The sequence below is a fragment of the Burkholderiaceae bacterium DAT-1 genome (genome assembly GCA_019084025.1).
Classification (GTDB): Bacteria; Pseudomonadota; Gammaproteobacteria; order Burkholderiales; family Chitinimonadaceae; genus DAT-1.
Map to the genome: position 1 here is coordinate 1 of JAHRBI010000005.1, position 115,343 is coordinate 115,343.

Sequence of the window (115,343 nt, forward strand, 5' to 3'; positions counted from 1 at the left end):
GTACACCTCCCGATCCTCTTCATTGCGAGGACCATAGCTCTCCGGTACTTCAGGCAAGGGCATCAGCTCTGCCGGGTCCAGTGAGTTAAGCGAGGCCATCCGGGTATCCTTGTGTGCATGCTGCATGTTTCGATTATACCTCGCACTTCCCTTCATCCGCAAAGAGGGTGATATGCGGACACGCAACGGATGAAGCCTATCAGCTAATCTGTCCTTCGCGCTTAAGTGAACCGGATGCAAAAGCCTCAAAAAAGGGGACTACTCCCCTGCGCCATGTCGGAATCCGAACAGCCCCCAAAGCCTTCAAGATCACCGCCAAACCCGGCACTAATCTCGCCTGAATCACCTACCCCTTGCGCGCCTCGCGTTCAATCAGGCGATATTCCCGCACGATTCCACGGATGGCACCGGTCAGCGGGGCGAAGTAGAGGCGCAGGCTGTGTTTGGCGGTGCGCTTCAGGTCTTGGAGGGTGATGTATCCGTTCATGTGGTCTCCATGGGGAATTTAATGCCGGCCAGCCCCAAATCATTCACCCGGCCATGTAATGGGCGGGCTTTACACACTACCAGTCTATTACACACCGATAATCGTAATACATGTGCAGCATGAAACTTTGTCGTTAACCCAATCAATTAGCTCATCGATCATCGATACGATTTCCATCCTCATTCGCTCGAATTCTCGGTCAAACTCGGCCTTTATTTCATCAAAAATAAATCCAAGTCCCTCGACGTCGCCGGGATTTTTTGCCGAAAGAAGATTTCTCCTTAACAATGAAAGCGTACTCACAATATCCTTCCATACCGAAACTGGTATTTCACTTTCGCCCCAATGCCCATATTTTGAATATGCAGGCCAGCACTTACTAATGCAGAGCCCCACAAATCCAAACGCCTCTTCATCGATATAGATGGCGGAGCTCCGGGCCAAAGAATCGATCTTCGTCCCCGGAATCAGCTCCATTATTAGCCCACGGCTTACTTGATCTTTCGTCTTTAGGCGAAAATCAATCTTCATATCACGCCTCAAAAATTTTAATGTCGAATCGACTTCTTATCTGGCTCCAAATGAGATTATCCGTCCATCCGGGGCAATATCAATGTATTTCCCGTTTTTGATGTAACGGGTCACATTCTCGGTGGCGCCATTGACATTACGCTTCTCCGCACCGCGAAGATTTTTCGAGAACTCCTCAGCTTTGCGTAAATATTGCTCCTCTGAACTTGCACCAACCTCTTTGCCGTGCTTGTCAAAATGCTGCTTTAACGAGTCCTCAGATGTTTCATGGCTACCTTCATGCCATTTCTCGTTTACACGAGTGTTATTGCGCCCTGAGTTATTTTTGTCATCAGGATCAGGCGAACCAGATGAAGCTCCACTGCTTGGGGCGCTAGTTTACAGGAACCGCCGTCTTTAGATTCAGGACAATACCCGCAAAGTCCCTTCTCGGTTTGGCTGAAAACCATGCTGTATTCTTGACACGAATTTGTGCAGTTATTTCTTCAACTGATCCACCATTAAATACTTGTTCCACCTGTTCCACTTTCCAGCTAGACGACCAAAACTTGTTAACTGGGACATTCATCCTGAATAGAGATTTTGGCTGAGATTGATCAAAAAAGAACAATTCACTTGGTTTCTCATGGTCATAGAAGAATATCTTATTATCGACCATTCCGACGAAGTCTTGGGACTCACTCAAGCCGTAGCGCACCCTTGCGACCTTCAATCCATCTGGAATGAGCACAAGCTTACCATCGTCGAAACTTAGAATGGCGGCATTGTAAATAATGCTACCATCCGCAGCCGCACTAACCCCCCAATCAAATGAAAAAGCCGAGTGATCATCATACTTTGACAGATGATAGTAGAACTGCCTGCCCAATTGTGACCAAGGCGCCTCCCTCCACCTCCAGCCACTCGGTCGTTCAGAATACAGCACTTTTCCATTGCTACGTGCGTCAAGTTGTCCAACCCATTTCCAGTTTTCCAAAGGAAGACTGACAGCTTCTAATTGAACCTTGACACTCCTATCTGAGCGGTTTTCATCGACTCCAAAAACCCACAAGTCGTTTCGCCCAGAACCCAACAGTGCGCCAATATCCGCATGTACACTCTGTACCATCATCAGGAACCCCATCACTAGGTAAGCAAATATCCTCATTGCGAGCGCTCCAAATAGATTGACCTGACCAAATCAGGGTTCGCATATGTAACTCCGGATCCGGGTGTCTTTGCCTGTGACTCAAGTTGTCGTGTCATCGAGTCTGGCCATCGATATGGATACCAATTCACCGAGGAGCTGCCGCCGGCATACAAACTCTTCGATACCGACACGGTACACTGAGTACCGAATATACCCATGGGCGTCCAGTTCTCTTTGCCGCGCTCTTCAAGTGCTTTTCTTGCAAATGCCCCCCGGTCGGGGACATTTACCAAGTAGCTATGATCAGGCAATCGCCCCTCTTCTCTGAATGAATCAAAAGCAGACAGCGTCATATTATCTGCAACAGGTAAATGATTCTTAGGGAATTGGTTCAGTAATACGATGGCTGATTCTGGCTCAATCGCATTATAGTGACCAACTCCAGCATCCTTTCCTATCAATCCAAAGAATGCGCCTCGCTTGTCCCAGCTACTAATCAACAAGGTTGTCTCGATTGGCTCGGTTTCACCACTCCAGCTTGTAAGTAATGGTATTCCACTTAGGTCAGAACGTCGGGATTGAGGTCCGTCTCCACTGCCTGGGGCAACAAATCACCCCACCATCATACAAAAACAACCCGCCCCATCCGGAGCAGGTTGTTCATTTACATCAACCACTTATACCTTCGGCGACAGCTTATTCAACCAGCCATACACCGCGACCACAACGGCAGTAAAGGCAATACCGCCAATCCAGACAGCTGCGGATGCAAAACCGTCACCCACCAGAGCCAGAGGCGCAGTTTTCCCGGAGAACACCACCAGTGCCGCCAGCATCACCCCGATCAGGCTTTCACCCACAATCATGCCGGAAGCCAGCAGCACACCAAGTTGTTTGGTGCCTTCCACATTGGCGGTGCGCTCGGCGCGGCTGTCATACATCCAGCCGATAATCGCACCGATCGCGATCATCAGCGTTGTAGATGTTGGCAAATAAATGCCCAAACCAACAGCCAAGGGCGGCAGACTCGCCTTGGTAAATCGACGCAGCAACGCATCCACCACAATAATTGTGGCGCCAATACCCGCACCAATGCCGATCAGATTCCAGTCCAAATTATTCTGAATCACACCGCGAGCCAACGCGGAAATCAGCGCGGCTTGCGGAGCGGATAATGCCCGGGCCGGATCAGCACCGGGTGCGCCGGTAAATCCATACGCATGATTCAGCAGATCGAGAATCGGCGGAATAATAGCTGCACCTGCCACCACGCCAATCACGAGCGCCAATTGCTGACGCCACGGGGTCGCTTCAACCAGTTCGCCAGTTTTCAGATCCTGCAGATTATTGTTGGCGATGGTCGCAACCGCAAACACCACAGACGTGGCAAACAGGGCAAAGGCTACCAGCGCCTGTCCGGCAGACTCGGGCAGATGCGGCTTCACGCCTGCCACCAGCAGCAACGCAGCGCCAATCACCACCAGAATTCCTACGCCGGACAGCGGGCTATTGGACGAGCCAATCAGTCCAGCCATATAGCCGCATACTGCCGAGACAAAAAAGCTCATCAAGACGATATAGGTAATGCCGCCCACCACCAGAATCGACACTTCGTTACCCAGGCCAGCCTGCACGCTGAAATCGTACAGCAACCAGCCAATCGGCAGCAGACACAGCAGGGTAATCAAGCCCACGATACCAATCGGCATATCGCGCTCAACTCGGGGCAGACTGGCGCCCTGCCCCGCCTTGCGCACCTTGTTGGCAGCCATGGCGGATTTCAGACCGCTGGCGACAGGCTCAACTAGCTTGAGCAACGTCCAGATAGCGGCGACACCAATGGCGCCTGCACCGATAAAACGGACATTATGACTCCAGGCATCATGCGTCACGGCTTCTGCAGCACCAGCCACGCCTGCAGTCAGGTAAGGCACTGCGCCGCCCCATGCAATCAGTGCGCCAACAATGGTCGCCACACCCACCCACAGACCCACCAGATGACCCACCGCCAGCAAGGCAAATGACAGACTGAAATCGAAGCCCGTTGCACCGGACTTTTCGTCACCCAGTCGAAAATAGCGTGCGATATTGGCAGCAAACAACTGAGTAGATACCAGCACCGCGTAACCGGCCGCGACGGCCGAGCCGATCATCACCGCCATCAGGCCATGCTTACCTTCACGGGCAGTGGCTTCATCCACATGCTCGCCACCACCGATCTTCAGCACTTCGGCACAGGCCACGCCTTCGGGATAGGGCAGATCGGAGTTGGTAACCAGTGCGCGGCGCAACGGGATGGAGTACATCACCCCCAGCACCCCGCCCATGGCGCACACTACGAACGATACCCAGTACGGGAAGCCCTGCCACCAGCCCACCATCACGAGGCCTGGGAGCACGAAAATAATGGAAGACAAGGTACCGGCAGCCGATGCAACCGTCTGCACGATATTGTTTTCCTGAATGGTGGCGCCCTTCATCCAGTGCAGAATGGCCATGGAAATGACGGCAGCCGGGATGGAGGTAGCAAAGGTCAGACCTGCTTTCAGCCCGAAATAGACGTTGGCCGCCGTAAAAATGAGGGTGATCAGGATACCGAGGATCAGCCCGCGAACGGTCAGTTCGCGGCTGTGGTCGGCGTCCACGGGTAAATTGGACATGGATACTCCCTTGTAGATTCTGGTTCTTTTTTGGCCAGGTTGCAGGCCTTCAACGTCCGCCATCTTACCGGTGCAGACCCATCTGCCCCATATACACCACACAGCCGTATCATTCTGACCACACCGCAATGCAGCATTGCCACATTGCCGCAATGTCGCTTGCCACGTAAAATCAGGCCTAATCTACAGCCCCTCCCCGGCGAGGGGCTTTTAATTTGTGACATCGCATTCAGGAAATCATCCATGTCCCTTCTCGCCCTGCTGAACGACCGCTTCAAAGCCGCACTCGCCACCGTCGGTGCGCCCGATGCCCAGGCCCTCGTGCAGCTGGCAGGCCGACCGGAATTCGGTGATTACCAGATGAATGGGGTGATGGGTGCAGCCAAGGCGCTGAAGCTGAATCCGCGTGAACTGGCGCAGAAAGTGATTGATGCCGTCGATCTCAAGGGCATCGCCAGCTCCATGGAGATCGCCGGTCCCGGCTTTATCAATATCCGTCTGGATGATGCATTCCTGGCCGCCCATCTGGATGCCGCCCTGAAGGACGACAAGCTGGCGGTGCCGCAACTGCCTGCCGCCAAAGTCATGGTGGAATATTCCTCTGTGAACCTCGCCAAGGAAATGCATATCGGCCATCTGCGCGGCGGCATCATTGGTGATGCGCTGGCGCGCGTGCATGGATTCCTCGGTGAGGAAGTGATCCGCCAGAACCACGTCGGCGACTGGGGTACCCAGTTCGGCATGCTGGTGGCCTATATGGTGGAATCGCGCAAGTCGGGCGAGGCCGATTTCGAGCTGTCCGATCTGGATAGCTTCTACAAGAAATCCAAGGTGCGCTTCGATGAAGATCCTGCTTTTGCCGATACCGCCCGCCAGTACGTAGTGCGCCTGCAGAGTGGCGACGAAGAAGTGCTGGCTCTGTGGCGCCAGTTCGTGGCCATTTCGCTCACCCACTGTAATGCGATCTACCAGAAACTGGGCCTGCAGCTGAATGATGGCGACGTGCGCGGCGAAAGCTTTTACAACGATGATCTGCCGGTGCTGGTAAACGAGCTGCGCGAAAAGGGCCTCTTGACCGAAGATCAGGGCGCGCAGGTCGTCTTCCTCGATGAATTCAAGAACAAGGAAGGCGAACCGGCGGCCTATATCGTGCAAAAGCAAGGCGGCGGCTACCTCTATGCTACCACCGACCTCGGCGCTGTGCGTTTCCGTACCCGCGAGCTGAAGCTGGATCGCTGCCTCTACGTGGTGGATGCCCGTCAGGGTCTGCACTTCCAGCAGCTTTTCTGTACTGCCCGCAAAGCTGGCTGGCTGCCGGAATCCGCGCAATTCGAGCACATCGCCCACGGCACCATCATGGGGCCGGATGGCAAGCCACTTAAAACTAAGTCTGGTGATGCAGTTAAACTTGGTCTTTTACTGGACGAGGCCATCGAACGCGCCTTCCAGCTGGTGAGCAGCAAGAATCCGGATCAGGATGAAGCTACGCGCCGCAGCATCGCCCGCTCGGTGGGCATCGGCGCACTGAAGTACGCCGATCTCTCCAAGAACCGCAATACCGATTACATCTTCGACTGGGATGCGATGCTCAGCTTCGAAGGCAATACCGCACCTTACCTGCAATACGCCTACACCCGCGTGCGCTCGATCTTCCGCCGCGTGGGCGAATTGCCAGTGGATCAGTCCGCGACACTGGCCGAGCCAACCGAACACGCACTGGCACTGGAACTGGCCCGCTTCGCCGATGTCGTACATGGCGTAGCCCGCGAATCCATGCCGCATCTGCTGTGCGGCTATCTGTACAACGTGGCAACGGCCTTCTCGCGTTTCTACGAAGCCTGCCCGGTCATTCACGATGGCAAGGTCAATGGTGCACGTCTGAAGCTGGCCGAACTGAGCGCACGTACCCTTTCAACTGGCCTGGGCTTGCTGGGCATTGATGTGATGGAGTCCATGTAATGAGCGAGCGTCCCGTTCCGCGCAACTTCCAGTCGATCCACTTTGCCAGCCAGCATCCCGGCAAAAAACTGATCGTACTGGGCGCCGTGCATGGCAATGAAATCGCCGGCACGATTGCGATTCGCCGCATCATTGCCGAATTCGAGGCCGGTACCCGTCAGCTGACTTGCGGCTCGGTGACCTTTGTGCCGATCACCAATCCGCAGGCTTACCAACTGAAGCAGCGCGCCGGTGATCGCAACCTCAACCGCAATCTGGCACCGACCGATACGCCGCACGATTACGAAGATCATGTCGCCAACTGGCTGTGCCCGATTCTGGCGCAGCATGACGTACTGCTCGATCTGCACACCTTCCAGTCACCCGGCCAGCCTTTTGCCATGGCCGGCCCGCATGACAACGAAGGTGTGCTCGAAGCCTTCAAGTTGAGTCATGAAGAAGAATCGCTGGTCGTGCGTCTGGGTGTGCATCGCGTCGTCGATGGCTGGCTGGCGACCTACGCAGATGGTGTGGCAGAGCGGATCAAGCGCTTTGGCGACAACCCGAGCCGCATGGAGCAGCTGAATGCCGATCCGCGCTACGGCATGGGCACCACCGAATATGTGCGCGCACACGGCGGCTTCTCACTGACACTTGAATGCGGCCAGCACGACGATCCGAATGCGCCGGAAGTGGCTTATCAGGCCATCTGCAATACGCTGGCACATCTGGGCCTGATCAATGCACCGGCACCGGAGCGCGTGCGTCCGATCGAAGCACTGAATCTGTACAAGGTGGTTGATCGCCTGCATCCGGATGACCATTTCTCGCGCACCTGGGCAAGCTTTGATCCGGTCAAGGCGGGTGACATCATTGGTACGCGCCACGACGGCACTCAGGTGATCACCGAACACGATGGCTATATCGTTTTCCCGAACACTAAATCGGGCGTGGGTCAGGAATGGTTCTATCTGGCGCAGCCAAGTAGCCGCTTTGATCAGGTTGCCTGATCGTTAGGTTTGGCGTCCTGCAAACGAAACAAGGTCGGCATTCGCCGGCCTTGTTGCTTGAGTATTTGCCTACCATGCGGTGCGTCAGGCCGCTTCCATCTGCACGGCACTGATACAGTGTTCCAGCACATCCCACACCCGCTCCTTATCCAGATAGGCAAGATTCAGGCGCAGCCATGGCGTGGTTGTACTATCCGGCGTAAACAGCACACCCGGCGCCAGCATCACGCCCGATTCCATCGCCAGCTTGGCCAGCGGTGCGGTATCAAAGATATCGGGGCGGCGCACATACACAAACATGCCGCCCTGATATGGTGCCCAGAACTGGAATCCCAGCGCTTCCAATCGCGGCACATAGCGACGGGCACATAGCTGCAGGCGATCCTGCACGCGTTCGACATGCTTGCGGTAGCTGCCATCCACCAGCATCGAATGCACCACGCGCTCGGATACTTCGGGGCTGCTCATGCCGGTTACGAGTTTCAGGTCGCACAGATCCTGTGCACGCTGCGCACTCGTAGCGATAAAACCCACGCGCAAATTGGCCGACAGGCTCTTGGAGAAGCCGCCGATATAAATCACGCGATCATGCTCGTCCAGTGCAGCCAGCCGCTCACCTGGCCCGCACTGAAAGTCGCCATACAAATCGTCTTCAACAATCAGGAAGTCATATTTTTCAGCCAAGGCCAGAATGCCCTCTGCAACTTGCTTGCTAAGGCTGGTGCCTGTGGGGTTGTGCAGGACACTTTGCGTAATAAACAGTCTCGGGCGGTGCTGAATCAGCAATGCTTCCAGTTCATCCAGATCGGGGCCTTCCTTGGTGCGAGGCACGCCAACGAGCTTGGAGCCGTGCAGCTTCTGGTTAGCGAATACATTGAAAAATCCGGGCGTATCGACAAAAACGACATCGCCATCCCGAACTAGATAACGCGAGATCAGATCAATCGCGTGCATCGCCCCTACAGTCAGAACGATATGATCGGGACGATGATTCAATCCGATTTCTGCCAATCGCAAAGACAGCAATTGACGCAGGGGCAAATATCCAGCCGGATCACCATAACGTGTCAGACGATGATTGGGGCGGCGGGTCAGCTCACGCAGGGCTCGACCGATTTCGTCTTCCGGGAGCCACTCTGGCGGGAGCCAGCCACATCCGGCACGGATCAGCTCGGACTCATCCGAGCCAGCATCCTGGCGCAATAGCCACAAGCTGCTCAGTACGCGCTTGAGCGGCTGTTCTGCGCGCGCCTCGCTGAGTGCCTTGCGCACTTCGGTTGGCTGTGCCACAAAAAATCCCGCACCGGGGCGGCTTTGCACCTGTCCACGTGCCACCAGCCGATCATAGGCTTCAACAACGGTAAATTTCGAGACGCCGTGATCTACGGCGAACTTGCGAATAGACGGCAAACGCGAACCTGCACGCAAGCTTTTGTCCGCGATCCGGGCGCTCACTTCTGCAACAATCTGCTCTACGAGCGGAGTCGAGCTACCCGCTTCGATTTTGAATGCCACCATGCCAGAATTCCCTGTTGAAGCGTACCTACGTTATTCCAAAACCAGCGCTGCCATTCTTCGTCAAAGTCTGTCTACTGACGAGATCTGTGCGACGAACTGACGGCTCACGAGATTAAGCCCGGTCAAAATGCGATAATCGGTAAACATTCTGCAAAAACTACTTCGATAGCTGCACCAGATCATGGACAATGCATCCGTCAGGATCGTACAACTCGCATGCTTCCGGATCAACGCATGTTTCACGAAAACACATCGCTTTCAACGAATTTAGCACTGCTCGGCATCCCGGCAGACTACGGTTCATTGCGCCGCCTAACGCCATTTTTGCAAGCCGAAAGTCTTGTTCCGCTGGGCTTGGACTGCTTCGGTCGCGATCAGTTCGCTACACCGGAAGCGGCCAGCGCATGGTTTGGCATGCGCGCGCAGGCGCAGCTTGACGGAATCGAACTGCAGTTGGTGAGTGCATTTCGCAGTATCGCCTACCAAACTGCCCTCATCCGCCGCAAGCTGGACGCAGGCCAGTCTATTGATGACATCCTGCGAGTATCGGCCGCGCCCGGGTACAGCGAACATCACACCGGGCGCGCACTGGATATCAGTACGCCCGGCTTCACCGCACTCGAAGCCGAATTCGAACAGTCAGATGCGTATCGCTGGTTACTGACCGAAGCCGGCCGGTTTGGATTCACGCAATCCTATCCGCGAAACAACCCGCATCAGATCGACTTTGAACCCTGGCACTGGTGCTACCACCCTCAAGCCTGAAGCAGAACATGGCCAAACAAAAGACACAGTACACCTGTAATGAGTGCGGAGCAGTCGTCCCTAAATGGCAGGGCCAATGCCCCGGCTGCGCCGCGTGGAACACACTCAATGAAACAGTTGTTGATACCCGCCCCGCCGGTAATCGATTCCAGTCGCTTGCTGCTGGCGGCGGCATACAAAAGCTCGATACGGTTGAGACGACAGAGGCGCCGCGCATGCCCACTGGTTCCGACGAGCTTGACCGCGTGCTTGGCGGCGGACTGGTCAGGGGTGCTGTTGTCCTGATCGGTGGCGATCCGGGTATTGGCAAATCCACCCTGTTGCTGCAGGCGCTGGCGCATATTGGCTCGCAGCGGAAAGTGCTCTATGTCAGCGGCGAAGAATCTGCCCAGCAGGTAGCATTGCGAGCCAGACGCCTGTCTGTCGATACGAGCGGCATAAGCATGCTGGCGGAAATCGAACTGCAATCGATTCTGGCGGCTCTCAATAGCGAAAAGCCAGAAGTCGCCGTGATCGACTCCATCCAGACTGTATACACTGCCGACATGCAATCCGCGCCCGGCTCGGTCGCACAGGTGCGTGAGTGTGCGGCGCAGTTGACCCGATTTGCCAAGTCCACCGGCACCACCCTGCTACTTGTCGGCCATGTCACCAAGGAAGGTGCGCTGGCAGGTCCACGGGTACTGGAACATATTGTCGATGCCGTGCTCTATTTCGAAGGCGATACCCATTCGAGCTTCCGCCTGATTCGCGCACAGAAAAACCGCTTTGGTGCCGTAAATGAACTCGGCGTATTCGCCATGACCGATCGCGGGCTGCGCGGTGTGACAAATCCCTCCGCACTGTTCCTTTCGCAACATGAAGAACCCGTTCCCGGTGCCTGCGTGTTAGTCACACAAGAAGGCACCCGACCGCTTTTGGTGGAAATTCAGGCACTGGTGGATGAAGCGCACGCCCCCAATGTTAAACGCCTGACCGTTGGCCTTGAGCAGAATCGTCTGGCCATGCTGCTTGCCGTCATGCACCGGCATGCTGGCGTTGCCTGTTTTGATCAGGACGTTTTCATTAATGCAGTGGGTGGCGTGCGCATCAACGAGCCCGCGGCCGACTTGGCTATTTTGCTGGCGATTCACTCATCTTTGCGCAATCGTCCGCTACCTGAAAAACTGGTTGTCTTCGGCGAAGTGGGTCTGGCGGGTGAGGTGCGTCCTGTGCAACGCGGTCAAGAACGCCTGAAAGAAGCAGCAAAACTCGGCTTTACACGGGCAATTATTCCCAAGGCCAATGCGCCTAAACAGGCGATTCCCGGCATGGAAGTCATTGCGGTCGAACGGCTGGAGGCAGCGATACAGGCTCCGCGCGACCTTGAATAATGCCACCATGCCCCCAACTGGAAAAGGTACTATCGCCCCGATTAAAACGATTCATGGGCTTTTACTTTTCGTGAATCCCAGTTTCGTTTAGGATGGCGACGATTGGGGCGCGAGTTCGCCCGGAACCCCTTACGGAGATAATTTTCATGAGCAGCGATCTGATTCATCACGTTACCGACGCATCCTTTGAGCAGGAAATCCTGCAAGCTGCGGGCCCCGTGCTGGTCGACTACTGGGCTGAATGGTGTGGTCCGTGCAAGATGATCGCCCCGATCCTCGACGAAGTCGCAGCTGAATACAACGGTAAGCTGAAGGTTTCCAAGCTGAATATCGACGAAAACCAAGCTACGCCTGCTAAATTCGGCATTCGCGGCATTCCAACCCTGATGATTTTCAAGGATGGCAGCGTCGTCGCCACCAAGGTTGGCGCTTTGTCCAAGTCGCAATTGACCGCCTTTATCGACAGCAATCTGTAATCATTTCTGTCGCATTCGTGTCGCGCAACACACCAAGATCGTTGCGCGACTCACTTGATTCCATTGACATTACGCATTCAAGCGTCTAACCTTGCTTCAGGTGCGCCGTTCAGGCAATCCTTCCAGGCCCTAAGCGGTTTGTGATCACGTGGCTTTTCGCCAAGACTTCTACCTGAATCCACTCACTCTGATTCCAGACTGCAGCCCTCTACTATTCTTTCATTCGGAAAGAACCTGCACACATGCATTTGTCCGATCTTAAACACCTGCACGTATCCCAACTCGTCGAGATGGCGATTGCCAATGAGCTCGACGGCGCCAACCGGATGCGTAAACAGGACTTGATCTTCGCACTTCTCAAAAACCAGGCCAAAAAAGGCGAAAGCATTTTTGGTGATGGCACCCTTGAAGTGCTGCCCGATGGTTTTGGCTTTCTGCGCAGCCCGGATACCAGTTATCTGGCCGGCCCGGATGACATTTATGTCTCCCCGTCGCAGATTCGCCGCTTTAACCTTCACACCGGCGATACCATTGAAGGCGAAATTCGCACACCGAAGGACGGTGAGCGCTACTTCGCCCTGGTCAAGGTTGACAAGGTTAACCATGAACCGCCAGAAAACACCAAAAACAAGATCCTGTTCGAAAATCTGACGCCCCTCTTCCCTGATGAGCGCCTGCATCTCGAACGCGATATCCGCGGTGATGAAAACATCACTGGCCGTATCATCGATCTGATTGCCCCGATCGGCAAGGGTCAGCGCGGCTTGATCGTGGCTCCGCCGAAATCCGGTAAAACCGTGATGCTGCAGAATATCGCGCATGCCATCAAAGCCAATCACCCCGACGTGATGCTCATTGTGCTGCTGATCGACGAGCGTCCGGAAGAAGTGACCGAAATGACGCGCAGCGTGAAGGGCGAAGTGGTTGCATCCACGTTCGACGAACCTGCCGCACGTCATGTACAGGTCGCAGAAATGGTGATCGAAAAGGCCAAGCGTCTGGTTGAACACAAGAAAGACGTGGTCATCCTGCTGGACTCGATCACCCGTCTGGCACGTGCATACAATACTGTCGTACCGGCTTCAGGCAAGGTGCTGACTGGTGGTGTGGATGCCAATGCCCTGCAAAAGCCCAAGCGCTTCTTCGGTGCCGCCCGTAATATTGAAGAAGGCGGCAGTCTTACCATCATCGCGACGGCACTGGTTGATACCGGCAGCCGTATGGATGATGTGATTTACGAAGAGTTCAAGGGTACCGGCAATTCGGAAATCCATCTGGATCGCCGTCTGGCTGAAAAGCGTGTCTACCCTGCCATGAGCGTCAATCGTTCGGGTACCCGCCGTGAAGAACTGCTGATTCCACAAGACCAGTTGCAGAAGATCTGGGTGTTGCGCAAGTTGCTCTACCCAATGGACGAGCTGGAAGCGATGGAATTCCTGCACGGCAAGATCAAGGCCACCAAGAGCAACGGCGACTTTTTCGACTCGATGCGCAGATAATCTGACGCATCTGGCTGACTTAAAGGCTGATTCTCTTGAGATGCCGCTCACTCACCAGTGGGCGGCATTTTCATATGGGTCAGCAGCAGTCATCTATCGCCGCTACAGCCATTGGACGTCAGCCCGAATTCGCGCCATCATGAAGCCATGAATGAAATCATTGTCGATATTCAGGGCATGACCTGCGCCAGCTGCGCAGCACGACTCGAACGCGTGCTCAACAAGGCACCGGGCATCGCACAGGCATCTGTTAACTTTGCGTCCGGCAAAGCCAGCATTCGTTGCGAGTCTGATCAGGTTGTCGACATTCCAGCGTCTGTTCGCAAAGCCGGATTCGAGGTTAGGCTACACTCGGTCACACTCACTCTCGCCAATAGCCTGTTACCTCAGGAAGCTGAACGCATTCATCAGCAGCTTATCAAGCAGACAGATGTTGCGGCAGTGCGGTTTCAGCAAGGCTTTTCGTCACTCACCATCGATTCATTGATGCCGCACCCTGCCAGTGATTGGGTGCGCGTACTTAAACGCATCGGCGTGATCGCACACGTTCACGACTCAAATGCAAGACAGGCTGCTCCGGCAGGCGCTCCCTTTATGCTGATGCTTGCTGCGGCACTCTCTCTGCCGCTGGTGGGCGCCATGGCCTTTGACGTATTCGGCATTCACTGGATGCTACCGGGCTGGGTGCAAATGCTGCTGGCCAGTCTGGTGCAGTTTGTACCCGGCAGACGCTTCTACCAAAGTGGCTGGGCGAGTCTGCGGGCGGGTGGCGCCAATATGGATGTACTCGTCGCGCTCGGCACGACGTCAGCTTGGGGATTGAGCACGTATTTGTACATTCAGGGCGAGGAAATGGGGCTGTACTTCGAATCCTCCTCCGTAGTCATTACGCTCGTCCTGCTTGGCAAATGGCTTGAGGGACGCGCGCGTCGTCAAACAACACAGGCGCTTTCCGAACTGGCCTCTCTCCAGCCGGATAAACTGACCATCCTGCGCGACGATGCGGAGCTGACGATTAGCATGCATGAAGTTGTACCGGGTGAATTGCTGGTGGTCAGGCCGGGAGAACGGATTGCTGCCGATGCCCGCATCGTAGATGGATGCAGTTCGATTGATGAGTCCATGCTCACAGGCGAAAGTATGCCCGTGCGACGAACGCCGGGTGACCGCATTGCAGCAGGCACGCTCAATGGCGAAGGCAGGCTGCTTGCCACGATTTTGCATGCGCCTGCAGAATCGATGCTGGCAGGCATTATCCGACTGGTAGAGCATGCGCAATCCAGCAAAGCACCGATTCAGCGTCTTGCGGATAAGATCAGTGCATTCTTTGTGCCGGTAGTGCTTGCTGTTGCCCTGATGACGCTGATGGCGAATGCGTGGATTCTGCATGACTGGCCGACTGCGCTGATTCGAGCCGTCTCGGTTCTGGTCATTGCCTGCCCATGCGCACTGGGCCTCGCTACGCCTGCTGCCATTATGGTGGCGACCGGTACAGCCGCCAAACACGGCATTTTGATCCGGGACGCAGCGGCACTGGAAACAGCCCATCGAATCAATGCCGTTGCTTTCGATAAAACTGGTACGCTCACACTCGGTCAGCCCAGTGTATCGAGTGTGCAAGCCATTCAGGGCGAGCGTACCGATATCGTCAGCATTGCCGCCGCATTGCAGGCCGGAAGCGAACACCCGCTTGCACATGCGGTCATCAGATATGCTGCATCGCTCGGATGCGCCATTCCCCCGGCTACTCACTTTGTAAGCCATGCAGGAATGGGGATTGCTGCCGACGTATCGAGCGAGGTTTATCTACTCGGGAATGAGTCGCTCATGCATTCCGCGGTTCTCACCGTACCAGCGCTTCCCGACGACTCGACCATTGGCACGCATGCATGGCTCGCCAATCAAACACAGCGGCGTGTCCTGGGCTTGATTACCTTCGAGGACAGTATTCGCGATACCGCAAAGGACGCAATCAGGCACCTCCAACGCTCGAATATTCAAGTCTATCTCCTATCGGGCGATCATCCTGTTGCAGTCGCTACCGTCGCGCGCGCACTGGATATCCGGCACACACAGGCAGGGGCCCGCCCAGGCGACAAAGCCGCGTTTATTCAGCAGCTGATGCAGTCAGGTCTGCATGTTGCCATGGTGGGCGATGGCGTAAACGATGCGCCTGCGCTGGCAGCTGCCGATATTGGCATCGCGATGGGGGGTGGAACCGATGTTGCCAATCATGCAGCTGGCATCTCATTGATGGGCAACGATCCGGCCCTTGTTTCAACCGCGTTGCGACTGTCGCGGCAATGCTACAACATCATTCGGCAGAACCTATTCTGGGCATTCGCCTTCAATGTAATTGGCATTCCCTTGGCCGCATTCGGCTTACTTAACCCGATGATTGCAGGTGGCGCCATGGCATTCTCTAGTGTTGCGGTCATGACAAATGCACTTCGCTTGAAGCTGGCGGGCGGTCAATCATGAGCGCGATCCCTTCCGCCAGCCTCATGGCCCGACCCGCTTCAGCAATCGACAGTGAAGATATTTGGCGCTGGCGTAACGATCCGGATACGCGCGCCATGTCGGTCACGACGGAGATGGTGCCATGGGAAAGACATCAGCACTGGTTTGCAGACTCACTCAGTCGGAACGATCGTTTCATGTTCGTGGTCGAACTGGCAGATGGTCAGAAAGTGGGTATGTGTCGCTTTGATCTCAGCCCAGATCAATTATCCGCCGAAGTATCGATCAATATTAATCCGGCGTGCCGAGGTCAGGGATTTGCGATTCCCCTTTTGGCTGAATGCATACGTCAATTTAGCCTGTTACGGCCATCACGCCTGACAGCCATCATCAAGCAATCGAATCCTGCGAGTGAGCGCTGTTTTGTTGCCAATGGCTTCAAACTGCTTCGTGTATCTGGCGAGTTTGGATTTTACGAACGGACGCGAATTGAATGCTGACGTCCAGCGAGTTGCAAGGTAGACGCATAGCTTTGACAGCGTTGCGGCTAATCAAGCTGTCAGTTGCGATGATACGACATGAGAATGCTCGGACAACCAGGGCGCGTAGCCCTGAAAGCCGCATAAAGACTGGAAACTTGGTGCCGGAGATAGGAGTCGAACCTACGACCTTCGCATTACGAATGCGCTGCTCTACCAACTGAGCTACACCGGCATCAAGGAGGCGAATTATACGAAGCAGGCGCCGGCCTTGCAACTGTATGCAATATGGAAACCACGCATTGGATACTGGTCGGTTTATGCACTTTGCCGCACAATAAGCGGATGACTGCCGCTGCATTCCAATCCCTCTCGTCCCCCTCGACACTGCTTGATGCATTTGGTCGCCGCATTGACTATCTGCGCGTGTCGGTGACCGATCGCTGCGATCTGCGCTGCAGTTATTGCCTTCCAAAAGGATTCAATGACTTTGTCGAACCATTAGAATGGCTTACCTTCGACGAAATCACGCGCGTCGTCGCCGCCTTTGTTCGACTCGGGACACGCCGGGTGCGATTGACGGGTGGAGAACCGTTGCTGCGACGGAATCTGCATCAGCTTGCCAGTCAGCTGTCGGCACTTGAGGGGCTGAGTGATCTTTCCCTCACCACCAATGGCACCCAGCTCGATCGTCATGCGGTACAACTCTACGCATCAGGCATCAAACGGCTGAATGTCAGCCTGGATTCGCTTGATCCTGACTGCGTAAAGCGGATTACCGGCCGAGATTGCCTTGAAGATGTCCTGCAAGGGCTTCAGGCCGCCCAGGAGGCGGGGTTCCATCCGATCAAACTGAATATGGTGGTAATGCCGGGTATCAATGAAGCAGATATTGAACGCATGGCTGCATTTGCAATTGAACGCGGGTTTCATCTACGCCTGATTGAGACCATGCCAATGGGTGATACAGGCCGCCAGACCTCAACCGTGGCACTCGACGCAATCCGCCGACATCTGGCCGAGCAATTCAAGCTTACCCCATCCGCGAATGAGCTCGGTGGCGGCCCCGCACGCTACTGGCAGAGTGAGGATGGTCTGGCCTCCATTGGATTTATCACGCCGATTTCACAGCACTTCTGCGCGACCTGCAATCGAGTACGGTTGTCTGCTGATGGCACGCTGTACTTATGCCTCGGCCAGGAGGACAAGCTGGAATTACGCCCCCTGCTTCGAGCGGGCGCATCTGATACTGATCTTGAAAACGCCATTCGCGGCGCCATTCTACTGAAGCCCGAGCGCCACGAATTTACCGAACAACCCGCCAAATTGGTGCGATTCATGTCCATGACCGGAGGCTAACGCCTCCCGCACCCAACGGAGTACGCTGTGTTAGACCTGTACGATGCAATAAACCAACTTCTGGCTGCAGCCCAACCCGTTCAGGATACTGAACAGGTTGATCTGAAATCTGCAGCAGGTCGCATATGCGCCGTCGATATTCACTCACCTGTAAATGTTCCGGCCTTTGATCAAAGCGCGATGGATGGCTATGCGCTTTCAACTCTCGCACCCGGCGACACACTCCTGCCGCTGCATGGACGCATTGCAGCGGGGCAATCGGGCAGCCAGCTCCCACCCGATTCGGCGGCTCGCATTTTTACGGGTGCGCCCGTGCCTGAAGGGACGCTTGCTGTTGTGATGCAGGAGGATACGGAGTCACATTCGGATGGCGTTCGCGTACTTAAGTCACCTCGCCCGGGGCAGCATATACGCCGCAAAGGGGAAGATATTGCGTCAGGCTCCACTATTCTTTCCCGAGGAACACGTCTCACCGCCGCACATATAGGCTTGCTCGCCTCGGTCGGTATCCCGCAGATCAGCGTGTTCCGCAAATTGAAGGTGGCCTTGCTTTCAACGGGTGACGAACTGGTCGAACCGGGCGAAGCCACCCACGAAGCCAGCGTATTCAACACCAATCGTTATAGCTTGCATGCATTACTGACCCAGATGGGTGTAGAAGTCAGTGATCTGGACAACATCCCCGACAATGCTGATGCCACCCGCGCCGCGCTGTCTGCCGCAGCATCTGCCTACGACCTGATTATCAGCAGTGGCGGTGTATCGGTGGGAGAGGAAGATCACGTCAAGGCTGCAATTGACGCGCTAGGTGAACTGCATCTCTGGAAAATCGCCATGAAACCCGGCAAACCGCTCGCCTTCGGGCGGGTCGCAGCTACACCCTTTATTGGTCTGCCCGGCAATCCCGTTTCCGCATTTGTAACCTGTCTACTGTGCGCAGCTCCCTATATTCGTCTCTATCAGGGTCAAAGCCATGCACAACCTCAGCCCTTAAAGGTAATCGCAGACTTTGACTGGTTAAAAGCAGACAAGCGTCGTGAATTTCTGCGGGCGCAACTCGCACTGGATGACTCCGGGCACGTCCAAGCACGCATTCATGGCAATCAAGGCTCTGCAGCCATGGTTGCCCTTGCATGGGGTGATGGTCTGATCGAGGTTCCCCCTTCTACGCCGATTCGTCGGGGCGAAAATGTGACATTCTGGTCCACTCAATCGCTCCTGAATGGGGGGACGCGTATATGACGCCGTCCATCATCACCGTCCAGCTGCGCTATTTCGCTCGGCTTCGGGAAACCTTTGCAAGGTCACAGGAAGCCGTATCGCTGCAGGAACCAACACTTGCCGCATTGTTTGATCTATTGCACGCGCGTGGCGGGGTGTGGGCAGACGAGCTGTCCGGACATCGCATTGTCCGAATTGCCATCAATCAGGAAATGCACACGAGTGGCGACTGCACATTGAAGGAGGGTGACGAAATTGCCCTCTTCCCGCCGGTCACGGGAGGATGAAATGCGCTGCAAGATTCATGTCCGCGTGCAAGCAGAAGACTTCAGTGTAGACTCGGCATTGGATGAACTATCTCATCAAGCATCCGGCGCGCAGGCAACGTTTATCGGCCGGGTGCGTGATAGCGAGGGTGATCTGATATCCCTTGAACTGGAGCATTATCCGGGCATGACGGAGAAAGCGCTTGAGCGGATGGCCTGGCAGGCCGCAACGAGCTGGCCGCTTCAAGGCATCACCATCATTCATCGCATAGGCAAGCTCATGCCGGGTCAGCGGATTGTTCTGGTGGCTACTGCAAGCGCACATCGTCACGATGCTTTAGCTGCGTGCAGCTTTCTGATGGACTATCTTAAGAAGGATGCTCCATTCTGGAAGAAGGAAACGACGCAGGCTGGCTCACATTGGGTAGAGGCGCGCCAAAGTGATCAGGACGCACTGCAACGATGGGAACACGCGCTGAAAACACACTGGCAGATTCATGACCACGATTGATGCTTTGATCCTATGCGGCGGGCTCGGAAGCCGTATGGGCGGGATCGACAAAGGCTGGCTAGAGGTAGAAGGCATACCGCTGGTAGAGCGCTGTATCGCGAGCTTGAAGCGGCAATCGCTGCAGCCTGCGCGCATCCTGATTTCTGCCAATCGCACCTTACCGCGTTACGAATCACTTGGCCTGCCCATCCTGACCGACTTGCGTGCCGGCAACCCCGGTCCACTGGCGGGAATCGAAGCCGGTTTGCATGCCGCATCCTCGGACTGGCTGTTTGCGCTACCCTGTGACTGTCCGGATATTCCGGACGACATGATCGAACAACTTGCCAAAGTCGACACAACAGCCAGGGTCAGGCATGCAGCCTACCATCCCCTTCCCTGCTTGCTTCATCAATCTACCTTGAATACGCTGACTGCTGCCCTCGATTGCGGGCGCTATCGCGTACGGGCATGGCAACACGAGTGCGAAGCCGCTACTGTGCCAATGACCGTTGACTGGTGCAACCTCAATGCACCCGAGGATATCGCGCGAACACTAGACTACGCGGTGGCTCAAGCCGCTAACGCGTCATCTCTGAGCGACAATACATAAACGTGCTTGCTTACCCGTGTCAGCGCATCAGCCTGCTGACGCGCAACGCCCATCCCGGCCTGTTCCAGCCCGCTACGGGTAACGGCATCGGCTGCATGGATATGCGCCTCTACTGTGGTCAGTGGCAATGACTGTGCGATTGCCCTTGAGGCCTTGGCAATCGTAGTGACGATATCGGTAACAGACTCATCATGCGCCAAACGAATCGTCAATCGCGCCGCCTGACCGCTTGCATCCAGTGTTAATCCACCAAATCCGATCACCTTGCCCGGCTCCAGAAGTGATTCGACGACCCATACACCAAAGCCATGCACGGCCCATTGTACCTGCCAGCGCGCCATCAGAAGTTCTGCCGCAGAAAATTCACGCAAGGCACCTGCTGCATTAAATCGCTGATTACGCTCGTCAGCGAGCAGATCAAACAGTGCCCTAGTATCGCGCGCTTCCGGCTTGCGCAGACTCACGCCACTTGCTGCAAACTGCATGGAGGAAACGCTATGTCGGGTGGGCAACTGGATGATCATGACGGCAATCCGCGTTGTTTGGGAGTAAGCGGATTGTGCTATGCTCCAAGCTATAATGAAAGCAGCTATATTTGTATAGTTATTATAAGGATCCATAATGTCTATCTCACTAGCCGACCTAGCGTTGCTGCGTGAAGTTGCCAATCGTGGCAGTTTCAGTCAGGCTGCAGCCGCATTGCGTCTGTCACAACCTCAGGTTAGTCAGCGCATTGGCGTACTAGAGGATGAACTCGGCATTCAGCTCTTTTTTCGGCACCGGCGCGGAGCCGTCGCAACGCCTGCCTGCCAGCAATATCTGCAAGCAGTCAATATCGCATTGAATGCGCTGGAGCATGCCAGGCAATCGCTCACCGGCGCGCCCCCCATCCCCGAGGCACGGGTGGGCTGCCCTCCCTCGCTGGCAACGCTGGTCTTTAGCCCGCTGGTAGCCGAACTGGCCAATGCACCGGTCGAACTCTTCTGCCACACTGATCACTCCGCCGAGTTGATGGAACGTGTACTCAGTGGTCGTTTAAAGCTGGCCTTTGTACTGAACCGGCCATCCATTACCGGATTGCAGCTCAACGTAGTTGCGCGCTCGCCGGTACGGGCAGTGGTCAGGCACGATCATCCCTTACTGGCACATCAGGGGTGCCGTATTGCGGACATTGCTAACGAAACCTTATCGCCTCAGTGGTGGGGACCCGAAGCAGAACAACTCATTTCACTCATTCGCCAGCATCGCACTGTTGCGCACCCCATTCATGCCAATCAGCCTGCTACAACCGCAAAAGAACTGGCGCTTAAGCATGGGTTTATTGTCTTCATGCCTGTAATCGCGGCGCTTGATGAACTTGAGTCCGGCACGTTATGTGTATTGCCAATTGTTGATCTACCAGACTGGCCGTGGGAAGTCATGGTGGCTTCACGTAGTGGCAAGCGTCAGGATGCCGCTCGCGATCTGCTACTGGAAACGGTCAGCCGAATCGGCCAGCAGTGGTCGGATCGCATTCAGGCATTAGGGGCGGCAAGATTGCTGGCTTGATTCGTCAAGCATCTTCCTTACGAATCAGCAACATCACCACATAGCAAGCGCTTGGTATTTTGACTGAACAAGGCTTCATCGTGCATCATTGTGCGAAATGCTCGAACCAGACCATGCAGATTGCATGCGACTATCAGACAAGGAACTCCCCGTGGAACGCGAATTCATGGAATACGATGTGGTGATTGTAGGCGCCGGCCCTTCCGGTTTGTCTGCCGCCATCCGTCTCAAGCAACTGGCCGCCGAACAGGGTGGCGACATCAGTGTGTGTATTCTGGAAAAAGGTTCCGAAGTCGGCGCCCACATCCTCTCTGGAGCGGTGATTGATCCGACTGCGCTGAATGAGCTGATTCCTGACTGGAAGGAAAAAGGTGCGCCGCTCAATACCCCGGTCACAGACGACCGCTTCCTGATTCTGGAAGAGGACGAGTCCTACCGCATTCCGAATTTCATGATTCCGCCGCTGATGAACAATCACGGCAACTATATCGTTAGTCTCGGCAATGTGTGCCGCTGGCTGGCGCAGCAGGCAGAAGAACTGGGCGTAGAAATCTACCCGGGATTTGCTGCAGCCGAAGTGCTGTATCACGCTGATGGTTCGGTGAAGGGTGTCGCCACCGGCGACATGGGTGTAGCCAAGGACGGTAGCCAGAAACCGGAATACGCACGCGGCATGGAGCTGCACGCCAAGTACACGCTGATCGCCGAAGGCGTGCGCGGCTCACTCGCGAAAGAACTGCAGGAGGTCTTCAAGCTGCGTGATGGCGTGGATCCGCAGAAGTTCGGCATCGGGATCAAGGAACTCTGGCAGATCGATCCAGCCAAGCATCAGCCGGGTCTGGTCATGCATAGCCAGGGCTGGCCGCTGGATAGCAAAACCGGTGGCGGTTCTTTCCTCTACCATCTGGAAGACAATCAGGTGGCAGTCGGCTTCGTGATTCACCTGAACTACGAAAACCCGCACCTGAGCCCATTTGACGAATTCCAGCGCTTCAAAACGCATCCAGATATCGCACCGATCTTTGAAGGCGGCAAGCGCATTGCTTACGGCGCGCGTGCGATTAACGAAGGCGGACTGCAATCCATTCCGAAGCTGACTTTCCCGGGTGGTGCGCTGATTGGTTGCTCTGCCGGCTTCCTGAACGTGCCGCGCATCAAGGGTAGCCACAATGCCATGAAGAGCGGCATGCTGGCCGCTGAAGCCGCATTCGAAGCTGTTGCCGGCAAGGGTAGTAATGGTCATGACGAGCTGACAGCCTACCCGAAGGCTGTGCGCGCCTCGTGGATCTGGGACGACCTCTACAAGGTTCGCAATATCAAGCCTGCACTGAGCAAGTTCGGCATGATCGGCGGCACGATTTACGGCGGCTTTGACATGTGGATGCATTCCATCGGCCTCGCCCTGCCGTGGACCTTCCGCCATGGCAAGGCCGACCACGAGTACCTGAAACCCGCTTCCGAATGTACGCCGATCCACTATCCGAAGCCGGATGGCAAGATCAGTTTCGACAAGCTGTCCTCGGTATTCATCTCCAATACCAACCACGAAGAAGACCAGCCCTCGCACCTGCGCCTGAAGGATCTGAGCAAGCCGGTGGCGATTAACTGGACCGTCTTCAACGGACCGGAAGCACGTTTCTGCCCGGCTGGTGTGTATGAGTATGTTGGTCAGGACGAAGGCAATACCCGCCTGCAGATCAATGCGCAGAACTGTGTGCACTGCAAGACCTGTGACATCAAGGATCCAACACAGAATATCAACTGGACCGTCCCCGAAGGCGGCGGCGGCCCGAACTACCCCAATATGTAATCCGGCGGACATCATCGCCGTGCTATGCTGAGACGGCGCACCCCACCCCGGTGCGCCGTTCTTTTCTTTTGCCCCGGCATTGAGGGGCTATTAGAGCGATACCGCGATCAAACAGAGGTCGAGCTAACAATTCTTGACGCACTGCGGCAAGACGGAAAGCTCGTACAGGAATATAATTCCAGCCCTATTCCAAAAAAGTCATTCTCAGAAAGACGCAATCCGGAGCCCGAGATGGATGAAGAACTGCGCAGAAGCGCACTCGAGTACCACGAATTTCCTAAGCCCGGCAAAATCCAGGTCGCCCCGACCAAGCCGTTGTCCAGCCAGCGTGATCTTGCGCTAGCTTACTCCCCCGGCGTTGCCGCTGCTTGCGACGCCATCGTTGAAGATCCGCTCAACGCCTATCGCTACACAGCACGTGGCAATCTGGTGGCCGTGATCTCCAATGGTACAGCCGTTCTAGGCCTTGGCAACATTGGGGCGCTTGCGGGCAAGCCAGTGATGGAAGGCAAAGGCGTGCTGTTCAAGAAGTTTGCCGGTGTCGATGTGTTCGACATCGAAGTGAACGAAAATGATCCCGACAAGCTGATCGACATCATCGCAGCGCTTGAGCCGACGTTTGGCGGCATCAACCTCGAAGACATCAAGGCACCCGAATGCTTCTACATCGAGCAGAAACTGCGCGAACGCATGAAGATTCCGGTGTTCCACGACGATCAGCACGGCACAGCCATTATTACAGCCTCTGCAGTGCTCAATGGTCTGCGCATCGTTGACAAGGACATCGCCAAGGTCAAGGTGGTGACGTCCGGCGCGGGTGCTGCGGCGATTGCGTGTATCGACTTGCTGGTGAAGCTGGGCGTTCAGGTCAGCAACATCACCATGTGCGATTCCAAGGGTGTGGTGCATACCGCCCGTGAAGACTGGGCCAAGCTGGACGAATCCAAGCAGCGATATGCCCAGACCACCGACGCTCGCACCCTGAAGGATGCGATTGCCGGTGCCGACATCTTCCTGGGTCTGTCCGGACCCAAGCTGGTGACACAGGACATGGTTCGCTCGATGGCTGCACATCCGCTGATTCTGGCGCTGGCGAATCCGGAGCCGGAAATCCTGCCGCCACTGGCCAAGGAAGCCCGTCCTGATGCCATCGTGTGTACCGGCCGTTCGGATTTCCCGAACCAGGTCAATAACGTACTGTGCTTCCCCTTCATCTTCCGTGGTGCGCTTGATGTAGGTGCCACCACCATTAATGACGAGATGAAGCTAGCCTGCGTGCGCGCCATTGCCGATCTGGCCATGGCCGAGCAAAACGAAGTGGTGGCGGATGCTTATAGTGGTCAATCGCTGACCTTCGGTCCGGATTACATCATTCCGAAGCCGTTTGATCCGCGCCTGATCGTGAAGATCGCGCCAGCAGTCGCTCAAGCCGCGATGGATTCCGGTGTGGCGACTCGTCCGATTACCGATATGGCGGCGTACAACGAATCACTGATGCAGTTCGTGTACAAGTCCAATCTCTTCATGAAGCCGGTGTTCAGTGCTGCCAAGAAGTCGCGCCAGCGCGTGGTGTATGCCGAAGGCGAAGACGAACGCGTACTGCATGCCGTGCAGGAAGTGGTCGATCAGGGTCTGGCCTACCCGATCCTGATTGGTCGCCCGAGCGTCATCGATATGCGTATCGAAAAGCTGGGTCTGCGCATCCGTCCGGGTCAGGACTTCGAACTGGTCAACAACGAGTTCGATCCGCGCTATCGTGAGTACTGGTCCGAGTACTACAACATCATGAAGCGTCGTGGCGTGAGCCAGGAATTTGCCAAGCGCGAAGTGCGCCGCAAGTCGACGCTGATTGGTGCGCTGATGATTCGCAAGGGCGAAGCCGATGCCATGATCTGCGGCACCTACGGCCACTATCACTCACATCTGGAATTCGTGTGTCAGGTCATCGGCCGCCAGCCAGGCGTACATACTTACGCTGCGATGAATGCGCTGATCCTGCCTCACGGCAATATCTTCATCACTGATACCTATGTGAATCAGGATCCGACCGCAGAACAGCTGGCCGAAATCACCCTGATGGCGGCTCAGACCGTACGCAATTTTGGTATCGTGCCGAAGGTTGCCCTGCTGAGCCATTCCAGTTTTGGCACGGTGGATTCGCCAACCGCGATCAAGATGCGTGAAGCACTCGCACTGATTCGCGAACGCGCACCCGAGCTGGAAGTAGATGGCGAAATGCACGGTGATGCAGCCCTGTCGGGTGAATTGCGTCAGCAAGTCTTCCCGGACAGCACGCTGAAGGGTGATGCCAATCTGCTGATCATGCCGACACTGGATGCCGCCAATATTGCCTTTAATCTGCTGAAGGTGAGCGCATCCGATGGTGTGACCATCGGCCCGATGCTGCTGGGGGTGGAGAAGGCTGTTCACATCCTGACCCCAACCGCATCTGTTCGCCGTATCGTCAATATGACGGCACTGGCTGCAGTGGAAGCAGCTCAAAAGGCAAGCAGCTAAGGGAGCCTTTCAGACGCACAAAAGGCCCGGAAACGGGCCTTTTTCTTTTCGCGATCCGAACTCATATCTAATTGATTGGTGCATTCGCTATAAAGCGCGCGCCCGGCAACTTCGAATTCAGAATCGCCTTGCGCACTGCCTCAATGGCCTCTCGACGGGGAAAGTTGCGACGCCACGCGAGCGTCACACGACGGGTTGGTGCCGGATCAGCAAATGGAATGAATGAGAGTAGCTGCTCATCGCCCACATTCACCGAGGTAATCGGCAGAACTGTAATGCCAATTCCGCCAGCGACCATATGCCGGATAGTGGTCAGTGAGCTGCCATGCAGTGTGCGTTGCAGGCTACCGGCAGCGAGTGATTCGCGATTAAGATCAGGGCACGATTGCAGCACCTGATCACGGAAGCAATTGCCACTGGAAAGCAACAGCACATTCTCTTCAGATAACCGGGATGCGGGTACGCTTTTAAGCTTTTCCCAATCATGCCCCTTGGGGACGGCAATGATGAAGTCTTCGTCATACACCGCCTGAGTCGCAATCCCGCTCTCGTGAAACGGCTCGGAGAGTACCGCCACATCAATCTCACCCTGCTTCAGCATTTCGGCCAGACGCGAGGTATAGTTCTCTTCCAGCAGTAATTGCATTTGCGGCACAGCTACACGCAAGCCCGGAATTAGCCAGGGTAGCAAATATGGGCTGATGGTATAGATCGAGCCCAAACGTAGCGGACCCGAAATCGGGTCCTTGCCGTGTTCTGCCAATTGCTTGATGGTTTGCACCTGTTCGAGCACGCGCTGCGCTTCGGAGACAATCCGCTCGCCCACTGGCGTGACGGAAACATCTCCCGCGCTTCGCTCGAACAGGGTTACCCCCAACTCGTCCTCAAGCTTTTTCACCGCCACGCTTAATGTGGGCTGACTGACAAAGCAGGCTGATGCAGCCCGCCCGAAATGGCGCTCACGCGCCACGGCGACGATGTACTTGAGTTCGGTCAAAGTCATGGCAAATCTGCCCTCAGATGCGTTGCCCCCAGAGGTCGTATTCGTCGGCTTCCACCACGTCAACCTCCACGAACTGGCCTACCTTCAGACCAGTAGCATCTTCAATATAGACAAGCCCATCGATTTCGGGAGCATCTGCATAACTTCTCGCTACCGCACCCTGATCATCAATTTCATCAACCAGTACTTTCAGGCGCTTTCCAATTTTCGCCTGAAGTTTGCGGGCGCTGATTTCGGCCTGCTTTTCCATGAAACGTGCTTTACGATCTTCGGCCACTTCGGGATCGACATGATCCGGTAGATCGTTGGCTGTCGCGCCTTCCACGGGGGAATAGGTGAAACAGCCCACGCGATCCAGCTGCGCTTCATCAATGAAATCCAGCAGTTCCTGAAACTCGCTTTCGGTCTCGCCGGGGAAGCCGACGATGAAGGTGGAGCGCAATGCAATATCCGGACAAACGGCACGCCAGGCTTCCAGCCGCTTGAGCACATTTTCCGAATTGGCCGGGCGTTTCATCAATTTCAGGATACGCTGGCTGGCATGCTGGAAAGGAATATCCAGATACGGCAGCACCTTGCCTTCGGCCATCAGCGGGATGATTTCGTCGACGTGCGGATAGGGATAGACATAATGCAGACGCACCCACATATCCATATCACCCAGTTCATTGCAGAGCTCGGTCATGCGTGTCCGCACCGGTCGGCCATTGTGGAAGCCGGTTCGATATTTCACATCTACGCCATAGGCACTGGTGTCCTGTGAGATCACCAGCAGTTCGTTCACGCCGGCCTTCTTGAGATTTTCAGCCTCGCGCAACACCTCGTGCACCGGACGGGAAACCAGATCGCCACGCATTGACGGGATAATGCAGAAACTGCAGCGATGGTTGCAGCCCTCGGAAATCTTTAGATACGCATAGTGTTTGGGGGTCAGGCGAACGCCCTGTGGCGGCACCAGATCCATAAAGGGATCATGCGGCTTGGGCAGGTGCTTGTGAACAGCATCCATTACTTCGTTGGTCGCATGCGGGCCAGTCACCGCCAGTACATTCGGGTGCGCCTGACGAATTTGTCCGCCGCCGTCCTTGGCACCAAGACACCCCGTTACGATCACCTTGCCGTTTTCGCGTAAAGCCTCGCCAATTGCGTCCAGAGATTCCTCTACCGCGCTATCGATAAAGCCGCAGGTATTCACCACCACAAGGTCGGCGCCATCGTAGTTCGGCGAAATGGTATAGCCCTCAGCGCGCAGCTGGGTCAGGATTTGCTCGGAATCGCTTGCAGCCTTCGGGCAGCCTAGGGAAACGAAGCCAATGCTAGGAATCTTGGACATGAACGAGTCTCAACACACAGTCAACCCGTCATTTTACCTTGGTTCGAAAAATTCTGCATGAAGGGCTGCCGGGCGTGGATTGACGCGATAAACGACAAAGGCGCCCACACTCGGACGCCTTTTCGATATGCCTGCTATTCGTCGAACTAATCCCGCAACACAAATCCCAGCGGTACATTCACTGACATGGCCTGCCCCGTCCCCTTGCAACTCAGTTTTTTGAGCGCACGCTCAACGGCAGTGCGCATCGCCCGAGCGGCAACCGGACTGCTTGAATCCAGCAATCGCATTGACAGCACTTCACCTTGTGCGCCCAACTGCAGCTCCATATTCATATCAAACTGGCTGATGCCTTGCGCCGCAAAATTCTCTGCATCAGCAATCACGGGCAAGCGCTCTGCCAGCATCGACTGGATGGCGGCAAAGTTACTGCACGCAATCGATACACTTTGCCGTTGGGGGGTGACCTCTTTTCCTGTTGCGGCCCCCTGCTCCGCCAGTGGGCCCGCAGTGGCGGTGGAGACGGGGGCACCTTCTCTTACCGTTTCTCGCGGGCCTGCCAGCTCTTCATGGATGCGTGGTACTTCCGGTGGCGTGATCCAGTTATCCAGCCTGTCCAAATGAGGCTGATTGATATCAACGGATTTGGGCTCCTCAATTTGGGGCACAGGTTTGTCCTGAACAACCACCACAAAAGGATCGGCAGGTGCTTTGCTGACTCGATGGACATTGCCCGTAATCAGGGCAAACAAGGCGGCGTGGATGGCAATCACCAGTCCAGAACCGGACATGGTTTTCAAGGCACTACGAGGTTGGGGCGAGTAGTTCATATTTTCTCCATAAGGCAAGACACACGGCAGCCATTGCAGCTACCGACAGACTAAGTGGGAGGAAAAAATCATCTACGGCACCGATCGCGTACAGTTTGCGTCCGGACGATTTAACTGTACTGCTTCACTACGCTATTTCACAAACAGATTGCATCAGATCATCCACTCTAATATTGCACATTCGAGCAATTGCTTGAATAACCCCCTGTTTGCCATGCTTTTTTGCTGCATACGTTCACATTTACACCTTGAAATTCGCTGTGTCTTTCATGCAGCACTCGCCCTTTGTCCTGCATCTTCGACGAGAAGGAGTAACTGATAATTGACGCTTATAGCCATCTTCCCTACTTCGGATCATAGATAAATCCATCTACCCGACCGCTTGTCACGCACGTGCACATGCCGGTCATCCCGCCGCACTCAAGTCGATGCCGCATCCATCCGATGACACAAACACATGAAATAGCGTTTGTAATAGATCGGAGTGCATCATGATTATTCAATCAAGCTCAGTCAGTATGGCTTCCTACAGTCGATCTCTCACCGAGACCTCTCAGCAACTGAAAGTGGAAACCGCTGCGGCACGCCGCCCAGCGCCATCAACGCCGCAGGTTGAAAACAGTACGGACGACAGCAATGAGGCTACAAACGGTGATTTACGCCATGACAGAATCTGGCAGCTACTGAAAGCCTTTTTTGGTCACAATGAGGAAAGTAAAGCATCGTTTGATAAGGCAGAGGCCGCGCAGGGCAAGCCAGAAACGCATCGTTCGACCAATGGGCAGAGCGGTGCAATCGGTGGCCCCGGTATGAGTGTGCAATACAGTCAGGCCATGCGCATTAGCGAGGAAACAGCGATGCAGGCACAGGGCAGCGTCACATTGGCGGATGGGCGAAGTGTGACGGTAAACATGCAACTCAGTCTCTCTCGTATCCAGACATTTTCAAGTAGCGTAACCGTGCAAAGCGGCCCCAAAACACAAGACCCGCTTGTCATCAATTACGCAGCGAGCAGTGTGAGCCTGTCCGCAAGTACATTTGATTTCGATCTGGACAGCAATGGCCAGACAAAAAGCATTCACGTCCCTAGCAATGGATCGGGCTTTCTGGCACTTGATAGCAATACCAATGGCAAAATCGACAATGGCAACGAACTATTCGGCACACAAAGCGGCAATGGATTTGCCGATCTAGCTGCGCTGGATAGCGACGGGAATCAATGGATTGATGAAGCCGATACGGCCTGGGACGCATTACGCATCTGGTCTCCCGCAGACAATGGCGGCAAGATGCAGACACTGGCCAGTGCAGGCATTGGTGCGATCTACCTTGGGCACGCATCTACCGATATCAGTCTGGGTAACGGCCCGGGCAATACCAGCGGCCAGCTCCGCCAGTCCGGGCTATTCCTCTACGAAAATGGCGGCGCAGGCACAGTGCAGCATGTGGATCTGGTGGTGTAAGCATCGCCACAACAAAAAAGGGTGCGCAAGGCACCCTTTTTGTTCATCGACTGAAGATGAAACCTTACACCCGTCGCCAGGTCGTCCCTTGCGGGCCATCTTCCAGCACCACACCCGCATCCGCCAGTTCCTTGCGAATCCGGTCGGACTCAGCGAAGTTCTTGTTTTTGCGGGCCTCAAGGCGGTCGGCGATCAATTGTTCGATGGCTTCGGCAGTAAAACCACCCTCGCCTGCACCACCTTGCAAATAGGCTTGCGGATCACGCGACAGCAGGCCAAGGATATTACCCAGCGCCTTTAGCAGTGCCGCATCCTGCGCCGACTGGCTCTTGTTGACTTCGTTTGCCAGCTCGAATAGCACCGCCACGGCATCCGGGGTCGAAAAGTCGTCATTCATCGCGGCCTGGAAGCGTGCTGCCAGCGGATGGGTCCAGTCAATCGCGAATCCATCTGCCGGTGGCACCAGCTTCAGTGCGGTATACAGGCGATCCAGACCCGCCTTGGCGTCACGCAGCAGCGCTTCCGAATAGTTAATCGGGCTGCGGTAGTGCGCACGCACCATCAGGAAGCGCACGGCCTCGCCATCTACCTGCTTCAGCACATCGCGGATGGTGAAGAAGTTGCCCAGCGATTTGGACATCTTCTCGCCATCAAACTGCACGAAACCATTGTGCATCCAGTAGTTCACGTAAGTGTGATCGTGACAGCCCTCGCTCTGGGCGATTTCGTTTTCATGATGCGGGAACTGCAAATCTTCGCCACCACCGTGGATGTCGAAATGCGAGCCAAGATGATGCTCGCTCATCACCGAACATTCGATATGCCAGCCCGGACGGCCCACGCCCCATGGAGACGCCCACTGCGGTTCACCCGGCTTGGCAGCCTTCCACAGCACAAAGTCATGTGGATCACGCTTGTGCGGATCAACGTCGACGCGTTCGCCTGCGCGCAGACTATCCAGCGTGCGGCCGGAAAGCTTGCCGTAACCTTCGAAGTTGTTCACGGCGTAGTAGACGTCGCCATTGGCAGCCGGATAAGCGCGTCCCTTGGCAATCAGTCCTTCAATGAGATGGATCATGCCATCCACGTGCTGCGTAGCGCGTGGCTCATGCGTGGGCGGCAACAGGAACAGCTGTTCCAGATCCTTGTGCATGTCGGCGATGGTTTCCTGCACCAGGGCATCGGCGCTGATCCCGCGCTCGGCGGCACGCTTGATGATCTTGTCGTCAATATCAGTGATATTGCGCACATATGTGACATCGTAGCCGGAGGCCTGCAGCCAGCGGTAAACGATATCAAATGCAGCCAGCATGCGCGCATGGCCGATGTGACACAGGTCATATACCGTCATCCCGCACACATACATGCGGACCTTGCCAGGTTCGATGGGGGTAAAGATCTGTTTTTCTCGTCCAAGCGAGTTCAAAATGTTCAGCATGCTGTCCTCGTAATTGCAAAATATCGCCATGCGCACATGGCGGGGGGTCATTCTAGCAAATCATTGAGCCTAAAAAACAAAAAAGGCCGGAAATCCGGCCTGTTGTCTGTGTATTCGGGTGATTTACCCGAGCAATACATCCCGGCCTACGCCCTGCCGCCGCAGCAGGCGACGCAGGCTTTCCAGCGCCTCGATCTGGATCTGCCGTACCCGCTCGCGTGTCAGTTGCAGGTTGGCAGCCAGATCCTCCAGCGTACAGATGTCATAGCCATTGAGCCCGTAGCGGCGCTCGATCACCATGCGCTGCTTGTCGTTGAGCTGCTTCAGCCATTCACGGACATAGCGCTGAATCTCGGCATTCTGAAGTGTCAACTCAGGACCGTCGTGCTGCTCATCCGGAATGGATTCGCCAATAGACAGCATCGGGTCGATATCCAGCGGCGCATCTAGCGAGGCCATGCGCTCGTTCAGATTCATCACGCGGCGGACTTCCTCTACCGGCTTGCCAACCTGATAGGCGATTTCTTCCAGCGATGGCTCGCGACCCATCTGTGCTTCCAGATGGCGCTGGGCACGCAGATAGACGTTCAGTTCCTTGATCACGTGCACCGGCAGGCGAATGGTGCGTGACTGGTTCATGATGGCGCGTTCGATACTCTGGCGAATCCACCATGTCGCATAGGTGGAGAAGCGGAAGCCGCGTTCCGGATCAAACTTTTCCAGCGCATGCATCAGGCCGATATTGCCTTCTTCGATCAGATCAAGGAGCGCCATGCCGCGATTGATATAGTGCTTGGCGATATTCACCACCAGGCGCAAATTGTGCTCGATCATTTTCTGACGGGCAGGAAAATCGCCCTGAACCACCAGTCGCGCTAATGTGCGCTCTTCATCTGGGGTTAACAGGGCGTTGTGGCCGATGTCGTTCAAATATATCTGGGTGACGTCTCCGGTGGCTTCCGGCGCAGCGTGCTCGGTTTCATCGTGAGCCCCGCCTTCTGCTTCCAGTTCGACAACCTCCTCATCCTCTGCTTCCATGAGATCGTCGTCTAGCATTTCATCGTCAATGTTTTCGAGCGCGCTGTTCATGATTTGTCTACCGTCAGGTATTTGGTTGGATCAACCGGCTTACCGAATTGCCGGATCTCAAAATGCAACTTCACCTGTTCAGAGTCGGTACTTCCCATTTCGGCAATCTTGTCGCCTTTCTTTACCCAGTCGTGCTCTTTTACGAGAATTCGACTGTTGTGCATATATGCCGACAGGTACATCTTATTATGGTTAATGATCACGATTTTTCCATACTCCCGCATGGAATCCGCAAACGAAACCTTGCCATCGGCAGCCGCGTAAACCGGCTGTCCGATTTTTCCGGAAATATCGATCCCTTTTGTTGACGGAGAAAAAGAAGAAATAACTTTGCCAGATGCTGGCCATGCCCAGACAATTGCTGCAGTGTCACTCATGCTAGGAGGGTTAACTGGCTTGGGTTCAGCCACTTTCTTTGCTGCACCCGCAGCATCACTTGCCTTGACTGGAACCGGCTTGCTTGCAACCTGCACAGAGGGTCCGTCTGCTTGTTTTGCAATCGTTTCCGCATCGGTGTTGTAAGGAAGCTTCAGTGCCTTGGGGTAGCTCACAAGCCCTTGCGTACTGACGGACGGCTTTGTGACATTTACAACATTTTTTGCATTTTCGTCCGAAGACTTACCCACGGAAGCAGGGCCGTTCAATGGGCGAATTTCAACCCCTGCGCCGGCGTCCGCATCGGCAGTCTGGGTATAAACCGGCAACTTGAGTACCTGCCCCACCTTAATCAGATTGGGATCAGCCAGCTGATTGGCCGATGCAATATCGTGATAGTCGAGGCCATTATCCAGCGCAATGCTGTAGAGCGTGTCGCCCTTCTTGACCACCCATGTATCCGGCCGGGTATCGCCATCCGCACGATTTGCCGCAGGCATGCGAGCAGGTACCGTTGTCGCAGCATTCTGTACCGGCACGGCAGCGCTACGCTCGATGATGGGCGCAGGGGGACCACTGCGGTGAGTCGCACACGAGGCAATCATCAAAACAGACAAACATGCCGAAGCACGACGATACATGGCTCAACTCCAATACGGGCGATGCACGTGCATCTGCCCAACATCCTGTTTACTTATTTCTGACCGCAACTTCAGAACACCTGCGTGATTTCAGGCAATTCCGGGAATCATGGGCACGAACTTTACTTTCTCGAGTCGGGATTCGACCATGCCTTGCGGCGTGCGCTCAATCATGCGCAACTCTTGCTCGGCATTGCCCAGCGGGAACACGATTCGGCCGCCCATGGACAGTTGTTCAAGCAAGGCATCGGGAATATACGGTGTCGCTGCCGCCATTACAATGGCATCAAAGGGCGCAGCATCGCTCGCCCCCAGGAATCCATCTCCATGCCGTAAGCGCACGTTATTGATATTAAGCTCTCGCAGTTTCAGACGAGACTTATCACACAGGTGCGACAGGCGCTCCACGGCGTAGACCGTTTTGTACAGCTGGCTGAGAATCGTGGTTTGATAGCCGCAACCCGAGCCAATTTCCAGCACCCTTTCCCGCTTGCCACTCCCCAGCGCCAGCTCGATCATGCGGGCAACAATATAGGGTTGCGAAATCGTTTGACCCAAGCCAATTGGCAGCGAGACATCATCATAGGCTCGATGCTCGAGTGCCGAGTCGACGAAAATATGGCGCGGAACTGCCCCCATCGTGGCCAGTACGCCCTCGTCGCGAATCCCCTGACTGCGCAGCCGTTCTACCATCCGCCCCCGGGTACGGGCCGAGGTCATGCCAATGCCGGAAAATTGGTGTTTCACAGACCAAGCCACCCGCTGACAAATTGACGTTGTGCATACGCTGTGAGATCAATCTGCAGCGGTGTCACTGACACCCAGCCATTGGCCACAGCCCAGAAATCTGTATCTTCACCAGCATCCTGTGCCTTGCCAGGTGGCCCGACCCAGTAAATAGGCTGACCACGCGGATCGGTTGCCCGGATCACAGGTTCGGCCTTATGACGACGGCCAAGGCGTGTGACTTTGATCCCTTTCAGCTCTTCGTACGGAAGATCGGGCACATTTACGTTGAGCAAAATAGCGCCGCGAACCGGATCACGCATCTGCCGCTCAACCAGTTCCCTCGCAACGCGTGCAGCTGTATCAAAATGGCGCGCCGGCTTGCAGGCCATGGAAATCGCAATAGCAGGCACGCCCAGCAGGAATCCTTCCGTAGCAGCAGCAACGGTGCCGGAATAGATGGTGTCATCGCCCATATTTGCACCGTCGTTAATGCCCGACACAACCAGATCAGGTTGCTGGTCAAGCATGCCAGTGACCGCAAGATGGACACAATCGGTGGGCGTACCGTTGACGTAATAGAACCCGTTATGGGCCTTTTTCAGACTCAGCGGACGATCCAGGGTGAGTGAATTGGACGCACCACTTCTATCCTGTTCTGGAGCAACAACCGTGACCTCCCCTAATGAAGAAAGGGCACCGAACAACGCCGACAATCCAGGCGCAAAATATCCATCATCATTGCTCAACAGAAACCGCATGAAATCTCTCTTGAAAAATTGGCCCACCCAGCCAAGGCATCATTCTAACGGCTGGCGACCATCGGGGAAAGCGAAGCTCGACGGCGAATGCCGGACTGAAGCATATCTGCATTGCAAGTCACTGATCTTCCGTTGACCTATCATCGCCGCGAAGCAAGCCACTCCTCCGGAATCCAGCAAAACTATGTAGGGTGATACTAGAATGATTCTGGAAACCCCTGACATGGAGCGGGGTGCAAATGGCGCTCGCGCCTGCGTACCCTCGGGATAACTGAATGAAAATCGCAGTGATCGACGACAACCAAACCAATGTGATGGTGCTGGAGCGTCTGCTCAGGCAACACTTTGCATTGGACTCCGTCTCGTTCAATGACCCCTGGTTAGGCCTGGAATGGTGTCTGACCCACCGGCCTGATCTTATTTTGCTTGATTACATGATGCCCGGTTTGGATGGGCTGGGATTTGTGACCGCCTTCCGCGAGGATAATGCGAGTCCTGACACGCAAATTATCATGATCACGGGCAATACAGATCTGCAGGTGCGCTATGAAGCGCTGGATGCAGGCGCCAATGACTTTCTGACCAAACCACTTGATGCGGCGGAATTCAGGGCGCGCGTCAAAAATATGCTGGCACTGAGCAAAAGCCATCATGCGCTGCGAGATCGTGCGGCCTGGCTTGCCGTAGAAGTTGAGCGTGCAACGGCTAATATCCGCTCGCGAGAGCTGGAAACTATTTTCTTATTGTCTAAAGCCGCCGAGTACCGTGACCCGGAAACGGGGGCGCATATCCTGCGCATGGCGACTTTCTCGGCCATGATCGCACGGGAGCTTGGTCTGGGTGAGCCCTTTGCCAATCTGATTTATGAAGCCTCGCCCATGCATGATATCGGCAAGGTTGGTACGCCGGATCGCATTCTCCTCAAGCCGGGCAAACTGGACCCCGACGAAATGACCATCATGCAGCAGCATGCCATGAATGGATACGAAATTCTCAAGGACAGCCATTCACCCGTGTTACAGATGGCCGCCAACATTGCGCTATGTCATCACGAAAAATTCGATGGATCGGGCTATCCACGCGGACTCAAAGGCAGTGAGATTCCGATTGAGGGTCGCATCGTGGCGGTGGCCGATGTGTTTGATGCGCTCACCTCGACTCGCCCGTATAAACGCGCCTGGCCTGTGGATGACGCACGGCAGTTTCTGACTGACCAGAGCGGGAAGCATTTTGACCCGGACATCGTAGAGGCCTTTTTACGGCAGTTTGATGCCGTACTGGCCTTCCGGCACCAGCATATGGACGACGACACCCCTTCGTGAGGCCCCACCATGCACATCCGACAATTTAATTGCACTGCCGACACAGTTGACTCCCTTCAAGACTTTCAGGGAGGCGGTGCCACGCTTGTGCTGGTATTCGGCTCCGTGCAGCAACTTGCAACGCCGGGCGTGTTTGCATCACTGCGATCTCATTTCCCGCGCGCCCATATTGCGGGTTGTTCAACGGCGGGGGAAATTTCCTCAGAAGGCGTCAGTGACGATGGTCTGGTTGTAACGGCCGTGCAATTCGAGAATGTCACGATCACACCGGCAGTTACCCATGTTTCGGCTATTCCTGACTCGCAATCAGCAGGCGAGCGCTTAGCTGCTCTCCTCGCGCCCTCCCAGCCTGATGCGGTATTGCTCTTTGGCCCGGGCGTGGACGTAAACGGTAGCGCATTGATTGCGGGTTTGACCGAAAACCTGCCCGGCCGCCCGACAGTCAGCGGCGGCCTCGCCGGAGATGGCGGCGCCTTTAAGCAGACCCTGACCTTGGCCAATGGTGAACCGGATGCACGTCAGGTTGTAGCCATCGGACTGAAGGGGGCAAATCTCAAGGTTCAGCACGGATCACGCCATGGCTGGATTCCGTTTGGTCCGGCAAGACGCGTGACGCGTTGCGAGGGAAATTTGCTGTATGAGCTCGACAATGAGCCTGCATTGTCCGTCTACAAGCTGTACCTTGGCGAATACGCGCGCGATCTGCCTGCGTCCGGCCTGCTCTTTCCATTTGAAATGCTGGGTCCGGATCAGAGTGGCGTGGGTCTCATCCGTACCATTCTGGGCATCGACGAAGAAAAGGGCATGTTGATCCTGGCGGGCGACATCATTGAAAATGGCTATCTGAAACTGATGCATGCCAGCACCGACTCACTGGTCGATGGCGCAGAGGAAGCGGCAGTGAACAGTAGCGACACGCATGATCATGCGCAGGACGCACTGGCTCTGCTCGTAAGCTGTGTCGGGCGCAAGCTGGTGATGGGTTCGCGAGTCGATGAAGAAATCGAGGCCGTATCAGACCAGTTCGGCAAGCAGACAGTTTTAACCGGTTTCTATTCCTATGGCGAAATCAGTCCAGACCAAACTTTCGCCAGTTGCGCACTTCACAACCAAACCATGACCATTACACTGATCAGCGAGCACAGCTAACGCGCCATGAGCACGGGACATAAAACCCTCTTACGCCAGCTCAAGCGTTCTCTTGGCATTCAGGGGCAGGAGGCGCTGGATGCGCTTCTTGCAAGCGTTGCCGATCCAAGTCATCCCGACTTTGCACACAATTCAACCTTGATTGCGCAGGGCTTCCCGCAATTGCTGACAATGGTTGCGCAATCATACGAGCAATTTGATCGGGATCTGAATCTACGTACTCGCAGTCTGGAACTATCATCAGCAGAACTGACGGCCGCCAATGACAAATTGCGCTCGGAAGCATTGGCGCAACAGGAAGCACTGGAATATCTGCTGCATACAACCAACGAGCTGCTTAAAAGTGTTGGGCTTGATCCGGTTGATCGCGCCAATGGCGATATCGTCAGCTTGAGTCTGTTGATTCGTAATCTGATCAGTGAGCAGGAACGCAATCAGCGGCGCATCGAAGAAAGCGAGCAGAAGCTGCGTAGCTTGGTGGCCAACTTCCCCGGTTGCGTCTACCGGCTTCGTCCCGCCAATGTACTATCAATTGATTTTGTATCTGATGGTATTACTGCACTGACAGGCTATAGCGTAGATGAAATCGAGCAGCACGCAGACGCTTACTACAGCGGGACGGTTGACCCGGATGTACTGACGTGGAAAGAGACGCAGATTCGTGCGGCGATTCGGGAGCGGCAATCATACGAACTCGAATATGAAATGATCCATCGCGATGGGAGCCGCCGCTGGGTGCTGGAACGCGGACGCGGCTTATACAACCCCGAGGGCAAACTGCTTTCCATTGATGGGCTGATTCTGGATAACAATGCCATTCACTTGGCGCAACAGGCCATTATCGAAACCAGGTCGCAACTACTTAGCGCCATCGAGTCGCTGGATGTCGGCTTTATTATGTTCGACCGCGACGAGCGGCTGATTATCTGCAATGAAGCATTCCGGCGCACGCATGAACCGATTCGTGCGCATTTGCTGCCGGGCACGCACCGTGAGACCCTGTTCAGGGAATGTTTCCGTAATACCCCCCTGCAATTGCGCAATTTTGACCCGGGAAAAAGCCATACACAGGACGAAAATGAGTATGTCGAGCTTTGCCTGAGTACGGCGCGCGGGCCGGATTATGTGCGAGAACGACGTTATCCCGGTGGCTGGGTTCGACAGCAGCAAACCCGCACGCCCGAGGGACTCGTCGTCGAACTGCACACCGATATTACCGAGCTGAAGCAACTCAATATTGAACTTGGCAGCGCAAAGGAAGCGGCCGAAGCCGGTAGTCGTGCCAAGAGTGAGTTCCTCGCGAATATGAGTCATGAAATTCGTACGCCGATGAATGGCATCATCGGTATGACGGAACTGACCCTGTGTACCGAGCTTCAGGATGAGCAGCGGGAAAATTTGAAGCTAGTCTTATCATCCGCCCATGCACTGCTCACCGTAGTGAATGATATTCTTGATTTCTCCAAGATCGAAGCCGGTAAGCTGGCCATTGAGCATATTCCTTTTTCGCTACAGGAATTATTGAACGAATCCATCCGGCCGCACAGTCTGCGTGCAGAGGAAAAAGGCCTGCATCTCGACTGCGCCATTGATCCAAGTATCAACGACCAATTGATCAGCGATCCCGGGCGCATTCGCCAGGTCATCAATAATCTGCTGAGCAATGCGATTAAATTTACCGCCAAGGGCGAAGTGGTTCTGACGGCGTCCCTGGCATATGCCAAAGATGGCCTGCCCAAGGTTCAGATCAGCGTAAAGGACAGCGGCATCGGTATTCCGCCTGAAAAGCAGGCCATGATTTTCGATGCGTTCTCTCAGGCAGATTCGTCAACCACTCGCCGATTTGGCGGGACGGGCCTGGGGCTGAGTATTTGTCGGCAACTGGTCAATCTGCTGGGTGGCGAAATCTGGGTGGAAAGTGAGTCAGGTGTAGGCAGCATTTTTCATTTCACCTTCACACTTGTCGCGGGTGATAGCAATTTTGCGCCAGACCCGGACAGTGTGGCGGTGCTGCGCAATATGCGTGTTCTGGCGGTTGACGATAACGCGGTTAACCGTCACTGGTTAACGACAATGCTGGCAAACTGGGGCACGCAGTATCGTGTGATTGAAAGCCCGAAGCAGGGCTTGCAGCTGATACAGAATGAACCCTATCAGTTGATTTTACTGGATGTGGAGATGCCCGACATTTCGGGCTTCGAATTACTTGAAGAAGCGCGGGCGATTCAGCCTGCCGCTACGGTCGTCATGCTTTCATCTGCAGGCGCGCGCGGCGACGAGGCTCATGCCAAAACGAGTGGCGCTGACGCCTTTCTGGCCAAGCCGGTCAGTCAGACAGCCTTGCTGCAAGTATTGCTGGCTGCGATTGGCAATCGGGCAGAAAGCATGGGGCTCAAGCAGCATGGCATCTCCCCGGTCGAAGCCGAGCATGCCGCACCTGCTCTGAATATCCTCATTGCAGAAGACAATCCAGTCAATCAAAAGATTATCACGCGCATGCTGGATCGCTGCGGTCACGCGTTTACATTGGTGGAAGATGGTACTCAGGTGCTTGGCGCCTTGGCTGCGAATCACTTCGATTTGGTGCTGCTCGACCTTCACATGCCAGGTATGGGTGGATTAGACGCGGCAGCTGCAATCCGGCAGTTTGAGCAAGAAACTCATCGCCAGCGCTTACCGCTGATTGCGCTCACCGCAGATGCAATGACAGGCACCCGCGAAGCGTGCCTTGCTGCGGGAATGGACGGTTATTTAAGCAAGCCTTTCACACTTGATGCATTGATCAGCATACTTTCAGACCATATAGGCGAAGGCGCATCGCGGACTCATTTGCAGGCCGCACAGACGTCTCCCCTCTCGTATGATGATGTCGAGACGCTACTGAAACGTCTGGATGGCGATCGGCCGTTCATGGAGAGTATCACTCAGATTTTTCTGCGTGATACCGCCACACATCTCGACACGATTCAGCGCGCAAGCGAATCCAATGATATGAAGTCGCTGCACCTGAGCGCACACTCCATCAAGGGCGCAGCAACGTCGATTGGGCTGGATGCCATTGCAGAGGCTGCTGCACGCATCGAGGAGAGAGCGTCCAAGGGCATACAGGGTGACTATGCCGACGACATTGCCACCCTTGAGCAGAGCGTCGCATCATTTGCCCATCAGCTCTCGCATTATCTTGCCGAATAATGGCTGCTTGATCTAGGTACGATGCGTGACTGAGGCGGGAAGCTCGTTACAGTGAACGCTCAAAGTGCATGAGCAGACGATGTAACTCACTAGCCACATCCGCGAGGGTTTCCGTACTGTAAGCTACTTTACCGATTGCATTGCTGTTCTGCGCAGTCAGCGCCGACATACTTTCCATATTGTGCGTCACGTCATTGGATAGCTGAGCTTGCTTATTCAGCACCTGGGCAATATCCCGGCTAGCATGCGCGATACCTATGGTCGCAGAGTCTATTTCGCCAAGACTATTTCGCGTAATCTCGATACACCGCTGCCCCTCTGTCACTGCGGACGTTGCTTCCACCATGGATGTCATAGCAGTCATGGTGACATTGTGAATATCTGCAATCGTTGCGGTAATGGTGCTGGTACTGGTCGATGTACGCTCAGCCAGCTTGCGAACCTCATCGGCAACCACTGCGAATCCGCGCCCTTGCTCGCCTGCCCGTGCGGCCTCGATGGCGGCATTGAGTGCCAATAGATTTGTCTGATCCGCAATTTCCTTGATGGTTTGCGTGATCGCACCAATCTTGGATACAGCATCATGCAGAGAGTGAAGTGTTTCCGATGCGCCGCCTACCTTGGCTACTACCAAGGATGAGGCTTTCTCGACATCATCCATCTGTGCCACACAGCGCTTGGTGGTGTCGCGCATGGACTCGGCATGCACGGCGCCAGTCTGTGTCGAGGCGGATATCTCGCCCACCGCCTGGTTCAGTCGCTCCAGTGCCTCGGTCACCTCATTCGCTCCGCTCGCCTGATCGAATGAATGCTGCATCAGCTCCATCGTTTGCTCGCTCAGCGTGGCGGACTGCTCCCCAACCGAATTTGCGGCCGTAACCGCGTCTGCAATCACAGCACGTAAATTGACGCGCATGGACTCCAGACCGCTCAGCAGCATCTCAAATTCCCTGAATCCCTTGACCTGAATATCACTTTTCAAGTCCCCTTCCGCCATTCTTCTGATGGCAGCGTTGGCCTGTTCAAGTGGATGATTAATAGATTGATTCAGCCAGGCAATCGCGCCCGTACACATCGCCAGCAGGCAAATCACCACCAGCCAGTTAGGTACGCCAGCCACTTCCAGACACCAGATGATCAATGCAGGCAAGAAAATCGCCACAGGCAGCGTCCACACCAGACGGAGCCGAGAAAAATTTGGGCTGCTCGGAAAGGCTTGGCGTCCCTGATTCACGTCCCGGTAGAGTTGATCAGCCTGTTGAATCTGCTCATTGCTTGGCGCACTGCGCACTGACATATAGCCAACGGTTTCATTGTTTCGTGTAATTGGCGTGACATAGGCATCCACCCAATAGTACCCGCCATCTTTGCAGCGATTTTTGACCCTGCCAGACCATGGCCGCCCATCCTGTACTGTCGACCACAGATCAGCAAAGGCTGCCGCAGGCATGTCTGGATGACGCACTGCATGATGAGGCTGGCCGATTAGTTCACCCCGATCAAAACCACTTATCTGCAGAAATGCTTGATTTGCATAGGTAATTACACCCTTCAGGTCGGTTTTAGTGACCACAGGACGTTTTGGATCCAAAAACTTCTGCACATTGCTGACAGGCTGATTGTTTTTCACAAACGTCTTTCAAAGTCAGGCTTAAGGGATGATAGATGAACCTCATCAAATGTTAGGAAAAGCAAAGACAGAATTCAAAGAGGGGAAATTTGATTTACATTTGCACAAAAATAAACCCGTCATATGACGGGTTTAGGGATCAAGCGAATAACCAATTGACATCAGCGCTCTAGGATGGCGGTTACGCCCTGGCCTCCAGCGGCACAAATGGAAATAAGACCACGTCCGCTTCCCGCCTCACTCAGCAATTTGGCCAGCGTCGCCACCACTCGCCCCCCTGTTGCTGCAAACGGATGTCCCGTCGCGATCGAACTGCCATGCACATTCAGACGTGACCGGTCGATCTTGCCCAGCGGCTGATCCAGACCCAGCTTATCCTTGCAGAAAGTGGGCGACTCCCATGCGGCCAGCGTACACAGCACCACGGCAGCAAAGGCTTCGTGAATTTCATAGAAGTCGAAATCCTGAAGGGTCAGACCGCGACGCTGCAGCATGCGCGGAATCGCGTAAGCAGGCGCCATCAACAGACCTTCGCGCTCGTCGATAAAGTCCACCGCGGCCACTTCGCCTGCGGTCAGCCACGCCATCACTTTCAGGCCACGTGCCGCCGCCCACTCTTCCGAGCAGATCAGCACAGCCGAGGCGCCATCGGTCAGCGGCGACGAATTGGCAGCAGATACGCTGCCACCCTGCGCAAATGCACCCGGCAGCTTCGCCATTTTATCCAGTGTCGAATCCGGACGCAGCGGGTTGTCACGCGTCAGGCCATGGTATGGCATCACCAGATCATCGAAGAATCCGGACTCATACGCCTTCAGCAGATTCTGGTGGCTGGCCAGTGCCAGTTCATCCTGCTCTTTGCGGCCGATACCAAATCGATCTGCCGTAATCTGCGCATGCTGGCCCATAGATTGACCTGTACGCGGCTCGGCATTGGCCGGGAAATCAGGCACCAGATAGCCGGGCTTCAGCAGGCCAAAGGCTTTACCTAAGCGGTCGCCAAGCGTTTTCGCGCGATTCAGGCGCAGTAACTGCTTCTGCAGGCCACGATTCACCGCAATTGGTGCATCCGAGGTCGTATCTACGCCGCAGGCAATGCCGGCTTCGATCTGGCCCAGCGCAACCTTGTTGGCAATCAAAATCGCGGCTTCCAGACCGGTGCCACAGGCCTGCTGGATATCGAATGCCGGCGTTGCAGGGTCGAGTCCGCTGGACAGCACGGCCTCGCGTACCATATTCCAGTCGCGCGAGTGTTTCATGACAGCGCCTCCCACCACCTCACCGAGACGCACGCCCTGCAGGCCAGTCTTCTCAACCAAGCCCTTCAGGGTGTCGGTCAGCATGGTCATATTGCTGAGCTCGGCGTAGGCCGTGTTGGAGCGTGCAAAGGGAATGCGGTTGGCGGCCACGATGGCTACGCGCTTGATGGAACCTGTCAGCATGTCTGGCGTCCTGATAATTTAGCTGGCATCATTCTAATGAACACGGATGTTTATATGCAACGGTAACTGAACGGATGTTCATATATGCCACACAAGCACGATCCACTGATTCGACTCGCCGCGGGCACTGTCACAGGCAAACTCGTCAAAGCACTCGGCCTCCCTGCTCCGGTTGAGCTTAAGCGTGAATCCGGCGACTGGCGTGCGAACGAGTTTTCGGACAGACATGCTGTCATCGGCCCCTTTGAGCATAGTCCGCTCACCCGGCATATTCATCACGTTCTAAGCGCCAATGGTGCAGACGTTCACACTGGGCCGCGCTGGCACATGACCGCCCGCATAGACATGGTGATATTCGACGCCAGCCAGTTCACCCAGCCCAGCGATCTCGATCAGTTGCGTGCGTTTTTTGTGCCCTTGATGAAGCACTTGAGCAGATGCGCACGCATTGTGATTATTGGTGCGTCCGTAAATGCTTGGACAGATCCAATACGGGCCGCGCTCATTCATGCGCTGGATGGTTTTGTCCGTTCGCTCGCCAAGGAAATTGGCCGAACCGGTTGTACTGCCAATCTGATATTGGTGGCAAGCGGCTCTCAAGCGCGACTGGCTGCACCCCTGCGCTTTCTATGCAGCCATCGCAGCACCTATGTTTCGGGCCGCACCTTTCATGTTGATCTTCGAGCCACGGCACCCATGCCATCCACCAGCCAGCCGCTCGCCGTAGTCACCGGTGCGGCACGTGGTTTGGGTGCTGCGACAGCAAAGCGGCTCGCTGAAGCGGGTTACCATGTTGTCTGTATCGATATTCCGGCGGCGCAACGTGAACTGGACATCCTTGCCAGGGATCTCAACGGCTCAGCAGTGCCACTGGATATCACCCAGCAGGATGCGACCGATAAGCTCTCACGCCATATCGCACCCAAGGGCGGTATCGATCTGATGGTCCACAACGCCGGCATCACCCGCGACCGCACCCTTTTCCGCATGAGCTCGCAGGAATGGCAATCTGTCATGGCGGTGAATCTGGAAGCTATCCTGCGCATTGATGCCGCACTCGATCAGCACCAGCTGTGGAAGCCCAGCGCACGCGAGGTTTGCCTGTCGTCCATCAGCGGTCTGGCTGGCAATGTGGGTCAGGCCAACTATGCGGCCTCCAAGGCTGCATTGGTAGGATATGTGGCAGCGCGTGCAAGCCGGATCGCTGAGATGGGAATGCGCATCAATGCCGTGGCACCCGGCTTTATCGAAACCGAGATGACCCGCCGCATTCCATTCATGATTCGCGAAGTCGGTCGGCGCATGAATGCGCTTAAGCAGGGCGGCCTGCCGCGTGATGTGGCCGAACTGGTGACATTTCTGGGTTCACCGGATGCATATGGCATTACCGGCCAGACCATCCGCATCTGCGGTCAGGCGCTAATGGGGGCATGAGCGTGAAAGAACTTCCAGCCGACGCACTCCTGACCCCTGCCATGCCGGGCAAACTACCCCGAGGCGCCACCGGCCTTCCGCCTGAAGCAGTCGAACTGGAGCAGCGCAAGCGGCTGGTTCGAGCGACGGCAGCGGTCGTCGCTGCCAAAGGATATGCCCAGACCACGGTGAGCGACATCATCAAGCAGGCTGGCGTATCACGTGCGACGTTCTATGCGCTATTTGCGGACAAGGAAGATTGTTTCCTGTTTGGCTTCAGAAAGCTGGCAGAAGCCCATTTCCGGACGATGCAGGAAGCGCTGACGGCAAGCCACGATGCTTCGCTGCAATTTCCAGCGGCCATGCGCGCCTACATTGACAGAATCAATGCAGATACGACGCTGGCCAGCGCCTTTATTGCCGAAGCGATGAATGCCTCGCCCACCATTCAATCCCAATGCATACAAGCACAGCAAAGACTGGCGCAGACGATTGGCAACTGGATTGAACAGCATACAGGTCAGGCGCCACAGCCTGCGAGGCTATCGCTGGCCATGCATGGCCTCACCGGCTACATCATTGAACAGCTCACCACAACAGGCGTGATTAGCTGCGACAGCATCACTGCCATGATCGGTTTTTTCGAGATCAGTCTCGGCTTACGCAAGACATCGTGAAAGATGTGAACGCTGACTAGAAAAACAAACAGCCCGTCATTGCTGACGGGCTGCGTGCCAAAATTCTGGCGTCCCCACGGGGATTCGAACCCCGGTTATCGCCGTGAAAGGGCGGTGTCCTAGGCCTCTAGACGATGGGGACGTAAAGAGGAAGAGCGCGCACTATACGCACTCCCACTCTAGCAGTCAACACTTTTATTTGCCAGCAGACATCACACGTTGTCTGCGACTTTCCGACAAACAGATACCGGATGCCACGGAGACGTTCAGACTCTCAACCGAACCAAACATCGGGATGCTCACCAGCACATCGCAATGCTCGCGGGTCAGGCGGCGCATGCCATGCCCTTCAGCACCCATTACCCATGCCAGCGGACCGGTCTGATTGAAGTGGAACAGGTCGCTCTGACCTTCCATATCCGTCCCGGCAATCCACACGCCTGCATCTTTCAGATCACGCAGTGTACGGGCCAGATTGGTGACGACGATATACGGCACCACTTCGGCTGCGCCGCAGGCCACTTTGGACACAGTTGCATTCAGGCCGACCGACTTATCCTTCGGTGCAATCACTGCATGTACGCCCATGGCATCTGCTACGCGCAGACAGGCGCCAAGATTGTGCGGATCGGTGATGCCATCCAGAATCAGCAGCAAAGGCGGCTCGTTCAGGTCTTCCAGCACCTCATCCAGATCGACGTGATTCTTCGAGAGATCCACTACGGCCGCCACGCCCTGATGCTTGCCCTGCCCGGTCAGGCCATCCAGCCGGTTCGGATCGGCAGGAATCACTTTCTTGCCGTTTAATTCCGCCAGCTTCAGCACCTCCTGCATGCGCGGATCGGTGCGTTCACGCTGGACATACAGTTCCAGCACGCTGTCCGGCTGACGCGACAGGCGGGCGATAATGGCATGAAAGCCAAACAAGACTCGGGTTTGCGACATGGTGCTTCTTTCCTGACAGACGTGATGCACATCACATCCGATTAAATAAACGCGCCGGACGATTCATCCAGCCTAAACGAGGGTTGTACGTCAGTTACACTGTTCAAGCAAGAGCTGAACCGTGCGATTGCCCTGATATTCATTGACCGTCAGTTGATAAACGGCCTCAATCTGATCTGGCAGTGGCTCGGCATGCTGAAAACGCATGGCCTCAAGCATCACCCCTCCTTCGCCCAGTAATTTCAGCTTCAAATGCTTGGAGCCCACCAGACGCTGCTGCGCCACACGGAAGCGGCCTGCGAATTTTGGGGCAGGAAAGCCCTGCCCCCATACGCAACGCTCCAGCTGCTCGGCGAGTTCCAGCGTCATATCCTGCACATCCAGTGCGCCATCGGTTTCAATCTGGCGTGTGAGTGCGGACGGGTCCATCAATTCGCGGCAGACTTGCTCGAATGCAGCACGGAAAGCCTCTACCTGACGGCCAGATAGTGTCAGTCCTGCCGCAGCAGCATGTCCGCCGAATTTGCTGATCATATCCGGATGACGCTTGGCCACCAGATCAATTGCATCGCGCAGATGCAGGCCGGGAATAGATCGACCAGAGCCTTTGATTTCGCCATGCATCCCTTCGGCAAATACCATCACCGGGCGATGATGCTTGTCCTTCAATCGGCTCGCCACCAAACCGACAACCCCCTGATGGAAGTCTTCATCAAACACAGTCAGGCTAAAGGCATCGCCCACGGCGATGGCATCGATACGCGCCTGTGCCACCTCCTGCATGTCCTGCTCAATGGCGCGACGCTCGCGATTGAGGCGATCCAGTTCACGCGCCATCTCCAGCGCAGCTTCGTGATTGTCGCTCGTCAGGCAGGCAATCCCGAGCGACATATCGTCCAGCCGTCCCGCTGCGTTCAAGCGCGGCCCAATCATAAAGCCCAGATCACCGGCGCTTGCACGACGAATATCGCGGCCTGCGGCTGTAAAGATGGCCGCGATGCCCGGCTGGGCGCGGCCTGCACGCATACGGCGCAGCCCCTGCTCTACCAGAATGCGGTTATTGGCATCGAGCCTCACTACGTCAGCCACCGTCCCCAGCGCCACCAGATCCAGCAATTCGGCCAGATTGAATTCGGTCTTGCCCTCGAATACGCCGCGCTTGCGCATTTCGGCGCGTGTAGCCAGCAGGGTGTAGAACATCACGCCGACACCTGCCAGCGATTTACTGGCAAACGTACAGCCGGGCTGGTTCGGATTGACGATAAGCGCCTCCGGCAGTTCATCGCCGGGAAGGTGGTGATCGGTGATCAGTACGTCAATGCCCTTGGCGCGGGCATGGCGCACAGCCGGCGCGCTGGCAATGCCGTTATCCACTGTCACGATCAGATCCGGCGATTGCTGTGCCGCCAGATCGACAATTTCCGGCGTCAGTCCATAACCGTATTCAAAGCGATTGGGAACAATGAAGTCCACCACCGCCCCCAGGCCACGCAGGCCACGAATCGCCGTTGCACAGGCAGTGGCACCATCGGCATCGTAATCAGCCACGACCAGCATGCGCTCGCCATCGCGAATAGCATCGGCGAGCCGGCTTGCTGCATCACCAATCCCTTTCAGGCCTTCAGGCGGCAGCAAATGACGCAAATCAGTCGCCAGTTCTTCGGGCGTTTCGATGCCACGGGAGGCATAAATTCGCGCAGTGACCGGATGCAGGCCGGACGCCTCCAGCCGCGCCTGTGAATCTGCGCTAACGTGTCGGGTAATGATCTTCATTTTTGATTAGCTTCCTGCAGCCAGCAATGACGTCGCAGCTGGGCCGCGCCAGAATTTCCAGCGGGCAGATGCAGTCAGTTCGAAAGTCAGCACGCCAGCCATATCAGGCAGGATCAGGGTTAACGCGGGAACCTGCCCCTGCTTCCACGCTGAATACAATGGCACTAACACATCCCGATCCAGCAAAACCAAGGCATCGCGCCATGCATAGATATCGCCGCTTCGCGCTGCTGTCGCCAAGGTATCGCAATATAGCAGCATGTCGTCGGACAGTCGCTGCAAGGCTTCAGGCACGGTCTGACAGGTAGACGCTGCGGCCGCACTCAGTGCCTGAATCAATATGCTGTTTCCAGCGATCATCTCAGCAGGAGACTGTGCAGCCTCCCCGCGTCCTTCGCCCCATATCCAGAGCGAATTCAACAATGGCCGCCCCATGGCTGCACGCTGATCATTGACAGGATGCGTATACAGCAGCATCTGGATTTCATTGAGAATACCGTGCCATTTCAGACCATCCGGGCCTGAAGGCAGATGAGCCTGCATGTCCTGCCCTAATGCACGATACAGCGGTACGGTGGACATGGCTGGCGGAGCATTCAGCGCCACAAACCAGCTAGCCGGCGATGGCGCATAAAACTCCATGCCATCTTGCGAAAAATGCTGGTTCAGCGAGGCCACCAGCGCGTCTGCTTCTTGCTGATCAATCCCGGCGGACGACACATCCAGCACCAAGGCACGATCACGATCCACGCGCGCATGAATCGGGTCGGCCTTTAACCATACGCGACCATCCTCTGTAGGCAGATTGGCCTGACGGGCAGTCAGTTCTGCCACGCCACTGGCCGAAAATTCGTTCAGTAGCCACTCTTCAGGATGCATCCCGGTTGACTCCCGGCGGCTTCCTCGCCCCATCCAGAGCGTCAATCCCGGCAGCGATAAGCCTTCGGTTGGATCAAAATGCGGTGCAAATCGCAACGCCGGTACAACTACTCTAACAGCCATCCACGTGTTCCACTCAATGTCAGACCCTGAAGCACCTCTTCACCGGGTACACGGTCAACGCGGTACAGCACTGTCCCCGCGAAAATTTCAACGATTTCCATGACGACAAACATCATGTCGCCCTGCGAAGTGCCGGGTACGCCATAGCGCATGCCGGTTTTCAGGCAATCCGAATTCATCAGCAGCAAGTGCCGCTGATGATTTAAACGATCTGGCGGTAAATACAAGCCATTCACGCCAGTCCAGACATCGCCGAGCGGTCCATTCGCCCACTGGGAACTCGTCCCCGGACTCATAACGCGCACTTCCTCTGGCGCACGCGAGAGCATTTCCAAACCAACAAGCAACTGGTCTACGCCGTCCGCAGCGACTCGGCGTACCACGCCCAGCCGCCACTGCTTTTCGTCATCCGTCTTGATGCCCAGTAGTTCGCCGGACTTCAGCCAGTCGCTTTCTGCCGGGAAACGCAAACCCAGGCCGGTCAGACTTAAATTGGCTACATCGCAGCGCTTGCATCCCGCCGCCGATGTGTCCGCAAAATGGCGAGACAAGGCGATTCGTTCACCCACCTGCTCAAATCCGATTACCCATGCGACCGATGCTTCCACATCATGTCGATCGGATAAGCGCGCAGGCGGCGTGCCCTTCAGGTGCCTGCTCATCAACTGCACAATGGTGCACATTTCATGAAACGGCATTTCGTGCATGTCATCAAGAAGTGCAGGCAGGGTATGCTTTACCTGCATTTCGTGTTCCCACTCATCCAGTAGCATGAGCACACGCCGATAACTCAGTCTGATTGGCCATGCGCCGCCCGGCTCCGCGCCATCGCCCAGAATAAACGGAGACGGAGGAACTGCAGATGGAATCACATCCACACACTCTGCCAGCACCCGTGTCAACTGAAACGCTTCGAGTGGCTGACGCGAATGCAAGTCCGGTGTGAGTACTTTTTCGGTTAGCACACGCATGGCCAGCGGATAGGCAAGCGCCAGACGATCCACCTCGTGATTGAGATATGGCGCCACATTGTCAAATAACGCAGGCCAATCCGGCGCATCCAGATGCCCATCGCGCACGCGCAAGATCATCCGTTCGGCAGCCTGCCATTCAAGATAAGCCGCCATCAGCGTCGTAGAATGCGCCTGCGCCAGCAACTCTTCCAGTATTTCCCGAACCAATGCGGCATAGCTTGCCACACCGCGCACTTGCAAGCTTAATCGGACGGGATTGGGAGGGCCATCCAACACTGAAAACAATACACGTTCCAGCTGATTGGACAATGGATCGAGCAATTCAGCAAATAATGGCGCGGGATGCTTACGCATGCGCAAATCGAGCCTCACCTGTACTAACCAGTCTGACAGGCGGGGAATGAGCTGCAAAGGTGGCTGATGCTCAACAGTCGAGAGCCACTCATGTGCCATGGGGAGCCAGTCATCGCGCTGGAATAGCTGCTTGAGTCTCGACAACATGTTACGCTCGCGGCCTCCGGATCATTCCGTCATGTTGAATACGGTGAAACAGGCCAATTGCCTGTATCAGGTAGCATCTGGATTTTACCAAAGCACATCTGGTCACCACAGATATAATTTTCAGGGACGACAAAAAACGTGACATCGTTTGAATGGCTGATCGGGTTACGCTACACCCGCGCCAAACGCCGCAACGGCTTCATCTCCTTTATTTCCGGCGCATCCATGATCGGCATTACGCTGGGCGTGGCTGCACTGATTACCGTGCTGTCCGTGATGAACGGGTTTCAGCGCGAAGTGCGCTCGCGTATTCTCGATTCGGCCTCACATATCAAGATTAGCGGACCAAACGGACAATTGGCAGACTGGATGACGGTCAGCCGTGAAGTCAGTCAGCATAAAAGCGTGACTGGCGCCGCGCCATTCGTAGAATCACAGGGTCTTGTTTCCTTTGACAGCTTTCAGGGTGCCCTCATTCGCGGCGTCGATCCTGCACTGGAACCTGCCGTATCCGCATTTCATACCCACATGCGCCAGGGCAAACTGACTGATCTGCGACCCGGTGAATACGGAATCATTCTGGGCAGCGGCCTCGCATCCATGCTGGGCGTGCAGGTTGGAGACCGGATTCGTGTGTTTGCCCCGGATGGCAATGTCACGCCGGCCGGCGTGATGCCGCGCTTCCGGCAGTTTACCGTAACCGGCATTTTTTTCATGGATGCCTATCAGTATGATTCCGTACTGGCACTGGTTCATATCACCGATGCGCAGCACCTGTATCGCATAGGCGACAATGTATCCGGCGTCCGCCTCAAACTGACCGATGCACTGAAAGCACCTCAGGTCGCCCACGAAATCACCATGGCCAGCAAGCGCCCGCTGTATGTAAGCGACTGGACTCAGGAAAACGCGCAGTATTTCCGTGCAGTGGAAATCGAAAAGCGCATGATGTTCCTGATTCTGGGTCTGATTATCGCGGTTGCGTCGTTCAATCTGGTGTCCGGACTGGTGATGTCGGTCACCGACAAACAGGCCGATATCGCCATCCTGCGCACGCTGGGCGCATCACCTGCCAGCATTCGCAAAATCTTCATGATTCAGGGCGCATTCACTGGAATTGGCGGCACCATACTGGGCGTCATCTGCGGTCTTCTGCTTGCATACAACGTCAGCGACGTGGTGAGCTTTATCGAACGAGTATTCAGTATCCGCTTCCTGTCAGCACAAAGCTACTACATCACCGAACTGCCTAGCGAAGTGATGATGTCCGATGTGGTCTCCATTGCCGCCGTCTCCCTGATTCTGTCTCTGCTCGCCACGATCTATCCGAGCCGTCGCGCAGCCAAAACCCAGCCTGCCGAGGCATTGCGTTATGAGTAAGTCCATGTCGAGCGATCTGATTCTCCATGCCAGCAATCTGAGTAAAGTCTACGAAGAAGGCCCGGCGCGGGTGCAGGTGTTGAATAACGTCAACCTGACGGTGGCCAAGGGCGAGATGCTGGCGATTGTCGGAGCCTCTGGCTCTGGTAAAAGCACGCTGCTGCACGTATTGGGCACGCTGGATTCGCCTAGCTCGGGCAGCCTGAGCATTCAGGGTAAAGACCCGTTCAGCCTGAGTGAAGCTGCGCGCGGCCAGCTGCGCAACGATACGCTGGGCTTTGTCTACCAGTTTCACCACCTGCTACCGGAGTTCACCGCCGCCGAAAACGTCGCCATGCCGCTGTTGATCCGCCGCATGCCGCGCGCTGAAGCGATGAAGCAGGCCGAAGCCATGCTGGCTCGCGTAGGGCTGGGCCACCGCACCGCACACAAGCCCGGCGAAATGTCGGGTGGGGAACGCCAGCGCGCCGCCATCGCCCGCGCACTGGTCACCCAACCGGCCTGCCTGATGGCCGACGAGCCTACCGGCAACCTCGACCGTGGCACTGCAGACAGCGTATTCGAGCTGATGCTGCAACTGAACCGCGAAATCGGCACCGCACTCATCATTGTCACCCACGACCCCGAACTGGCCGCCCGCACCGGACGCGTGATGCATCTGCGCAATGGCCAGCTGAGCGAGGAAACCGCAGCATGACACACCGCCTTGTCCTGCAAGGACGCGACATTCCGACCCGTACACTGAAAGAACTGGCGCAGGCTGTTGGCGCTCAAGCCATCGAAGCCATCCAGCATCCGGCCATTGCGCATCAAGCTTTCCGCCTGACTGGCGTGCATGCCGCCACCCTCAGCGCCGACATGCTCGACGACATCCGCACCCGCTGCGAGCGCGAGCAGATCGACATGGCGCTGATGAGCGCTACCGACACGCTGGATCGCATTGGCCTGATCGTGATGGATATGGATTCCACACTGATCACGATTGAATGCATCGATGAAATCGCCGATATGTGTGGCATCAAGGCGCAAGTCGCCGAGATCACCGAGCGCTCGATGCGTGGCGAACTCGATTTCGCCGCCAGCCTCACCGAGCGCGTCAAACTGCTGGCCGGGCTGGATACCGCCGCACTGCAGCGCGTCTACGACGAGCGCCTGCAACTCACGCTCGGCGCGGAAGCGATGCTAAACACGCTGCATAGCCAGGGTACGAAAAGCCTGCTAGTGTCCGGCGGATTCACCTTCTTCACCGAACGCCTGCAGGCGCGCCTGAACCTGACCCGCACTGTAGCCAATGTCATGGAAAGTGCTGAGGGTAAGCTGGCTGGCCGCGTCGTTGGTGCGATTGTCGATGCCCAGCGCAAAGCGGACGAACTCATCGCCGAGCGCCTTACCCTTACCGCCCCGAAGGATCGCATCATCGCGATTGGTGATGGCGCCAATGACCTGAAAATGCTGGCCGTCGCCGACTACGGCATTGCCTTCCACGCCAAGCCGGTAGTACGTGCACAGGCAGCGTACAGCATTAATTTTCTGGGGCTGGATGCGGTGGTGGGGATGTTTGCGTGAGGAGAAAACGCTAAGTGACGCTGCGAAGGAGTCCGCGCGTCACTCTGCGCCTTTCATGAACAACTGCATGTATCGTGACACTCACTGAATCAACGCTATAGAACAGGCGAAATGGGAAGCGGTCGAGCGACCAGACGCGCAGCTCAATGTGCCGAACCAAATGACTGAACCGATGCGACCCTATATCAGGCCGCTCAGCTAGCAACACTGTCGCGCCACGAAATTCATCCCTGAATCTAGCTGCCACCTGAACGGAGGCTTCATGTGCATAGTAATGCACAGCTTCCTTGATATCGGCGGCCGCCTTGGGAGAGATGTTCACTTGCCGCATCATCAGGATTTGGCAATGATGGCGTCAAGTTCCCTGAAAAATGCGTCATCTACCGGAATCGGTGTGCCGCTACTCATGCCTTCCATCACCAGATCGTAAATGCGTTGTTCCTCCTCGTCCCGAGGGCCATAGCTATCGGGAACATCGGGGAGCGGCATGAGTTCCGCCGGATCAAGTGATTTGAGGTTGAGTGAGGTCATAGGGTTCATTGTATGCCCTCATCGCCAGATTTGGAATCTACTCCCTCAACCGGGGGAGCAATCCGAGTGATGCTATGGCATGCTTGCGTAAACGCAAATGAGCTTGCTCATCCTGCAAAAAACTGCGCCAAAGTGCAAACATTCCAAGCAATCATTGTCGCCAGAACTGATGAATTTCACCATCAATCCAGATTTCCTTGGGAATACCGTTCGCTAGATCAAATGAATTTCCATGAACGGGATCAACATCTGAAAATAACAACTTTGTCCCATCAAGTAAAATTGATGAGGCGGTATAGTGACTATATTGACCAATAAATTTGCACTGAGCATCCAAAAACACAAGCCGGCTTGTCTGCCTTGACGACTCACCCCAGACCAACTCACTTGAGTAGATAATGTACAAATCGGTCTTGCCGATATATTTCAGATGCAAATGCGATAACTTTGTATCCTTCTTTGGCCAAGAATCGGCATCGACTTTATGCAACTGATTGCGAATACAGGGGCAATACGGCATCGATGATGCCATTGCCATACAATTTATCAATGCAACCAGAAAAAGTAAAATGATCCGCACACATTTTCCATAATTAATTATTAATCCCACCCAACATAAACAGATCAACCTCCCTTACCATTGATATTCTTCACCTTAGGCTCAAGCATTTTCTTAGTGTCATTTCCAATCTTATCAATAGCCGACAAAACACCCAGTGCAAAGAGAGAAAAAAACAAAAACCAAACAATCCGGGGAATCTCATCAACAAGGAATGCGCTCACAATTATCCCCGAAAACAACAATGAAATTGCAGCCATTATTTTTTCAAAATATTTCCCCACAACTATTCCTTCTAAATGATTTCGCATTCCCAATATTTTCCAATAGGAGATATTGATATTAGTATTAGACATTCCCAAACAATGGCATCACAACAAAGAACAGCGCCACATTATTTAATGCATGTGCAATAAACGTGACTGACACACTCGCCACGATGCCTTCATCACGCATACTGGAATAGGCATGAGCAAGAATCACGCCAATGAAAAAGGTGGTGATCCCGTGAGCCATACCATCGGTCAATGTATGCCCTGCGCCAAAAAAGAGTGCGCTTAAAATGATCATCAAATTACGATGACCTTTGGTTACCCGCCTGCCAATTTCAATTGGCAACGACTGACCCATAAATGTTTCCACAAAAGGAATCAGCAATACACCAACCGCAAAGATGGCAGCGCTATTTGTTGAAGCCAACTCATGCGCCTGACTTCTGGGTAAATCTGAATACAGAAGTGAAACAGCAAATATAGCCATCAATGAAACCAGCAAAACCATACGGGCATATTTCGCGCCCATTAAGGCATAACGAAGACCCGCCCGAATATCAGCCAGCATGAATGGTAAAAAACCTGCCTGCGACATATTACGAGCCTCCCGAGTGATTTTAATTTGCCCGTTACCGGCTAATTAACGACTGCCAAACTTTCTCCCCACCCACCAAGCCCACACCGCCATCCCGCCAAATCCGACAATCCCCCAGCCCGGCAGCGCAATGCCGAGGAAGGTCCAGTCGATTTTGGTGCAATCGCCGGTGCCGTAGAGCACATCGCGTACCACGCTAAAGAAAGGCTGCTTTTCCAGCATGAACATCAGGCCTGCATCGCAGGTCGTCATGCCTTCCGGCGGACGCAGTTGAATCCAGGTGTGGCGGATGGAAATACACATGCCCAGCAGTGCCGGGACAATGATGGCGCGTGACCAGAAGGAGGCCGAACCGGTGCGGGCCGGACGCACGCCGATGGCGGCGATCAGCGCGACCACGCCCGTCAGCATGATAAAAACACGCTGGAAGATGCACATCGGGCACGGATTGAGGAACTGGTAGTACTGCAGGTACAGCGCGAAGGCAATCATGCCGGCGCATGCAAGAGAAATAGCGAAATAGCCAAGACGCAAAAGCAAAGGTGAACGCATGGTGACTCAGGCAAAAGAAATGGGTGTCTGTTCAGACACCTCATTTCATCAAAAGTGCCTGAACCGTATCGTCGGATTCAAGAGCGAGATCATGCGCGGCCAGAATGCGGTTGTCTATAGGGCGAATCAGCTTGAGATTGAGAAAAACTTTCTCCGGTGCGACGACATACGTGCCCACGACAACCGCCTGCGCCTTTCGCTGTGTGCTGAGTTCCTTGAGTTCGCGGGTCAGCAGTAGCTCGCCCAACCCATCCTTCACCACCATTTTGCTACCCAGACGAATCTCTTCTACCGGAAAGCCATGCTGCGTCATCCGCGCCGACACCTGATCGGCCAGCATCCGCCCGAGGGTGGAGCTAGTCCCCAGATGATCCAGCTCGACAAAACTCGCTACGATAATGGGCGCATCCTTGGGTAACTCTGGCTTCAACCCCTTCAAGAGCGTATCTGTCGCATCGTAACTGGCCCGGACGATGGCATTGCTACGCCCGGATTCGTATTGCGCGCAACCGCCGAGACATACTGCAACGCAAGCAGCAATCATCCAGATTTTCATGATTTCTCCCCCGCCGTCAGTTTGAATTCTTTCACCGGTGTTGGCGGCTTAACCACCTCCGGCTTAGGTGGCTCATACTGGTATAGCGGCAATAGGCGCGTATCGAAGCCATATACATCACTGGAACGGAACACAAAGCGTTGCTTATCCATGAGCGCGGTATTGACGATGACTTCTTTCGCAGCAGAAACGGGCTGGATATTCAGTCGCAATACCAGCGGTGCCTTTTCATCCGCACTTACCTTCATTCCCAGCAAGGTCAGCGATGAGCCCAGCGCGTTGGCAAAGGCTTGCCCAAATGGCGTAACCGGCTCCGGTGCGAGTACCCGGATTTCCTGTGCAGCCATGACTTTATCCTGCGACGCTTTCTGCATCATCCGGTAGGCCACGTCATGCGCAACATCGGTCCAGTCGGCGGCATCCTTTAATTGGCGAACGGTTTTGGATTGCGGTACCGATGACTCGAACCAGTGTTGTGTCCAGGAAGGTAACTGCACACTACTGCATCCCGCCATCCACAGCGGAAATATGCAAAATGCGATACCCAGCAATCGACTATTGCGAATCATCCTGAAACTCCCCCATTTCTTCTGGATCGTAGCCGAGAAAGCGCAAAATATCGTTGCGCCGCCGCATGGCATCGCTATAGCCCAGTTCAATCAAATCGCGCGTGTAGCGCCGGTGAAACAGCAGGTAGGACGCCAGCACTGATCCCGTACGTTTCAGTGCCCCCAGTCCGCCCAGAATAAACCGCATCGTCCACGGAAAATGATTGGTGTGACGCGATGCAATCATTTCCAGTGGTTTACTGGGTGCGATTACCAGAATGTCCACCTCGCGCAGATTCACGTCGGCGGTTTGCTTGGTGGCTTCGGGAATAAACGAAAGTGTCCGGTTGACGCGCGCAATCCGCTCCAGATCCACTTCCATCCCGTCGATAAAGATGCTGTTCATCAAGTGGCCCGCAACCTGTGCCAGCGATGGGTAGTCTGGCGCGTATAGACGCTGGGCATTGGTTTCGCGCGGGGTGGACACGCCGATCACCAATACCTTTTTTGCGCCCAGATGCAGCGCAGGACTCATGGGCGCCACCTGACGCACCGAGCCATCACCAAAATATTCGCGATTAATCCGCACTGACGGGAATACAAAAGGAATGGCCGAGGTTGCCATTAAATGCGGGATGCCGATCTTGGTGCGCACGCCAAGCCGTTGCACCCGATTCCAGCCCTCGATGCTTTCGTGTCCTTGAAAGAATGACACCGATTGTCCGGAGTTGTAGCCGGAAGCCGTAATACTCAATGCATGCAAATGCCCACCTTCGATGGCCTTTTCGATCTCCTCGAACTTGACCATGTTTTCCAGTAGCTGCTGCAACGGTGTGTTATCCAGAAATGCGCGTGGATTTCGCCGCCCCATCCCCCCGGTAAACAGCGACACAATCCAGTGGAAAAACCGCTTGATCATGAAGCTGGCAGACGTCACATAAATTTGTTCGACATTGAGGTTTTTCCACAAATATTCCAGTCGGCAAACCGATTTGCGGAAGTTTGCCGCCCCCGCCGCGAGCGAAACGGCATTGATGCCACCCGCTGACGTACCACAAATGATCGAGAAGGGATTGTGGACTTTGGGCGGCAGCATTTTGGCGATCGCGCGCAGCACACCTACCTGGTAGGCCGCGCGCGCGCCTCCACCCGACAGGATGAGGCCGATTTTGTCTGGCTGGTGAATCGGCATGTCTTCCTCGATATTGATAGCTGCGCCGACTGTCGATATTCGGCGTGATCATGCTTGTTTTTTCAGCATAGTTCAGCAATCGATGCATTTCTCTATGTTGTGTTTCTGGTATAATCGATTTTTGTCGCCCAAGGATTCCTGCCATGCGTGTTATTCAGAAAGCCCTGACCTTCGACGACGTCCTGCTCGTTCCCGCACACTCAACCATCATGCCGCGCGAAGTTAGCCTTGCTACCAAGCTGACCCGTGATCTCACGCTGAATATGCCGCTGATCTCCGCTGCGATGGATACCGTGACCGAGTCGCGTCTCGCCATTGCCATCGCCCAGGAAGGCGGTATCGGCATCATTCACAAGAATATGTCTGCACATTTGCAGGCAGGTGAAGTGGCGAAGGTCAAGCGTTATGAATCCGGCGTGGTGAAGGATCCGGTCACCGTATCGCCCGATATGCTGATCCGCGACGTGCTGCAACTCACTCGCCAGCACAAGATTTCCGGTCTGCCGGTGGTGGACGCCAGTGGCGAACTGGTGGGTATTGTCACCAACCGTGATCTGCGCTTTGAAACCCGCCTCGACGCCTCTGTCGCCAGCATCATGACCCCCAAGGCCAAGCTGGTCACGGTCAAGGAAGGCGCAAGCATTGATGAAGCACGCGAACTGATGCACTCGCATCGCCTCGAACGCGTGCTGGTGGTTGACGACGCCTTCCATCTGAAGGGTCTGATTACCGTCAAGGATATCGTCAAGACGGTTGAGCACCCGCTCGCAGCCAAGGATTCGCAAGGCCGTCTGCTGGCCGGTGCGGCTGTGGGTATTGGTGGCGACACCGAAGACCGCGTCAGCCTGCTGGTTGAGGCCGGTGTAGACGTGATCGTGGTGGATACTGCCCATGGTCACAGCCAGAACGTGATTGATCGTATCCGCTGGGTGAAAAAGCACTTCCCGCACGTACAAGTGATCGGTGGCAATATCGCAACAGGCGCAGCCGCCCGCGCACTGGTCGAAGCTGGCGCAGATGGCGTGAAGGTCGGTATCGGCCCTGGTTCGATCTGTACGACTCGTATCGTGGCTGGCGTGGGTGTGCCGCAGATTTCTGCCGTGGCCAATGTGGCGGAAGCACTGCATGGCACCGGTGTCCCGCTGATCGCCGATGGTGGTATCCGCTTCTCCGGCGACATCTCCAAGGCACTGGCCGCTGGCGCACATTGCGTGATGCTGGGTGGCCTGTTTGCCGGTACCGAAGAAGCACCGGGCGAAGTCGAGCTGTATCAGGGTCGTTCCTACAAGAGCTACCGTGGCATGGGCTCGCTGGGCGCCATGACACAGGGCTCAAGCGATCGCTACTTCCAGGATGGCAAGGCGGCCGACAAACTGGTGCCGGAAGGTATCGAAGGTCGTGTGCCCTACAAGGGTCTGCTGACCGCAGTGATTCACCAACTGACCGGTGGCCTGCGTTCGTCGATGGGTTACCTCGGTTGCGCATCGATTGCCGCCATGCACGAAAAGGCTGAATTCGTCGAGATTACCTCTGCCGGTATCCGCGAATCGCACGTACATGATGTGCAGATCACCAAGGAAGCGCCGAACTACCACGTCGAATAAGTTCGACGCTGTTCGGTACCAGCCCCCGCGTGTCGGGGGCTGTTTCATGTACAGATCCGCGATTTAAGCGGATCAACCCGGATTGCTAGACCCTGTGGTCGGCAACCGCTAGAATCGTGGATCATTAAAGCGGAAGTGTTTCTATCCATGCAGGTTTTCCGAGGCGCGCCCTTTTCAGCGGCAGGCGCCTGCGCTCTCACTATCGGGAACTTTGACGGCCTTCACCTCGGGCATCAGGCCATGCTGGCTCGCTTGCGGGCCGAGGCACAGGCACGTGGTTTACCCACTGCAGTGCTGACTTTCGAGCCACATCCGCGTGAACTCTTTACACCGGACACAGCCCCTGCCCGTCTGACAAGCCTGCGCGAAAAGCTGGAACTACTGCGTGATGCGGGAATCGACCGTGTGTATGTCGCCCATTTCAATCGCGGATTTGCAGGTCTGGATGCCGAACGCTTTGCTGCGACCATTATTCGCGAGCAGATCGGCGCAGAGTACGTGCTGGTCGGCGATGATTTCCGTTTCGGCAAGGCACGTACAGGTGATATTGATGCGCTGACCCGCTTTGGTCAGCAGTTCGGATTTCACGCCGAGCATCTACCCGAAATTGCCCTGTATGGCACCCGTGCGTCCAGCACCAGTGTGCGCGACATGCTCGCCAGCGGCCGCATTGAAGATGCAGCGGACATGCTGGGTCGCCCCTACAGCATCAGTGGCCGGGTGATTCACGGCAACAAACTGGGGCGCGAAATCGGTTTCCCGACCGCCAATATCCAGATCAAACATAATCGTCCGCCTTTGCAGGGGATATACGTCACAGTCGTGCATGGCGCAGCCGAGACACCGCTCATGGGTGCGGCCAGTCTGGGATCGAAGCCAACCGTTGACTCAAGCGGCAAACTCTCCCTTGAGGTGTTCCTGCTGGACTTTAGCGGCGATCTGTACGGCAAGCATCTTCGTATCGATTTTCTGCACAAGTTGCGCGACGAAGTCAAATACACAGGGTTAGATCCTCTGATACGGCAAATCCATCAGGATGTTGCCGACACCCGCCAGTATTTCGCTCATCATGCGGAAGCGCTGCAGACACGAATTAGCATCCCTCGTCCGTGAGCGGGCGGGGGTAATGTAGTCAGTCAGACCGCAGGCAAGCGTGATTTGTCTGCGCCGCAGCAGATGACATCGACAAGTAGCACTTGTCAGCAAATGAATAAATATCGCCGGCAGGCCAGGCCTGTCGACACACAGAATTTCCAGAGATTGTGACCATGGCTGAACAAGCAAAAACCGAGCAAAACAAATATCCGGTAAACCTGTTGGACACCCCGTTTCCAATGCGCGGCGATCTGGCCAAGCGCGAGCCGGGGTTTCTGGCGCGCTGGCAAAGCAAGAAACTCTACGAGAAAGTACGCGCTAAGGCAGCCGGTCGTCCCAAGTTCATCCTGCATGATGGCCCGCCCTATGCCAATGGCGACATCCATATCGGCCATGCCGTCAACAAAATCCTGAAGGATATCGTCGTCAAATCCAAGACGCTGTCTGGTTTTGATGCTCCTTACGTACCGGGTTGGGATTGCCACGGTCTGCCGATCGAGCATCAAATCGAAAAGCTCATCAAGAGCGACAAGAAGGCCATCGAAGCCGCACCGGATATCCACGCCAAGATCGTCGCGTTCCGCAAGGAAAATGGACTGGACGAACGTGAAATCCGTCTGCCAGCCGACTTCGTGCGCACCATGTGCCGCGAATACGCTGAGCGCCAGATTGCCCGCCAGATGAAAGATTTCGTGCGACTGGGCGTACTGGGCGACTGGGACAATCCATACAAGACCATGGCTTTCGATACCGAAGCCAATATCGTCCGTACACTGGGTGAAATCCACGCCAATGGCTTCCTGACCAAGGGCCAGAAGCCTGTGCACTGGTGTGTGGAGTGTGGCTCCGCACTGGCTGAAGCCGAAGTCGAATACGAAGACAAGCACAGCCCGGCCATCGATGTGGCCTTCCAGTTTGCAGACAATGCTGCGCTCTCTAAGGCCTTTGGTGGTGTAGAAATCGGCAACACTCCTGCATTCGCCGTGATCTGGACCACCACCCCGTGGACCCTGCCTGCCAATCGCGCAGTCAGCGTGCATCCCGAACTGATCTACGACCTGATCGAAACCCCGAAGGGTCTGATCGTGGTTGTCCGCGAACAAGCTGAAAACGCCGTGAAGCGCTATGGCTTTGAGAGTGTGGAAGTCGTGGCACAGACTCAAGGTGCCAAGCTGGAACACCTGCTGCTGCAACATCCCTTCTACAATCGTCAGGTGCCGGTGATTCTGGGCGCCCACGTCACCACTGACTCGGGTACCGGCCTCGTGCATACCGCACCTGCACACGGTGTAGAAGACTGGTTGGTGGGGCAACAGTATCAGTTGTCCGACGAAAACCCGGTGGGCAATGATGGTCGCTACCACCCGAACGTGGAATGGCTGGCTGGCAAGTCCGTGTGGGAAGCCAATCCGCTGGTGGTCGAAAAGTTGACTGAACTCGGCTTGCTGCTGGCACATGAAAAGCTGCTGCACAGCTACCCGCATTGCTGGCGCCACAAGACCCCGATCATCTTCCGCGCCACCGCACAATGGTTTATCTCCATGGAGAAGCCGGGCAAGGCTGGTGTCACCCTGCGTTCACTAGCCAATCAGGCCGTGGATGCCACCGAATTCTTCCCGGACTGGGGTCGTCCGCGCCTCGAATCCATGATCGGCAACCGTCCGGACTGGTGCGTATCACGTCAGCGTAACTGGGGCGTGCCGATGACCTTCTTCGTGCACAAGGTGACGGGCGATCTGCACCCGCGCAGTGGCGAACTGCTGGAGCAAGTCGCGCAGCGCATCGAAAAGGCCGGCATCAACGCCTGGTTCTCGCTGGATGCGCGCGAGTTGCTGGGCGATGAAGCCGATCAGTACCAGAAGCTCAGCGATACACTGGACGTCTGGTTCGATTCCGGTTCGACGCACTTTGCCGTGCTGAAACAGCGCGAAGCACTGGCCTGGCCTGCTGACCTGTATCTGGAAGGCTCCGATCAGCACCGTGGCTGGTTCCAGTCTTCGCTGCTGACTGGTTGTGCCACCGTGGGCCGCGCCCCGTACAAGCAACTGCTGACACACGGCTTTACCGTGGATGGTCAGGGGCGCAAGATGTCGAAGTCGGTGGGTAACGTCATCGCCCCGCAAAAGATTTTCGACAGCCTTGGTGCTGACATGCTGCGTCTGTGGGTCGCCAGCACCGATTATTCGGGTGAAATGTCGATTTCCGATGAAATCCTCAAGCGTGTCAGTGATAGCTATCGCCGCATCCGCAATACACTGCGTTTCTTGCTGGCTAATCTGAGCGACTTCGACATCAACCAGCATGCCGTTGCCGTATCCGACATGCTGACGATTGATCAGTACGCCCTGCAGATGTCGCATGATTTCCAGACACGAACTCAGGCCGCCTACGATCGTTACAGCTTCCACAATGCAATGCAGGCTGTGCATGACTTCTGTTCCGAGGATCTGGGCAGTTTCTACCTCGATATCCTTAAGGATCGTCTGTACACCGTTCAGGCCGATAGTCCGAAGCGCCGCTCGGCGCAAACTGCGCTGTGGCACATCACCCGCGCGCTCGCGCTGTTGCTGGCACCCGTACTGAGCTTCACCACCGATGAAGTCTGGCAAACCCTGACCGCCAATGAAGACGAGCACCCGCTGTTGCACACATGGCATGATCTGCCCGCTGTAGCCAAAGGGGAAGCACTGGCTGCGGAATGGAATACGATCCGTACCGTCCGCGCCCAGATCCTGAAGGAACTGGAAGTGGCGCGCGAAGCCAAGACCATTGGCTCCAGCCTGCAGGCAGAAGTTGAAGTCACGCTGCCAGCTGCAGATGCCGCCATCCTCGCTAAGCTGGGTGATGATTTCCGCTTTGTGCTGATCACTTCGCAAGCCAGTATCAAGGTGGGCGAGGCCTTTGCTGTGGCGGTGAAGCCGTCGGAAGCCGCCAAATGCGATCGCTGCTGGCACTATCGTCCGGCGGTTGGTACCCATGCCGACCATCCGGGCCTGTGTGACCGCTGCGTGAGCAACCTGTTCGGTGAAGGCGAGGAACGCAGCCATGCATAAGGGAATGGTGCGCTGGCTGGTGCTGGCAGTTGTGGTGATCGTACTCGATCAGATCACCAAGCTGTATATCACCAGCCATTTTGCCTACGGCGAAGTGCTGCGCGTGCTGGATGTATTCAATATTACCTTTGTCTACAATCCGGGCGCAGCCTTCAGCTTTCTGCACGATGCAGGCGGCTGGCAGCGCTATCTGTTCACTGCGTTCGCATTGATTGTATCCGGCGTCATCGTCTACCTGTTGCGCAAGCATCACGAAGAAACGCTATTTGCCGGCGCAATCAGTCTGGTGATGGGGGGTGCGATTGGGAATGTGATTGATCGCATGGCCTACGGCAAAGTCGTAGATTTTCTGGACTTTCATTGGGGCTTGGCGCACTTTCCCGCGTTCAATGTCGCAGACTCTGCCATTTGTATTGGTGCAGGGCTGATGATTCTGGATGGTTTCCTCAAGAAGTCCGAGGAAAAGTCAGTGCAACAATAAGTTGAACCTGATGTGATCGTGCAGGTACACGGGGCGGCCATTGGCCGCCTTTTGTTTTGCCTGTTGCACATCCACACCACCTAGTCGCACGCAGTCAGCAATGCACATCAAACTGGTCTACAAATCAAGGTGATGCCGATACAAGATGCGGTGGTTTGTCACGATTGCGACTCGCCACCTGACACGAGGGGCAGCCATGGACACGGTATCGCACTCGGCCTGAGTGATCGATACCATTCAATCGGTACGCGATCATGACACTTCGTCTGACCTGCACGAGCTTTTTACCGGAGCGGCACCCCGCCTGGCGGGCACTTTCCGCATCAACCGAACTCGATTTTGGTCAGTATGGTGACTGGCCGGTTGCACTCACAGCGTCCGGCACACAGGATGCGCTGGCCTGGGTGCTATTTCTCGATGATTTACTTCCCTGGCACATTCATACACAAGGAAATCCTGACGCAGTACAGATCGCAATCGAGGCGATTGATCAGGCACTTGCCGCACTCAATCAATATCTACTCCAGCACACGACGCCGACGCTCGTTGCATGGCTAGGATGGCATACTGATTCCCTACTCCGCATGGCGCGACACCCTACAGTCTCGGTAAAGGTAGCGGCATATCTGCATGATGCGCTCTATGCAAAAGCAGCCGAGCATCGTCATCTGTATCTGCTACCGCTGGATATGGCATTTGCAGAAGTCGGACTCAGGCACTGTCTGGATAACCGAAACTTCCATTCCAGCCATTGTCGTCTATCACAGACGGGCCTCAAGGTACTGAGCCAAAACCTGGCAAACCTGCTCGGCCGAACCCGTCAGCCCGCGCGCAAGGTGCTGGTACTGGATTGCGACAATACCTTGTGGGGCGGCGTGATTGGCGAGGCAGGACTCAGTGGCATTGCACTTGGACAGGATGGGCTAGGTAACGCCTTTGTCGCCTTTCAGCAAGTTGCCAAGCGGCTTGCAGATAGTGGTACGGTACTGGCAATCAGCAGCAAGAATGAGGAAGTTGATGTCTGGCGCGTATTTACGGAACACGCGGGTATGGTGCTCAAGCGCAATGACATTGCCACTGCCCGAATTGACTGGCGCGAAAAATCGATCCATCTGCGTGAAATCGCCGCGGATCTGGATATCGGCCTGGATAGTCTGGTGTTCTGGGACGACAACCCGGTGGAGCGCGAAAAGGTTCGTGCTGCGCTGCCTATGGTGCTAGTTCCCGAGCCACCTGCCGAGGTGGTTGACTGGGCAGATGCACTTGCCTCGCTGGATGCACTGGCGCAGTTTGCCAAATCATCGGATGACCTGAAAAAAACCGAACAATACCGGGCGCGTGCTGCATTTGTCTCCGAGGCTCGCCATGCTGCCAGTGCCGAGGCATTTCTGGCATCGATCAATATGCGTCCTGCCGCACAAATCATCAGTGACTCGACACTGGGCCGTGCTGCGCAATTGTGCGCCAAAACCAATCAGTTCAACCTGCGCTTGATTCGATACGATGAAGCGGGACTACAGACTCGACTGGCAGAGCCTCGCACCATCGGTCTGCTGGCGAGCCTGAGCGATCGGTTTGGTGACCATGGCATCACGGGCATGGCACTGATCACCGAAACACGCGTGCCCGACATCGCCTTTCTGGACGCATTCCTCATGAGCTGCCGCGTCCTAGGACGTCATCTTGAGGCCTGGATGCTGTCACAACTGCGGGAACACGCGCAGGCGCTTGGTTATCGCTACCTGCTCGCACAGTTCATCCCGGGTGAACGCAATACGCCCGCCATGCAATTTCTACCGGAGCACGGTTTCACCGCTGTCACTGCACTTACTCCCGGTCACTACCTATCTGACCAAATCACGGCCGCGTTTACGCAAACTGATATCGGTACCTATTACTTTGTCGAACTTGCCCGGTGGCAGATTCCGCATCTGGAGGTCTTTCAACATGAATCGCCAGCAATTGCTTGAGGTCATCCGCGATACCTTTCCGGATGCCAGCTTCAACAGCGATGATTCCGCGCTTGGATTGGGCAGCTTTTCCCAGTGGGATTCACTGGGGAACTTCAATTTACTGCTGCAAATTGAGGAGGCCGCAGGCATCCGCCTAAGCAGCGAAGAAATCTCCGAAACCAAAACCCTTGCAGGCATCATCGCCTGTCTGAAACGGCATGGCGCATATGCAGATTGATGCACACAGCTTTCAGGAAGCCCTGACATCCTGCGGCATCCAGCCCGGCGACACCCTGATGCTGCACGCCGATGCGCTTGCTGCCATGCAGATTCGCACGGGAACACCGTCGGAAAAGATGGATACGCTGCTAGATGGGGTGCTGGCCGCACTAGGGTCAACAGGCACACTGATCATGCCAACGTTTACCTATAGTGCCACCAAGGGGGAGGTATTTGATCCCGAGTTGTCGCCCAGCACAGTCGGCCAGCTTACCGAGCTTTTCCGTTTACGATCCGGAGTAAAGCGCTCCGTCCATCCAATCTTCAGCGTGGCCGCATATGGTGCCAAGGCTGATGATTATGCCTGTAGCGTGACAGAAGATAGTTTTGGCCCGGGTACAGCTTTCGATCTGCTCAATCGGGACAATGCCTGGATTGCTTGTCTGGCGTGCTGTTTTGACCGGATCACTTTCGTGCATTACGTCGAGCAATATGCAAGCGTAGATTACCGCTTCTTTAAATCATTCCCAAGCCAGATCCTGCGCGATGGCCAGATCGAATCTGGCTCGGTTCGCTATCTCGTGCGCCATCTTGATCGCCAGACCGTGACGCATCTGGATACCCTGAAAACAGAGCTGCAACGTACAGGCCAGCTGCATACTGCCGACATTGGCCGTGCACAACTGTTATGCGTGCGCGCGCGGGACTTTCTGAATACCGCGCTGGGACTCATGAAACAGCAGCCCAATGTACTGATCGAGGAAGGCGCATGCCCGACCACGACATGAAATTTGATCACATTGGCGTATTTGTAACATCGCTTGAACTGGGCCGCACACATCTGGCTGCGATTCTGGACATTCATGAATGGACTGATCCCATTGATGATCCGATCCAGAAAGTCAGTGTGCAGTTCGGACTGGATTCCTCCGGCATTCGCTTCGAACTGGTTGCGCCCAATGGCGAGGGCAATCCTGTTACACCCGTTTTGGGAAGCGGTAAAAATATCCTGAATCATGTGGCGTATACCGTGCCCGATCTGGATAAAAAACTGGCAGAACTCAGAGCCGCACGCTGCATGCCGCTCGGCCCGGCTCAACCCGCCACAGCCTTTGACGGACGCCGCATCGCCTTTGTACTCACACCACTGCGCATGATTATCGAACTAATTGAATAAGGAATATCCCGATGAGTGAGACTGTCTGCCAGTGCCCTGTCTGTCATGGGGTACGCAACCGTCCCCTGCTGATGCTGAAGGACGCGCCCATATACCTGCATCCTGCAATCGCAGATGCGGATGTTCCCTTGCCGCACACACTGAACCTGGATTACCGGCAATGCCTCGCATGCGGACATGCCTTCCAGGTGAGCTTCGACATGGACATGCTGCGCCGGATTTATGAAAACCACTATTACACCCCCGCAGCCGAGGGTGTTGCGGTCGGTGCACGAAACGATTTCATGTCCTTCCTGCGTGACTATTGCCAGCGCAAGGGCTTTACGCCGGATCGCATTCTGGAAGTCGGCTGCTCGTCAGGCGAAGTTTTGCTCGATGTGCAGCTCGGTCTCAAGGCCGACATCGAAAAAGTGCTTGGCATCGAGCCCAATCACGATACTGCGCAGGCAGCCCGCAAGCACGGGCTGAACATTCTGGAAGCGTTTCTGGATGTGCCGCTTGCCAAGCAACTGGGGCAGTTTTCACTGGTCTATACCCGCCATGTGATCGAACATGTAGACGACCTGCCTGCATTCCTCGCCAGCTTGAAACAAGCCGTAGCAGCAGATGGCATCATCGTCATTGAAACGCCTTGCCTTGACGTTTGTTTACGCAATCAACGCGATATCGGCTTCCATGTTGAACATCTGCATCTGTTTTCCATGCAGTCACTTGCGCAGGCCGCACGTCTAGCGGGCTTGCACGTTGCTGCACTTGGGGAGACTTCGCTGGGTCACATGATTGCTGTCTGCACGCTGCAAGCCGGGGAATGTAGTATCCCTGTGACAGATCTCGTAGGCGATCTGCAAGCCTGTCACGATGAGCGCGTGACATGGTGGCAAACTCGTTTATCTGGCCGGAAATCGATTTTCTGGGGAGCAGGGAGTGCTGCCCGGATCCTCATGGCAGAAACAGGGCTCAAACCCGACGCTTTGCTGGATGGCAATCCGGGTAAGTCAGGTAAACAGTTTATCGGGATGAAGCAACCCATTCAGCTTGCCTCTGAATTCGTGCGCAAGCTGATTGAATCGGGGGAGGATCGTGACTACACACTGGTCGCCGCCTCCATGTTCTGCAAGGAAATCCGTCAGGACATGGACAAGATGGGCTGGAAGGGCGAATTCGTGAGCCTGTTTGATGATGTACATGCCGCGCCATGAGTGATCTCTCCTCCGGCTTTGACCCCATGTACCAGTGGGCATGTGATCTTTTCCCGATCAATCGCAGTATTACCGGGGAAGGCGTGCGCCAGACGTTACGGTACCTTGCGGAGCGATTGCCGGGTCTAACTACTGTCGAGGTGCCCTCCGGAACATCTGTATTTGACTGGGAAGTCCCGCCTGAATGGCATGTTCGTGAGGCATGGGTAGCAGATCTGGCAGGTAATCGGCTGATCGATTTTTCCCGCCATAATCTGCACCTAATGGGGTACTCGGAACCGGTAGATACCGTTGTGTCCAAGGAAGAGCTGGATACGCACCTGTACTCGCTACCCGACCGACCAGATGCCATTCCTTACACTACTTCTTATTACAAGCGACGCTGGGGCTTCTGCCTTCCACACGCGCAGCGTGCAAAATTACCCGAGGGGCCATTCAGGGTATACATCGATAGCGAAGTGAAACAAGGCAGTCTCACTTACGGTGAACTGATTCTGCCAGGCAAGTCCGATCGGGAAATTTTACTTTCCACCTATATCTGTCATCCATCTATGGCCAATAACGAGCTGTCCGGGCCGGTAGTGACCACCGCGCTGGCACGCTGGCTCATGTCTCTGCCTTCGCGTCGCTATACTTACCGCATTGTCTTTGTGCCGGAAACCATCGGCTCGATCACCTACCTTAGCCGCCACTGGGAACATATGCAGGCGAAAACGGATACAGGTTTTGTGGTGACCTGCATCGGCGATGAGCGCGCCTACTCTTACCTTCCGTCCCGACTGGGCAATACACTGGCTGATCGCGCTGCCCGGCATGTCCTCCACCATCTGGCGCCGGACTATAAAGCCTACTCATTTCTCGATCGTGGCAGCGATGAACGCCAATATTGCAGTCCGGGTATCGACTTGCCTGTGTGCTCCATCATGCGCAGCAAGTACGGCGAGTATCCTGAATATCATACCTCTGATGACAATCTCGACCTGATCTCCCAGGCAGGCCTTGAAGGTGGCTTTAACATACTCAAGGATACACTCAGCCTGCTAGAAGCCAATCACCGCTATCGCTGTACCGTCAGATGCGAGCCGCAACTTGGCAAGCGCGGACTCTACCCCACCTTGAGTACCCGAGATACCAAGCAGCAGGTTGCAGCCATGATGAATCTCATTGCCTATGCCGATGGCGAACATGATCTGATTGAAATTGCCGATCAAACTGGCGTATATGCCGGCGAGCTTGTCCCGATTGCCCTTCGGCTGCTTCAGGAAGGCTTGCTGGAGATCGTTAGCTATACTCAAACGACATCCTCCCCGGCCTAGTATCCAATTGATCAAAAGCAAGAAGCGCGCGGCCTATCTGCTGTGGCCGCTGTTTGCAGGAATCAGCCTTCCTGCCATATCCGTCGAGCTACCACGTATCCGTTATGTAGGCGCGGAGCAACCACCGTATCTGATCAAACAGGGACTGTCTGCAGGCGGACCATTTGCCGATCTATTCCGCCAGGTCAATCGTGAAGCCGGCATTCAGGACAGCTATGAGATTGTGCCCCCTGCGCGAGCCTATTCCGAGGCACAAAAGACACCCGACACCTGTGCATTGCTGATACTGCGCTCACCGGAACGGGAATCGCTCTTTACCTGGGTAGGCCCCATCATTCACATTACCGTTTCAGCGTATATCGCACCGGGTTCATTTGAACGTCCGCAAAGCTTCGACGATCTGCGCAGTGGCACAATCGGCATACTGGAAGGAGCAGCGTATAAAAAATTGCTGGTGGGTCAGGGTCTCACACCTGATGAAACATATCAGGAGATCAATAATGCAAAAAAGCTGGCCAGTGGGCGAATTAAGTTCTGGGTCACCAACCAGTTTGTTGCACGAACCATTAGCAAAGAGGCCAAACTACCCATGCCGGAAAAATCGCTGGATATTGCTGCTTATGACGTATACGTAGCATGCAATAAAAAGCTGAATGGCCGTCTTATCCAGAAGCTAAACGAACGGTGGGATGCTGCTCGCCGCAAAGGGTTACTGAAAGACATGGGCCTGTAAGCCTAGCTACCCAGTCGCCGTATGACCCATTTGCGGGCAGGTTCACCCAACCCCGACTCGACCACCTTTCCGAGCCATACGCATGCCAGCAATGCCGGTAAATATACCCAGCAGGTCCATTGCATGTCTTTGCCCAGATAATACCGATAGGTTTCAACAACGGGGATGACAATCAGCATATGAGTCAGATAGATGCCATAGCTGGCTTTACCCATCGAAGCCAGCCAGCCCAATCCCGGTACGCGCTCAGGGCGCAGCCAAGCAGAAGCCAGCACCAGCATGCCGCCGGCGGATAGCAATAGGTAATTGTACTGTTCGCCAAATATGCGCCAGGCCACATCGTCAAACACAAACACATTGATCAGCAACCCTCCGCCCATTATGGCGATGCAGCGTGCAAATGCCCGGCTCACCACCGGCCAGCGCGCAAAAACAAGCGCACACAGTACGCCCAGTGCGATCGCCGACATGCCAGGCAAATACGCCTTCTCCCGCCACACTTCAGCCTCAATGGCACCATGCGTAAACGGCATGGACAGCACCAGCGCAATCAAACCGCCAATCAGCAACCAGCGAGGCATCAACAGGCAGAGCAATGGAAAGGCCAGATAGAACACTTCCTCGACAGACAACGACCACAGCACATCCCAGGCAGGTGGCAGCCACATATTGGTGCGGCCTTCATACCAGTTCAGATGAAACGTGACGGCGGAAAACAGGGCACCACCCAGCGTCTGGCCGCTTTCACCCACAACAAAATTGGGCACCCCGACAAGATGCAGGATGGACAGCAAACCAAGCAGAGCAAGCAGTAAGGGTGTGATTCTGGAGATGCGCTGAATGTAGAACTGGCGCCAGTTGATATCGGCCAGCCCGCCATCGCGTTCCATCACCCGGCTCGTGATCAGAAAGCCGGAAATAATGAAAAAGATAAAGACCGATTCCCATCCATGAAAGCTAATGGCATCGCTTAGCCGCTTACCAAGCAGCAGGCCTAGCGGACTCTCTTTGAGCGGCAAACGAAACGGTAACGCCAGATGGTGAATGACGACGAATAAAATAGACAAGCCGCGCAATAGGTCGATCCCATGATTGCGCGTAGACGTATTGGAACTCAAGGCTCCCCCGATGGATAGTGTGATTTGCCGGGGGATTAAAACCCAAAGTAGAACTTATTGTCTAGAAGAAAGTTCGGGCCAAGCCACCCGCAGGTAATAGCCCATCGACCAGAGTGTCAGTAGCGCAGCTGCAAACAGGCACAGCGTCCCCAGAAGCATGGTAGGCACACCGGGGATAAAGTTATCGTGCAACAGCAGCAGCAAAATAGCGGCCATTTGCACTGTTGTCTTGATTTTGCCCACAAACGACACTGCCACGCTCTTGGACGCACCTAGCTGCGCCATCCACTCACGCAGGGCGGAGATGGTGATTTCACGACCAATAATAATCATGGCGAGCCACGCATCTGCGCGCTCTATCTGCACAAGGAGTATCAGAGCTGCCGCTACCATCAACTTATCCGCGACCGGATCAAGAAATGCACCGAATGCCGAGGTCTGGTTCCACTTGCGCGCCAAATAGCCATCAAACCAGTCGGTAATACCTGCTGCGGCAAACAAGCCTGCACTCACCAGATTTTTGGCGATTGGCGAAATAGAGCTGTTTGGCAAATAAAATACGCCAATAAACAGCGGGATCATCAAGATCCGCGCCCAGGTCAGCATGGTTGGCAAATTAAGCGGCATTCACATTCCGATAGTCTTGCAATGCCCTGCTCAGTGCAGGGCTTGATAAATTTTTTCAGCAAGCGCCCGGTTGACTCCTTCAACCTGACACAAATCATCAATACTAGCGGCACGCACGCCCTGTAGTCCACCAAAACGCGTCAGCAACTTCTGCCTGCGCTTGGGGCCCACACCTTCAATTTCTTCCAGACTGGACGAGACCCGTGTTTTTCCGCGTCGTGCGCGATGACCTGTAATAGCGAAACGATGCGCTTCATCACGAATGGTCTGGATCAGATGCAGTGCAGGTGCGTCGCGGCGTAATTGTATCGTCTCGCCGGTCGCGGGGACAATCAGCTGCTCGAGTCCGGGCTTGCGGCTCTCACCTTTAGCCACACCCACCAGCATGACATCGCCGATACCCAGTTCATTCATGACCTCGACGGCGACGCCAATCTGTCCCTTGCCGCCGTCAATCAGTACCACATCCGGCATCACTCCATCACCGGCAGCGATCTTGCCATAACGCCGCGTTAACACCTGGCGCATGGCTGCATAATCATCGCCGGGCGTGATGCCTTCGATGTTGTAATGCCGATACTCTTTAGGCTGCATACCCAGGCGGTCATACACCACGCAGGATGCCACCGTGGCTTCCCCCATGGTATGGCTGATATCAAAACACTCCACCCGCTGCGCAGAATCCGGCAAGCGTAGTGCTTCCTGAAAGCTATTCAGTCGTTCTAGCTGGGTCGACTCCAGCGTCAGGCGTTGTTCAATCGCCAGTGCAGCATTCTTGAGCGCCATGTCCAGCCAGACCTTGCGCTCGCCAATGGGATTCACCACGATGGCCACTTTACGCCCGGCTTGCTCGGATAATAGCTCGCTTAACACCTGCTGATAGATACCGGCATTGCAGATGATAATCGGCGGGATGGTTCGATCGAGATAATGCTGGCTTAGAAACGCATCCAGGGCGGCATCAACATCATAATCTTCGCCATGACTTGGAAACAGGCTACGATCTCCCACATGCCTGCCACCGCGAATCATCACCAGATTTACGCACACCATGCCGTTTGCCACTACACAGGCCGCGACATCCGCATCCAGTTCGGAACTACTCGATAGCACAAACTGGCGTTCCTGTACTTTGGCGAGATTCTGGATCTGGTCACGATAAATGGCCGCCTGCTCAAAATCCCATGCTTCCGCGGCGGTTTGCATGCGGGATTCCAGATCATCCATCAACTCGCTGGCTTTACCCTGCAAGAGTTGGGCGGCATTTTTGACATCCGCAACATACTGCTCACGGGAAATGGCCTCCACACAGGGTGCAGTGCAGCGCTTAATCTGATGCAAGAGACAAGGACGGGCGCGATTGGCGAATACGGTATCTTCACAGGTACGCAGCAGAAATACCTTCTGCAACAGCTGAATGCTTTCGCGTACGGCATAGCTATTGGGAAAAGGCCCGAAATACTGATTGCGTTTGTCCAGTGCGCCCCGGTAAAAAGCCAGTCGCGGGTATGCATGGCCAGTTAGCATCAGATAGGGGTAGGACTTATCGTCGCGAAACAGGATGTTGTAACGCGGACTCAGCGCTTTGATCAGATTATTTTCAAGAATCAGCGCTTCAGCTTCCGATCGCACTACCGTCGTCTGAATGTCCGCTACTTGCCCCACCATCAGACGGATGCGTGGCGACAGGTCGGACTTCTGAAAGTACGAACTCACCCGCCGCTTGAGATCAATCGCCTTGCCGACATACAGGACATCACCTGTCGCCGACAAAAAGCGGTACACGCCGGGCAGATTCGGCAGAGTCTGCAGAATAGGTTTAGGATCAAAAACGAAGGACATCAGGACGCTCGCAGCTTAATGCGTCACTGCTGCAGGTAAAGGTGTGACAGGCTTCTGTGGAGCAGGCGTGGCACCTGTTTTGGGCGCAGCCAAAATCTGGAAAAAGATTTCGTCTTCCCGCACCATGCCGAGTTCGTTGCGGGCGCGTTCTTCAATGGCGTCGGTGCCATTTTTTAAGTCGCGCACTTCTGCATCCAGCGCACCGTTTCGTGCTTTCAGCTTGTCGTTGACCGCTCGCTGATCCTTCAGTTGCGCCTCGATTTGCCATACCTGTAGCCAGCTGCCCTTTCCAATCCAGAGCGGCCATTGCATCACAACAATCAGGGCGGCAAAAATAAAAGCGAGCAATCTCATCGAATGGCGATCAAATAAAAACAGGGGCAGCAATGCCGCCCCTATTGTGCCGTAAAACCTGTTCAATCATCCAGCATATTTACTGGTAAATGTGCCGGTTTACTTGATTTGGTAAAACGCGTTGCGGCCAGGATACCATGCAGCATCACCGAGTTCTTCTTCGATACGCAGCAGCTGGTTGTACTTGGCCATACGATCGGAACGGCTCAACGAGCCTGTCTTGATCTGCATGCAGTTGGTTGCCACGGCCAGATCGGCGATGGTGCTATCTTCGGTTTCGCCCGAACGATGCGACATCACGGAAGCGTAGCGGAAGCGCTTGGCCAGATCCACGGCCTGCAGGGTTTCAGACAGCGAACCGATCTGGTTGATCTTCACCAGCAGGGCATTGGCAATACCGGCTTCGATACCTTGAGCCAGAATCTTCGGGTTGGTCACGAATACATCATCACCCACCAGCTGCACGCTGCGGCCCAGCTTGTCGGTCAGGGTCTTCCAGCCGTCCCAGTCGTGTTCACTCATACCATCTTCGATGGAGATGATCGGGTACTTGGTCGCCAGCGTGCCCAGGTAGTCAGCGAAACGATCGCTGTCCAGACGCAGGCCTTCGGCCTCCAGCACGTAGTGGCCGTCCTTGTAGAACTCGGAGCTGGCGCAATCCAGTGCGAACAGCACATCGTCACCCACGCGGTAGCCGGCAGCTTCGGTTGCGGATGCAATCAGGCTCAGGGCTTCTTCGTTGGTCTTCAGATTCGGTGCAAAACCACCTTCATCACCCACGGCAGTCGAGAAACCCTTCTCGGCGCACAGTTTCTTCAGTGCATGGAAGATTTCAGCGCCGCAACGCAGGGCTTCACGGAAGCTCTTGGCACCCACCGGCATCACCATGAATTCCTGGATATCCAGGCTGTTGTTGGCGTGTGCGCCGCCGTTGATCACGTTCATCATCGGCACTGGCAGGCTCATCGGACCTGCGCCACCAATGTAGCGATACAGCGGCAGACCTGCGTCTTCGGCTGCAGCCTTGGCTACGGCAACCGACACTGCCAGAATGGCATTCGCACCCAGACGACCCTTGGTATCGGTGCCATCCAGCTCGATCATGGTCTTATCGATAAAGGACTGCTCGGAGGCATCCAGACCCAGCAAGGCTTCGCAGATTTCGGTGTTAACGTGCTCGACAGCCTTCAACACACCCTTGCCCAGATAGCGACCCTTGTCGCCATCACGCAGTTCCAGCGCTTCCTTTTCGCCAGTGGAGGCACCGCTCGGCACAGCCGCACGACCCATCACACCGCTTTCCAGCAGCACATCGGCTTCAACAGTCGGGTTACCGCGAGAATCCAGCACTTCGCGGGCAACAATTTCAACAATTGCGCTCATCTTGCGTTCCTTGCTCAATCAAATGATTTCAAAACCAGTTAACCACCTGCATCGTGCGCCAGAGCACCACAGGTAATCAAGCAAATCGTACCTACCAAAATGTAATTGCCCGTCAATTACTTACATGCATGACGGGCAACAGGCATTACATCGACAACTCGGGAAATGGCTGGCTCTTCACCAGCTTATCCAGCGCGACCAGTGTGGTCAGAAGTTCCTGCATACGTGGCAAGGGCCAGGCATTCGGACCATCGCACAGCGCCACCGCCGGATCGGGATGGGTTTCCATGAAGAGACCCGACACACCTGCAGCCACTGCAGCCCGCGCCAGTACAGGGACCATCTCGCGGAGGCCGCCCGAACGATCGCCCTGCCCGCCCGGTAACTGAACCGAATGCGTGGCGTCAAACACCACAGGGCAACCAGTTTCGCGCATGATGGCCAGACTACGCATATCGGACACCAGATTGTTGTAGCCAAAGCTTGCACCGCGCTCGCAAGCCATGAAGTTGTCTGCGTTCAGGCCGGCTTCCAGCGCAGCTTCACGCGCCTTATCCATGACATTCTTCATGTCACCGGGCGCCAGAAACTGACCCTTCTTGATATTCACCGGCTTGCCGCTCTGTGCACAGGCGCGAATGAAATCAGACTGACGACACAGGAACGCCGGGGTTTGCAGTACATCCACCACGGCGGCGACAGGCTTGATCTGATCGACATCATGGATATCGGTCAGAACCGGCACACCCACCTGCTCGCGCACTTTGGCGAGAATACGCAGGCCTTCATCCATGCCAAAACCACGGAAGCTCTTGCTACTCGAACGGTTGGCCTTATCGAAGCTCGACTTGTAGATGAACGGAATACCGATTGCCGCAGCCATTTCTTTCAGCTGACCAGCCGTATCGATTGCAAACTGCTCACCTTCGATGACACAGGGGCCCGCAATCAGAAACAGCGGCTTGTCCAGACCAACTTCGAAACCACAGAGATTCATGTGTTTCCTCAAGCATTGAATTATCTAAATGGCTGGGGAAGGGAGAAGAGTGAAGGGGGAAGGGTAGACTGGCTCACGCACTACCCGCAGTCCCTTCCACATTCACTATCACTTTCACTTCCTGATGCCAGAAAGAGAGAACCAATCAGGGTAGAAAGCAACACCCTTCCCCCTTCTCCCTTCCCGCTTCTCAGTTGTTAACAGCTCAACCCTTCGCGGCCATGCTCTTTGGCATAGGCAATCGCGGCTTCAACGAACGCCTTGAACAGCGGATGGCCGTCACGTGGGGTGGAGGTGAATTCCGGGTGGAACTGACAACCGAAGAACCAGCGGTGATCCTTGATTTCCACCGTTTCACACAGGTTGTTGTCGTCCACCGAGCGTCCGCTGACGGTCAGGCCGGCAGCTTGCAGGCGCGGCAGGTAGTGGTTGTTCACTTCGTAGCGATGACGATGACGCTCGACGATGCGCTCTGCACTGTAAATCTTCGCGGCCAGCGAACCCGCTTCCAGCTGGCATTCCTGCCCGCCCAGACGCATGGTGCCGCCCATGTTCGAATTTTCGTCGCGCACTTCGATCTTGCCGTCGCGGTTCACCCACTGATCAATCAGGGCGACCACCGGATACGGGGTTTCCAGCGTGAATTCGGTGGAGTTGGCGCCGTCCATGCCGGCCTTGTGGCGGGCAAATTCGATCAGGGCAAGCTGCATACCCAGGCAGATACCCAGGTAAGGTACATTGGTTTCGCGTGCATACTGAATCGCACGGATCTTCCCTTCGACACCGCGCTTGCCGAAGCCGCCTGGCACCAGAATCGCGTCCATACCGCGGATCATGTCCAGATCGCCACCTTCCAGTGCTTCGGAATCGACAAAATGGATGTTGACCTGACTGCGTGTATGAATGCCTGCGTGCTTCAGTGCTTCAATCAGAGACTTGTACGACTCGGTCAGATCCATGTACTTGCCGACCATGGCAATGTTTACTGTCTGGGTCGGATTTTCCATGGCTTCGACAATGCCGTCCCACAGCTTCAGATCGGCCGGTGGCAGATCCAGTTGCAGCTGGCGGGCAATGAAATCATCGATATGCTGTTCACACAGCACACGTGGAATCTTGTAGATGGAATCCATGTCCGGACAGGAAATCACAGCCTTTTCCGGCACATTGGTAAACAATGCGATCTTGCGCTTTTCTTCATCCGGCACCGGACGTTCGGCACGGCAGATCAGCACATCCGGCTGAATACCGATTTCGCGCAGTTCCTTCACCGAGTGCTGGGTCGGCTTGGTTTTCACTTCACCGGCTGCAGCAATATACGGAACATAAGACAGGTGTACGAAGCACGTATTCTCGCGCCCCAGAATCACCCCCATCTGGCGAATGGCTTCGAGGAACGGCAGGGATTCGATATCGCCGACGGTACCACCCACTTCGATCACGGCCAGTTCGGCATCGCCTGCGCCCTGCTGAACGAAGAGACGGATTTCGTCGGTAATGTGCGGAATGACCTGAACAGTCTTGCCCAGATAATCACCACGGCGTTCTTTCTTGATCACGGATTCGTAGATCTGGCCGGTAGTGAAGTTGTTCGACTTCTTCATCTTGGAGTGGATGAAGCGTTCGTAATGGCCGAGGTCGAGGTCGGTTTCGGCACCGTCCTCAGTCACAAACACTTCCCCGTGCTGAGTCGGACTCATGGTGCCCGGATCTACATTGATGTAGGGATCCAGCTTCATCATGGTGACCTTCAGGCCACGGGATTCCAGAATGGCTGCAAGCGACGCGGCGGCAATACCCTTCCCGAGGGAAGAGACGACGCCACCGGTAACGAAGATGAACTTGGTCATGGCTGAAACACGCAGTGGTAATTCCGCATTCTACTCCGGTCACCCCCATTTACTCAATGTGGCAACCGACCTTTAAAGCAAAACCGGCGCTGACAGCGCGCCGGTTTCCATTACAGATCAACGACTTACGAGTTCAATTCTTTCGCAAGGTAAATCCATGTTTCGACGACCGTATCGGGATTCAGAGAAACGGTCTCGATACCCTGCTCCACCAGCCACTTGGCAAAGTCCGGGTGATCGGACGGCCCCTGGCCGCAGATACCGATGTACTTGCCCTGCGCACGACAGGCCTTGATGGCCATCGACAGCATCGCCTTGACGGCTTCATTACGCTCGTCGAACAGCGAGGCAATCGGACCGCCGGAATCGCGATCCAGTGCCAGGGTCAGCTGGGTCATGTCGTTCGAACCAATCGAGAAGCCATCAAAATACTGCAGGAACTGGTCGGCCAGGATTGCGTTGGACGGAATCTCGCACATCATGATCAGACGCAGACCATTCTTGCCACGCTCCAGGCCCTGCTCCTTCAGCAGATCCACCACCTTGCTGGCTTCATCCAGGGTGCGCACGAACGGAATCATGATCTCGACATTGGTCAGACCCATTTCGTCGCGCACCTTCTTCAGTGCGCGGGTTTCCAGTTCGAAACAATCGCGGAACGACGGGCTGATGTAGCGCGATGCACCGCGGAAGCCGATCATCGGATTTTCTTCATGAGGCTCGTACTGCTGGCCGCCGATCAGGTTGGAGTACTCGTTCGACTTGAAGTCGGACATCCGCACGATCACCTTCTTCGGATAGAAGGCCGCACCAATGGTGGCAATCCCTTCCACCAGCTTCTCGACGTAGAAGTCCACTGCACTGGCGTAGCCGCCAATACGCTCGTCGATCTGCTGCTTCAGATCCCACGGCACATTCGGATAATCGAGCAGTGCCTTCGGGTGAATACCGATCATGCGGTTGATAATGAATTCCAGACGCGCCAGACCCACGCCTTCATTCGGCAGATGGCTGAAATCGAAGGCCAGTTCCGGATTGCCGACATTCATCATCAGCTTGACCGGGCTCTTTGGCATCTTGTCCAGCGCCAGATCGATGATTTCGATATCCAGCTTGCCTTCGTAGATGTTGCCGGTATCACCTTCGGCACAGCTGACGGTGACGAAATCACCATCCTTTAGTTCACGGGTGGCATCACCACAACCCACCACAGCAGGAATACCCAGCTCGCGGGCAATAATAGCCGCGTGACAGGTACGGCCGCCACGATTGGTGACGATCGCTGCAGCACGCTTCATGACCGGTTCCCAGTCAGGATCGGTCATATCGGTTACCAGCACATCACCCGGCTTCACGCGATCCATTTCGGACGCATCGCGGATCATGCGCACCACACCCTGACCAATCTTCTGGCCGATGGCGCGGCCGGTGGTCAGGATGGTGGACTTGTTCTTCAGACGGTAGCGACGCAGGGTTTCCACGCGCGATTCCTGCGACTTCACGGTCTCGGGACGGGCCTGCAGGATGTACAGCTTGCCATCCAGACCATCACGACCCCATTCGACGTCCATTGGACGGCCATAATGTTCTTCGATGATCAGGGCATAGCGTGCCAGTTCTTCCACTTCCGCATCGATAATCGAGAAGCGCTGACGATCCACTTCCGGCACATCCACAGTGCGCACCGATTTGCCTGCCGAAGCGGCATCGGTGAACTCCATCTTGATCAGCTTGGATCCACGGTTGCGGCGCAGAATGGCTGGACGACCTGCGCGCAGGTTCGGCTTAAACACGTAAAACTCATCCGGATTCACCGCACCTTGCACCACGGTTTCACCCAGACCATAGGAACCGGTCACAAACACGGTGTCCTTGAAGCCGGATTCGGTATCAATGGTGAACAGCACGCCAGCTGCGCCCTTGTCGGAACGCACCATGCGCTGGATACCTGCTGACAACGCCACATCAGCATGCGCAAAGCCCTTGTGCACGCGGTAGGAAATAGCGCGGTCGTTATACAGCGACGCGAACACTTCCTTGATAGCGTGCAGCACATTTTCAACACCAACGATATTCAGGAAGGTTTCCTGCTGACCGGCAAACGATGCATCCGGCAGATCTTCTGCGGTTGCGGAAGAGCGCACAGCCACCGGAATATCGATGCCACCCGAGTCGGCTACCATCTTGGCGTGGTGCGCACGGATGTCGGCTTCCAGCTCGGCCGGGAACGGCGTATCCACCACCCACTGGCGAATCTGCTTGCCCACGCGGACCAGCTCGTTTACGTCTTCCACGTCAAGCGCAGTCAGCGCGGCATCGATACGCTCAGCCAGACCATTGTGCGCCAGAAAAACGCGATAGGCTGAAGCAGTTGTGGCATAGCCGCCAGGGACGCGCACGCCCTTACCGGCCAGCTGGCTGATCATCTCACCCAGCGAGGCATTCTTGCCGCCAACACTCTCAACATCGGTCATGCGCAATTGGTCAAACCAGATAACGTTGCTTTCAGCCATTTCAAGCGATCCTTAAAAGGGGAATTTCGTTGGTAGCCACGATTCTAGCCGGTTTCTGCCCTACAAGTCAGCACGAAAAAACGGTTCTGCAGCCCCAAGCTCATCATAGATCGTGGCAAGTCACTGATCACGAATGTAATTTGTAGTTTCAAACTACATTTTGAAATTTTGCAGTGCAGCAAGTGTATCGCGCAAGGTCGCGACTGTGGCACCATCTATGCTTGTATTAGCCCAGATCATCGCTCTTGATGATGCGTGCACCTTTCAGGGATAACAATATGCCGAATCGCCGCTCTGTCTTCTTTGTATCCGACCGTACCGGGATCACAGCTGAAATGCTGGGTCACAGCCTCATTACCCAGTTCGAGGGCATTGAGCTGCGACGCGCTACCCTGCCTTTTGTCGATACACCTGAAAAAGCCTTACAAGTCGCCGAACGGTTGCGTCAGGCAGCCGCGACAGACGGTGCACGTCCACTGGTTTTTTCGACCATCGTCAAAGAAGATATCCGGCAGATCATTCACATCCCCGAATGTCATATTGTCGATTTTTTCGAGACATTCATTGCACCGTTGGAGGCCGAGCTTGAGCAGTCGTCCTCGCATACCGTAGGCCGCAGCCATAGCATCGAAAATTTCAACGAATACAATTCACGCATTGAGGCGGTGAATTATGCGCTCGCACACGATGACGGCGTAAAGCCCACTGATCTGAATCTTGCAGATATCGTACTGGTGGGCGTATCGCGCTCCGGCAAAACGCCAACCTGCCTGTATCTGGCCCTGCAATACGGCATCAAGGCAGCCAATTACCCGCTTACACCGGAAGACTTCGGTCAGTCATCCCTACCGAAGCCCCTGCTGGCGCACAAGCACAAACTGTTTGGGCTGACCATCACGCCCGAACGGCTGGCGCAAATCCGTACCGAGCGCAAACCGGATAGCCGCTACGCTTCCATCGACAACTGTAAATTCGAGATCGCAGAGGTTGAAGCGATGTTCCGCGCACACGGTATCCAGCATCTGAATACCACTAACAAGTCGATTGAAGAGTTAGCCAGTACCATTCTGCACAAGGCGAATCTGAAGCGGCAGGTGTTTTAATTCAGTACAATTGTCATTGATGATTGCCATACCCTGTGCATGTCAAAGGGTATGGCACCGCTTCTACAAACTCAGCCAGCCTGATCAAAAAAAATATGAAGATGATGTCAGGAAGCTATCAGCTTACCGCACTCAATCCAAGGGTTTTTATGTTGATTGTATGTATGCTGATGTTGACGCTATGGGTAGAGAAAATCCTTTTCTCTGCAAAAAACAATCGCCCAATCTACATATTAAACAATGCCGAGTATGATCATTCAATCGACCAAGCGAAAAAAGATGGTGAAAGGAACGCGCAGGCACTCTTCAATAACGGCATAAGGATTTATTACATTATTGCAAATCCAGGCCCATTCAGTGGTTGCAATAATGTTAATTTAATTAAATTACTAGACAAATATAAAATTGATAAAGTTCGGGCTTCTTTTTACGATTTCGCCAATCCGGAACAGGCTTTTCGCGATTCATTTAACGACAAAATAATCAAACTTACCAGCAAAAGCAATCCTGAATTCAAATCAGAGCTCGCTCAATTAGAAAAAGATCAACATCCTATCTATGATTGTACGCTTTAGAATTGGATGACGACATATCATCACACGCAGTCGATTCAAAGTTTAGAAGGCGACCGCAGGTCGCCCCTACAGGTAAACACCTTCAATCCCGCCGCCCCGACCGCCAGATCGACACAATCAGCCACAGGCTATTGAAAAACGCGATCAGGAAGCCGATCAGACCCAGCGCAGGCAAGCCCCACAGCTTCGGGCCTGCTGCTACCGTCATGACAATACTGGAGCCGATAATCAGACAGCCCGTGACAATGCCCAGCGTCAGGCGGTTGCTGCTTTCATTGATCTGATGGCCAAAATGATCGAGTCGTTTCAGGTCCAGATCAATTTTCAGTTTGCCGCGCCGGGCTGCTTTAATGAGGCGAGCCACATCGCGGGGTAATCCGCCAACTAGTGAAAATAATTCCACCATATTGCGCCGACCTTTACGCGCCAATGCGCGCGGGTCGTAGCGGTGAATGAGTACTTTACGGACAAAGGGTTCCAGATGCGCCACCATCTGGAAATCCGGATCAAGCTGACGCCCCAGCCCTTCCAGTGTAATCAGCGCTTTAAATAGCAAGGTCAAATCGGGTGGCAGCGCAATCGAGTGCTCGCGCACAATGGCCACCACATCGCTCAATAACTGGCCAAAGCGTATATTTTTAAGCGGCAGACTTTCGTAATTAAAGATGAGTTCGGCAATATCTTCGGCCAGTTTTTCCTCATCGACGGTTTCGTCACCCGTCCAATCAAGTAGAACGGCCTGAATGCCCTGTTCATCGCGACTGGCCAGTGCGGCCAGTAAATCGACAATCTCATCACGCCGCTTACCCGGCAAGCGACCCACCATGCCAAAGTCGATAAAGGCGATGCGATTACCGCTCAGATAAAACACATTGCCCGGATGTGGATCGGCATGAAAATAGCCATCAATCAGGATCATTTTCAATACGGCATCAGCGCCGCGCTTGGCCAGCGCACGCCTGTCCAGTCCGGCATCTTCCAGGCTGGCGATCTTGCTACCGGGAATACCATTGATACGGGTTTGAACATTGACCTTTTCGCAGGTCCAGTCCCAGTAAACATCTGGAATGACAATGTCGGGATCTTCGGCAAAATTCTGCTGGAAGCGTTTGTGATTCTGCGCTTCTTGCGCCAAGTCCAGTTCGCGCCTGAGTGAACGCGTAAATTGCTCGACAATGCGCACAGGCTGGTAGCGGCGCACCTCGGAAAACTCAGATTCCATCAAACTGGCAAGATGATGCAGCACACGCAGATCGGCTTCGATACGCGGCACTATATGCGGACGACGTACCTTGATAATGACCTGCGTACCATCCATCAGCGTGGCGCCATGCACCTGTGCGATTGACGCTGATCCAATGGGTTCCGGGTCAAGTGTGGCAAAAATCTCCGAAGGCGGCACACCCCACGCTTCGAGTAATTCTGCCTCGATCTCGGCAAATGGCGTCTGCGGGACATGGCTTTGCAGCTTTTCCAGCTCCACAATCCATTCGGGCGGCAGCACATCCACGCGGGTGGCCAGAATCTGTCCCAGTTTGATGAAAGTCGGCCCAAGCTCTTCCAGCACTTTTCTGGCGCGAACGGCTGGCTCCATCGGGGTGCGGGCGCGCTCTTCCTGTAAATCGAGGGTTTCGCCCGCTCGTTCGAATGAACGATGAATACCGATTCTGCGAACTAAATCGCCAAATCCGTGTCTCGCCATTACGCCAATGATTTCACGGATGCGCGACGCATCGCGCATTAGACTGAGAGTTTCTTTGAGCATGGTCCGATTGTAGCGTGCCGCTGATCAGCAGGTTTGAGATTGCACAGTTTTTTCTCTACTCGCAACGGCTACACGGATGGCTCTGTACCTGATTCTCTCGCGCAGACGGGAAATGTAAGGCATGATGCGCGGAAATTTCGAATTTCAGCATGTTCAAACCTATTCCTAGTGCCGACACATGATCGTACCGACACGCAAGATTCTTGCGTCCCTGCTGGCCTTAGCCATGCTGGGCGCCCCGGCTGACGAGCCAACCGCTACGCCAGCCAAAGACACAGCCAGCGCGCCTGCTGCCATTCCATCCAAGTCCGCGGACACCCCGGTGCCCTCGCGAAAAGCGAGCAGTCCGCGTGCCAAGGCAATTGCAGACAATGAAGCAAAAACCGATGATCTCGCCGCCCGATTTAGTCAGGATGTCATCCTGCAGGCCTTGAGTTTCATCGGTGTGAACTACAAGTGGGGGGGCGCAAGCGCCGAAAAAGGACTGGATTGCAGCGGCTTCATCATGCGCGTTTTCCAGCAAACCATGAGCATTTCCCTGCCGCACAACGCCTTTGCGATTAGTCTCCTGGGGGATCAGGTAGATAGAAACGAATTGGCGCCAGGTGATTTGGTGTTTTTTAATACACTGGGTCGTAAATTCTCCCATGTGGGTATTTATATGGGGGACGACCGCTTTATTCATGCGCCGCGCACAGGCGCATCGGTACAAGTGGTGAAGTTCAGTGATGAGTACTGGACTAAGCGATTTAATGGTGCGCGCCGTCTGACGAAAGAATCATACGACGCACGATCTCCGATGCTGCAAATGCTCATGCGCGAAGGAGAAAAAGAACAAAATGAGGGTAAAAAAGGCAAATCTGCCAAAAATGGTAAATCTGCAGGCAAGGGTGGCAAAAGCACTGCACCCGCAAAGAAACCAAAAAAGAAGCATTGATTGCCCGGCTAGCTTGCGTATAGTATCAGCCAAAGAAAAAGACCGGATTAAATCCGGTCTTTTCTTACATCAATGAGTCAAAGAGACAGTCAGCCACGTGTATAAAACGCAATGGCCCCACAGCTTGTCAGGCCTACGTTAAACACACGTCCATCTAGTGGTTCACCTTCGCTGTTTTCGATATTGTGCACAATTTCGTGCAGCAACTCGATTTCCTTGAACTCCTCCACAAGTTCACCTTCAGCATTCAGGATCGCCTCGATTTTTTCCTTGGCTGGATGCGCACCCACGACTGCAATCCGACCACCATCCGTCCACCAGCGCAATTGCACCGGCGGGGGAACGGCAATGGCCTGCTTGCCAAAAACGGCCTGCAGTTTCTTGCCATAGGCGGCCAGGTTGCGCGCAGCGCGCAATCGAACTGCATCTAGATGCACGTGCGTTTCATCTGGCTTAATGCCAAAGATACGAGCTACGCCAGCATCCAGAACACTTCTCTCCTGCTCCAGTTGTACTTCCACGGCAACTCTCCACTGAGTGGCCGGATGTTCATCCGGCTCTGTTGTAAGACGAGAAGATTGAACACACCAGTCGGATCATTCGGTTCACTGAAACAATCACGACCATATTAGAATTCAATGTTATTCAAAATACCGAATACCATTAAACCCTCAAATGCTGTACTACACCTATCTTAATCCCATACCTCAAATCAGGTATAGCCCAGCATCTCAAAGTTTATAGGTCGTCAAAGTTGCGCCTTCAAGGAATAAATCAGCTCAAGTGCTGCACGTGGTGTCAAATTGTCTACATCCACGCTGGAAAGGGCGTCCCGCAATGGATCAGTGTTGTTTTCAGGTTCGACAGACGGCGTTGCAAACAAATCACCTTGTAGATTTTGTGCAACCTCGTTGTTTTCCAACGACACCAGATAGCGTTTTGCTTGACGAATCGTCTCTTTAGGCACACCTGCCAATTGCGCAACCTGCAAACCATAACTCTGGCTCGCCGGTCCGTCAGAAACATTGTGTAAAAAGACGATGCGATCACGATGCTCCACCGCATTCAAATGCACATTGGCAACCTGCCGGTAATCCATTGCCAGACGCGTCAACTCGAAATAGTGCGTTGCAAATAGGGTATATGCGCGATTCTTTTCAATCAGCGCCCGCGCAATCGCCCATGCCAGCGCCAGTCCGTCAAAGGTCGAGGTACCTCGCCCGACTTCGTCCATTAATACCAGCGCATGCTCACCCGCGTTGTTGAGAATATTCGCAGTTTCCGTCATTTCGACCATAAAGGTAGAACGACCACCTGCCAGATCATCGCTTGCGCCGATTCGCGTAAAGATGCGATCGACCTTGCCGATGACACAGCGCGTAGCGGGCACATAGCTGCCGCACTGCGCCAGCAGCACAATCAGGGCTGTCTGACGCATATAGGTCGATTTACCGCCCATATTGGGGCCAGTAATCAGCAATAGCTTGCGATCCACGCCCAGACGCAGGTCATTTGCGATGAAACCATCTCCGCCCGCGTCGCGCAATTGCTGTTCGACAACCGGGTGGCGACCAGCCTCAATCTGGATAACTTCTCCCTCTGCAAACGCAGGTGCGCACCAGTCCAGTGTACGCGCGCGCTCGGCCAGGTTACTGAGCACATCCATTGCTGCAACTGCGTGGGCGCAGCGCTGCAAAACGGGCACATGAGTTGCCAGCGACTCCAGCACCTGCTCGTACAAAGCCTTTTCCAGCGCAAGCGCCCGATCCTGCGCAGACAGTGCCTTGTCCTCGAAGGTCTTGAGTTCCGGTGTGATATAGCGTTCGGCGTTTTTTAGCGTCTGCCGGCGTCGGTAGTCTTCGGGAATCTTGTCGACATTGGCATGGGTGACTTCGATGTAGAAACCGTGTACCCGGTTGTATTCGACTTTTAGATTGCTGATGCCCGTTCTCTCGCGCTCACGCACCTCCAGCGCCAGCAAGAACTCGCCACAATTGCTTTGGATGTCGCGTAATTCATCTAACTCGGCATGAAAGCCCGTTTTAATGACTCCGCCATCGCGTACCAGTACCGCCGGTTCATCGGCGATAGACTGCTCCAGGAGCGCCAGAATCGTGGCATCAGGCTGGATATCCTGAGCCAATTGCCCCATAAGCGCATTGTCAGGCAGGGCGCTGAGGCAGTCAGGCAAGACGCGTAAACTTTCGCGTAACGCCGCGAGATCGCGTGGGCGTGCAGAACGCAATGCGATCCGCGCACTGATCCGCTCGATATCATGCACATTTCGCAACATGCCGTGCAAACGATCATCTGCGCCAGTCTCAATCAGATCACGGATGGCATCACGCCGCTCGATGATCTGTCGCTGATCGCGCAAGGGATGGTGCAACCAGTGCTGTAGGGCTCGACTGCCCATGCTGGTCGCACAGTTATCCAGCACCGAGAACAAGGTGGGCGATGCCTCGCCACGAATGGTTTCAGTCAGCTCCAAGTTGCGGCGCGTGGCCGCATCCAGCGACAGATATTGACCTGCATGCTCGGAGATCAACCCGGTCAGATGCGGCAGGGCTGCGCACTGAGTCTGGCGCGCATATTCTAGTAACGCACCAGCACAGCCAACTGCCACACCCGCGCCATTCAAACCAAAACCAGCGAGATCCTGTGTCTGGAATTGCTTGCTCAGATTGCGCAAGCCCGACTCCTGATCAAACTGCCAGGCGGCCACCTTGCGGATCATATAGCCCGATCCAATCGCCAGTTCGCTGGTCAGATCATCCGGCATCAGTACTTCAGCTGGGCGCAATCGTTCCAGCTCGCTCGCCAGCGTTTCGGGCTGGGTTTCCATCACCCGGAAGTCACCCGATGACAGCGACAGCCAGGCCAGCCCCAGTTTACCGCGCACAACATTGACCGCCAGGATGCGATTTTCGCGTTTATCATCGAGAAATGCCGCATCGGTCAGCGTACCGGGTGTGACAACCCGTACAACCTTGCGCTCAACCGGACCTTTGCTGGTGGCTACATCCCCCACCTGCTCACAAATGGCCACCGCTTCGCCCAGTTTCACCAGTTTGGAGAGGTAGCCCTCGGCCGCATGAAATGGAATGCCGGCCATTTTGATCGGGATGCCCGCCGTTTGCCCGCGCGAAGTCAGCGTGATATCGAGCAAGCGCGCAGCACGCACGGCATCCTCGAAAAACAGCTCGTAGAAATCACCCATCCGGTAAAACACCAGCTTGTCGAGGTGGTCCTGTTTGAGCCGGATGTATTGCTGCATCATGGGGGTATGCGCGCTCATGGGCGCGGTGAACGGGTCGTGTATAACGTCCATCTGGCGGGTCTATTCAGGCAAAGGGGCAAACACATTCAATCACGACGTGATATGGATCTGTATGCGGAATGAGGAAAAACGGGAGCATGCATGGATTTGCATGTCGAAACAAGGGCTGCCCTCACACTTGACCGGCAGCCCTTTGGGGTGTGTATATTTTAGCTCATGCGGCAAGGGTAAGAGCGCTCCGCTGTAGCGAGCCATACCCGGAATTATTGAATTCCCAGCATCGACTTCGCCACCGCCTCGGCTACCTTGATACCGTCCACCCCTGCAGACAGGATTCCGCCGGCATAGCCAGCACCCTCTCCAGCCGGGAACAATCCCTTGGTATTGAGGCTCTGGAAGTCGTCGCCACGTGTGATCCGTACAGGCGAGGATGTGCGTGTTTCTACGCCAGTCAAAATCGCATCGTTCATATCATAGCCGTGAATCTGCTTGCCAAAGGCAGGTAAGGCTTCACGCATGGCCTCGATAGCGAAAGCTGGCAGCGCTGTGCTCAGATCACCGAGCTTGATACCGGGCTTGTACGATGGTTCGACACTCCCCAGTTTGGTAGAAGGACGACCAGCCAGGAAATCACCTACCAGCTGCCCCGGTGCTTCATAGGTGCCACCGCCTAGCTCAAAGGCATGTTCTTCCAGCCTGCGCTGGAATTCGACGCCAGCCAACACGCCTTCGTAGCCAAAGTCTTCTGGTGTGACATTCACCACCAGACCGGAATTGGCGTTGCGCTCGTTTCGCGAATACTGACTCATCCCATTGGTCACGACACGCCCTGGCTCGGATGCAGCTGCCACCACAGTGCCGCCCGGACACATGCAGAAGCTATACACAGCGCGGCCGTTGGCAGCGTGATGCACCAGCTTGTAATCTGCAGCGCCCAGCAGCTCATTGCCTGCATGCTTACCGAAGCGTGCTCGGTCGATCATGGATTGCGGATGCTCAATGCGGAAACCAACAGCAAATGGTTTGGCTTCCATATAGACGCCGCGCTCATGCAGAGTGGCAAAGGTATCGCGCGCGCTATGACCCAGCGCCAGCACGACGTGGTCACTATACAAAGTCTCGCCATTTTCCAGCACGACACCCTTGATCGCATCGCCTTCGCGGAGAAAGTCGGTCACTTTGCACTGAAACCGGATCTCGCCGCCCAGCGACTGGATCTCTTCACGCATGCGCTCGACCATCCCCACCAGACGGAAAGTGCCGATATGCGGCTTGCTGATGTATTGAATCTCTTCCGGAGCGCCAGCCTTGATGAACTCTGCGATCACCTTGCGGCCGAGATAGCGCGGATCCTTGATCTGGCTATATAGTTTGCCATCCGAGAACGTGCCCGCACCACCTTCGCCAAACTGCACATTGGATTCGGGATTCAGGGTCTTTTTACGCCATAGTCCCCAGGTATCCTGTGTCCGCTCGCGTACAGCCTTGCCGCGCTCCAGCACAATGGGCTTGAAGCCCATCTGAGCCAGCAACAAGGCTGCAAAAATGCCGCACGGGCCAAAACCAATCACGATCGGGCGGGTCGTCAGGTTGGCGGGCGCCTGCCCGACAAAGTGATAACTCATATCTGGCGTCGGGACGATCTTGCTGTCACTCGCCACGCGCTTTTTGAAGGCGGCCTCATTGCGCACTTCAAAATCAATCGAATAGATCAGCATCAATGGCTTGCCTCGGCGAGCATCATGACTGCGCTTGAATACCGTGAAGGAAAGCAGATCTTCTGGCTTGATCTTCAAGCGTTCGACAATGGCGCGCGGCAGATCTTCCGGCGGGTGTTCCAATGGCAAGGCAAGTTCGTTCAGACGCAGCATGATTGTTTCCCGAGATGTTCGCGGTAACCCTGTATTGTAAGAAACAACAGGTGAAGGGACAAAAAACAAAAAACCGCGATGGTTGGAACCGTCGCGGTTATTTGCAGCCCACTGTATTGTGTGTCAGTGTCTGACACTGGGCTTGTATCTGGTGCCCGGGGTCGGAATCGAACCGACACTCCTTGCGGAACCGGATTTTGAGTCCGGCGCGTCTACCAATTTCACCACCCGGGCGGGAGGAAGCGCATTATGTCCAGAAAAAAGGCGTGTTGCAAGCGTTTGTGAAGATTTTTTTCAGAAGAAAAGGGCGCGCCAATTATCGACCCGTCTTCCCTTTTTCATATAACGCTGACATTCTCCTGCTAAAACAAAAGCATCCCGTTCGATCCGGGCACTCTATCGACCACACAGGTGATTCGTGCAGCTGCAGGCAATACGCTCTACGTCCCATCGATTTCAATTTTTGCCGCTACTGCTGCCGGTAGTGGTCTTGCTATTTGCGCTTCTGGCTGTTTCGTTCACGATGCGTGAGCTCAAGCAGCGTCACCACGACAATCTCAAGCAGCACTTTGAAACGGATACAAAACGTATTTCCGGAAAACTTGCGTGGCGCATGGTGAGCTATACACAGATTTTGCGGAGTGCTGCGGGCTTGATGGCTGCTTCTGATCAGGTGCACCGGGGTGACTGGCGTCAGTACTACCAGCAGTTGCAGCTTGAATCGGTCTATCCCGGCATTCAGGGGCTTGGCTACGCGGCAATCATTCCTAAGGATCGCATTCAAGAAGTTGAAGCACGAGCCCATCAGGAAGGCCTGCCTGATTTCAGGGTGCGTCCGGATACGCCCAGGCAAATCTACACCTCGATCATCTATCTTGAACCGCTGGATGCGCGCAATCTCAGGGCTGTCGGGTTCGATATGTATTCGGAACCTGTCCGTCACGCCGCCATGCAGCGCGCCGCAAGTACTGGACAGATTGCAATCAGTGGCAAAGTCAAATTAGTTCAAGAAACAGACAAAAATATTCAGGCAGGGGTACTCGCGTATGTACCCGTCTATCGGCATGGTGCCATTCTCTCCGATGCACCGCGAAGGGAGGCGGCATTGCTTGGCTGGGTGTACAGCCCGTATCGCATGAACGATCTGATCGACAATATCCTCAGGGAGGATTTGCAGGACATCCGGCTACGGATTTATGACGAAGGCACGATCGGCGCAGACACGCTGCTCTTCGATAGCCTGCGCAACGTAAATGAACCAGAGATCAAACCTGACTTCATTAAACACATCCAGCTCGATATTGGCGGGCGTCGCTGGACACTGCTCTACACTGCCCTGCCCTCATTTGCTGCCACCTCACGCTTCGAACCGCCCTGGGTTGAAACCGGCGTCATGGGTCTGATCTGCCTGATGCTGTTCGTCATCACGTGGTTGCTAGTCAATACGCGTCAGCGTGCTGAGAAAATCGTACAGGAACGAAGTGAGGCACTGGACATTGAAACGCGCAAAAACCAGCTCTTCATGCGCAGCGCAACCGATGGCATACATATCATCAACAAGCACGGCGTCATACTGGAATGCAGCGATTCCTTCTGCGCCATGCTGGGCTATAGCCAGACGGGCATGCGTGAGTTAAATGTGCGCGACTGGGATGTCATGTTTCCCGAGCATGAAATTGAGGGGGCAATCAAAGCGCTGCTCGACTCCGGCGCGGTTACCACCTTTGAAACGCGGCATCGGCGCAAAGACGGCTCGATTATGGATGTGGAGATCAAGAGCCACCCCTTCGAGCTGGATGGCGAACGTGTTCTGTTTAATTCCGCCCGTAATATTACCGAGCGCAAGCAGGCAGAAGCACAGCTACTGACCAGTGAAGCGCGTTTCCGTGACTTTTCTACCGCTTCGTCGGACTGGTTCTGGGAGCTGGATAGTCAATTGCGATTCAGCTATTTCTCGGACAATGCAGAAACCAGTCTGGGTCTCATGCCGGGGCAGCTCATCGGGCAGTTTCACGAGGCGCTAGTCGGGCCGGCTATTGCAGCCCATGCCGAGCATTGGGAGCAGCACCGGGAAGACTTGCAACAGCACCGGCCATTCCGGCATTTTGAATATCAGATCATGATAGAAGAGCGGCCGCGCTGGTTTAGTGTCAGTGGCGTACCACGCTTCGATGATCAGGGAATGTTTCTGGGATATCGCGGCACTGCTACCGATATTACCGAGCGCAAGGAAACCGAATTCCGCTTGCAGGAAGCCATGCAGGCAGCTCAGGCTGCAACTGTTGCCAAGAGCCGTTTTCTGGCCACCATGAGCCACGAAATCCGTACCCCCATGAATGGCGTGCTCGGCATGGCGCAATTGTTGATGCATTCAGATATCTCCCCGGAAGACCGCGCGTTATACGCAGAAACCATTGTTCATTCCGGGCAGGCACTGATGTCACTGCTGAACGACATTCTTGATTTGTCCAAGGTCGAATCCGGCAAGCTGGAGCTGGAACTGATCCCATTTGACCCCGCCCAAATACTAGAGGAAACACACACCTTGTTCCGTGACAGCGCTCGTCAAAAGGGGCTGGCATTGAATAGCGACAAACGTACACACAACCTGCTCTACATGGGCGATCCCATGCGGATCAGGCAGATGCTCACCAATCTAGTGGGGAATGCCATCAAGTTTACGGCCTCAGGCGAGGTACACATCGGTTTCAGCGAACAGCTGCTTGATGCTTCGCATGCCGTCCTGACGTTTTCGGTGAAAGATTCGGGCATCGGCATCAGTCAGGATCGCCTAGCGCAACTCTTCCAGCCATTTACCCAAGCAGATAACTCCACAACACGCCGTTTTGGTGGCACTGGTCTGGGGCTATCCATTGTCAAGCACTTGGCCGCCCTCATGGGGGGTGAGGTTGGCGTGGAGAGCACAGCCGGCGAAGGCTCGCAATTCTGGTTCAAGCTGCCTGTTCTACTCGCAGCCGATCAGTCCGCCGTTGTTCATGGCGGTGAAGCCAGCTTGAATGACCCTGCACAGCACCTGATCCCGCGCTTAAAGGGGCATGTGCTCGTCACCGACGATAACTCGATCAACCGGACAGTCATTGGCAGCATGCTGGTACGTCTAGGGTTGACCGTGAGTCAGGCAGTCGACGGGCAGGACTGCATCGATAAGCTCAATCAGGGGCGCCAGCCTGATCTGATTTTGATGGATGTTCAAATGCCTGTACTGGATGGGTACAGTGCAACGGAACGCATTCGCGCACGGGAAGCTAGCGCACATCTGACGCCTATCCCCATTATCGCACTTACCGCCGACGCCTATGCAGATGATCGGCAACACTGCATGGATGTGGGAATGGATGATTTCCTCCCCAAACCGATCAATTTCACGCAATTAGGCATCAAACTGGCAAATTGGCTGCCCGGAGAAGGTGCTGACAGTGAGCCAGCCATGCCTGCGCACCCAACGGTCAATCCACTGACGGCTGATGGCGATTTTTATCCGGACGAGGTGATCAGTCGAACAGGCGGAGATGTCGATTTAGCAGCACGCATTATTCAGGAAACCATTGCGTATCTGCCACAACTCCTCGAAACACTTGAGGCCGCAAGCGATCCGGAAGATATCCGGCGCCATTTACACACCATGCGCGGATTGACCGCGCAGATGGGTGCAAATACATTGCAATCACACATTGAAGTACTGGAAAAGCAGGCTCGTCAGGGCAATTTACCTCATGCGAGCGCACTCGAGTCGCTGAAAATGCAACTACAGCAACTCGATCTAACCGTTCGCGCGTGGATGACGCATCATTCGTCGCCGGACTGATCCTGCTCCTTGCGCAGACTGAGTGCACGCTCGTACAGGGCATTCTTGTTACCGCCCGTGATATCTGCCACCAGCCGGACAGCCTGCTTGAGCGGCAATGCGTCCAGCAACGGCAGAAGAATTCTGTCGTGCGTACTGATATCTTCTTCGCGTAGCGGAGCCGCTTCGATCAGCACCACTAACTCGCCGCGCTGCTGATTGCTGTCTGCTGCTACCCAGCCCACCAGTTCGCCAAGTGGGGCGCGCTTGATGGTTTCGAAGGTCTTGGTGAGCTCGCGTCCAACCACGGCCATCCGCTCCTCGCCAAATACAGCAGCCATATCTTCAAGCGATTCGGCAATCCGATGCGGCGCCTCGAAAAATGCCACCGTGTGTGGCAATTGGCTCAGACCTTCAAACTCTTTACGCCTCGCAACCCGCTTGGCCTCCGGAAAGCCATGAAAATAAAACCGGGGTGATTGCATGCCACCTGCAGCCAGCACAGTCAGCACGGCTGACGGCCCCGGAATCGGAATGACACGGTACCCAGCTGCATGCACGGCCTCAACCAGCCTCGCGCCCGGATCGGATACAGCAGGCGTACCGGCGTCTGACACCTGCGCAACCGCCAGCCCTTCCGCCAGCTTACTGATGACAAACTGTGCCGCTTCACGCTCGTTATGCTCGCGCAGACTAATGGTTCGCACACCCGAGCCAATATGGCGCAAAAGTTGTCCGGTGACGCGGGTATCTTCCGCCGCAACCAGATCCACGCCTCGCAAAACAGCCGTTGCGCGCACTGTCATATCATCGAGGTTTCCGATGGGGGTGGCCACAACATATAATGCGGGTCGGTCTATCTGGTAATGTTCCATATGCTCGTTCGTACGGTGTTAACACAATTTGGCCGGATTGGCGCAGTTGCGCTACTTTACTGCGGCATGGCAACAGTTGCCAGCACAGAAGAGATAGCGCAAGCGTCCGCTCCACATATCGCAGTCATTCTGCCTTTGGATGCCAAGGGGCTGGAAGGACCTGTCAATGCGGTCTGGGCAGGTATTCAGGCGGCAGAGAGCAAGCTCGGTGACGAGCGGACGCCCAAGGTGCGTCTGTATGTCACGGGTGAGCAGGCCGAAGATTCAGTCAAGGCCTATGCAAAGGCGATCGAGGCCGGTGCTGTAGGCATGATTGGCCCACTGACGCGTCAGGGCGTCAACGCCATTGCTACCCGTACCAAGCCTGAAGTGCCTGTCCTCGCACTCAATAGCGTCGAGGGTAAACCCAATTCGCATCTGTTCTCTCTCTCGCTTGCCATTGAGGATGAAGCGCGCCAGACCGCTCGCTTGATGTATGAGGCAGGTGTCAATCGTCCGATGGTGGTGGAAGGCGAGGGACCGCTAGCCAAACGCATGCGTGAAGCATTTGCAGCGGAATGGCATGCACTGGCGAAATCCGCTCCGCAAATTGGTATGTTGGGCAGTACGCGTGAATCCTACGCCAAATTACGCGACGCGCTCCTTAAGCAAACAGCTGATGCAGCCTTCCTTGCCACGACTGATTTGCAGGCCCGCATGATCCGGCCTTACCTCGGTCAGTCGGCCAAGGTGTATGCCACGTCGCAAGTCTGGAATGGCAAGTTTGCACTGGCAGGCGCCAATCTCGACCTGGCGGGTGTTCGGTTTGTCGATATGCCCTGGTTACTCGACCCCTGGCATCCGGACAATACGGTGTTCCCCCGCGCGGAGCCCGCTCTGCCTGCCTCGCTTGATCGCCTGTATGCGCTTGGTATAGATGCCTACCGCCTGGTTTTATTACTCATGGTGTCGAATCCAGATGCGGCCATTGAAATGCAAGGTGTCACCGGCACATTGAAGTTAATGCCGGATCACCGATTTGTGCGTGATCTTGTAGCTGGCGAAATTGGTGTCGGGCCTGCTACCGCGCCGCCCGAACCTGCAGGCAAAGCGACTGATGCCGCCGAGGCAGTCTCTCCCGCGACACTGCCACCCACTGGTGTACAGGTAAAATGAACACGCTGGGACAAGATGCGGAAGCGCAAGCTGCTGAATTTCTGCTTGCTCGTGGCATCAGGCTCATTGCGCGTAATTGGCAATGTAAACTGGGCGAACTGGATCTAATTGGCTGGGATGGCAAGACGCTGGTGTTTTTTGAAGTGCGCCAGCGTAAGTCATCCCGCTTTGGCGGCGCTGCGGCCAGTATTACATTAAGCAAGCAAAAGAAACTCTGGCGCTGTGCGCAGGTCTATCTGCAAACAATGCCGGTAACCCCTCCCTGCCGATTTGATGCTGTGCTGTTCGATGGCAATCAAGCGCCGGAATGGCTTCAGCACATCTTAGAATTTGCCTGATCCGCCCCACACCCAACCCCACACTGGATATTTTCACGAAATGGATCTGGTACAACGCATCACCGAGCAGTTTATCGAGAGCATCGAGGTCAAGCACACCATGGCCGAACTGCTACCTGCGCAAATTGCTACTGCAGCGGAACTGATGGTCTCAACCTTGATGAGCGATCATAAAATCCTGATCTGTGGCAATGCGGGTTCGGCGGCCAATGCGCAGCATTTTGCCTCGGAAATGGTGGGGCGCTTCGAGAAGGAGCGTCCGGGTCTTGCGGCCATCGCACTAACGACCGACAGTGCCATGCTGACTGCGATTGCCAGCGAATATGATTTCGATCTGATTTTTTCCAAGCAGATTCGTGCATTGGGGCAACCCGGTGATATCTTGCTGCTGGTCACCAGCAGTGGCCGCCCCGCCAATCTGATCGAAGCCATTCATGCAGCGCACGAACGTCACATTACCGTCATTGCGCTCACGGGCAGAGATGGCGGCGAAGTTGCCGAACTGCTGAAAGGCGACGATATCCTCCTGAATGTGCCAACGGACAGAGGGCCGCGTATTCAGGAAACTCACTTATTGATCTTGCATGCGCTTTGCGATGCAATCGACTTCTATCTGTTAGACGGAGAATAACAACGATGATCCAATTCAAGCGATTTTCCGCGGGTTTGCTGCTGGCAGGCCTGATGACGACACAACTGACAGGCTGTTTTGGCCTGGTCGTCGCAGGCGCAGGCACCGCAGCAGCCGTTGCCAATGATCGTCGCCCCAGCAAAACCGTGTGGAACGATCAACAGATCGAAATGCGCGTGGCCGAGCGCATTGGCGCCAAATTTGGTACCAGCACACACGTAAACGTCAATTCGTTCAATCGCAAGGTGTTGCTGAGTGGCGAGACGCCTGATGCGGCCACTCAGGCTGAGGTTGCCCGTATTGCATCCGAAACGCCAGATGTTGCTAAGGTCTACAACGAAACCACTGTAGCGCTCACCTCAACTGTCGGTGCCCGTGCGAAAGATGTGACGCTCACCACCCGTATCAAGGCGCGGATGGCCGATGCGGGCAAGTTCTCTCCGGTGCATGTCATGGTCACCAGCGAGCGTGGCAGCGTCTTCCTCATGGGACTAGTGACCCGCAAGGAAGGTGCCGACGCGGCGCAGATCACCAGCAATACCGAGGGCGTAGAACGGGTAGTGACCTTGTTCGATTATATCGACTGAGCACCTAAGCCGTAGGCAATCTGGAAGGGCGGCCAAAGGTCGCCCTTGCTTTTGCTCAGCCACAAATTAACTTCAACTTTTCCGAACAACTCCAACGCGACATTTCGCTATCTTCTCGCTCGGTGCATAGCCACAATGCCAGCAGATTAACTTGTCTGGTTCGTGCGCATCATGTCTGCCTCCCGTCTCCCTACTTTATTCATTTCCCATGGCTCGCCAATGATGGCGGTGGAGCCGGGAACTGCGGGCACACACTGGCAGATGCTGGCCAGCAGTCTGCCCAGACCCGCCGCCATTTTGATGATTTCCGCTCACTGGACGACCACCCAGCCGACTATCAGCGCCCCTGCTACCAATCAGACCATTCATGATTTTGGTGGCTTTCCGGACACCTTATATCAATTGTCCTACCCGGCGCCTGTCGCCCATGAACTCGCATCCCGCACACAAGCCTTGCTGGAGCATGCCGGGATACCTGCACATATTGACCGCCAGCGCGGGCTGGATCATGGCGCATGGGTGCCCCTGATGCAGATGTACCCCGATGCGGATGTGCCAGTGATCCAGTTGTCCGTTCAGCCAGGCCAGTCGCCAGCGTGGCATTTGCAGCTTGGTGCTGCATTGTCGCCATTGCGTGACGAGGGCGTACTGATCATTGGCAGCGGCGGGATGACGCACAATCTGCGCGATGTGCAGTTCGGTGTCGCTGATGATCAGGCCTACGAATACGTTTTCGCATTTCAGCAATGGATGGCGGATGCGCTATCCTCTGATCAAACCACACCATTAGCGCAATACCGTACTCAGGCGCCGGGTGCTACGCGTGCACACCCTACTGACGAACACCTGCTGCCCGTGTTTGTCGCGCGAGGCGCTGCGACCGGTTCGGCTACTCGCCTGTTTAATGGCATTTCGCTGGCAGCGCTGGCGCTAGATGTGTGGTGTTTTGATTGAGTTCTCGTTCCACATATTGCAGTGCAACTTGACTATCAAGCACTTGCTTTGTGATGATGCGACGACTCCTTTTCGGGAATGCATCCCATGAATGCCTCTTTGTTCCGCCGCCTGATCAATCTGTGGCCGCCGTTTCTGTTTACTGGCATTACTACCGAGAAGCTCGCCGCAGATTACCGCGAAGCGGTCATCGCACTGAAGCTGCACTGGTACAACCGTAATGCTGTCGGCGTGCATTATGGGGGTAGTCTGTTTTCCATGACCGATGCTTGGTATGTGATCATGCTGATGCACAATCTGGGCAAGGATTACTTTGTCTGGGATAAGCACGCCTCGATAGACTACATCAGCCCCGGCAAAGGCATCGTCCGCGCCCGGTTCCACCTCAGTCAGGCACAAATCGACGAAATACGCGACCGTACCGCCAATGGAGAGAAATACCTCCCGCAGTTCAGTGTCGAGGTCATCGACGAACAAGGCGAGCTGGTCGCTCGCGTCGTCAAGACGCTCTACATCCGCCGCAAACCAAACAAACGCTGATGCCAACCCATACCTGATCTACTGCACACGTCGCCAGCAGGCATCTGGCGACGTTATCCCGCCACTCTGTCGCAACGATCAAACGGTTTCCGCAAAATCAGACAAGCTGAACAGCATCAACATCCCCCTCCGATTGGGAAAACGGTATGCTTTCGCTTCAGCACTTGCCTTGGTTTGCCATGGAACACCTGCATCCGCTCCACTTCATTGCCCCGCTCCGGCGCGGAAAATATTTCCACTTGTTCAGCATTCTTAAAACCCTGATCTTTGGCTGTCTGGTCGGGTGCGTATTTTTCCTGACCTGGGTGATGTACTACGGCTGGCCCGCATATATTGGCCGGGTGTTTGTCAGTCATATGGTCATGGCAACATGCATTTCCTTGTCCATTCATGGGCTGATCAGCGCAGCGGTGAGTGCATTTCCGCGATTCTGGGAGCGTGCCACCCACCGCACTCAGATGATTGCGCACGCGGCCTTGTCACTGATGGGGGTCACGCTGGGCTATCCGGTCGGCATGATCCTATCAAGGGTCATCGTCAATGGTCTCCATTCGACCTGGCATGATTTATCGATCGAATCACTTCGTTCGATTGCCATTGCAGCCCTCATGGCCTGTGTCATCATCGCCATCAGTAATTATGTCAACCTGCGCGATCTGCGTAGCCGCGAACGACTGGCCAGAGAGCAGGAACAGCGTGCGACCAGTGAACGGCATGCCATGGAAGCTGAATTGCGCATGCTGCAGGCACAGATTGAGCCCCACTTTCTGTACAACACGCTAGGGGGCGTAGTCAGCCTGATCGAGATTGATCCGACCCGAGCCCGCATCATGCTGGAACGGTTTATTGACTATCTTCGCGCCTCGCTTAATGCCAGCCGTCATGAGCATGCGACTTTGGCAGACGAACTGAAAACCATCCGCGCTTTGCTTGATATTCTTGCCTTACGCATGGGCGCACGATTACGGTATCGCATTGAAGTCGCAGACGAATTGCTATCTCACCCCTGCCCTCCCATGCTGATTCAACCCTTGGTCGAAAATGCGATCAAACACGGACTTGAGCCCAAAATTGAGGGTGGCGAAGTCTGCATCTGTGCGAGACAAACACCCGGCCAATTGATTATCGAGATCAGTGATACAGGTATGGGACTGGACGCCGCCCCCACCAGCGGTACTCGCGTGGGCTTGAGCAATCTGCGCCAGCGTTTGCATGTACTATTTGGAAAACAGGCCAGTCTGCAATTAATACCTAATGCTGGCCCAGGCGTGACCGCGAAAATCGTCATGCCATTCGAGGAGACACTTTCACCATGACTACCGCCATCATTGCTGATGACGAAGCGCATCTTGCGGATTATCTGGCCGCCCTGCTCAAGCGCCAGTGGCCTGAACTCACCATTTCGGGCATCGCGCATAATGGCGTGGATGCCCTGCGACTCATCGACGATCACTGCCCGGATATTGCCTTTCTCGATATCCGCATGCCGGGCATGACAGGGCTTGATGTGGCGCGCAAGCTGAGTGAATACGATGAAGCACCTGCCGTCGTATTTGTCACCGCATATGATGAACACGCACTGGAAGCCTTTAACCGTGCCGCCGTAGATTACATCCTGAAACCCCCTACCGAGGCGCGGCTGGCAGAAACCATCAAACGTCTGCGCACCCGTATCCAGCCTGCTCGTGCCGACGCGCAGCCCACCAGCAATCAGCAGGCGCTACTGGAACAGCTCGCCGGTTTAATCGGCGGACAATCCGCGCCTGCCCGCAAGCGCATGCAGTGGCTGCACGCATCTCAGGGGAGCGATACGCGCATGATCAGCATCGACGAAGTCGTTTACCTTCAGGCAAACGACAAATATGTCAGCATCTTTACCGATGACGGTAGTGAATCACTGATCCGCACGCCACTCAAAGAGCTTGCCGACCAGCTCGATACCGACCAGTTCTGGCAAATCCATCGCGGTACCATCGTCAATACGCGCCATATTGCGGGTACGACACGTGATTTCACTGGACGATTGCTGGTTAAACTCAAGGATCGTAACGAACGACTTCCCGTCAGTCGGATTTATCTGAGTTTGTTCAAGCAGATGTAGTGTGCGCTCTACCTATATTATCTCCTGGAGACCTGCCGGACATCTTAGGCTGCTCGCCTTTCGCACTGTCTCACCGGCGCACAGGCATTGACTGACCACTCGTTAGCAATTAAATTGCCGGTCAGTAATTAAAATGCAATGGATGCGTCATGTGCGTATTCATGCAGCCATAACTGGAGACACACTATGAGCATGCCGCGCTGGCAACGCCGCAAGGACGATCGTCCCGGCGAAATCATTGATGCCGCCATCGAGATGTTTGTTGCAAAAGGTTTTACAGCCACTCGTCTGGATGATGTCGCAAAACAGGCTGGCGTAACCAAGGGCACGGTATACCTGTATTTCTCGAACAAGGAAGATCTGTTCAAGGCTGTGGTCAAGGAGATCGTCGTGGGCGATCTGGAAACTGCCGAGCAACAGGCCAAAGATTGGGAAGGCAGTCATACGGAATTGCTTCGTCAGCTGATGCTGACCTGGGCAGAACTGCTCTCCTCGCCTCGAACCAGTGGCATCATCAAATTGATTATTGGTGAAGCCTCAAATTTCCCCGAACTTGCACAGTTTTATGTACATGATGTTGCCGAACGCGGTCGTAAGCTGTTTGCTTATGTCATTGAGCGCGGGATTGCGGCTGGTGAGTTCCGCCCTGTCGATATCGATATCATGTCGCGCGAAGTGATTGCCCCGCTGGTGATGGTGGCGGTGTGGAAGCGATGCTTTGGCGCCTTCGAACCACATGAGCTGGATATTGTGAAATACACCGAGCTGCATTTTGATGTCATGGTCAATGGCATTGCACAGCGGACTTCCTAGACAGCCATAGGCGAGCAGATGATAACCGGGTCACGCAGAGTGACCCGGAATTGTTTACACTATCGGTTGTCCGATTTCACACCTGATCATGTCGCAGATTTCCAAAGATATAGACGCTGCCGTTGAACTGCTCCGCGCAGGCAAGCTGGTTGGCATTCCTACCGAAACCGTTTACGGATTAGCTGCAGACGCCATGAATCCGGATGCGGTGGCGAGCATCTTCGCACTCAAGGGACGGCCAAATGACCATCCCGTCATCGTCCACGTAGCAGGTGCAGATCAGTTGGATCGATGGGCGGTGGATATTCCCGATACCGCACGCAAGCTGGTTGACGCGTTCTGGCCGGGATCGCTGACACTCATTCTGAAGCGCGCGCCCCATGTGCCGCTGGCCGTAACAGGTGGACAGGACACGGTCGGCATTCGTGCCCCCGCCCATCCACTCACAGCTGAATTATTGCGGCAATTCGATGGCGGCCTTGCTGCGCCTTCTGCCAATCAGTTCGGCCATGTTAGCCCCACGACAGCCCCTCATGTCGCAATGGAGTTTGGCGACCGCCTACCCTTGATTCTGGATGGTGGCGCCTGTAGTGTCGGTGTGGAATCGACGATTGTAGGTCTAACCGGTGATCGCCCGATGCTGTTGCGACCAGGTGGCGTGCCTGTAGCCGCCATCGAATCTGTTTTGGGTATGCAACTGGAGCATCATCAGAAGGCAGAAACGGCCAAGGTACGTGTGTCCGGCCTGCTAGACTCACACTACGCCCCCCGCACTCCATTGATCATTGGCGATATCACCAGTTTGCAAAAAGAAGCGCTGGTACGTGCAACACAAGGCGAGCGGCTGATTATTCTGCATCGGGCTCCGGTACTCGTGCCTGCCGGCCAGGTAGAACTGCACCGCATGCCCGATCAGCCCGAGACATTTGCTCACCTGCTTTATGCTACCTTGCGGAGCTTTGATGGCGGTCGGTTTGATGCGCTTCTATTAGAGGCACCACCTACCGCAGACGCCTGGCTCGCAGTAAATGATCGTTTACGTAGAGCAGCAAGCAAGTGGTTAGCGGCGCAATGAAATAACACATCAAAATCCGCACTGCACACAAAACAAAAGCCGGACTTGCCGGCTTTTGTTGTTTTGACTGTCTATCCGTGCATGCGTGCTTTTCAGATTACTCGATCGAAGAGTGCTCAAGAAAGAAGTCACGGAAGCTGATGACACGTTCGTTCATATACCGAATGGTGAGATCAGTATCACCAGCGCGGATGGCTGTCGCAATTTGCTGCCAGGTGGGTGCCGGCAAGGATGCGCGCAAAGGATGCTTGATCAGTTCGGCGTAGTAAAGTGTCGCCCGTTTGAGGTTGGTCTGAATCATGTTCAGCAGGAGTGGGCGATTGGAACGAGCCAGCAAAATGCTGTAGAACGATAGCAGCAGATCCATAAAGACCTTAGGTGTATTGGACTCCGGCCCCGACAGTCTGCTGGCGACCTCATCCATCCGCTCAATCTGCTCTTCGTCGAGCGCTCCCACTGTCAGTTTGAGTGCCATGGTCTCAAGTGCTATGCGCAAATCGGCAATATCAACAATCTCGGAACGACGAATGCGTGCAACAATCGCACCACGATAGGGGAAGTACTCAACTAATCCATCTACCTGCAGCCGCTGCAAAGCTTCCCGCAAGGGGATTGGACTGACTCCATAGCGATTCGCCAGCTCAACTTGCTTTAAAGCCTGAGCAGGTAGCAACACCCCGTTCAGAATATCATCGCGAATTTCACTGACGATTTTATCAACCAGCGTACTCATGAATACATAAGCTCCTATCAGCTATATTCCATCTGGCTAAACCATACCACTAACATGTGTGTATATTGTAAAAACAGTCCAATTGTACCAAGACAGATGCTTCCGTGTGTCGAATGCAACATGGACTGCTACAAATATGTTCTGATCAGCCCGCCTCACCACTTATTGTAAACAATGACTTGCAAAACATCGGCAGAAAGGCTATAGATTTCTCATTCAATTATGCCATTATCATTCATCAATGACATTTAAATATTTTAAATAAGTCGTCGATGACAGACGAAAGCTAATGAAGGTAGGGGTGGAAAGCAGGTACAGATCACCTTATACTCTTGGCTAATGCTGGTGCGTAAATAGCATATTTGTACAAGAAACATGATCTGCAGCACATGTCGAATGCATCCCTGGTGGGTGCAGCATGATGCTACTTCAGTCAGGTTTCTTGACGCGCAGAAAAGAATCAGGGATTGCCTCATGAAAATTTTTGAAAAGGTCATCAACCCCCGTGATGTCCGCAGACGCTTAGGGTTGAATCAGCAAGAGTTCTGGACACGCATTGGCGTGACCCAGAGTGGTGGCTCGCGCTATGAAAGTGGCCGTAATATGCCCAAACCGGTGCGTGAACTCTTGCGTCTGGTGCATGTGGAACAGATCGACCTTTCCAAAGTATGCAAGGAAGATTTCGAAATCATTGATTATCTTCGCGAACATCACCCGGATTTGTATAAGAGCCTGCAAAAAGCCGTTCGCGCGCGCGCAGAGGCTGCGGCCAATAAAGCCGACGCAGAATCCTGATCGCCATCAGCACAATGCCCCGCACTCCGGAAAGGATGCGGGGTTTTGCTTTTTATAAGCTCAGTTTTACCTCAAACCCAGCCGCCTGGATTTGCTCTGCGAGTGCACTCATCCAGTCAGCGGGTGCTGCTTTGATGCGCGACGCTTCTGGTTGCATGGAGGGTCGGGCTACGCCATAGAGCAACACACCCGCAATCTGGCCCCCTTGCAGACGAACCGATTGCAGCACATCCAGCCAGTCTGATATCTCACCTCTTGTGGGTAGCTCCCCATCAAAGGCAAACATGCAGGTTTGAATCCAGGTTGTACACGCTTGTGTGGCCAGTAATAGATGACGCTCAATCTGCTCGCGACTGATATTGATCTGGTTCACCTCGGAAAAACCATTAACGGGCGCCCGGTCAAATTTGAACCAAACCTCGCCTCCCAGTTCGTGCATGCTGGTAACAGCCTGCTGCACTGCGGGCTTGTACATCTGACTGCCATTGGTAATCAGCACCAGCTTGATTGCACCAATCAGATCGAACTTCTGCATGGCAGCAGCAATTAGCTCGATCACTTCAGCAAATTGCCGACTGGATGTAGGCTCGCCATTGCCTGATAAAGCGATATCGTTCAAGCGACGTACCTGTTCTGGCACGCTGCTTGTCATAAAATCGCCATGCACAATCGATTCGAGCATCCGATCCAGTTCATCGGCAAGCTGGGGCAAATCAAGCTCTGGCGCATTTCCACGCACCAGGTCCGGCACCTGGCAGTAAACACAACGCCAGTTGCAGGCGTTATTGGGATTGAGGTTGATCCCTACCGATACCCCCCCAGCCCGTCGTGACACGACAGGATAGACGTACTGCATACCGACGATGTCCCGCCGGTGGTCATTTACCGCAAGTGTTACAGTAGAAACAACGGGGGATGTCGCGGAATCAGTCACAGCTTAGCGTTTCATGGGAATGATGAGTACAGGCAGCGTCGCATGGCGAACCACACCTTCGGCCACAGAACCAAGCAAGAGGTGATCCAGACCCGTCCAGCCATGGGAACCCATGATGACCAAATCTGCCCCCCAGGCCTTGGCGTCGTCAATGATAGCACTGCTCAGATTGCCGCCCCATATTTCGATCAAAGCCGACTCAACTTCAAGTCCAGCCTCCTTTAGTGATGCAAGCGAGCGCTCAAGCACTTTTTTGCCATTTTCGCGCAGATTCTGCTGCAAGTCGCCCACATCTACGAATTCAGTGCCACTCCAACTGAATTGGGCCATATCGACGATATGCACCAGTCGGACTTTGCCATGCTGCTCACAGCAAAAACGTGTGGCTTCAGACAGTGCGCGGCTGGACGTTTCGCTGTCATCCACCGGCATCAGGATTTTCTGATACATCGCTGACTCCTTTTGATCACTCCAGAAACTGGGCGAGTACAATGCCGTCTATCAGCACATTAGTACCATCCCACCTACCTGCAAGAAGAACCGATTACACTGCGCATGCCCTATCACAGGCATGATCGAATCATGCAACCCCTGATCCAATTGTGAACCAAAATGGCCCGTGTACGAATTGATCTGCCACAAAGCTTTGATTTTTCAACCGAACTCGATGTCACCATTGCCCATATCAATTATGGCAAACACCTAGGCAACGATGCGGCTTTCACCCTGCTACACGATGCGCGTTTACATTTCTTCCGCGCACTCGGATATGAGGATGAACTCAATTTCCACGGCCTAGGCCTGATTCAGGCAGATGCTGCCGTAGTCTACAAGCGCCAAGCGTTCTGGGGTGACCGGCTCAAGTTTGAATTGGCAAGCTGCGAATTTTCACGTGCGGGCTTTGAGCTGCACTACCGTGTCAGCCATGCAACACAGCATCACGAAATTCTGCAAGCCAAAATCGGCCTTGTATTCTTTAACTATGAAACACAGAAACCGGCACCCATTCCGGAGCCTTTTATCCACGCCTTACGGCAAATGAATCCAGACAGGGAATTCGTATGAAAAAGTACGCCCAGAACAGCCCCGAATCAATGGCACGTCTGCTGGTGATGCTTCTGATGGCAGACGGCAATATGGATCCGGACGAGATCGACGCCCTCGACAAGCTGCATATTTACGAAGCCCTCAACATCCCCCGCCCGCAATTTATCGCTGTCCTGCACCAGTATTGCAATGATCTGTCCGATGAGGCCGATGAAGACGGCCGCATCCGTCTGATCGATCGCCAGCGTATCGATGACTTACTGGATACAGTCGTAGACCCAGGCAAACGTCTGTTAGTCGCAGCGCTGTCACTGGACATGATCAAGTCGCACGGCAGCATGACAGAAGCAGAGCTGGCTATTTATACCCATATGCTGGATCGATGGCATCTCACACTGGAAGATATCGAGGATGAGTTTGCCCGTTAAATACGGGTAGATTTGGTATCTACACCACACGTTCATCGCAATCACTTGCAAAGAGAACGATCGTTCACTAAAATTGGTGAACATTAGTTCTCTACGGAGTTCGTTGCGATGAATGCCCCGCTTCCCGCCCATCTACTGAATGATCCGCGCATCTGGCGCGGGGACAGTGCTTTTCAATCGATTCACGGCAATGAATCCACCGGCCATGTCGGATTGGACGCCGTGTTACCGGGAGGCGGCTGGCCATCTGGTGCCGTGAGCGAACTCGTCACCGACAAACCCGGCTGCGGTGAATTACGCATCCTTCTCCCTGCGATTGCCCGTCTCACGCAGAGCGGGAAGCATGTTTTGCTCATCAATCCCCCTCATATCCCATATGCGCCTGCGTGGGCGGCTGCAGGAGTCGACCTGAACAAGCTGCAATGGGTTCGCACGCTTCAGTCATCGGACACGCTATGGGCCATGGAGCAAGCCTTGCGCGAACCTGGCTGCGGCGCTGTCATCGGATGGCCAGACGACACCTTGAATGATCGTGCCTGTCGCCGCCTCAATCTGGCAGCAGAGCAAGGTGGGGCGTGTGGCTTTGTACTGCGTGAAGGCAGTCATGCCCAGATTGTTTCGCCCTTTGCATTACGGATTGGCGTACGTGCCGGGCATGGAGGGGTGTGGCTGCAAGTGCTAAAACGCCGTGGTACGCCGCTGTTGCAGCCCGTCTTTATTGCCCATGCACACCAGCCTCTACCCAAGCAGCAACCCGCTTTCCTTGCCACTACCACGCCAAATCGCCATGTTGTGGATTGCGCTCCATTTCCCCAGGCTGGCCATCGAGTGCATGCCGGGGCTCAATTCGCCCGAGCAGCCTGATCCGGTGGCGGTATTCGCCCAGATCGGCCGCCGCGAGAAAATCATTGCCGTGAATACGGCTGCGGAAGCTGAGGGCATCCATCCGGGCTTGTCTCGCCACGCTGCACATGCGCTGTCGCGCGGGTTACGCAGCGTGCCGCGCCAACCGATTCATGAGGTTGAATGCCTGAATTCGCTGGGGTGCTGGGGTTTGCAATTTACCCCAGCAGTGAACCTGGATCCTGCACCCGCACTATTGCTGGAGATCGAGGGCTGTCTGCGCTATTTCGGTGGATTGGACAAGCTGCAGGATAAGCTACTACGCGGTCTGGAGAGCATGGGTTACACCTATGTACATGCCTGCGCGCCCACACCGCTTGGCGCACTCTGGCTTGCGCACTGGCAGCCCGGGCAGATCATCACGTCGCTGGATGAGTTACGCACCAAACTTGTCCATGCTCCAGTCGAATTGCTGGGACTGGAGGCCGAGCTGGTACGTCATATTGGCCAGTTACAGCAACTTGGCTTGAGACAGATCGGCCAGATCCGGCAATTACCTCGAAATGGCCTTGCGCATCGAATCGGGCCACCCATCCTGCGCCTCATTGATCTGGCATTTGGTGACCAAACCGACTCGCGCACGCTGTTTACCGCACCACCCGTTTTCGAACACAGCATTGAACTGGACTGGCCCGCAGAGCATGCAGGCGCTCTCATCTTTGCTACGAACCGGCAAATTCAGGCATTGGCGGGATTTTTGCTGGCACGTGGCGCAGGGTGCGAAGAAATCATCCTATCACTTTCGCACGAGGATCTCCCGGCTACGCAGCTAATATGTGGCTTTGGTCAGGCCACCCGCGATGCGTCCCTCATGATGGCCGTTGTGCGCGAAAAGCTGGGACGGCATCAACTAGCAGCCCCGGTTCGCGGACTTCGACTTAAAACCGGCTCGCTCACCACGCTGCATAGTGAAGCACTGGATCTATTCGGCCAAGGTCAACGCGAAGGCAATATCGCCATGTTGCTGGCTCGTCTCAAAGCCCGACTGGGAGACACGGCAGTTCATCGCATCTATCCGGCAAATGACCATCGTCCGGAAAAAGCATGGTCGCATCAGGCGATCTCGCAGACACAATACTCTCCATGCAAGCAGGACAATCGTCCCGGCTGGCTGCTTGATCATGCTGAACCGATCATCTGGCAGCATGATCGCCTGTGGTATCACGGACCATTGTGGCTCGAGACGGCGTGTGAGCGAATTGAGTCGGGCTGGTGGGATGGCGACACAGTTCACCGGGACTATCACTGTGCGCATGATGCCCAGGGACAGCGATACTGGGTATTCCGTGATCTGCACAGCCAGCAGTGGTTTATCCACGGGCTATTTGCCTGAGTGCGCGACATGTATGCCGAACTCCACTGTCTAAGCAATTTCAGCTTCCAGCGCGGCGCCTCCCACGCATTCGAGCTAGTCGCCCGTGCAGCAGCACTGGGTTATCACGCCATTGCCATCACCGATGAATGCAGTCTTGCAGGCATCGTGCGCGCTCATGTAGCCGCGAAAGAGCATGGCATCAAGCTGATCATAGGCAGTGAAATGACGCTAGCGGACGGGCTCAGGCTGGTGCTGCTAGCCCCGGACCGGGAAGCCTATGGCGATTTGTCAGACATCATTTCCTGCGGCAGACGCCATGCAGAAAAAGGCGAATATCGACTAGACAGAGAGATGCTGGCGCCGCTGAGTCAAAGACTGCTCTGCTTATGGCCGGCCAAGCCCGATTGCAAAGAGAGCGATATCGAGTGGCTGCAGACCCATTTTGCGAATCGACTCTGGCTGAGTGTGACACTGTGTCATACCCCTGAGGATGCACAGCATACCGAGTTCGTCCAGATGCTTGCTGAACAGACTCGACTACCCATTTGTGCCAGTGGTGACGTGCATATGCACGATCCCCGTCGCCGTGCACTCCAGGATGTACTCACGGCCATCCGTATCGGCAAGCCGCTCACCCAGTGCGGACAGGCGTTGTTTCCCAATGGCGAACGTCATTTGCGGGATCTTTCTACGCTGAGCGCACTGTATTCCCCTGAATGGCTCGCTGCCACCATCGACATTGCCGATCGTTGCACCTTCAATCTGGACACATTGCGCTACGAATATCCCGGAGAAGTCATCCCGCCCGGCATGCGTGCAATCGACCATTTGCGCCAATTAGGGCACGCGGGGCTGACGCGGCGCTACCCTGCAGGCGTGCCGGAGCTGGTGCGCGAACAGGTTGAAAAGGAATTGGTACTGATCGAACAACTGCAATTCGAGCACTACTTTTTAACAGTGGAAGATATTGTCAGTTATGCCCGCAGTCAGGGCATTCTCTGCCAGGGACGGGGATCTGCAGCCAACTCGGCATTGTGCTATGCACTCGGGATCACCGAGGTTGATCCTGCTCGCAGCAATGTACTGTTCGAGCGATTCATTTCCAAGGCTCGCCACGAGCCGCCTGATATCGATGTCGACTTTGAAAGTCAGCGGCGCGAAGAAGTGATGCAGTATCTGTACAGCAAATACGGCCGTGATCGGGCTGCACTCACGGCTACCGTCATCACCTATCGGCGTAAGAGTGCCATTCGCGATGTCGGACGCGCATTGGGGCTCGAGGAGGCATTGCTTGATCGTATCATCGAACGGCTGGGAGGGGGCGACCCGCTGGCCAATTTGCCGCTGCGGATGCAGGAAGCGGGATTAGACACTGACGCGCCCATTTGTCGCATGCTGCTGGCTCTGGTCAAAGCCTTGCTGGGCTTTCCTCGCCACCTTAGCCAGCACGTTGGTGGATTTGTCCTTTCCCGGGGGCCGTTGACGCGACTCGTCCCTGTTGAAAATGCCGCGATGCCAGATCGAACCGTGATCCAGTGGGACAAGGATGATCTGGACGCGATGCAGCTGCTAAAAGTAGATATCTTGTCACTGGGGATGCTGAGTGCCATTCGCGAGAGCCTGGCGCATATTGCACGCTTTCGCGATCGACCCGGCTTTGCCCTGCAGGACATACCGCCAGAGTGCCCGATGGTCTACGACATGCTGTGCAAGGGGGACAGTATCGGTGTCTTCCAGGTGGAGTCACGCGCACAAATCAGCATGCTGCCTCGCCTGCAACCGCGCTGCTTTTACGATCTGGTGGTGGAAGTCGCGATTGTCCGTCCGGGGCCCATTCAGGGCGGAATGGTGCATCCCTACCTTGACCGCCGCGAGATGCAGCGGCAAGGATTACCGCTCCCGCCACCAGAAAGCAAGGAAGTGGCAGCCGTGCTCTCCCGCACACTGGGTATTCCGATCTTTCAGGAGCAGGTAATGCAGCTGTCGATGGTAGCAGCCGGGTTCTCCCCCGAACGCGCCGATCAGCTCCGGCGTTCTATGGCGGCTTGGCGACGCACGGGTAAACTGGATGGTTTCCGTCCTGAATTGATTGACGGCATGCTGGCACGCGGCTATCAGCAGGACTTTGCCGAGCGGCTATTCGAGCAAATCAAGGGCTTTTCGGAATATGGATTTCCGGAAAGCCATGCAGCCAGTTTTGCCCTCTTGGTCTATGCATCCGCCTGGCTCAAATGCCACGAACCAGCGATTTTTCTATGTGCGCTGATCAACGCGCAGCCCATGGGATTTTATTCGCCCTCACAACTGGTTCAAGACGCGCGCCGACACGGTGTCGCGGTGCGGGAGGTGGATGTGCAATCCAGCCATTGGGACTGCACACTGGAACCCTTAGCCGGCGCGCAGCCTGCCGTTCGGCTCGGGCTACGACTGGTCGATGGTTTCTCTAAGGAAGACTCGGCACGGTTAGTCAGCCATCGCCCCCCCAAAGGCTATCGCACGATAAACGAGCTTGCACGTTTAAGCGGACTCACCCGGCGCGCACTGGGCGCACTCGCCAATGCCGATGCCTTACGCAGCCTGAGCGGCAATCGCAGGCAGGCTTGGTGGGATGTATCGGGGCTTGAACAGGGTCAGGATCACATTGCCCGCGCCATTCCCTACGATGTAGCCCCCATTTTGCCTGTTGCCGGCACCGGTGAAGAGGTACGGGCAGACTATCAGAGCACCGGGCTGAGTCTGCGCGCGCATCCACTGGAACTGCTGCGCAGCCGTCTGGATGCAGAGCGGCTCCTGAGTGCGCGCACCCTACTTTCCTTAAGTGATAAATGTCTGGCACGCGCCTGCGGCATTGTCACAGGCAGACAGCGCCCGGGCACCGCCAATGGCGTGGTGTTTGTGACACTGGAAGATGAGACCGGCAATGCCAATATCATCGTCTGGCCGGATCTGGCCGAAAAGCAGCGCGCTATTCTATTGGGAGCGCGCATGATGGCTGTGTTCGGGATTATTCAGCGTAAAGGCGATGTTGTGCATCTGCTGGCCAAAATGCTAGTCGACAAGTCCGACTGGCTCGGGGAACTGGATATCAGCAGCCGGGATTTTCATTAAGACAGCCCCGCCCTGATATACTGCGCAGCTCTACGCACCCACACCGAGCAGCGCCCCTTGTCACACACTACGCCCCACTCTGCACTGGATATCCTGCGCGATACCTTTGGCTACCCTGCCTTCCGGGGTCGTCAGGCAGAGATTGTCGATCATGTTATCAATGGCGGCGATGCGCTGGTGCTGATGCCTACCGGCGGCGGGAAATCACTATGCTATCAGGTACCTGCACTGGTTCGCCAAGGGTGTGGCGTGGTCATCTCTCCACTCATCGCGCTGATGCAGGATCAGGTTGAGGCACTGCATCAGGCAGGGGTTGCTGCAGCCTGCCTCAACTCCACGATTGATGCAGATACCGCCCGTGAAATCGAACGTAGCTTTCTGCGCGGCGAACTGAAACTACTCTACGTGGCACCCGAACGATTACTCACGCCACGATTGATGGGGCTACTGGAGAGCGGCCCGGTGGCGTTGTTCGCCATTGATGAAGCACACTGCGTCAGTCAGTGGGGGCACGACTTCCGGCCCGAGTACATCGGCCTATCGGTGCTGCACGAACGCTTTCCACACATTCCGCGTATTGCAC

103 protein-coding genes and 3 tRNA genes (1 of these 106 running past the window's edge) are annotated in these 115,343 nt (G+C 55.1%); 57 read left to right on the forward strand and 49 right to left on the reverse strand.

Annotated features, from left to right (window positions below):
• Positions 1-346: 346 nt before the first annotated feature.
• The 5 genes from KSF73_10955 to KSF73_10975 all read right to left on the reverse strand — a co-directional run bounded on the left by KSF73_10955 (position 347) and on the right by KSF73_10975 (position 4,807).
• A complete protein-coding gene (locus KSF73_10955) occupies positions 347-487 on the reverse strand; it encodes a hypothetical protein (GenBank protein ID MBV1776230.1) in 141 nt (46 codons plus the stop codon).
• A gap of 87 nt (positions 488-574) precedes the next feature.
• Positions 575-1,018, reverse strand: coding sequence for a hypothetical protein (locus tag KSF73_10960; protein ID MBV1776231.1), 444 nt, complete (start codon positions 1,016-1,018; stop codon positions 575-577).
• A 373-nt stretch (positions 1,019-1,391) separates the two neighbouring features.
• Positions 1,392-2,165, reverse strand: coding sequence for a hypothetical protein (locus KSF73_10965; protein MBV1776232.1), 774 nt, complete (start codon positions 2,163-2,165; stop codon positions 1,392-1,394).
• On the reverse strand, positions 2,162-2,650 hold the full coding sequence (locus tag KSF73_10970) for a hypothetical protein (protein MBV1776233.1): 489 nt from the start codon (positions 2,648-2,650) through the stop codon (positions 2,162-2,164). Before KSF73_10970 ends, KSF73_10965 begins: the two co-directional genes overlap by 4 nt.
• 174 nt (positions 2,651-2,824) lie before the next feature.
• The gene (locus KSF73_10975; protein ID MBV1776234.1) at positions 2,825-4,807 is read right to left on the reverse strand and encodes an oligopeptide transporter, OPT family; all 1,983 of its coding nucleotides are present in this window, start codon (positions 4,805-4,807) and stop codon (positions 2,825-2,827) included.
• 243 nt (positions 4,808-5,050) lie between these two features.
• Between KSF73_10975 and argS the strand changes: the two genes are divergently transcribed.
• Positions 5,051-6,766, forward strand: coding sequence for an arginine--tRNA ligase (gene argS / locus KSF73_10980; protein ID MBV1776235.1), 1,716 nt, complete (start codon positions 5,051-5,053; stop codon positions 6,764-6,766).
• Positions 6,766-7,755 (forward strand): succinylglutamate desuccinylase/aspartoacylase family protein, encoded by a 990-nt coding sequence (locus KSF73_10985; protein MBV1776236.1) that lies wholly within the window; start codon positions 6,766-6,768, stop codon positions 7,753-7,755. Before argS ends, KSF73_10985 begins: the two co-directional genes overlap by 1 nt.
• Positions 7,756-7,839: 84 nt before the next feature.
• On the opposite strand, the gene KSF73_10990 is transcribed toward KSF73_10985, so the two are convergent.
• Positions 7,840-9,273, reverse strand: a complete 1,434-nt coding sequence (locus KSF73_10990; GenBank protein ID MBV1776237.1) for a PLP-dependent aminotransferase family protein — start codon at positions 9,271-9,273, stop codon at positions 7,840-7,842.
• A 216-nt stretch (positions 9,274-9,489) separates the two neighbouring features.
• Between KSF73_10990 and KSF73_10995 the strand changes: the two genes are divergently transcribed.
• The 6 genes from KSF73_10995 to KSF73_11020 all read left to right on the forward strand — a co-directional run bounded on the left by KSF73_10995 (position 9,490) and on the right by KSF73_11020 (position 16,346).
• On the forward strand, positions 9,490-10,038 hold the full coding sequence (locus tag KSF73_10995; protein MBV1776238.1) for a D-alanyl-D-alanine carboxypeptidase family protein: 549 nt from the start codon (positions 9,490-9,492) through the stop codon (positions 10,036-10,038).
• Positions 10,039-10,046: 8 nt separating this feature from the next.
• Positions 10,047-11,411 (forward strand): DNA repair protein RadA, encoded by a 1,365-nt coding sequence (radA, locus tag KSF73_11000; GenBank protein MBV1776239.1) that lies wholly within the window; start codon positions 10,047-10,049, stop codon positions 11,409-11,411.
• 146 nt (positions 11,412-11,557) lie between these two features.
• Positions 11,558-11,887 (forward strand): thioredoxin TrxA, encoded by a 330-nt coding sequence (gene trxA, locus KSF73_11005; protein ID MBV1776240.1) that lies wholly within the window; start codon positions 11,558-11,560, stop codon positions 11,885-11,887.
• Between the two features lie 242 nt (positions 11,888-12,129).
• Positions 12,130-13,386 carry a transcription termination factor Rho gene (rho, locus tag KSF73_11010; protein ID MBV1776241.1) on the forward strand — a complete coding sequence of 419 codons (1,257 nt, stop codon included), beginning with the start codon at positions 12,130-12,132 and terminating at the stop codon, positions 13,384-13,386.
• 147 nt (positions 13,387-13,533) lie between these two features.
• A complete protein-coding gene (locus tag KSF73_11015; GenBank protein ID MBV1776242.1) occupies positions 13,534-15,867 on the forward strand; it encodes a heavy metal translocating P-type ATPase in 2,334 nt (777 codons plus the stop codon).
• Positions 15,864-16,346, forward strand: a complete 483-nt coding sequence (locus KSF73_11020; protein ID MBV1776243.1) for a GNAT family N-acetyltransferase — start codon at positions 15,864-15,866, stop codon at positions 16,344-16,346. Before KSF73_11015 ends, KSF73_11020 begins: the two co-directional genes overlap by 4 nt.
• 138 nt (positions 16,347-16,484) lie before the next feature.
• On the opposite strand, the gene KSF73_11025 is transcribed toward KSF73_11020, so the two are convergent.
• Positions 16,485-16,560, reverse strand: a tRNA-Thr gene (locus KSF73_11025).
• Positions 16,561-16,670: 110 nt separating this feature from the next.
• On the opposite strand from KSF73_11025, the gene moaA reads away from it, so the two are divergent.
• Genes moaA through KSF73_11050 form a run of 5 tightly spaced genes read left to right on the forward strand, consistent with a single transcriptional unit; the run spans position 16,671 to position 20,274 of the window.
• Complete coding sequence (gene moaA, locus KSF73_11030) at positions 16,671-17,684, forward strand: GTP 3',8-cyclase MoaA (GenBank protein MBV1776244.1); 1,014 nt, start codon at positions 16,671-16,673, stop codon at positions 17,682-17,684.
• 27 nt (positions 17,685-17,711) lie between these two features.
• The gene (locus KSF73_11035) at positions 17,712-18,926 is read left to right on the forward strand and encodes a molybdopterin molybdotransferase MoeA (protein ID MBV1776245.1); all 1,215 of its coding nucleotides are present in this window, start codon (positions 17,712-17,714) and stop codon (positions 18,924-18,926) included.
• Positions 18,923-19,192: a MoaD/ThiS family protein gene (locus tag KSF73_11040; protein ID MBV1776246.1), complete on the forward strand. Its 270-nt coding sequence runs from the start codon at positions 18,923-18,925 to the stop codon at positions 19,190-19,192. Before KSF73_11035 ends, KSF73_11040 begins: the two co-directional genes overlap by 4 nt.
• 1 nt (position 19,193) lies before the next feature.
• A complete protein-coding gene (locus KSF73_11045; protein ID MBV1776247.1) occupies positions 19,194-19,682 on the forward strand; it encodes a molybdenum cofactor biosynthesis protein MoaE in 489 nt (162 codons plus the stop codon).
• Entirely contained in the window at positions 19,669-20,274 is a 606-nt protein-coding gene (locus KSF73_11050) for a molybdenum cofactor guanylyltransferase (GenBank protein ID MBV1776248.1), read from the forward strand. The genes KSF73_11045 and KSF73_11050 overlap by 14 nt, the downstream gene beginning before the upstream one ends.
• Here the strand turns inward: KSF73_11050 and KSF73_11055 are convergent.
• Positions 20,235-20,798 (reverse strand): GNAT family N-acetyltransferase, encoded by a 564-nt coding sequence (locus KSF73_11055; protein MBV1776249.1) that lies wholly within the window; start codon positions 20,796-20,798, stop codon positions 20,235-20,237. The two genes, KSF73_11050 and KSF73_11055, sit on opposite strands and share 40 nt — an antisense overlap.
• A 97-nt stretch (positions 20,799-20,895) precedes the next feature.
• Between KSF73_11055 and KSF73_11060 the strand changes: the two genes are divergently transcribed.
• The 3 genes from KSF73_11060 to KSF73_11070 all read left to right on the forward strand — a co-directional run bounded on the left by KSF73_11060 (position 20,896) and on the right by KSF73_11070 (position 26,149).
• Positions 20,896-21,822: a LysR family transcriptional regulator gene (locus KSF73_11060; protein ID MBV1776250.1), complete on the forward strand. Its 927-nt coding sequence runs from the start codon at positions 20,896-20,898 to the stop codon at positions 21,820-21,822.
• Between the two features lie 166 nt (positions 21,823-21,988).
• Positions 21,989-23,632 carry an electron transfer flavoprotein-ubiquinone oxidoreductase gene (locus KSF73_11065; GenBank protein ID MBV1776251.1) on the forward strand — a complete coding sequence of 548 codons (1,644 nt, stop codon included), beginning with the start codon at positions 21,989-21,991 and terminating at the stop codon, positions 23,630-23,632.
• 231 nt (positions 23,633-23,863) lie between these two features.
• Positions 23,864-26,149: an NADP-dependent malic enzyme gene (locus KSF73_11070; protein ID MBV1776252.1), complete on the forward strand. Its 2,286-nt coding sequence runs from the start codon at positions 23,864-23,866 to the stop codon at positions 26,147-26,149.
• A gap of 67 nt (positions 26,150-26,216) precedes the next feature.
• Here KSF73_11070 and KSF73_11075 read toward each other — a convergent pair whose 3' ends face one another.
• The 3 genes from KSF73_11075 to KSF73_11085 all read right to left on the reverse strand — a co-directional run bounded on the left by KSF73_11075 (position 26,217) and on the right by KSF73_11085 (position 29,315).
• The gene (locus KSF73_11075; GenBank protein ID MBV1776253.1) at positions 26,217-27,152 is read right to left on the reverse strand and encodes a LysR family transcriptional regulator; all 936 of its coding nucleotides are present in this window, start codon (positions 27,150-27,152) and stop codon (positions 26,217-26,219) included.
• 13 nt (positions 27,153-27,165) lie between these two features.
• On the reverse strand, positions 27,166-28,485 hold the full coding sequence (gene rimO / locus KSF73_11080; GenBank protein ID MBV1776254.1) for a 30S ribosomal protein S12 methylthiotransferase RimO: 1,320 nt from the start codon (positions 28,483-28,485) through the stop codon (positions 27,166-27,168).
• 146 nt (positions 28,486-28,631) lie between these two features.
• Positions 28,632-29,315, reverse strand: coding sequence for a hypothetical protein (locus tag KSF73_11085; GenBank protein ID MBV1776255.1), 684 nt, complete (start codon positions 29,313-29,315; stop codon positions 28,632-28,634).
• Positions 29,316-29,806: 491 nt separating this feature from the next.
• Between KSF73_11085 and KSF73_11090 the strand changes: the two genes are divergently transcribed.
• Positions 29,807-30,778 (forward strand): hypothetical protein, encoded by a 972-nt coding sequence (locus tag KSF73_11090; protein MBV1776256.1) that lies wholly within the window; start codon positions 29,807-29,809, stop codon positions 30,776-30,778.
• 64 nt (positions 30,779-30,842) lie between these two features.
• Here KSF73_11090 and cysS read toward each other — a convergent pair whose 3' ends face one another.
• The 5 genes from cysS to surE form a co-directional block, all read right to left on the reverse strand.
• Entirely contained in the window at positions 30,843-32,216 is a 1,374-nt protein-coding gene (gene cysS / locus KSF73_11095; protein ID MBV1776257.1) for a cysteine--tRNA ligase, read from the reverse strand.
• Between the two features lie 123 nt (positions 32,217-32,339).
• On the reverse strand, positions 32,340-33,305 hold the full coding sequence (gene rpoS / locus KSF73_11100; protein ID MBV1776258.1) for an RNA polymerase sigma factor RpoS: 966 nt from the start codon (positions 33,303-33,305) through the stop codon (positions 32,340-32,342).
• Positions 33,302-34,132 carry a peptidoglycan DD-metalloendopeptidase family protein gene (locus KSF73_11105; GenBank protein MBV1776259.1) on the reverse strand — a complete coding sequence of 277 codons (831 nt, stop codon included), beginning with the start codon at positions 34,130-34,132 and terminating at the stop codon, positions 33,302-33,304. Before KSF73_11105 ends, rpoS begins: the two co-directional genes overlap by 4 nt.
• A 279-nt stretch (positions 34,133-34,411) precedes the next feature.
• Positions 34,412-35,068: a protein-L-isoaspartate(D-aspartate) O-methyltransferase gene (locus tag KSF73_11110; GenBank protein ID MBV1776260.1), complete on the reverse strand. Its 657-nt coding sequence runs from the start codon at positions 35,066-35,068 to the stop codon at positions 34,412-34,414.
• The gene (gene surE, locus KSF73_11115) at positions 35,065-35,808 is read right to left on the reverse strand and encodes a 5'/3'-nucleotidase SurE (GenBank protein ID MBV1776261.1); all 744 of its coding nucleotides are present in this window, start codon (positions 35,806-35,808) and stop codon (positions 35,065-35,067) included. Before surE ends, KSF73_11110 begins: the two co-directional genes overlap by 4 nt.
• 275 nt (positions 35,809-36,083) lie before the next feature.
• Here surE and KSF73_11120 point away from each other — a divergent pair, with 275 nt between their 5' ends.
• Genes KSF73_11120 through KSF73_11130 form a run of 3 tightly spaced genes read left to right on the forward strand, consistent with a single transcriptional unit; the run spans position 36,084 to position 41,471 of the window.
• Positions 36,084-37,130, forward strand: a complete 1,047-nt coding sequence (locus KSF73_11120; protein MBV1776262.1) for a response regulator — start codon at positions 36,084-36,086, stop codon at positions 37,128-37,130.
• 9 nt (positions 37,131-37,139) lie between these two features.
• A complete protein-coding gene (locus KSF73_11125) occupies positions 37,140-38,279 on the forward strand; it encodes an FIST C-terminal domain-containing protein (protein MBV1776263.1) in 1,140 nt (379 codons plus the stop codon).
• 6 nt (positions 38,280-38,285) lie between these two features.
• The gene (locus KSF73_11130) at positions 38,286-41,471 is read left to right on the forward strand and encodes a response regulator (protein MBV1776264.1); all 3,186 of its coding nucleotides are present in this window, start codon (positions 38,286-38,288) and stop codon (positions 41,469-41,471) included.
• Between the two features lie 46 nt (positions 41,472-41,517).
• Here KSF73_11130 and KSF73_11135 read toward each other — a convergent pair whose 3' ends face one another.
• Together KSF73_11135 and KSF73_11140 are read right to left on the reverse strand one after the other, a co-directional pair.
• Positions 41,518-43,062 carry a methyl-accepting chemotaxis protein gene (locus KSF73_11135; GenBank protein ID MBV1776265.1) on the reverse strand — a complete coding sequence of 515 codons (1,545 nt, stop codon included), beginning with the start codon at positions 43,060-43,062 and terminating at the stop codon, positions 41,518-41,520.
• A 200-nt stretch (positions 43,063-43,262) separates the two neighbouring features.
• Entirely contained in the window at positions 43,263-44,543 is a 1,281-nt protein-coding gene (locus KSF73_11140; protein MBV1776266.1) for an acetyl-CoA C-acetyltransferase, read from the reverse strand.
• Between the two features lie 84 nt (positions 44,544-44,627).
• On the opposite strand from KSF73_11140, the gene KSF73_11145 reads away from it, so the two are divergent.
• Both KSF73_11145 and KSF73_11150 read left to right on the forward strand, forming a co-directional pair.
• Positions 44,628-45,977 carry a 3-oxoacyl-ACP reductase gene (locus KSF73_11145; protein MBV1776267.1) on the forward strand — a complete coding sequence of 450 codons (1,350 nt, stop codon included), beginning with the start codon at positions 44,628-44,630 and terminating at the stop codon, positions 45,975-45,977.
• The gene (locus KSF73_11150; protein ID MBV1776268.1) at positions 45,974-46,633 is read left to right on the forward strand and encodes a TetR/AcrR family transcriptional regulator; all 660 of its coding nucleotides are present in this window, start codon (positions 45,974-45,976) and stop codon (positions 46,631-46,633) included. The genes KSF73_11145 and KSF73_11150 overlap by 4 nt, the downstream gene beginning before the upstream one ends.
• A gap of 66 nt (positions 46,634-46,699) precedes the next feature.
• On the opposite strand, the gene KSF73_11155 is transcribed toward KSF73_11150, so the two are convergent.
• The 5 genes from KSF73_11155 to KSF73_11175 form a co-directional block, all read right to left on the reverse strand.
• Positions 46,700-46,775: transfer RNA gene (locus KSF73_11155), tRNA-Glu, on the reverse strand.
• Between the two features lie 53 nt (positions 46,776-46,828).
• Complete coding sequence (gene rlmB / locus KSF73_11160) at positions 46,829-47,578, reverse strand: 23S rRNA (guanosine(2251)-2'-O)-methyltransferase RlmB (GenBank protein MBV1776269.1); 750 nt, start codon at positions 47,576-47,578, stop codon at positions 46,829-46,831.
• Between the two features lie 90 nt (positions 47,579-47,668).
• On the reverse strand, positions 47,669-49,351 hold the full coding sequence (gene recJ / locus KSF73_11165) for a single-stranded-DNA-specific exonuclease RecJ (protein ID MBV1776270.1): 1,683 nt from the start codon (positions 49,349-49,351) through the stop codon (positions 47,669-47,671).
• A gap of 6 nt (positions 49,352-49,357) precedes the next feature.
• Complete coding sequence (locus KSF73_11170; protein ID MBV1776271.1) at positions 49,358-50,353, reverse strand: hypothetical protein; 996 nt, start codon at positions 50,351-50,353, stop codon at positions 49,358-49,360.
• Positions 50,338-51,828: a hypothetical protein gene (locus KSF73_11175; protein MBV1776272.1), complete on the reverse strand. Its 1,491-nt coding sequence runs from the start codon at positions 51,826-51,828 to the stop codon at positions 50,338-50,340. Before KSF73_11175 ends, KSF73_11170 begins: the two co-directional genes overlap by 16 nt.
• Before the next feature lie 138 nt (positions 51,829-51,966).
• On the opposite strand from KSF73_11175, the gene KSF73_11180 reads away from it, so the two are divergent.
• The 3 genes from KSF73_11180 to serB are packed head-to-tail and all read left to right on the forward strand — an operon-like array spanning position 51,967 to position 54,774.
• On the forward strand, positions 51,967-53,208 hold the full coding sequence (locus tag KSF73_11180) for a lipoprotein-releasing ABC transporter permease subunit (protein ID MBV1776273.1): 1,242 nt from the start codon (positions 51,967-51,969) through the stop codon (positions 53,206-53,208).
• Positions 53,201-53,905 (forward strand): lipoprotein-releasing ABC transporter ATP-binding protein LolD, encoded by a 705-nt coding sequence (lolD, locus tag KSF73_11185; protein MBV1776274.1) that lies wholly within the window; start codon positions 53,201-53,203, stop codon positions 53,903-53,905. Before KSF73_11180 ends, lolD begins: the two co-directional genes overlap by 8 nt.
• A complete protein-coding gene (gene serB, locus KSF73_11190) occupies positions 53,902-54,774 on the forward strand; it encodes a phosphoserine phosphatase SerB (protein ID MBV1776275.1) in 873 nt (290 codons plus the stop codon). Before lolD ends, serB begins: the two co-directional genes overlap by 4 nt.
• 10 nt (positions 54,775-54,784) lie before the next feature.
• Here the strand turns inward: serB and KSF73_11195 are convergent, their stop codons facing one another.
• From KSF73_11195 to KSF73_11235, 9 genes are all read right to left on the reverse strand, one after another.
• Complete coding sequence (locus KSF73_11195; protein ID MBV1776276.1) at positions 54,785-55,096, reverse strand: type II toxin-antitoxin system RelE/ParE family toxin; 312 nt, start codon at positions 55,094-55,096, stop codon at positions 54,785-54,787.
• 11 nt (positions 55,097-55,107) lie between these two features.
• Positions 55,108-55,314 carry a hypothetical protein gene (locus KSF73_11200; GenBank protein ID MBV1776277.1) on the reverse strand — a complete coding sequence of 69 codons (207 nt, stop codon included), beginning with the start codon at positions 55,312-55,314 and terminating at the stop codon, positions 55,108-55,110.
• 142 nt (positions 55,315-55,456) lie between these two features.
• Positions 55,457-55,843, reverse strand: a complete 387-nt coding sequence (locus KSF73_11205) for a hypothetical protein (protein ID MBV1776278.1) — start codon at positions 55,841-55,843, stop codon at positions 55,457-55,459.
• An 86-nt stretch (positions 55,844-55,929) separates the two neighbouring features.
• On the reverse strand, positions 55,930-56,175 hold the full coding sequence (locus tag KSF73_11210) for a hypothetical protein (protein ID MBV1776279.1): 246 nt from the start codon (positions 56,173-56,175) through the stop codon (positions 55,930-55,932).
• Positions 56,176-56,212: 37 nt separating this feature from the next.
• Positions 56,213-56,731: a CPBP family intramembrane metalloprotease gene (locus KSF73_11215; GenBank protein ID MBV1776280.1), complete on the reverse strand. Its 519-nt coding sequence runs from the start codon at positions 56,729-56,731 to the stop codon at positions 56,213-56,215.
• 45 nt (positions 56,732-56,776) lie between these two features.
• Positions 56,777-57,283: a disulfide bond formation protein B gene (locus KSF73_11220; protein ID MBV1776281.1), complete on the reverse strand. Its 507-nt coding sequence runs from the start codon at positions 57,281-57,283 to the stop codon at positions 56,777-56,779.
• A gap of 40 nt (positions 57,284-57,323) precedes the next feature.
• On the reverse strand, positions 57,324-57,839 hold the full coding sequence (locus tag KSF73_11225; protein ID MBV1776282.1) for a hypothetical protein: 516 nt from the start codon (positions 57,837-57,839) through the stop codon (positions 57,324-57,326).
• Positions 57,836-58,408 (reverse strand): hypothetical protein, encoded by a 573-nt coding sequence (locus tag KSF73_11230; protein MBV1776283.1) that lies wholly within the window; start codon positions 58,406-58,408, stop codon positions 57,836-57,838. The genes KSF73_11225 and KSF73_11230 overlap by 4 nt, the downstream gene beginning before the upstream one ends.
• Positions 58,395-59,579 carry a patatin-like phospholipase family protein gene (locus tag KSF73_11235; protein MBV1776284.1) on the reverse strand — a complete coding sequence of 395 codons (1,185 nt, stop codon included), beginning with the start codon at positions 59,577-59,579 and terminating at the stop codon, positions 58,395-58,397. The genes KSF73_11230 and KSF73_11235 overlap by 14 nt, the downstream gene beginning before the upstream one ends.
• A 143-nt stretch (positions 59,580-59,722) precedes the next feature.
• Here KSF73_11235 and guaB point away from each other — a divergent pair, with 143 nt between their 5' ends.
• The 11 genes from guaB (at position 59,723) to KSF73_11290 (ending at position 72,408) form a co-directional block, all read left to right on the forward strand.
• Positions 59,723-61,183 (forward strand): IMP dehydrogenase, encoded by a 1,461-nt coding sequence (guaB, locus tag KSF73_11240; GenBank protein ID MBV1776285.1) that lies wholly within the window; start codon positions 59,723-59,725, stop codon positions 61,181-61,183.
• Between the two features lie 147 nt (positions 61,184-61,330).
• Positions 61,331-62,296 carry a bifunctional riboflavin kinase/FAD synthetase gene (locus tag KSF73_11245; GenBank protein MBV1776286.1) on the forward strand — a complete coding sequence of 322 codons (966 nt, stop codon included), beginning with the start codon at positions 61,331-61,333 and terminating at the stop codon, positions 62,294-62,296.
• A gap of 155 nt (positions 62,297-62,451) precedes the next feature.
• Positions 62,452-65,331, forward strand: a complete 2,880-nt coding sequence (ileS, locus tag KSF73_11250; GenBank protein MBV1776287.1) for an isoleucine--tRNA ligase — start codon at positions 62,452-62,454, stop codon at positions 65,329-65,331.
• On the forward strand, positions 65,324-65,812 hold the full coding sequence (gene lspA, locus KSF73_11255) for a signal peptidase II (protein ID MBV1776288.1): 489 nt from the start codon (positions 65,324-65,326) through the stop codon (positions 65,810-65,812). The genes ileS and lspA overlap by 8 nt, the downstream gene beginning before the upstream one ends.
• 254 nt (positions 65,813-66,066) lie before the next feature.
• Positions 66,067-67,782 (forward strand): HAD-IIIC family phosphatase, encoded by a 1,716-nt coding sequence (locus KSF73_11260; protein MBV1776289.1) that lies wholly within the window; start codon positions 66,067-66,069, stop codon positions 67,780-67,782.
• Positions 67,760-68,002 (forward strand): acyl carrier protein, encoded by a 243-nt coding sequence (locus tag KSF73_11265; GenBank protein MBV1776290.1) that lies wholly within the window; start codon positions 67,760-67,762, stop codon positions 68,000-68,002. The genes KSF73_11260 and KSF73_11265 overlap by 23 nt, the downstream gene beginning before the upstream one ends.
• Positions 67,983-68,771: an AAC(3) family N-acetyltransferase gene (locus KSF73_11270; GenBank protein MBV1776291.1), complete on the forward strand. Its 789-nt coding sequence runs from the start codon at positions 67,983-67,985 to the stop codon at positions 68,769-68,771. The genes KSF73_11265 and KSF73_11270 overlap by 20 nt, the downstream gene beginning before the upstream one ends.
• The gene (locus tag KSF73_11275; GenBank protein ID MBV1776292.1) at positions 68,753-69,160 is read left to right on the forward strand and encodes a VOC family protein; all 408 of its coding nucleotides are present in this window, start codon (positions 68,753-68,755) and stop codon (positions 69,158-69,160) included. Before KSF73_11270 ends, KSF73_11275 begins: the two co-directional genes overlap by 19 nt.
• An 11-nt stretch (positions 69,161-69,171) precedes the next feature.
• Positions 69,172-70,359, forward strand: a complete 1,188-nt coding sequence (locus KSF73_11280; protein ID MBV1776293.1) for a class I SAM-dependent methyltransferase — start codon at positions 69,172-69,174, stop codon at positions 70,357-70,359.
• Positions 70,356-71,675 carry a DUF4910 domain-containing protein gene (locus KSF73_11285; protein MBV1776294.1) on the forward strand — a complete coding sequence of 440 codons (1,320 nt, stop codon included), beginning with the start codon at positions 70,356-70,358 and terminating at the stop codon, positions 71,673-71,675. Before KSF73_11280 ends, KSF73_11285 begins: the two co-directional genes overlap by 4 nt.
• A gap of 7 nt (positions 71,676-71,682) precedes the next feature.
• A complete protein-coding gene (locus tag KSF73_11290) occupies positions 71,683-72,408 on the forward strand; it encodes a transporter substrate-binding domain-containing protein (protein ID MBV1776295.1) in 726 nt (241 codons plus the stop codon).
• Positions 72,409-72,410: 2 nt separating this feature from the next.
• On the opposite strand, the gene KSF73_11295 is transcribed toward KSF73_11290, so the two are convergent.
• The 8 genes from KSF73_11295 to ppsA form a co-directional block, all read right to left on the reverse strand.
• On the reverse strand, positions 72,411-73,526 hold the full coding sequence (locus KSF73_11295; protein MBV1776296.1) for an acyltransferase: 1,116 nt from the start codon (positions 73,524-73,526) through the stop codon (positions 72,411-72,413).
• A gap of 54 nt (positions 73,527-73,580) precedes the next feature.
• Positions 73,581-74,153 carry a CDP-diacylglycerol--glycerol-3-phosphate 3-phosphatidyltransferase gene (gene pgsA, locus KSF73_11300; GenBank protein MBV1776297.1) on the reverse strand — a complete coding sequence of 191 codons (573 nt, stop codon included), beginning with the start codon at positions 74,151-74,153 and terminating at the stop codon, positions 73,581-73,583.
• Positions 74,154-74,183: 30 nt separating this feature from the next.
• The gene (gene uvrC, locus KSF73_11305; GenBank protein ID MBV1776298.1) at positions 74,184-75,995 is read right to left on the reverse strand and encodes an excinuclease ABC subunit UvrC; all 1,812 of its coding nucleotides are present in this window, start codon (positions 75,993-75,995) and stop codon (positions 74,184-74,186) included.
• A gap of 15 nt (positions 75,996-76,010) precedes the next feature.
• The gene (gene ftsB, locus KSF73_11310; GenBank protein ID MBV1776299.1) at positions 76,011-76,349 is read right to left on the reverse strand and encodes a cell division protein FtsB; all 339 of its coding nucleotides are present in this window, start codon (positions 76,347-76,349) and stop codon (positions 76,011-76,013) included.
• 99 nt (positions 76,350-76,448) lie between these two features.
• On the reverse strand, positions 76,449-77,732 hold the full coding sequence (gene eno, locus KSF73_11315) for a phosphopyruvate hydratase (protein MBV1776300.1): 1,284 nt from the start codon (positions 77,730-77,732) through the stop codon (positions 76,449-76,451).
• A 145-nt stretch (positions 77,733-77,877) separates the two neighbouring features.
• Complete coding sequence (gene kdsA, locus KSF73_11320) at positions 77,878-78,729, reverse strand: 3-deoxy-8-phosphooctulonate synthase (GenBank protein ID MBV1776301.1); 852 nt, start codon at positions 78,727-78,729, stop codon at positions 77,878-77,880.
• A 197-nt stretch (positions 78,730-78,926) separates the two neighbouring features.
• The gene (locus KSF73_11325) at positions 78,927-80,579 is read right to left on the reverse strand and encodes a CTP synthase (protein ID MBV1776302.1); all 1,653 of its coding nucleotides are present in this window, start codon (positions 80,577-80,579) and stop codon (positions 78,927-78,929) included.
• A 125-nt stretch (positions 80,580-80,704) separates the two neighbouring features.
• A complete protein-coding gene (gene ppsA, locus KSF73_11330; GenBank protein MBV1776303.1) occupies positions 80,705-83,092 on the reverse strand; it encodes a phosphoenolpyruvate synthase in 2,388 nt (795 codons plus the stop codon).
• Positions 83,093-83,343: 251 nt separating this feature from the next.
• Here ppsA and KSF73_11335 point away from each other — a divergent pair, with 251 nt between their 5' ends.
• Positions 83,344-84,195: a kinase/pyrophosphorylase gene (locus KSF73_11335; GenBank protein MBV1776304.1), complete on the forward strand. Its 852-nt coding sequence runs from the start codon at positions 83,344-83,346 to the stop codon at positions 84,193-84,195.
• Positions 84,196-84,290: 95 nt separating this feature from the next.
• Positions 84,291-84,770, forward strand: coding sequence for a hypothetical protein (locus tag KSF73_11340; protein MBV1776305.1), 480 nt, complete (start codon positions 84,291-84,293; stop codon positions 84,768-84,770).
• A gap of 82 nt (positions 84,771-84,852) precedes the next feature.
• Here KSF73_11340 and KSF73_11345 read toward each other — a convergent pair whose 3' ends face one another.
• Positions 84,853-86,535 carry a ubiquinone biosynthesis protein UbiB gene (locus KSF73_11345; protein MBV1776306.1) on the reverse strand — a complete coding sequence of 561 codons (1,683 nt, stop codon included), beginning with the start codon at positions 86,533-86,535 and terminating at the stop codon, positions 84,853-84,855.
• A gap of 178 nt (positions 86,536-86,713) precedes the next feature.
• Here KSF73_11345 and KSF73_11350 point away from each other — a divergent pair, with 178 nt between their 5' ends.
• On the forward strand, positions 86,714-87,472 hold the full coding sequence (locus tag KSF73_11350; GenBank protein ID MBV1776307.1) for a C40 family peptidase: 759 nt from the start codon (positions 86,714-86,716) through the stop codon (positions 87,470-87,472).
• 89 nt (positions 87,473-87,561) lie between these two features.
• Here KSF73_11350 and KSF73_11355 read toward each other — a convergent pair whose 3' ends face one another.
• The 4 genes from KSF73_11355 to KSF73_11370 all read right to left on the reverse strand — a co-directional run bounded on the left by KSF73_11355 (position 87,562) and on the right by KSF73_11370 (position 92,857).
• Complete coding sequence (locus KSF73_11355) at positions 87,562-87,993, reverse strand: hypothetical protein (protein MBV1776308.1); 432 nt, start codon at positions 87,991-87,993, stop codon at positions 87,562-87,564.
• Between the two features lie 227 nt (positions 87,994-88,220).
• On the reverse strand, positions 88,221-90,752 hold the full coding sequence (gene mutS, locus KSF73_11360) for a DNA mismatch repair protein MutS (protein MBV1776309.1): 2,532 nt from the start codon (positions 90,750-90,752) through the stop codon (positions 88,221-88,223).
• Between the two features lie 263 nt (positions 90,753-91,015).
• Positions 91,016-92,623 (reverse strand): NAD(P)/FAD-dependent oxidoreductase, encoded by a 1,608-nt coding sequence (locus tag KSF73_11365; protein MBV1776310.1) that lies wholly within the window; start codon positions 92,621-92,623, stop codon positions 91,016-91,018.
• Positions 92,624-92,772: 149 nt separating this feature from the next.
• Positions 92,773-92,857: transfer RNA gene (locus tag KSF73_11370), tRNA-Leu, on the reverse strand.
• 229 nt (positions 92,858-93,086) lie between these two features.
• Here KSF73_11370 and KSF73_11375 point away from each other — a divergent pair.
• Complete coding sequence (locus KSF73_11375) at positions 93,087-96,449, forward strand: CHASE domain-containing protein (protein ID MBV1776311.1); 3,363 nt, start codon at positions 93,087-93,089, stop codon at positions 96,447-96,449.
• On the opposite strand, the gene rsmI is transcribed toward KSF73_11375, so the two are convergent.
• A complete protein-coding gene (rsmI, locus tag KSF73_11380; protein MBV1776312.1) occupies positions 96,431-97,303 on the reverse strand; it encodes a 16S rRNA (cytidine(1402)-2'-O)-methyltransferase in 873 nt (290 codons plus the stop codon). The genes KSF73_11375 and rsmI overlap by 19 nt on opposite strands.
• Here rsmI and KSF73_11385 point away from each other — a divergent pair, their 5' ends adjacent.
• The 10 genes from KSF73_11385 (at position 97,304) to KSF73_11430 (ending at position 105,497) form a co-directional block, all read left to right on the forward strand.
• On the forward strand, positions 97,304-98,458 hold the full coding sequence (locus tag KSF73_11385; GenBank protein MBV1776313.1) for a penicillin-binding protein activator: 1,155 nt from the start codon (positions 97,304-97,306) through the stop codon (positions 98,456-98,458). It abuts the gene before it with no gap.
• A complete protein-coding gene (locus KSF73_11390) occupies positions 98,455-98,796 on the forward strand; it encodes a YraN family protein (protein ID MBV1776314.1) in 342 nt (113 codons plus the stop codon). The genes KSF73_11385 and KSF73_11390 overlap by 4 nt, the downstream gene beginning before the upstream one ends.
• 40 nt (positions 98,797-98,836) lie before the next feature.
• Entirely contained in the window at positions 98,837-99,427 is a 591-nt protein-coding gene (locus tag KSF73_11395; GenBank protein MBV1776315.1) for a phosphoheptose isomerase, read from the forward strand.
• Between the two features lie 5 nt (positions 99,428-99,432).
• Entirely contained in the window at positions 99,433-100,014 is a 582-nt protein-coding gene (locus KSF73_11400) for a BON domain-containing protein (protein ID MBV1776316.1), read from the forward strand.
• 171 nt (positions 100,015-100,185) lie between these two features.
• Positions 100,186-100,968 carry a dioxygenase gene (locus tag KSF73_11405; protein ID MBV1776317.1) on the forward strand — a complete coding sequence of 261 codons (783 nt, stop codon included), beginning with the start codon at positions 100,186-100,188 and terminating at the stop codon, positions 100,966-100,968.
• Between the two features lie 114 nt (positions 100,969-101,082).
• Positions 101,083-101,508: a DUF4442 domain-containing protein gene (locus KSF73_11410; protein MBV1776318.1), complete on the forward strand. Its 426-nt coding sequence runs from the start codon at positions 101,083-101,085 to the stop codon at positions 101,506-101,508.
• Between the two features lie 179 nt (positions 101,509-101,687).
• Complete coding sequence (locus KSF73_11415) at positions 101,688-102,824, forward strand: histidine kinase (protein MBV1776319.1); 1,137 nt, start codon at positions 101,688-101,690, stop codon at positions 102,822-102,824.
• Complete coding sequence (locus KSF73_11420; protein MBV1776320.1) at positions 102,821-103,609, forward strand: LytTR family DNA-binding domain-containing protein; 789 nt, start codon at positions 102,821-102,823, stop codon at positions 103,607-103,609. The genes KSF73_11415 and KSF73_11420 overlap by 4 nt, the downstream gene beginning before the upstream one ends.
• A 186-nt stretch (positions 103,610-103,795) precedes the next feature.
• Positions 103,796-104,422, forward strand: coding sequence for a TetR/AcrR family transcriptional regulator (locus KSF73_11425; GenBank protein MBV1776321.1), 627 nt, complete (start codon positions 103,796-103,798; stop codon positions 104,420-104,422).
• Between the two features lie 88 nt (positions 104,423-104,510).
• Positions 104,511-105,497: a threonylcarbamoyl-AMP synthase gene (locus tag KSF73_11430; GenBank protein MBV1776322.1), complete on the forward strand. Its 987-nt coding sequence runs from the start codon at positions 104,511-104,513 to the stop codon at positions 105,495-105,497.
• A 97-nt stretch (positions 105,498-105,594) separates the two neighbouring features.
• On the opposite strand, the gene KSF73_11435 is transcribed toward KSF73_11430, so the two are convergent.
• Positions 105,595-106,230: a GntR family transcriptional regulator gene (locus KSF73_11435; protein ID MBV1776323.1), complete on the reverse strand. Its 636-nt coding sequence runs from the start codon at positions 106,228-106,230 to the stop codon at positions 105,595-105,597.
• A gap of 474 nt (positions 106,231-106,704) precedes the next feature.
• On the opposite strand from KSF73_11435, the gene KSF73_11440 reads away from it, so the two are divergent.
• A complete protein-coding gene (locus tag KSF73_11440; protein MBV1776324.1) occupies positions 106,705-107,025 on the forward strand; it encodes a helix-turn-helix domain-containing protein in 321 nt (106 codons plus the stop codon).
• A gap of 52 nt (positions 107,026-107,077) precedes the next feature.
• Here the strand turns inward: KSF73_11440 and KSF73_11445 are convergent, their stop codons facing one another.
• Positions 107,078-107,881 carry a hypothetical protein gene (locus tag KSF73_11445; protein ID MBV1776325.1) on the reverse strand — a complete coding sequence of 268 codons (804 nt, stop codon included), beginning with the start codon at positions 107,879-107,881 and terminating at the stop codon, positions 107,078-107,080.
• An 81-nt stretch (positions 107,882-107,962) separates the two neighbouring features.
• Entirely contained in the window at positions 107,963-108,409 is a 447-nt protein-coding gene (locus KSF73_11450) for a universal stress protein (protein MBV1776326.1), read from the reverse strand.
• A gap of 162 nt (positions 108,410-108,571) precedes the next feature.
• Between KSF73_11450 and KSF73_11455 the strand changes: the two genes are divergently transcribed.
• From KSF73_11455 to recQ, 6 genes are all read left to right on the forward strand, one after another.
• Positions 108,572-109,024: a thioesterase family protein gene (locus KSF73_11455; GenBank protein MBV1776327.1), complete on the forward strand. Its 453-nt coding sequence runs from the start codon at positions 108,572-108,574 to the stop codon at positions 109,022-109,024.
• A complete protein-coding gene (locus KSF73_11460; GenBank protein ID MBV1776328.1) occupies positions 109,021-109,434 on the forward strand; it encodes a TerB family tellurite resistance protein in 414 nt (137 codons plus the stop codon). The genes KSF73_11455 and KSF73_11460 overlap by 4 nt, the downstream gene beginning before the upstream one ends.
• A 108-nt stretch (positions 109,435-109,542) precedes the next feature.
• Entirely contained in the window at positions 109,543-110,298 is a 756-nt protein-coding gene (gene imuA, locus KSF73_11465; GenBank protein MBV1776329.1) for a translesion DNA synthesis-associated protein ImuA, read from the forward strand.
• A complete protein-coding gene (locus KSF73_11470) occupies positions 110,222-111,670 on the forward strand; it encodes a DNA polymerase Y family protein (protein ID MBV1776330.1) in 1,449 nt (482 codons plus the stop codon). Before imuA ends, KSF73_11470 begins: the two co-directional genes overlap by 77 nt.
• A gap of 9 nt (positions 111,671-111,679) precedes the next feature.
• A complete protein-coding gene (locus KSF73_11475; protein ID MBV1776331.1) occupies positions 111,680-114,760 on the forward strand; it encodes an error-prone DNA polymerase in 3,081 nt (1,026 codons plus the stop codon).
• Positions 114,761-114,817: 57 nt separating this feature from the next.
• Positions 114,818-115,343 carry the 5' end (the start) of a DNA helicase RecQ gene (recQ, locus tag KSF73_11480; protein ID MBV1776332.1) on the forward strand. Its footprint extends 1,310 nt past the window's final position, so the window shows 526 of its 1,836 coding nt (coding positions 1-526); the start codon lies at positions 114,818-114,820; its stop codon lies off the right edge, out of view.

What these genes read in the sequence shown, in the direction of transcription:
- KSF73_10955 (MBV1776230.1), bottom strand. Translation starts at nt 487, where the DNA reads ATGAACGGATACATCACCCTCCAAGACCTGAAGCGCACCGCCAAACAC.
- KSF73_10960 (MBV1776231.1), bottom strand. Translation starts at nt 1,018, where the DNA reads ATGAAGATTGATTTTCGCCTAAAGACGAAAGATCAAGTAAGCCGTGGG.
- KSF73_10965 (MBV1776232.1), bottom strand. Translation starts at nt 2,165, where the DNA reads ATGAGGATATTTGCTTACCTAGTGATGGGGTTCCTGATGATGGTACAG.
- KSF73_10975 (MBV1776234.1), bottom strand. Translation starts at nt 4,807, where the DNA reads ATGTCCAATTTACCCGTGGACGCCGACCACAGCCGCGAACTGACCGTT.
- argS (MBV1776235.1), top strand. Translation starts at nt 5,051, where the DNA reads ATGTCCCTTCTCGCCCTGCTGAACGACCGCTTCAAAGCCGCACTCGCC.
- KSF73_10985 (MBV1776236.1), top strand. Translation starts at nt 6,766, where the DNA reads ATGAGCGAGCGTCCCGTTCCGCGCAACTTCCAGTCGATCCACTTTGCC.
- KSF73_10990 (MBV1776237.1), bottom strand. Translation starts at nt 9,273, where the DNA reads ATGGTGGCATTCAAAATCGAAGCGGGTAGCTCGACTCCGCTCGTAGAG.
- KSF73_10995 (MBV1776238.1), top strand. Translation starts at nt 9,490, where the DNA reads ATGCTTCCGGATCAACGCATGTTTCACGAAAACACATCGCTTTCAACG.
- radA (MBV1776239.1), top strand. Translation starts at nt 10,047, where the DNA reads ATGGCCAAACAAAAGACACAGTACACCTGTAATGAGTGCGGAGCAGTC.
- trxA (MBV1776240.1), top strand. Translation starts at nt 11,558, where the DNA reads ATGAGCAGCGATCTGATTCATCACGTTACCGACGCATCCTTTGAGCAG.
- rho (MBV1776241.1), top strand. Translation starts at nt 12,130, where the DNA reads ATGCATTTGTCCGATCTTAAACACCTGCACGTATCCCAACTCGTCGAG.
- KSF73_11015 (MBV1776242.1), top strand. Translation starts at nt 13,534, where the DNA reads ATGAATGAAATCATTGTCGATATTCAGGGCATGACCTGCGCCAGCTGC.
- KSF73_11020 (MBV1776243.1), top strand. Translation starts at nt 15,864, where the DNA reads ATGAGCGCGATCCCTTCCGCCAGCCTCATGGCCCGACCCGCTTCAGCA.
- moaA (MBV1776244.1), top strand. Translation starts at nt 16,671, where the DNA reads ATGACTGCCGCTGCATTCCAATCCCTCTCGTCCCCCTCGACACTGCTT.
- KSF73_11040 (MBV1776246.1), top strand. Translation starts at nt 18,923, where the DNA reads ATGACGCCGTCCATCATCACCGTCCAGCTGCGCTATTTCGCTCGGCTT.
- KSF73_11045 (MBV1776247.1), top strand. Translation starts at nt 19,194, where the DNA reads ATGCGCTGCAAGATTCATGTCCGCGTGCAAGCAGAAGACTTCAGTGTA.
- KSF73_11050 (MBV1776248.1), top strand. Translation starts at nt 19,669, where the DNA reads ATGACCACGATTGATGCTTTGATCCTATGCGGCGGGCTCGGAAGCCGT.
- KSF73_11055 (MBV1776249.1), bottom strand. Translation starts at nt 20,798, where the DNA reads ATGATCATCCAGTTGCCCACCCGACATAGCGTTTCCTCCATGCAGTTT.
- KSF73_11060 (MBV1776250.1), top strand. Translation starts at nt 20,896, where the DNA reads ATGTCTATCTCACTAGCCGACCTAGCGTTGCTGCGTGAAGTTGCCAAT.
- KSF73_11065 (MBV1776251.1), top strand. Translation starts at nt 21,989, where the DNA reads ATGGAATACGATGTGGTGATTGTAGGCGCCGGCCCTTCCGGTTTGTCT.
- KSF73_11070 (MBV1776252.1), top strand. Translation starts at nt 23,864, where the DNA reads ATGGATGAAGAACTGCGCAGAAGCGCACTCGAGTACCACGAATTTCCT.
- KSF73_11075 (MBV1776253.1), bottom strand. Translation starts at nt 27,152, where the DNA reads ATGACTTTGACCGAACTCAAGTACATCGTCGCCGTGGCGCGTGAGCGC.
- rimO (MBV1776254.1), bottom strand. Translation starts at nt 28,485, where the DNA reads ATGTCCAAGATTCCTAGCATTGGCTTCGTTTCCCTAGGCTGCCCGAAG.
- KSF73_11085 (MBV1776255.1), bottom strand. Translation starts at nt 29,315, where the DNA reads ATGAACTACTCGCCCCAACCTCGTAGTGCCTTGAAAACCATGTCCGGT.
- KSF73_11090 (MBV1776256.1), top strand. Translation starts at nt 29,807, where the DNA reads ATGATTATTCAATCAAGCTCAGTCAGTATGGCTTCCTACAGTCGATCT.
- cysS (MBV1776257.1), bottom strand. Translation starts at nt 32,216, where the DNA reads ATGCTGAACATTTTGAACTCGCTTGGACGAGAAAAACAGATCTTTACC.
- rpoS (MBV1776258.1), bottom strand. Translation starts at nt 33,305, where the DNA reads ATGAACAGCGCGCTCGAAAACATTGACGATGAAATGCTAGACGACGAT.
- surE (MBV1776261.1), bottom strand. Translation starts at nt 35,808, where the DNA reads ATGCGGTTTCTGTTGAGCAATGATGATGGATATTTTGCGCCTGGATTG.
- KSF73_11120 (MBV1776262.1), top strand. Translation starts at nt 36,084, where the DNA reads ATGAAAATCGCAGTGATCGACGACAACCAAACCAATGTGATGGTGCTG.
- KSF73_11125 (MBV1776263.1), top strand. Translation starts at nt 37,140, where the DNA reads ATGCACATCCGACAATTTAATTGCACTGCCGACACAGTTGACTCCCTT.
- KSF73_11130 (MBV1776264.1), top strand. Translation starts at nt 38,286, where the DNA reads ATGAGCACGGGACATAAAACCCTCTTACGCCAGCTCAAGCGTTCTCTT.
- KSF73_11140 (MBV1776266.1), bottom strand. Translation starts at nt 44,543, where the DNA reads ATGCTGACAGGTTCCATCAAGCGCGTAGCCATCGTGGCCGCCAACCGC.
- KSF73_11145 (MBV1776267.1), top strand. Translation starts at nt 44,628, where the DNA reads ATGCCACACAAGCACGATCCACTGATTCGACTCGCCGCGGGCACTGTC.
- KSF73_11150 (MBV1776268.1), top strand. Translation starts at nt 45,974, where the DNA reads ATGAGCGTGAAAGAACTTCCAGCCGACGCACTCCTGACCCCTGCCATG.
- rlmB (MBV1776269.1), bottom strand. Translation starts at nt 47,578, where the DNA reads ATGTCGCAAACCCGAGTCTTGTTTGGCTTTCATGCCATTATCGCCCGC.
- recJ (MBV1776270.1), bottom strand. Translation starts at nt 49,351, where the DNA reads ATGAAGATCATTACCCGACACGTTAGCGCAGATTCACAGGCGCGGCTG.
- KSF73_11170 (MBV1776271.1), bottom strand. Translation starts at nt 50,353, where the DNA reads ATGGCTGTTAGAGTAGTTGTACCGGCGTTGCGATTTGCACCGCATTTT.
- KSF73_11175 (MBV1776272.1), bottom strand. Translation starts at nt 51,828, where the DNA reads ATGTTGTCGAGACTCAAGCAGCTATTCCAGCGCGATGACTGGCTCCCC.
- lolD (MBV1776274.1), top strand. Translation starts at nt 53,201, where the DNA reads ATGAGTAAGTCCATGTCGAGCGATCTGATTCTCCATGCCAGCAATCTG.
- serB (MBV1776275.1), top strand. Translation starts at nt 53,902, where the DNA reads ATGACACACCGCCTTGTCCTGCAAGGACGCGACATTCCGACCCGTACA.
- KSF73_11200 (MBV1776277.1), bottom strand. Translation starts at nt 55,314, where the DNA reads ATGAACCCTATGACCTCACTCAACCTCAAATCACTTGATCCGGCGGAA.
- KSF73_11205 (MBV1776278.1), bottom strand. Translation starts at nt 55,843, where the DNA reads ATGGCAATGGCATCATCGATGCCGTATTGCCCCTGTATTCGCAATCAG.
- KSF73_11210 (MBV1776279.1), bottom strand. Translation starts at nt 56,175, where the DNA reads ATGCGAAATCATTTAGAAGGAATAGTTGTGGGGAAATATTTTGAAAAA.
- KSF73_11215 (MBV1776280.1), bottom strand. Translation starts at nt 56,731, where the DNA reads ATGTCGCAGGCAGGTTTTTTACCATTCATGCTGGCTGATATTCGGGCG.
- KSF73_11220 (MBV1776281.1), bottom strand. Translation starts at nt 57,283, where the DNA reads ATGCGTTCACCTTTGCTTTTGCGTCTTGGCTATTTCGCTATTTCTCTT.
- KSF73_11225 (MBV1776282.1), bottom strand. Translation starts at nt 57,839, where the DNA reads ATGAAAATCTGGATGATTGCTGCTTGCGTTGCAGTATGTCTCGGCGGT.
- KSF73_11230 (MBV1776283.1), bottom strand. Translation starts at nt 58,408, where the DNA reads ATGATTCGCAATAGTCGATTGCTGGGTATCGCATTTTGCATATTTCCG.
- KSF73_11235 (MBV1776284.1), bottom strand. Translation starts at nt 59,579, where the DNA reads ATGCCGATTCACCAGCCAGACAAAATCGGCCTCATCCTGTCGGGTGGA.
- guaB (MBV1776285.1), top strand. Translation starts at nt 59,723, where the DNA reads ATGCGTGTTATTCAGAAAGCCCTGACCTTCGACGACGTCCTGCTCGTT.
- KSF73_11245 (MBV1776286.1), top strand. Translation starts at nt 61,331, where the DNA reads ATGCAGGTTTTCCGAGGCGCGCCCTTTTCAGCGGCAGGCGCCTGCGCT.
- ileS (MBV1776287.1), top strand. Translation starts at nt 62,452, where the DNA reads ATGGCTGAACAAGCAAAAACCGAGCAAAACAAATATCCGGTAAACCTG.
- lspA (MBV1776288.1), top strand. Translation starts at nt 65,324, where the DNA reads ATGCATAAGGGAATGGTGCGCTGGCTGGTGCTGGCAGTTGTGGTGATC.
- KSF73_11260 (MBV1776289.1), top strand. Translation starts at nt 66,067, where the DNA reads ATGACACTTCGTCTGACCTGCACGAGCTTTTTACCGGAGCGGCACCCC.
- KSF73_11265 (MBV1776290.1), top strand. Translation starts at nt 67,760, where the DNA reads ATGAATCGCCAGCAATTGCTTGAGGTCATCCGCGATACCTTTCCGGAT.
- KSF73_11270 (MBV1776291.1), top strand. Translation starts at nt 67,983, where the DNA reads ATGGCGCATATGCAGATTGATGCACACAGCTTTCAGGAAGCCCTGACA.
- KSF73_11275 (MBV1776292.1), top strand. Translation starts at nt 68,753, where the DNA reads ATGCCCGACCACGACATGAAATTTGATCACATTGGCGTATTTGTAACA.
- KSF73_11280 (MBV1776293.1), top strand. Translation starts at nt 69,172, where the DNA reads ATGAGTGAGACTGTCTGCCAGTGCCCTGTCTGTCATGGGGTACGCAAC.
- KSF73_11285 (MBV1776294.1), top strand. Translation starts at nt 70,356, where the DNA reads ATGAGTGATCTCTCCTCCGGCTTTGACCCCATGTACCAGTGGGCATGT.
- pgsA (MBV1776297.1), bottom strand. Translation starts at nt 74,153, where the DNA reads ATGCCGCTTAATTTGCCAACCATGCTGACCTGGGCGCGGATCTTGATG.
- uvrC (MBV1776298.1), bottom strand. Translation starts at nt 75,995, where the DNA reads ATGTCCTTCGTTTTTGATCCTAAACCTATTCTGCAGACTCTGCCGAAT.
- ftsB (MBV1776299.1), bottom strand. Translation starts at nt 76,349, where the DNA reads ATGAGATTGCTCGCTTTTATTTTTGCCGCCCTGATTGTTGTGATGCAA.
- eno (MBV1776300.1), bottom strand. Translation starts at nt 77,732, where the DNA reads ATGAGCGCAATTGTTGAAATTGTTGCCCGCGAAGTGCTGGATTCTCGC.
- kdsA (MBV1776301.1), bottom strand. Translation starts at nt 78,729, where the DNA reads ATGAATCTCTGTGGTTTCGAAGTTGGTCTGGACAAGCCGCTGTTTCTG.
- KSF73_11325 (MBV1776302.1), bottom strand. Translation starts at nt 80,579, where the DNA reads ATGACCAAGTTCATCTTCGTTACCGGTGGCGTCGTCTCTTCCCTCGGG.
- ppsA (MBV1776303.1), bottom strand. Translation starts at nt 83,092, where the DNA reads ATGGCTGAAAGCAACGTTATCTGGTTTGACCAATTGCGCATGACCGAT.
- KSF73_11335 (MBV1776304.1), top strand. Translation starts at nt 83,344, where the DNA reads ATGCGTGCACCTTTCAGGGATAACAATATGCCGAATCGCCGCTCTGTC.
- KSF73_11340 (MBV1776305.1), top strand. Translation starts at nt 84,291, where the DNA reads ATGAAGATGATGTCAGGAAGCTATCAGCTTACCGCACTCAATCCAAGG.
- KSF73_11345 (MBV1776306.1), bottom strand. Translation starts at nt 86,535, where the DNA reads ATGCTCAAAGAAACTCTCAGTCTAATGCGCGATGCGTCGCGCATCCGT.
- KSF73_11350 (MBV1776307.1), top strand. Translation starts at nt 86,714, where the DNA reads ATGATCGTACCGACACGCAAGATTCTTGCGTCCCTGCTGGCCTTAGCC.
- mutS (MBV1776309.1), bottom strand. Translation starts at nt 90,752, where the DNA reads ATGATGCAGCAATACATCCGGCTCAAACAGGACCACCTCGACAAGCTG.
- KSF73_11365 (MBV1776310.1), bottom strand. Translation starts at nt 92,623, where the DNA reads ATGCTGCGTCTGAACGAACTTGCCTTGCCATTGGAACACCCGCCGGAA.
- rsmI (MBV1776312.1), bottom strand. Translation starts at nt 97,303, where the DNA reads ATGGAACATTACCAGATAGACCGACCCGCATTATATGTTGTGGCCACC.
- KSF73_11385 (MBV1776313.1), top strand. Translation starts at nt 97,304, where the DNA reads ATGCTCGTTCGTACGGTGTTAACACAATTTGGCCGGATTGGCGCAGTT.
- KSF73_11390 (MBV1776314.1), top strand. Translation starts at nt 98,455, where the DNA reads ATGAACACGCTGGGACAAGATGCGGAAGCGCAAGCTGCTGAATTTCTG.
- KSF73_11395 (MBV1776315.1), top strand. Translation starts at nt 98,837, where the DNA reads ATGGATCTGGTACAACGCATCACCGAGCAGTTTATCGAGAGCATCGAG.
- KSF73_11400 (MBV1776316.1), top strand. Translation starts at nt 99,433, where the DNA reads ATGATCCAATTCAAGCGATTTTCCGCGGGTTTGCTGCTGGCAGGCCTG.
- KSF73_11405 (MBV1776317.1), top strand. Translation starts at nt 100,186, where the DNA reads ATGTCTGCCTCCCGTCTCCCTACTTTATTCATTTCCCATGGCTCGCCA.
- KSF73_11415 (MBV1776319.1), top strand. Translation starts at nt 101,688, where the DNA reads ATGGAACACCTGCATCCGCTCCACTTCATTGCCCCGCTCCGGCGCGGA.
- KSF73_11420 (MBV1776320.1), top strand. Translation starts at nt 102,821, where the DNA reads ATGACTACCGCCATCATTGCTGATGACGAAGCGCATCTTGCGGATTAT.
- KSF73_11425 (MBV1776321.1), top strand. Translation starts at nt 103,796, where the DNA reads ATGAGCATGCCGCGCTGGCAACGCCGCAAGGACGATCGTCCCGGCGAA.
- KSF73_11430 (MBV1776322.1), top strand. Translation starts at nt 104,511, where the DNA reads ATGTCGCAGATTTCCAAAGATATAGACGCTGCCGTTGAACTGCTCCGC.
- KSF73_11435 (MBV1776323.1), bottom strand. Translation starts at nt 106,230, where the DNA reads ATGAGTACGCTGGTTGATAAAATCGTCAGTGAAATTCGCGATGATATT.
- KSF73_11440 (MBV1776324.1), top strand. Translation starts at nt 106,705, where the DNA reads ATGAAAATTTTTGAAAAGGTCATCAACCCCCGTGATGTCCGCAGACGC.
- KSF73_11445 (MBV1776325.1), bottom strand. Translation starts at nt 107,881, where the DNA reads ATGCAGTACGTCTATCCTGTCGTGTCACGACGGGCTGGGGGGGTATCG.
- KSF73_11450 (MBV1776326.1), bottom strand. Translation starts at nt 108,409, where the DNA reads ATGTATCAGAAAATCCTGATGCCGGTGGATGACAGCGAAACGTCCAGC.
- KSF73_11455 (MBV1776327.1), top strand. Translation starts at nt 108,572, where the DNA reads ATGGCCCGTGTACGAATTGATCTGCCACAAAGCTTTGATTTTTCAACC.
- KSF73_11460 (MBV1776328.1), top strand. Translation starts at nt 109,021, where the DNA reads ATGAAAAAGTACGCCCAGAACAGCCCCGAATCAATGGCACGTCTGCTG.
- imuA (MBV1776329.1), top strand. Translation starts at nt 109,543, where the DNA reads ATGAATGCCCCGCTTCCCGCCCATCTACTGAATGATCCGCGCATCTGG.
- KSF73_11470 (MBV1776330.1), top strand. Translation starts at nt 110,222, where the DNA reads ATGTTGTGGATTGCGCTCCATTTCCCCAGGCTGGCCATCGAGTGCATG.
- KSF73_11475 (MBV1776331.1), top strand. Translation starts at nt 111,680, where the DNA reads ATGTATGCCGAACTCCACTGTCTAAGCAATTTCAGCTTCCAGCGCGGC.